The sequence below is a fragment of the Isoptericola halotolerans genome (assembly GCF_045689585.1).
GTDB lineage: Bacteria > Actinomycetota > Actinomycetes > Actinomycetales > Cellulomonadaceae > Isoptericola > Isoptericola halotolerans_B.
The window spans coordinates 57,672-168,285 of the sequence record NZ_CP140108.1 but is presented as its reverse complement, the minus strand read 5'-3'; the positions used below and the strand labels follow the sequence as shown (position 1 = coordinate 168,285).

118 protein-coding genes and 1 riboswitch (2 of these 119 only partly in view) are annotated in these 110,614 nt (G+C 73.5%); of the genes, 67 read left to right on the top strand and 51 right to left on the bottom strand.

Translation table 11 applies throughout. The features are described 5' to 3' along the window. From map to UQW22_RS00770, 8 genes are all read left to right on the top strand, one after another. On the top strand, positions 1–319 hold the 3' portion of the coding sequence (gene map / locus UQW22_RS00805; protein WP_407318961.1) for a type I methionyl aminopeptidase. Its footprint begins 551 nt before the window's first position; only the last 319 of its 870 coding nucleotides appear in the window; its start codon lies off the left edge, out of view; it ends in the stop codon at positions 317–319. Between the two features lie 257 nt (positions 320–576). Then, on the top strand, positions 577–798 hold the full coding sequence (infA, locus tag UQW22_RS00800) for a translation initiation factor IF-1 (RefSeq protein WP_012867920.1): 222 nt from the start codon (positions 577–579) through the stop codon (positions 796–798). An 82-nt stretch (positions 799–880) separates the two neighbouring features. Beyond that, positions 881–994 carry a 50S ribosomal protein L36 gene (rpmJ, locus tag UQW22_RS00795; protein WP_088289657.1) on the top strand — a complete coding sequence of 38 codons (114 nt, stop codon included), beginning with the start codon at positions 881–883 and terminating at the stop codon, positions 992–994. Positions 995–1,172: 178 nt separating this feature from the next. Beyond that, positions 1,173–1,547 (top strand): 30S ribosomal protein S13, encoded by a 375-nt coding sequence (gene rpsM / locus UQW22_RS00790; protein ID WP_407318960.1) that lies wholly within the window; start codon positions 1,173–1,175, stop codon positions 1,545–1,547. An 80-nt stretch (positions 1,548–1,627) separates the two neighbouring features. Then, positions 1,628–2,035, top strand: coding sequence for a 30S ribosomal protein S11 (gene rpsK, locus UQW22_RS00785; protein ID WP_407318959.1), 408 nt, complete (start codon positions 1,628–1,630; stop codon positions 2,033–2,035). Positions 2,036–2,218: 183 nt separating this feature from the next. Then, complete coding sequence (locus tag UQW22_RS00780) at positions 2,219–3,235, top strand: DNA-directed RNA polymerase subunit alpha (protein WP_407318958.1); 1,017 nt, start codon at positions 2,219–2,221, stop codon at positions 3,233–3,235. 76 nt (positions 3,236–3,311) lie between these two features. Next, entirely contained in the window at positions 3,312–3,821 is a 510-nt protein-coding gene (gene rplQ, locus UQW22_RS00775; protein ID WP_407318957.1) for a 50S ribosomal protein L17, read from the top strand. A gap of 79 nt (positions 3,822–3,900) precedes the next feature. Continuing rightward, positions 3,901–4,755, top strand: a complete 855-nt coding sequence (locus UQW22_RS00770) for an alpha/beta fold hydrolase (RefSeq protein WP_407318956.1) — start codon at positions 3,901–3,903, stop codon at positions 4,753–4,755. Here UQW22_RS00770 and UQW22_RS00765 read toward each other — a convergent pair. Beyond that, positions 4,652–5,410: an ROK family protein gene (locus UQW22_RS00765; RefSeq protein ID WP_407318955.1), complete on the bottom strand. Its 759-nt coding sequence runs from the start codon at positions 5,408–5,410 to the stop codon at positions 4,652–4,654. The two genes, UQW22_RS00770 and UQW22_RS00765, sit on opposite strands and share 104 nt — an antisense overlap. 28 nt (positions 5,411–5,438) lie before the next feature. On the opposite strand from UQW22_RS00765, the gene truA reads away from it, so the two are divergent. Then, positions 5,439–6,380, top strand: a complete 942-nt coding sequence (truA, locus tag UQW22_RS00760; protein WP_407318954.1) for a tRNA pseudouridine(38-40) synthase TruA — start codon at positions 5,439–5,441, stop codon at positions 6,378–6,380. A 110-nt stretch (positions 6,381–6,490) separates the two neighbouring features. Here truA and UQW22_RS00755 read toward each other — a convergent pair whose 3' ends face one another. Then, complete coding sequence (locus UQW22_RS00755) at positions 6,491–6,904, bottom strand: DUF5709 domain-containing protein (RefSeq protein ID WP_407318953.1); 414 nt, start codon at positions 6,902–6,904, stop codon at positions 6,491–6,493. A 240-nt stretch (positions 6,905–7,144) separates the two neighbouring features. Here UQW22_RS00755 and rplM point away from each other — a divergent pair, with 240 nt between their 5' ends. From rplM to UQW22_RS00730, 5 genes are all read left to right on the top strand, one after another. After that, positions 7,145–7,594, top strand: a complete 450-nt coding sequence (rplM, locus tag UQW22_RS00750; protein WP_407318952.1) for a 50S ribosomal protein L13 — start codon at positions 7,145–7,147, stop codon at positions 7,592–7,594. A gap of 32 nt (positions 7,595–7,626) precedes the next feature. Further along, positions 7,627–8,115 (top strand): 30S ribosomal protein S9, encoded by a 489-nt coding sequence (gene rpsI, locus UQW22_RS00745; protein ID WP_277208607.1) that lies wholly within the window; start codon positions 7,627–7,629, stop codon positions 8,113–8,115. 106 nt (positions 8,116–8,221) lie between these two features. Continuing rightward, positions 8,222–9,583, top strand: coding sequence for a phosphoglucosamine mutase (gene glmM, locus UQW22_RS00740; RefSeq protein WP_407318951.1), 1,362 nt, complete (start codon positions 8,222–8,224; stop codon positions 9,581–9,583). Further along, positions 9,580–10,281, top strand: a complete 702-nt coding sequence (locus tag UQW22_RS00735; RefSeq protein ID WP_407318950.1) for a peptide deformylase — start codon at positions 9,580–9,582, stop codon at positions 10,279–10,281. Before glmM ends, UQW22_RS00735 begins: the two co-directional genes overlap by 4 nt. 177 nt (positions 10,282–10,458) lie before the next feature. Then, positions 10,459–11,187 (top strand): DedA family protein, encoded by a 729-nt coding sequence (locus UQW22_RS00730; RefSeq protein ID WP_407318949.1) that lies wholly within the window; start codon positions 10,459–10,461, stop codon positions 11,185–11,187. On the opposite strand, the gene coaA is transcribed toward UQW22_RS00730, so the two are convergent. Further along, on the bottom strand, positions 11,173–12,132 hold the full coding sequence (gene coaA / locus UQW22_RS00725; RefSeq protein WP_407320686.1) for a type I pantothenate kinase: 960 nt from the start codon (positions 12,130–12,132) through the stop codon (positions 11,173–11,175). The genes UQW22_RS00730 and coaA overlap by 15 nt on opposite strands. 216 nt (positions 12,133–12,348) lie before the next feature. Here coaA and glmS point away from each other — a divergent pair, with 216 nt between their 5' ends. The 3 genes from glmS to UQW22_RS00710 are packed head-to-tail and all read left to right on the top strand — an operon-like array spanning position 12,349 to position 15,028. Next, the gene (gene glmS / locus UQW22_RS00720) at positions 12,349–14,295 is read left to right on the top strand and encodes a glutamine--fructose-6-phosphate transaminase (isomerizing) (RefSeq protein WP_407318948.1); all 1,947 of its coding nucleotides are present in this window, start codon (positions 12,349–12,351) and stop codon (positions 14,293–14,295) included. A gap of 23 nt (positions 14,296–14,318) precedes the next feature. Next, a complete protein-coding gene (locus UQW22_RS00715) occupies positions 14,319–14,681 on the top strand; it encodes a pyrophosphatase (RefSeq protein ID WP_407318947.1) in 363 nt (120 codons plus the stop codon). Continuing rightward, positions 14,678–15,028: a holo-ACP synthase gene (locus tag UQW22_RS00710; protein WP_407318946.1), complete on the top strand. Its 351-nt coding sequence runs from the start codon at positions 14,678–14,680 to the stop codon at positions 15,026–15,028. Before UQW22_RS00715 ends, UQW22_RS00710 begins: the two co-directional genes overlap by 4 nt. Before the next feature lie 67 nt (positions 15,029–15,095). On the opposite strand, the gene UQW22_RS00705 is transcribed toward UQW22_RS00710, so the two are convergent. Then, positions 15,096–16,151 carry a TIGR03560 family F420-dependent LLM class oxidoreductase gene (locus UQW22_RS00705; protein ID WP_407318945.1) on the bottom strand — a complete coding sequence of 352 codons (1,056 nt, stop codon included), beginning with the start codon at positions 16,149–16,151 and terminating at the stop codon, positions 15,096–15,098. A gap of 56 nt (positions 16,152–16,207) precedes the next feature. On the opposite strand from UQW22_RS00705, the gene UQW22_RS00700 reads away from it, so the two are divergent. Genes UQW22_RS00700 through UQW22_RS00690 form a run of 3 tightly spaced genes read left to right on the top strand, consistent with a single transcriptional unit; the run spans position 16,208 to position 19,073 of the window. Further along, the gene (locus UQW22_RS00700; RefSeq protein WP_407318944.1) at positions 16,208–17,848 is read left to right on the top strand and encodes a bifunctional ADP-dependent NAD(P)H-hydrate dehydratase/NAD(P)H-hydrate epimerase; all 1,641 of its coding nucleotides are present in this window, start codon (positions 16,208–16,210) and stop codon (positions 17,846–17,848) included. Next, positions 17,845–18,366, top strand: a complete 522-nt coding sequence (locus UQW22_RS00695) for a GNAT family N-acetyltransferase (RefSeq protein ID WP_407318943.1) — start codon at positions 17,845–17,847, stop codon at positions 18,364–18,366. Before UQW22_RS00700 ends, UQW22_RS00695 begins: the two co-directional genes overlap by 4 nt. Then, positions 18,363–19,073, top strand: coding sequence for a phosphatase PAP2 family protein (locus UQW22_RS00690; RefSeq protein ID WP_407318942.1), 711 nt, complete (start codon positions 18,363–18,365; stop codon positions 19,071–19,073). Before UQW22_RS00695 ends, UQW22_RS00690 begins: the two co-directional genes overlap by 4 nt. Here UQW22_RS00690 and UQW22_RS00685 read toward each other — a convergent pair. From UQW22_RS00685 to UQW22_RS00675, 3 genes are read right to left on the bottom strand one after another with little or no spacing between them, the layout of a single operon-like run. After that, the gene (locus UQW22_RS00685; protein ID WP_407318941.1) at positions 19,039–19,521 is read right to left on the bottom strand and encodes a glutathione peroxidase; all 483 of its coding nucleotides are present in this window, start codon (positions 19,519–19,521) and stop codon (positions 19,039–19,041) included. The two genes, UQW22_RS00690 and UQW22_RS00685, sit on opposite strands and share 35 nt — an antisense overlap. Continuing rightward, positions 19,518–20,369 (bottom strand): cytochrome c biogenesis CcdA family protein, encoded by an 852-nt coding sequence (locus tag UQW22_RS00680; RefSeq protein WP_407318940.1) that lies wholly within the window; start codon positions 20,367–20,369, stop codon positions 19,518–19,520. Before UQW22_RS00680 ends, UQW22_RS00685 begins: the two co-directional genes overlap by 4 nt. 4 nt (positions 20,370–20,373) lie before the next feature. Next, positions 20,374–21,021 carry a TlpA family protein disulfide reductase gene (locus UQW22_RS00675; protein ID WP_407318939.1) on the bottom strand — a complete coding sequence of 216 codons (648 nt, stop codon included), beginning with the start codon at positions 21,019–21,021 and terminating at the stop codon, positions 20,374–20,376. A 118-nt stretch (positions 21,022–21,139) separates the two neighbouring features. Between UQW22_RS00675 and UQW22_RS00670 the strand changes: the two genes are divergently transcribed. The 6 genes from UQW22_RS00670 (at position 21,140) to UQW22_RS00645 (ending at position 26,279) form a co-directional block, all read left to right on the top strand. Beyond that, entirely contained in the window at positions 21,140–22,240 is a 1,101-nt protein-coding gene (locus UQW22_RS00670) for a pseudouridine synthase (protein WP_407318938.1), read from the top strand. A 14-nt stretch (positions 22,241–22,254) separates the two neighbouring features. Beyond that, positions 22,255–23,469 (top strand): alanine racemase, encoded by a 1,215-nt coding sequence (gene alr / locus UQW22_RS00665; protein ID WP_407318937.1) that lies wholly within the window; start codon positions 22,255–22,257, stop codon positions 23,467–23,469. Further along, complete coding sequence (gene tsaE / locus UQW22_RS00660; protein ID WP_407318936.1) at positions 23,466–24,017, top strand: tRNA (adenosine(37)-N6)-threonylcarbamoyltransferase complex ATPase subunit type 1 TsaE; 552 nt, start codon at positions 23,466–23,468, stop codon at positions 24,015–24,017. Before alr ends, tsaE begins: the two co-directional genes overlap by 4 nt. Before the next feature lie 116 nt (positions 24,018–24,133). Continuing rightward, a complete protein-coding gene (tsaB, locus tag UQW22_RS00655; protein ID WP_407318935.1) occupies positions 24,134–24,865 on the top strand; it encodes a tRNA (adenosine(37)-N6)-threonylcarbamoyltransferase complex dimerization subunit type 1 TsaB in 732 nt (243 codons plus the stop codon). Beyond that, the gene (gene rimI, locus UQW22_RS00650) at positions 24,862–25,410 is read left to right on the top strand and encodes a ribosomal protein S18-alanine N-acetyltransferase (protein WP_407318934.1); all 549 of its coding nucleotides are present in this window, start codon (positions 24,862–24,864) and stop codon (positions 25,408–25,410) included. The genes tsaB and rimI overlap by 4 nt, the downstream gene beginning before the upstream one ends. Next, positions 25,407–26,279 (top strand): sulfurtransferase, encoded by an 873-nt coding sequence (locus UQW22_RS00645; RefSeq protein ID WP_407318933.1) that lies wholly within the window; start codon positions 25,407–25,409, stop codon positions 26,277–26,279. Before rimI ends, UQW22_RS00645 begins: the two co-directional genes overlap by 4 nt. A gap of 23 nt (positions 26,280–26,302) precedes the next feature. Here the strand turns inward: UQW22_RS00645 and UQW22_RS00640 are convergent, their stop codons facing one another. Together UQW22_RS00640 and UQW22_RS00635 are read right to left on the bottom strand one after the other, a co-directional pair. Continuing rightward, positions 26,303–26,923: a malonic semialdehyde reductase gene (locus UQW22_RS00640; protein ID WP_407318932.1), complete on the bottom strand. Its 621-nt coding sequence runs from the start codon at positions 26,921–26,923 to the stop codon at positions 26,303–26,305. A gap of 65 nt (positions 26,924–26,988) precedes the next feature. Next, positions 26,989–28,044 (bottom strand): substrate-binding domain-containing protein, encoded by a 1,056-nt coding sequence (locus UQW22_RS00635; RefSeq protein ID WP_407318931.1) that lies wholly within the window; start codon positions 28,042–28,044, stop codon positions 26,989–26,991. Between the two features lie 82 nt (positions 28,045–28,126). Between UQW22_RS00635 and UQW22_RS00630 the strand changes: the two genes are divergently transcribed. Next, a complete protein-coding gene (locus tag UQW22_RS00630; RefSeq protein WP_407318930.1) occupies positions 28,127–28,531 on the top strand; it encodes a MarR family transcriptional regulator in 405 nt (134 codons plus the stop codon). Positions 28,532–28,542: 11 nt separating this feature from the next. Here UQW22_RS00630 and UQW22_RS00625 read toward each other — a convergent pair whose 3' ends face one another. The 11 genes from UQW22_RS00625 to urtA are packed head-to-tail and all read right to left on the bottom strand — an operon-like array spanning position 28,543 to position 38,043. Beyond that, a complete protein-coding gene (locus UQW22_RS00625) occupies positions 28,543–29,298 on the bottom strand; it encodes an urease accessory protein UreD (RefSeq protein WP_407318929.1) in 756 nt (251 codons plus the stop codon). Continuing rightward, positions 29,273–30,058, bottom strand: coding sequence for an urease accessory protein UreG (gene ureG / locus UQW22_RS00620; protein WP_407318928.1), 786 nt, complete (start codon positions 30,056–30,058; stop codon positions 29,273–29,275). Before ureG ends, UQW22_RS00625 begins: the two co-directional genes overlap by 26 nt. Beyond that, positions 30,051–30,761 (bottom strand): urease accessory protein UreF, encoded by a 711-nt coding sequence (locus tag UQW22_RS00615; RefSeq protein WP_407318927.1) that lies wholly within the window; start codon positions 30,759–30,761, stop codon positions 30,051–30,053. Before UQW22_RS00615 ends, ureG begins: the two co-directional genes overlap by 8 nt. A 4-nt stretch (positions 30,762–30,765) precedes the next feature. Beyond that, positions 30,766–32,469, bottom strand: a complete 1,704-nt coding sequence (locus tag UQW22_RS00610) for an urease subunit alpha (RefSeq protein WP_407318926.1) — start codon at positions 32,467–32,469, stop codon at positions 30,766–30,768. After that, entirely contained in the window at positions 32,469–32,807 is a 339-nt protein-coding gene (ureB, locus tag UQW22_RS00605) for an urease subunit beta (RefSeq protein WP_407318925.1), read from the bottom strand. The genes UQW22_RS00610 and ureB overlap by 1 nt, the downstream gene beginning before the upstream one ends. Positions 32,808–32,815: 8 nt before the next feature. Then, on the bottom strand, positions 32,816–33,118 hold the full coding sequence (locus UQW22_RS00600; RefSeq protein ID WP_407318924.1) for an urease subunit gamma: 303 nt from the start codon (positions 33,116–33,118) through the stop codon (positions 32,816–32,818). Between the two features lie 43 nt (positions 33,119–33,161). Then, the gene (locus UQW22_RS00595) at positions 33,162–33,857 is read right to left on the bottom strand and encodes an ATP-binding cassette domain-containing protein (RefSeq protein ID WP_407318923.1); all 696 of its coding nucleotides are present in this window, start codon (positions 33,855–33,857) and stop codon (positions 33,162–33,164) included. Beyond that, the gene (gene urtD, locus UQW22_RS00590) at positions 33,857–34,750 is read right to left on the bottom strand and encodes an urea ABC transporter ATP-binding protein UrtD (RefSeq protein WP_407318922.1); all 894 of its coding nucleotides are present in this window, start codon (positions 34,748–34,750) and stop codon (positions 33,857–33,859) included. The genes UQW22_RS00595 and urtD overlap by 1 nt, the downstream gene beginning before the upstream one ends. Then, complete coding sequence (urtC, locus tag UQW22_RS00585) at positions 34,747–35,856, bottom strand: urea ABC transporter permease subunit UrtC (RefSeq protein WP_407318921.1); 1,110 nt, start codon at positions 35,854–35,856, stop codon at positions 34,747–34,749. Before urtC ends, urtD begins: the two co-directional genes overlap by 4 nt. Next, positions 35,853–36,737 carry an urea ABC transporter permease subunit UrtB gene (urtB, locus tag UQW22_RS00580; RefSeq protein WP_407318920.1) on the bottom strand — a complete coding sequence of 295 codons (885 nt, stop codon included), beginning with the start codon at positions 36,735–36,737 and terminating at the stop codon, positions 35,853–35,855. Before urtB ends, urtC begins: the two co-directional genes overlap by 4 nt. Before the next feature lie 37 nt (positions 36,738–36,774). Then, positions 36,775–38,043, bottom strand: a complete 1,269-nt coding sequence (gene urtA, locus UQW22_RS00575) for an urea ABC transporter substrate-binding protein (RefSeq protein ID WP_407318919.1) — start codon at positions 38,041–38,043, stop codon at positions 36,775–36,777. 135 nt (positions 38,044–38,178) lie between these two features. Between urtA and tsaD the strand changes: the two genes are divergently transcribed. Genes tsaD through UQW22_RS00560 form a run of 3 tightly spaced genes read left to right on the top strand, consistent with a single transcriptional unit; the run spans position 38,179 to position 40,566 of the window. Then, positions 38,179–39,237 (top strand): tRNA (adenosine(37)-N6)-threonylcarbamoyltransferase complex transferase subunit TsaD, encoded by a 1,059-nt coding sequence (gene tsaD, locus UQW22_RS00570; RefSeq protein ID WP_407318918.1) that lies wholly within the window; start codon positions 38,179–38,181, stop codon positions 39,235–39,237. 4 nt (positions 39,238–39,241) lie between these two features. Next, complete coding sequence (locus tag UQW22_RS00565) at positions 39,242–39,841, top strand: SRPBCC family protein (protein ID WP_407318917.1); 600 nt, start codon at positions 39,242–39,244, stop codon at positions 39,839–39,841. After that, positions 39,838–40,566 (top strand): DUF4166 domain-containing protein, encoded by a 729-nt coding sequence (locus tag UQW22_RS00560; RefSeq protein ID WP_407318916.1) that lies wholly within the window; start codon positions 39,838–39,840, stop codon positions 40,564–40,566. The genes UQW22_RS00565 and UQW22_RS00560 overlap by 4 nt, the downstream gene beginning before the upstream one ends. Before the next feature lie 4 nt (positions 40,567–40,570). On the opposite strand, the gene UQW22_RS00555 is transcribed toward UQW22_RS00560, so the two are convergent. Both UQW22_RS00555 and UQW22_RS00550 read right to left on the bottom strand, forming a co-directional pair. Further along, positions 40,571–41,719, bottom strand: a complete 1,149-nt coding sequence (locus tag UQW22_RS00555; RefSeq protein ID WP_407318915.1) for a glutamate--cysteine ligase — start codon at positions 41,717–41,719, stop codon at positions 40,571–40,573. Between the two features lie 34 nt (positions 41,720–41,753). After that, on the bottom strand, positions 41,754–43,007 hold the full coding sequence (locus UQW22_RS00550; protein WP_407318914.1) for a THUMP-like domain-containing protein: 1,254 nt from the start codon (positions 43,005–43,007) through the stop codon (positions 41,754–41,756). A 195-nt stretch (positions 43,008–43,202) separates the two neighbouring features. Here UQW22_RS00550 and groES point away from each other — a divergent pair, with 195 nt between their 5' ends. Then, complete coding sequence (gene groES, locus UQW22_RS00545) at positions 43,203–43,499, top strand: co-chaperone GroES (protein ID WP_171782504.1); 297 nt, start codon at positions 43,203–43,205, stop codon at positions 43,497–43,499. 233 nt (positions 43,500–43,732) lie between these two features. On the opposite strand, the gene UQW22_RS00540 is transcribed toward groES, so the two are convergent. Next, the gene (locus tag UQW22_RS00540; RefSeq protein ID WP_407318913.1) at positions 43,733–44,023 is read right to left on the bottom strand and encodes a WhiB family transcriptional regulator; all 291 of its coding nucleotides are present in this window, start codon (positions 44,021–44,023) and stop codon (positions 43,733–43,735) included. A gap of 200 nt (positions 44,024–44,223) precedes the next feature. Here UQW22_RS00540 and UQW22_RS00535 point away from each other — a divergent pair, with 200 nt between their 5' ends. Beyond that, positions 44,224–45,348, top strand: coding sequence for a MerR family transcriptional regulator (locus UQW22_RS00535; RefSeq protein WP_407318912.1), 1,125 nt, complete (start codon positions 44,224–44,226; stop codon positions 45,346–45,348). A gap of 117 nt (positions 45,349–45,465) precedes the next feature. Further along, positions 45,466–46,983, top strand: coding sequence for an IMP dehydrogenase (gene guaB / locus UQW22_RS00530; RefSeq protein ID WP_407318911.1), 1,518 nt, complete (start codon positions 45,466–45,468; stop codon positions 46,981–46,983). Between the two features lies 1 nt (position 46,984). Here the strand turns inward: guaB and UQW22_RS00525 are convergent, their stop codons facing one another. Continuing rightward, on the bottom strand, positions 46,985–47,719 hold the full coding sequence (locus UQW22_RS00525) for an exonuclease domain-containing protein (protein WP_407318910.1): 735 nt from the start codon (positions 47,717–47,719) through the stop codon (positions 46,985–46,987). A 141-nt stretch (positions 47,720–47,860) separates the two neighbouring features. Between UQW22_RS00525 and UQW22_RS00520 the strand changes: the two genes are divergently transcribed. From UQW22_RS00520 to UQW22_RS00510, 3 genes are all read left to right on the top strand, one after another. Then, entirely contained in the window at positions 47,861–48,985 is a 1,125-nt protein-coding gene (locus tag UQW22_RS00520) for a GuaB3 family IMP dehydrogenase-related protein (protein WP_407318909.1), read from the top strand. After that, on the top strand, positions 48,982–49,428 hold the full coding sequence (locus tag UQW22_RS00515; protein WP_407318908.1) for a GNAT family acetyltransferase: 447 nt from the start codon (positions 48,982–48,984) through the stop codon (positions 49,426–49,428). The genes UQW22_RS00520 and UQW22_RS00515 overlap by 4 nt, the downstream gene beginning before the upstream one ends. A gap of 69 nt (positions 49,429–49,497) precedes the next feature. After that, on the top strand, positions 49,498–51,120 hold the full coding sequence (locus tag UQW22_RS00510; protein ID WP_407318907.1) for a succinic semialdehyde dehydrogenase: 1,623 nt from the start codon (positions 49,498–49,500) through the stop codon (positions 51,118–51,120). A 7-nt stretch (positions 51,121–51,127) separates the two neighbouring features. On the opposite strand, the gene UQW22_RS00505 is transcribed toward UQW22_RS00510, so the two are convergent. Further along, positions 51,128–52,105 (bottom strand): DUF4031 domain-containing protein, encoded by a 978-nt coding sequence (locus tag UQW22_RS00505; RefSeq protein ID WP_407318906.1) that lies wholly within the window; start codon positions 52,103–52,105, stop codon positions 51,128–51,130. Continuing rightward, complete coding sequence (locus UQW22_RS00500) at positions 52,102–52,812, bottom strand: FadR/GntR family transcriptional regulator (protein WP_407318905.1); 711 nt, start codon at positions 52,810–52,812, stop codon at positions 52,102–52,104. Before UQW22_RS00500 ends, UQW22_RS00505 begins: the two co-directional genes overlap by 4 nt. Positions 52,813–52,928: 116 nt before the next feature. On the opposite strand from UQW22_RS00500, the gene UQW22_RS00495 reads away from it, so the two are divergent. Continuing rightward, on the top strand, positions 52,929–53,516 hold the full coding sequence (locus UQW22_RS00495) for a gluconokinase (RefSeq protein WP_407318904.1): 588 nt from the start codon (positions 52,929–52,931) through the stop codon (positions 53,514–53,516). After that, a complete protein-coding gene (locus UQW22_RS00490) occupies positions 53,513–54,895 on the top strand; it encodes a GntP family permease (protein WP_407318903.1) in 1,383 nt (460 codons plus the stop codon). The genes UQW22_RS00495 and UQW22_RS00490 overlap by 4 nt, the downstream gene beginning before the upstream one ends. Positions 54,896–54,967: 72 nt before the next feature. On the opposite strand, the gene UQW22_RS00485 is transcribed toward UQW22_RS00490, so the two are convergent. From UQW22_RS00485 to UQW22_RS00475, 3 genes are all read right to left on the bottom strand, one after another. After that, positions 54,968–56,245, bottom strand: a complete 1,278-nt coding sequence (locus UQW22_RS00485) for an acetate/propionate family kinase (protein WP_407318902.1) — start codon at positions 56,243–56,245, stop codon at positions 54,968–54,970. Further along, positions 56,242–58,365 (bottom strand): phosphate acetyltransferase, encoded by a 2,124-nt coding sequence (gene pta / locus UQW22_RS00480; RefSeq protein ID WP_407318901.1) that lies wholly within the window; start codon positions 58,363–58,365, stop codon positions 56,242–56,244. Before pta ends, UQW22_RS00485 begins: the two co-directional genes overlap by 4 nt. Before the next feature lie 100 nt (positions 58,366–58,465). Further along, complete coding sequence (locus UQW22_RS00475; RefSeq protein ID WP_407318900.1) at positions 58,466–60,952, bottom strand: phosphoketolase; 2,487 nt, start codon at positions 60,950–60,952, stop codon at positions 58,466–58,468. A 158-nt stretch (positions 60,953–61,110) separates the two neighbouring features. Here UQW22_RS00475 and UQW22_RS00470 point away from each other — a divergent pair, with 158 nt between their 5' ends. Beyond that, positions 61,111–62,037: an SURF1 family protein gene (locus tag UQW22_RS00470; protein WP_407318899.1), complete on the top strand. Its 927-nt coding sequence runs from the start codon at positions 61,111–61,113 to the stop codon at positions 62,035–62,037. A gap of 9 nt (positions 62,038–62,046) precedes the next feature. Here the strand turns inward: UQW22_RS00470 and UQW22_RS00465 are convergent, their stop codons facing one another. Next, complete coding sequence (locus UQW22_RS00465) at positions 62,047–62,622, bottom strand: TetR/AcrR family transcriptional regulator (protein ID WP_407318898.1); 576 nt, start codon at positions 62,620–62,622, stop codon at positions 62,047–62,049. A gap of 88 nt (positions 62,623–62,710) precedes the next feature. On the opposite strand from UQW22_RS00465, the gene UQW22_RS00460 reads away from it, so the two are divergent. Then, positions 62,711–64,675, top strand: a complete 1,965-nt coding sequence (locus tag UQW22_RS00460) for a glutaredoxin family protein (RefSeq protein ID WP_407318897.1) — start codon at positions 62,711–62,713, stop codon at positions 64,673–64,675. 88 nt (positions 64,676–64,763) lie between these two features. Here the strand turns inward: UQW22_RS00460 and UQW22_RS00455 are convergent, their stop codons facing one another. Continuing rightward, the gene (locus UQW22_RS00455; RefSeq protein ID WP_407318896.1) at positions 64,764–66,542 is read right to left on the bottom strand and encodes an ABC transporter ATP-binding protein; all 1,779 of its coding nucleotides are present in this window, start codon (positions 66,540–66,542) and stop codon (positions 64,764–64,766) included. Beyond that, positions 66,539–68,332, bottom strand: coding sequence for an ABC transporter transmembrane domain-containing protein (locus tag UQW22_RS00450; RefSeq protein ID WP_407318895.1), 1,794 nt, complete (start codon positions 68,330–68,332; stop codon positions 66,539–66,541). Before UQW22_RS00450 ends, UQW22_RS00455 begins: the two co-directional genes overlap by 4 nt. Positions 68,333–68,398: 66 nt before the next feature. Between UQW22_RS00450 and UQW22_RS00445 the strand changes: the two genes are divergently transcribed. Continuing rightward, positions 68,399–68,794, top strand: coding sequence for a DUF3817 domain-containing protein (locus tag UQW22_RS00445; RefSeq protein ID WP_407318894.1), 396 nt, complete (start codon positions 68,399–68,401; stop codon positions 68,792–68,794). Then, positions 68,791–69,999 carry a molybdopterin-synthase adenylyltransferase MoeB gene (moeB, locus tag UQW22_RS00440; protein ID WP_407318893.1) on the top strand — a complete coding sequence of 403 codons (1,209 nt, stop codon included), beginning with the start codon at positions 68,791–68,793 and terminating at the stop codon, positions 69,997–69,999. Before UQW22_RS00445 ends, moeB begins: the two co-directional genes overlap by 4 nt. Positions 70,000–70,020: 21 nt before the next feature. Here moeB and UQW22_RS00435 read toward each other — a convergent pair whose 3' ends face one another. From UQW22_RS00435 to UQW22_RS00420, 4 genes are all read right to left on the bottom strand, one after another. Then, entirely contained in the window at positions 70,021–70,830 is an 810-nt protein-coding gene (locus tag UQW22_RS00435) for a thiazole synthase (RefSeq protein ID WP_407318892.1), read from the bottom strand. An 8-nt stretch (positions 70,831–70,838) separates the two neighbouring features. Beyond that, on the bottom strand, positions 70,839–71,096 hold the full coding sequence (thiS, locus tag UQW22_RS00430; protein ID WP_407318891.1) for a sulfur carrier protein ThiS: 258 nt from the start codon (positions 71,094–71,096) through the stop codon (positions 70,839–70,841). Then, complete coding sequence (gene thiO / locus UQW22_RS00425; RefSeq protein WP_407318890.1) at positions 71,093–72,340, bottom strand: glycine oxidase ThiO; 1,248 nt, start codon at positions 72,338–72,340, stop codon at positions 71,093–71,095. Before thiO ends, thiS begins: the two co-directional genes overlap by 4 nt. Further along, positions 72,332–72,436, bottom strand: a riboswitch (TPP riboswitch). It overlaps the preceding gene by 9 nt. A 60-nt stretch (positions 72,437–72,496) precedes the next feature. Next, a complete protein-coding gene (locus UQW22_RS00420; RefSeq protein WP_407318889.1) occupies positions 72,497–73,513 on the bottom strand; it encodes a Fic family protein in 1,017 nt (338 codons plus the stop codon). Positions 73,514–73,761: 248 nt separating this feature from the next. Here UQW22_RS00420 and thiE point away from each other — a divergent pair, with 248 nt between their 5' ends. From thiE to UQW22_RS00390, 6 genes are all read left to right on the top strand, one after another. Then, positions 73,762–74,412 carry a thiamine phosphate synthase gene (gene thiE, locus UQW22_RS00415; protein WP_407318888.1) on the top strand — a complete coding sequence of 217 codons (651 nt, stop codon included), beginning with the start codon at positions 73,762–73,764 and terminating at the stop codon, positions 74,410–74,412. A 78-nt stretch (positions 74,413–74,490) separates the two neighbouring features. Continuing rightward, on the top strand, positions 74,491–74,676 hold the full coding sequence (locus UQW22_RS00410; protein ID WP_407318887.1) for a hypothetical protein: 186 nt from the start codon (positions 74,491–74,493) through the stop codon (positions 74,674–74,676). Further along, a complete protein-coding gene (locus UQW22_RS00405; RefSeq protein ID WP_407318886.1) occupies positions 74,676–75,128 on the top strand; it encodes a hypothetical protein in 453 nt (150 codons plus the stop codon). The genes UQW22_RS00410 and UQW22_RS00405 overlap by 1 nt, the downstream gene beginning before the upstream one ends. Further along, positions 75,125–75,676, top strand: coding sequence for an OmpA family protein (locus tag UQW22_RS00400; RefSeq protein ID WP_407318885.1), 552 nt, complete (start codon positions 75,125–75,127; stop codon positions 75,674–75,676). Before UQW22_RS00405 ends, UQW22_RS00400 begins: the two co-directional genes overlap by 4 nt. A gap of 49 nt (positions 75,677–75,725) precedes the next feature. Next, a complete protein-coding gene (gene guaA, locus UQW22_RS00395) occupies positions 75,726–77,315 on the top strand; it encodes a glutamine-hydrolyzing GMP synthase (RefSeq protein WP_407318884.1) in 1,590 nt (529 codons plus the stop codon). A gap of 110 nt (positions 77,316–77,425) precedes the next feature. Next, positions 77,426–78,022 (top strand): aromatic ring-opening dioxygenase LigA, encoded by a 597-nt coding sequence (locus tag UQW22_RS00390; protein WP_407318883.1) that lies wholly within the window; start codon positions 77,426–77,428, stop codon positions 78,020–78,022. 104 nt (positions 78,023–78,126) lie between these two features. Here the strand turns inward: UQW22_RS00390 and UQW22_RS00385 are convergent, their stop codons facing one another. Then, positions 78,127–78,621 carry a hypothetical protein gene (locus UQW22_RS00385; protein WP_407318882.1) on the bottom strand — a complete coding sequence of 165 codons (495 nt, stop codon included), beginning with the start codon at positions 78,619–78,621 and terminating at the stop codon, positions 78,127–78,129. Then, positions 78,618–80,189 carry a PspC domain-containing protein gene (locus tag UQW22_RS00380; protein WP_407318881.1) on the bottom strand — a complete coding sequence of 524 codons (1,572 nt, stop codon included), beginning with the start codon at positions 80,187–80,189 and terminating at the stop codon, positions 78,618–78,620. Before UQW22_RS00380 ends, UQW22_RS00385 begins: the two co-directional genes overlap by 4 nt. Before the next feature lie 124 nt (positions 80,190–80,313). Here UQW22_RS00380 and UQW22_RS00375 point away from each other — a divergent pair, with 124 nt between their 5' ends. The 3 genes from UQW22_RS00375 to UQW22_RS00365 all read left to right on the top strand — a co-directional run bounded on the left by UQW22_RS00375 (position 80,314) and on the right by UQW22_RS00365 (position 82,842). Next, complete coding sequence (locus UQW22_RS00375; RefSeq protein WP_407318879.1) at positions 80,314–81,723, top strand: PspC domain-containing protein; 1,410 nt, start codon at positions 80,314–80,316, stop codon at positions 81,721–81,723. After that, a complete protein-coding gene (locus UQW22_RS00370) occupies positions 81,720–82,379 on the top strand; it encodes a LuxR C-terminal-related transcriptional regulator (RefSeq protein WP_407318878.1) in 660 nt (219 codons plus the stop codon). Before UQW22_RS00375 ends, UQW22_RS00370 begins: the two co-directional genes overlap by 4 nt. A 229-nt stretch (positions 82,380–82,608) precedes the next feature. Continuing rightward, positions 82,609–82,842, top strand: a complete 234-nt coding sequence (locus UQW22_RS00365) for a hypothetical protein (RefSeq protein WP_407318876.1) — start codon at positions 82,609–82,611, stop codon at positions 82,840–82,842. Here the strand turns inward: UQW22_RS00365 and UQW22_RS00360 are convergent. From UQW22_RS00360 to UQW22_RS00345, 4 genes are read right to left on the bottom strand one after another with little or no spacing between them, the layout of a single operon-like run. Then, positions 82,817–83,545, bottom strand: a complete 729-nt coding sequence (locus tag UQW22_RS00360; RefSeq protein ID WP_407318874.1) for a sirohydrochlorin chelatase — start codon at positions 83,543–83,545, stop codon at positions 82,817–82,819. The two genes, UQW22_RS00365 and UQW22_RS00360, sit on opposite strands and share 26 nt — an antisense overlap. A 56-nt stretch (positions 83,546–83,601) precedes the next feature. Beyond that, positions 83,602–84,843: a uroporphyrinogen-III C-methyltransferase gene (gene cobA, locus UQW22_RS00355; RefSeq protein ID WP_407320863.1), complete on the bottom strand. Its 1,242-nt coding sequence runs from the start codon at positions 84,841–84,843 to the stop codon at positions 83,602–83,604. A 16-nt stretch (positions 84,844–84,859) separates the two neighbouring features. Further along, on the bottom strand, positions 84,860–85,735 hold the full coding sequence (locus UQW22_RS00350; RefSeq protein WP_407318872.1) for a phosphoadenylyl-sulfate reductase: 876 nt from the start codon (positions 85,733–85,735) through the stop codon (positions 84,860–84,862). After that, on the bottom strand, positions 85,732–87,456 hold the full coding sequence (locus UQW22_RS00345) for a nitrite/sulfite reductase (protein ID WP_407318870.1): 1,725 nt from the start codon (positions 87,454–87,456) through the stop codon (positions 85,732–85,734). The genes UQW22_RS00350 and UQW22_RS00345 overlap by 4 nt, the downstream gene beginning before the upstream one ends. A gap of 352 nt (positions 87,457–87,808) precedes the next feature. Here UQW22_RS00345 and UQW22_RS00340 point away from each other — a divergent pair, with 352 nt between their 5' ends. After that, positions 87,809–88,180, top strand: a complete 372-nt coding sequence (locus tag UQW22_RS00340) for a hypothetical protein (protein ID WP_407318868.1) — start codon at positions 87,809–87,811, stop codon at positions 88,178–88,180. Between the two features lie 43 nt (positions 88,181–88,223). Further along, positions 88,224–88,706: a DUF456 domain-containing protein gene (locus UQW22_RS00335; RefSeq protein ID WP_407318866.1), complete on the top strand. Its 483-nt coding sequence runs from the start codon at positions 88,224–88,226 to the stop codon at positions 88,704–88,706. Here the strand turns inward: UQW22_RS00335 and UQW22_RS00330 are convergent. Next, positions 88,675–89,265, bottom strand: coding sequence for a TetR/AcrR family transcriptional regulator (locus UQW22_RS00330; RefSeq protein ID WP_407318864.1), 591 nt, complete (start codon positions 89,263–89,265; stop codon positions 88,675–88,677). The genes UQW22_RS00335 and UQW22_RS00330 overlap by 32 nt on opposite strands. A gap of 90 nt (positions 89,266–89,355) precedes the next feature. Between UQW22_RS00330 and UQW22_RS00325 the strand changes: the two genes are divergently transcribed. Together UQW22_RS00325 and UQW22_RS00320 are read left to right on the top strand one after the other, a co-directional pair. Then, positions 89,356–89,982 carry an NAD(P)-dependent oxidoreductase gene (locus UQW22_RS00325; RefSeq protein ID WP_407318862.1) on the top strand — a complete coding sequence of 209 codons (627 nt, stop codon included), beginning with the start codon at positions 89,356–89,358 and terminating at the stop codon, positions 89,980–89,982. Between the two features lie 22 nt (positions 89,983–90,004). Next, entirely contained in the window at positions 90,005–90,445 is a 441-nt protein-coding gene (locus UQW22_RS00320) for a GNAT family N-acetyltransferase (protein WP_407318860.1), read from the top strand. A gap of 9 nt (positions 90,446–90,454) precedes the next feature. Here the strand turns inward: UQW22_RS00320 and UQW22_RS00315 are convergent, their stop codons facing one another. Continuing rightward, entirely contained in the window at positions 90,455–92,062 is a 1,608-nt protein-coding gene (locus UQW22_RS00315) for a DUF389 domain-containing protein (protein ID WP_407318858.1), read from the bottom strand. Positions 92,063–92,156: 94 nt separating this feature from the next. On the opposite strand from UQW22_RS00315, the gene UQW22_RS00310 reads away from it, so the two are divergent. The 3 genes from UQW22_RS00310 (at position 92,157) to UQW22_RS00300 (ending at position 95,464) form a co-directional block, all read left to right on the top strand. Then, on the top strand, positions 92,157–94,874 hold the full coding sequence (locus tag UQW22_RS00310; protein WP_407318856.1) for a UvrD-helicase domain-containing protein: 2,718 nt from the start codon (positions 92,157–92,159) through the stop codon (positions 94,872–94,874). 78 nt (positions 94,875–94,952) lie between these two features. Then, positions 94,953–95,282: a type II toxin-antitoxin system Phd/YefM family antitoxin gene (locus UQW22_RS00305; RefSeq protein ID WP_407318854.1), complete on the top strand. Its 330-nt coding sequence runs from the start codon at positions 94,953–94,955 to the stop codon at positions 95,280–95,282. Continuing rightward, a complete protein-coding gene (locus UQW22_RS00300) occupies positions 95,210–95,464 on the top strand; it encodes a Txe/YoeB family addiction module toxin (RefSeq protein WP_407318852.1) in 255 nt (84 codons plus the stop codon). Before UQW22_RS00305 ends, UQW22_RS00300 begins: the two co-directional genes overlap by 73 nt. 10 nt (positions 95,465–95,474) lie before the next feature. Here the strand turns inward: UQW22_RS00300 and UQW22_RS00295 are convergent, their stop codons facing one another. After that, positions 95,475–96,017, bottom strand: a complete 543-nt coding sequence (locus UQW22_RS00295) for a Clp protease N-terminal domain-containing protein (RefSeq protein ID WP_407318850.1) — start codon at positions 96,015–96,017, stop codon at positions 95,475–95,477. Positions 96,018–96,019: 2 nt separating this feature from the next. Further along, entirely contained in the window at positions 96,020–96,223 is a 204-nt protein-coding gene (locus tag UQW22_RS00290; protein ID WP_407318848.1) for a helix-turn-helix domain-containing protein, read from the bottom strand. Positions 96,224–96,446: 223 nt separating this feature from the next. Between UQW22_RS00290 and sucC the strand changes: the two genes are divergently transcribed. From sucC to purN, 4 genes are all read left to right on the top strand, one after another. Beyond that, a complete protein-coding gene (gene sucC, locus UQW22_RS00285; protein ID WP_407318847.1) occupies positions 96,447–97,616 on the top strand; it encodes an ADP-forming succinate--CoA ligase subunit beta in 1,170 nt (389 codons plus the stop codon). Between the two features lie 37 nt (positions 97,617–97,653). Further along, positions 97,654–98,550, top strand: a complete 897-nt coding sequence (gene sucD, locus UQW22_RS00280) for a succinate--CoA ligase subunit alpha (protein WP_407318845.1) — start codon at positions 97,654–97,656, stop codon at positions 98,548–98,550. 120 nt (positions 98,551–98,670) lie between these two features. Further along, positions 98,671–99,936 (top strand): DUF6350 family protein, encoded by a 1,266-nt coding sequence (locus tag UQW22_RS00275; RefSeq protein ID WP_407318843.1) that lies wholly within the window; start codon positions 98,671–98,673, stop codon positions 99,934–99,936. Between the two features lie 9 nt (positions 99,937–99,945). Then, a complete protein-coding gene (purN, locus tag UQW22_RS00270; protein WP_407318841.1) occupies positions 99,946–100,590 on the top strand; it encodes a phosphoribosylglycinamide formyltransferase in 645 nt (214 codons plus the stop codon). Between the two features lie 12 nt (positions 100,591–100,602). Here purN and UQW22_RS00265 read toward each other — a convergent pair whose 3' ends face one another. Both UQW22_RS00265 and UQW22_RS00260 read right to left on the bottom strand, forming a co-directional pair. Next, on the bottom strand, positions 100,603–101,268 hold the full coding sequence (locus tag UQW22_RS00265) for a hypothetical protein (RefSeq protein ID WP_407318839.1): 666 nt from the start codon (positions 101,266–101,268) through the stop codon (positions 100,603–100,605). A gap of 11 nt (positions 101,269–101,279) precedes the next feature. Further along, the gene (locus UQW22_RS00260; RefSeq protein ID WP_407318837.1) at positions 101,280–101,864 is read right to left on the bottom strand and encodes an ArsR/SmtB family transcription factor; all 585 of its coding nucleotides are present in this window, start codon (positions 101,862–101,864) and stop codon (positions 101,280–101,282) included. A gap of 74 nt (positions 101,865–101,938) precedes the next feature. On the opposite strand from UQW22_RS00260, the gene UQW22_RS00255 reads away from it, so the two are divergent. Further along, entirely contained in the window at positions 101,939–103,207 is a 1,269-nt protein-coding gene (locus UQW22_RS00255) for an MFS transporter (RefSeq protein WP_407318836.1), read from the top strand. Positions 103,208–103,314: 107 nt separating this feature from the next. Here the strand turns inward: UQW22_RS00255 and UQW22_RS00250 are convergent, their stop codons facing one another. Next, entirely contained in the window at positions 103,315–104,382 is a 1,068-nt protein-coding gene (locus tag UQW22_RS00250) for an SDR family NAD(P)-dependent oxidoreductase (RefSeq protein WP_407318834.1), read from the bottom strand. A 65-nt stretch (positions 104,383–104,447) separates the two neighbouring features. Here UQW22_RS00250 and UQW22_RS00245 point away from each other — a divergent pair, with 65 nt between their 5' ends. Both UQW22_RS00245 and purH read left to right on the top strand, forming a co-directional pair. After that, positions 104,448–105,035, top strand: coding sequence for a TetR family transcriptional regulator (locus UQW22_RS00245; protein ID WP_407318832.1), 588 nt, complete (start codon positions 104,448–104,450; stop codon positions 105,033–105,035). 159 nt (positions 105,036–105,194) lie between these two features. After that, entirely contained in the window at positions 105,195–106,838 is a 1,644-nt protein-coding gene (gene purH / locus UQW22_RS00240) for a bifunctional phosphoribosylaminoimidazolecarboxamide formyltransferase/IMP cyclohydrolase (RefSeq protein ID WP_407318830.1), read from the top strand. Positions 106,839–106,856: 18 nt separating this feature from the next. On the opposite strand, the gene UQW22_RS00235 is transcribed toward purH, so the two are convergent. Then, positions 106,857–108,149: an NAD(P)/FAD-dependent oxidoreductase gene (locus UQW22_RS00235; RefSeq protein ID WP_407318829.1), complete on the bottom strand. Its 1,293-nt coding sequence runs from the start codon at positions 108,147–108,149 to the stop codon at positions 106,857–106,859. Between the two features lie 64 nt (positions 108,150–108,213). Here UQW22_RS00235 and UQW22_RS00230 point away from each other — a divergent pair, with 64 nt between their 5' ends. Further along, positions 108,214–108,546 carry a DUF3017 domain-containing protein gene (locus tag UQW22_RS00230; protein ID WP_407318828.1) on the top strand — a complete coding sequence of 111 codons (333 nt, stop codon included), beginning with the start codon at positions 108,214–108,216 and terminating at the stop codon, positions 108,544–108,546. Between the two features lie 102 nt (positions 108,547–108,648). Here UQW22_RS00230 and UQW22_RS00225 read toward each other — a convergent pair whose 3' ends face one another. Then, positions 108,649–109,767: an aquaporin gene (locus UQW22_RS00225; protein ID WP_407318827.1), complete on the bottom strand. Its 1,119-nt coding sequence runs from the start codon at positions 109,765–109,767 to the stop codon at positions 108,649–108,651. A 238-nt stretch (positions 109,768–110,005) separates the two neighbouring features. On the opposite strand from UQW22_RS00225, the gene UQW22_RS00220 reads away from it, so the two are divergent. Beyond that, on the top strand, positions 110,006–110,614 hold the 5' portion of the coding sequence (locus UQW22_RS00220; protein ID WP_407318825.1) for a malate dehydrogenase. 378 nt of this gene lie beyond the right edge of the window; only the first 609 of its 987 coding nucleotides appear in the window; its start codon is at positions 110,006–110,008; its stop codon lies beyond the right edge, outside the window.

Here is a 110,614-nt window from a genome sequence, read left to right as displayed (position 1 = left end):
CCTCGTCGAGGAGTACACGGGCCACGGCATCGGCACGGAGATGCACCAGCCGCCCGACGTGCTGAACTTCGCCGCCACCGACCGGGGGGCGCGGTTGCGTCCGGGCATGTGCCTGGCCGTGGAGCCGATGGTCACGCTCGGCGGTGCGAGGACCGACGTGCTGCAGGACGGCTGGACCGTGGTCACCGCCGACGGTTCGCGGGCCGCGCACTGGGAGCACACGGTGGCGATCCTCGACGGGGGAGTGGCGGTGCTGACGGCCCCGGACCTCGGTGCGGAAGGGCTGGAGCCCTTCGGCGTCCGGCCCGTCTCCTTGTGACGGACGTCAACCGATCTCACGGTTGCTCTCAGCGAGGGATGGAGTAGGATGGCCTGTCGGGTGTAGTCCGTTCGATCGTGCCCGTCCTGAGCCCGAGGTGCCCGGTGCAGACCTGGTCCTCGCGGTGACGGGCGCCGGCCTGGCCAGCGGAAGCACGCGATCCACGTTCCCGACGTCCTGTCGTGGTGCCGCCACGGCTGGTCGACGGTGCGCGGCAGCAGTCCGTCGAGAGACACAGACGAGAGTTAGCGGAGGACATGGCAAAGAAGGACGGTGTCATCGAGATCGAGGGCAGCGTGGTCGAGGCCCTGCCGAACGCGATGTTCCGCGTGGAGCTGGCCAACGGGCACAAGGTTCTCGCGCACATCTCGGGCAAGATGCGGCAGCACTACATCCGGATCCTCCCCGAGGACCGGGTCGTGGTGGAGCTCAGCCCGTACGACCTGTCCCGTGGCCGGATCGTCTACCGCTACAAGTAGTCGTCATCCCCCCACCCGATCTACATCGCCGCCTGTGCGGCCGGCCTCGCGGCTCGGCCAGGGAGGCGGCGGAGGAACACTGATGAAGGTCAAGCCGAGCGTCAAGAAGATCTGCGACAAGTGCAAGGTGATTCGCCGGCACGGTCGCGTCATGGTGATCTGCGAGAACCAGCGCCACAAGCAGCGCCAGGGCTGATCGCCGCAGCATGACTCCGTGGCCGTCCTGAGGACGCGCCGCGCACAGCGCACCAGCACGAACCCGACCGTCTCACGAGGCGGCGGGGGAACCTCCGGTCCAGGGGCCGGGGCCCGCGGTCATCGCGGGAGGCGGGTGCGGGAGACCTCTGGAGAGCAGTACAGGAGCCGAGAGGCACATGGCACGTCTTGTCGGCGTCGACCTCCCCCGCGAGAAGCGGATCGTGGTCGCGCTCACCTACATCTACGGCGTCGGTCGTACCCGCGCCGAGCAGACCGTCGCAGCGACGGGGATCTCCCCGGACGCTCGCGTGAAGGAGCTCGCTGACACCGAGCTCGTCGCGCTGCGCGACTACCTCGAGGGGAACTACCAGATCGAGGGTGACCTCCGTCGCGAGGTCGCTGCCGACATCCGCCGCAAGGTGGAGATCGGTACCTACCAGGGTCTGCGCCACCGTCGCGGACTGCCGGTGCGCGGTCAGCGCACCAAGACCAACGCGCGCACCCGCAAGGGCAAGAAGCGCACCGTCGCGGGCAAGAAGAAGGCCCGCTGACGTCAGCAGTCCGTGGAGCGGGTCAGCACCGCTGACCTCCGCCCCGGTCCGACGACCTCGTACCAGGAGAACTTTCACCTATGCCTCCCAAGACCCGCGCCGGCTCCGGTCCGCGCAAGCCCCGCCGCAAGGACAAGAAGAACGTCCCGCTCGGCCAGGCGCACATCAAGAGCACCTTCAACAACACGATCGTGTCGATCACCGACCCGTCGGGTGCCGTCATCTCGTGGGCGTCCGCCGGCCACGTCGGCTTCAAGGGCTCCCGCAAGTCCACACCGTACGCCGCGCAGCTCGCTGCGGAGTCGGCGGCCCGTCGTGCCCAGGAGCACGGCGTCAAGAAGGTCGACGTCTTCGTCAAGGGCCCGGGCTCCGGTCGTGAGACCGCGATCCGCTCCCTCCAGGCGACCGGCCTCGAGGTCGGCTCGATCCAGGACGTGACGCCGCAGGCGCACAACGGCTGCCGCCCCCCGAAGCGTCGCCGCGTCTGACCGTCTGATGCCGTCCGGACCGCCGGTTCCGGCGGGGCGAGGACCGAGAGGTGCTCGCCCCGCCCGGACCGGGTTCGGACGGCAACCTGCCCGAGCGGGTGGACCGAGTCCCGCCCGGGACCGCGCCAGAGCGCGGATGCGTGATGCGTCATATAGCGGACGCACACTGAAAGGACCAACACAGTGCTCATCGCACAGCGCCCCACACTGACCGAAGAGGTCATCTCGGAGTACCGCTCGCGCTTCTCCGTCGAGCCGCTCGAGCCTGGCTTCGGCTACACGCTCGGCAACTCGCTGCGTCGCACGCTGCTGTCGTCCATCCCGGGCGCGGCGGTCACCTCCATCCGCATCGACGGTGTGCTCCACGAGTTCACCACCGTGCCGGGTGCGAAGGAGGACGTCACCGAGATCATCCTCAACATCAAGAACCTCGTCGTCTCCTCGGAGAACGACGAGCCGGTCGTGATGTACCTGCGCAAGCAGGGCGCCGGTGCGGCGACCGCGGCGGACATCGTGCCGCCCGCGGGTGTCGAGGTGCACAACCCCGACCTGCACATCGCCACGCTCAACGACGAGGGCAAGCTCGAGATCGAGCTCACCGTCGAGCGTGGACGTGGCTATGTGTCCGCCGCGCAGAACAAGGCGCTGGACGCCGAGATCGGTCGGATCCCCGTGGACTCGATCTACTCGCCCGTCCTGAAGGTCACCTACAAGGTCGAGGCGACCCGTGTCGAGCAGCGCACGGACTTCGACAAGCTGATCGTCGACGTCGAGACCAAGCAGGCCATCGCGCCGCGTGACGCGCTCGCGTCGGCCGGCAAGACTCTCGTCGAGCTGTTCGGTCTCGCCCGGGAGCTCAACGTCGAGGCCGAGGGCATCGAGATCGGCCCGTCGCCCACGGACACCGCGCTGGCCGCGGACCTGGCACTGCCGATCGAAGAGCTCAACCTCACCATCCGGTCGTACAACTGCCTCAAGCGCGAGGGCATCCACCAGGTCGGTGAGCTGGTCGCGCGCAGCGAGGCGGACCTGCTCGACATCCGCAACTTCGGTGCGAAGTCGATCAACGAGGTCAAGGAGAAGCTGGCCGAGCTCGGTCTCGCGCTCAAGGACTCGCCGCTCGACTTCGACCCCTCCGGCGCGCAGTACTTCGGCGGCGGGGACGACGAGACCTCGTACAGCGACGAGCAGTCGTACTGACGCACCGCGCCCGCAGCGGCCCCGCTCGACATGACGGGGCCGCGCGGCGCGGTACCACCCTCAAGGAGAACCAGAAATGCCTACCCCCACCAAGGGTCCGCGGCTCGGTGGCAGCCCGGCTCACGAGCGCCTGATCCTCGCGAACCTGGCGACGGCGCTCTTCGAGCACGGTCGCATCACCACGACCGAGACGAAGGCCAAGCGTCTGCGTCCGACCGCCGAGCGTCTCATCACGCTCGCCAAGCGGGGAGACCTGCACGCCCGCCGTCGGGTCCTGACCGTCGTGCGCGACAAGTCTGTCGTGCACACGCTGTTCACCGAGATCGCCCCGGCCATGGCCGAGCGCAACGGTGGCTACACGCGCATCACGAAGGTCGGTAACCGCAAGGGCGACAACGCCCCGATGGCGGTCATCGAGCTCGTGACCGAGCCGGTCAGCCCGAAGCAGGCAGTCGTCGCCGAGGCCACGAAGGCCGCCGAGAAGTCGGCGAAGGACGAGAAGCCGGCCAAGGACGAGAAGCCTGCCGAGGCTCCGGTCGAGTCGACCGAGACCGAGGCCCCGGCCGAGGAGAAGAAGGAGGACTGAGTCCTCTCTCCGCCTGATCCGCGAGGGCCCCGCACCACCTGAGGTGGTGCGGGGCCCTCGTCGTCCCTACCGTGGTGACATGCTCCCCGTGGTGCTGCTGCACGGCTCCCGGACCTCGTGCACCATGTGGCGGCGCCAGGCCCGGGCGCTGTGGGCGGCCGGCGTCCCGACGAGCGCTCCGGACCTGCCGGGCCACGGTGCCCGGCGCGGCGAGCGGTTCACCCTCGACGAGGCGGTGGAGACGGTGCGGGCCGCGGTGGCGGACGCCGGCGGCCGCGCCATGGTGGTGGGCCTGTCGCTCGGTGGCTACATCGCGATCGAGCACCGCGCCCGCTTCCCCGAGCAGTCCGCGGGACTCGTGGCAGCGTCCTGCAGCACCAGCACGGACGTGTCCCTGCGGGGCGGCTGGTTGCGGATCGCCCGCTGCATCGAGCGCTGGCCCGACTCCGGGGCGCGGCTCAACGAGGCCTTCGTCCGCGGTCTGCTCGACACCGAGTCCGGCCAGGACCTCGCGGCGGGAGGTTTCGCTCTCGAGGTCATGGCGGACGTGCTCAGCGAGGTGGGACGGATCGACACGCGGGCGGCCCTGCGGGCCACGGACAGCCCGGTGCGGCTCGTGAACGGGCAGTGGGACCACTTCCGGGGTCAGGAGCGCTCGATGCTCGCCGCGGCTCGCGCCGGGGGAGCCGAGGCGCGTCTCGTCGTGGTGCCGCACGCGCGCCACCTCGTGAGCCTCGACCAGCCGGTGGCCTTCAGCCGGTCCGTCCTGGAGGCGCACGCCGGGATGGACGCCCACGAACGCGCGCGCGACGCCGTCGGGCGGCAGGACCTCAGTCCACCAGCAGATCCCACGCCCGCGCCCCGCCCACCAGCGCCGCCGAGTTCGGCACCACCACCACGTCGTCCCCGAGCCGCTCGAGGGCCGACGGCGTGATCCGGCGAGCGTTTCCGCCCCCCAGGTAGAGCCGGTCCCACCAGAACACCGGCCGAAGCCCCTCGACGACGGCGACCACGCGGCGCGACCACAGGCCGTCGCCCAGGCGGCGTCGCTCGGGTTCGCCGACGTAGGCGTCGTACGTGGTGCCGCGGCGCACCGGTGCCCGCGACCACTCGAGGTGCGGGGCGAGCCGGCCGCCGTCGAACAGCGCCGAGCCCAGACCGGTCCCGAGCGTGAGGACGAGCTCGACCCCGGACGACGCGATCACCCCGGCGCCGTGCACCTCGGCGTCGTTGAGGACCAGGGTGGGCATCGCGAGCCGGTCGCCCAGCGCAGCCCGGACGTCGAAGCTGCGCCAGGCCGTCACGAGCTCGGGGACGACCCGGGAACGGGGCCCGGAGCGCGTGACGTAGTGCGGGGTGTGCACGACGACGCCGTGCCGCACCATGCCGGGCATGCCGAGCGTCAGCCGGTCGGCGGGCGGGAGGTCGGCGGCGACCCCGGCCACGGTGTCGACGAGCAGCGCGGGCGGGAGCGGGTACGGCGTCGGGACGCGGACGGGCGCGGCGTGGGCGGTGCCGGCGGAGTCGAGGACGTTCGCCTTGATGCCGCCGCCGCCGCAGTCCACCGCGAGGGTCAGGAGATCGGCCACCGGCCCATCATCCGGTCAGAATGGTCCGGTGAGCACCTCGACGCCCCCCGACGCCGCCGGCCCCCCGACCTCCTCGCCGGGGACGGCGCCCGACGGCGGCACCGTCCGGGTGCGGCTCGACCTCGCCTACGCGGGGACGCACTTCGCCGGTTGGGCGGCCCAGCCAGGGCTGCGCACCGTGCAGGGTGTCCTCGAGGACGCCCTGGCGACGATCCTCCGGGTCGAGCCGCTCGGCCTGCCGCGCCCTCGCCTGACGGTCGCCGGCCGGACCGACGCGGGCGTGCACGCACGTGGCCAGGTGGCGCACGTCGACCTCCCCGTCGCGCGGTGGGAGACGATGCCCGGTCGGTCCGACCGAGCACCAGGGCGGGCCCTGGTCGACCGGCTGGCGGGCGTGCTGCCGCCCGACGTCGTCGTGCACGGAGCGTCTCCCGCGCCCGCCGGGTTCGACGCGCGCTTCTCCGCGGCCGGGCGGACCTACCGCTACCGCATCGCCGACGACCACGCCCTGCGCGACCCGCTGGCGCGCGAGTGGGTGCTGTGGCACCGTCGCGGGCTCGACGTCGCGGCCATGCACGCCGCCGTGCAGCCGCTCGTCGGCCTGCACGACTTCGCGGCCTACTGCAAGCCGCGGGAGGGTGCGACGACGATCCGTGAGCTGACCCGCTTCGTCTGGTCGCGTCCCACGACCGGGGCGGACGCCGGACTCGTCGTCGCCCTGGTCGAGGCGGACGCCTTCTGCCACTCGATGGTCCGCGCGCTCGTGGGGATGTCCATGGCGGTCGGGGAGCGTCGCCGGCCCCCGGGCGACCCGGAGCAGGTGCTGGCCGGGGGGAGCCGTTCGGCGGCCGCGGCGGTCGCGCCAGCGCGCGGGCTCACACTTGAGCGCGTGGACTACCCGCCCGAGGAGGAGCTCGCAGGCCGCGCCGCGCGCATCCGGGCGCGGCGCTCGCCCGACGACCTGAGGTAGCGCCGGGGTCGGCGAGGTAGCGCTCCGCCTGCCGCGCGAGACCTCGCACCAGGCCGTCCCTCCTGCGCTACCTCGGGCCTGGTTGCGCTACCTCGCCGGATTGCTGCGGCTCACGGCTCCTCGACCCAGTGGACGGCGGCCTCCTCGGCGGTGGCCCCCGCGCCGTCGATCCCGGCGTCCGTCCCGTACACGTCGTTGTCGCGCGTGCCGTCGGCGTTGGGGTCGGCGTGGTCGTCCTCGACGAGGCGGCCCGCGCGGGAGGTGTCCGGCCGGTCCAGGGGGTCTTCCTGCCAGGTCTCGGGTTCCTCCTCGGCAAGGCGCCGGTCGAGCGGTTCGCCGTGGGTCTCCTCCCAGGACGTCTCGCCCCAGTGGTTGCGCCGCGGGCGTTCCGGCGGGGAGTAGCCCTCGTCGAGCGCGTCCTGGGTGCCCCGGTCGAAGAGGGTGTCCTCGGTGGGCAGCTGGTTGCCGTCGCCCTCGGTGACGAGCTCGGGGTCCGCACGGGTTCCTGGAGTGTCTTCCGTCATGCCTCCACGGTGCACCGGCTGCGCCGGGCCCGCGAGGTGACCGAGGTCGCTTTGACCGCTGCGAGAGCGTGCCGCTAGACTGAACAGTCGTTGTGCTATGCCCCGTCGTCCCGCGTCGTCTGCGTTCCCACCGTCAGACCTCGCAAGGCCAGGACGCCACCAGGGCCCCGCGCACGACATCTGACTCATCGGGCGCCGCTTCTCGCCCGACGACACCGACCACGAAAAAGGTTACGAACCGTGCGTACGTACACCCCGAAGCCCGGCGACATCCAGCGCGACTGGCACGTCGTCGACGCGACCGACGTCGTCCTGGGCCGCCTGGCCAGCCAGGTCGCCACGCTCCTGCGCGGGAAGCACAAGCCGACCTTCGCGCCGCACGTCGACGGCGGTGACTTCGTCATCGTCATCAACGCGGACAAGGTCGCCCTCTCCGGCAACAAGCGCGAGGACAAGCTCGCCTACCGCCACTCCGGCTACCCGGGCGGCCTCCGTTCCGTCAAGTACGGCGACCTCCTCGAGAACAACCCCGAGGAAGCCGTGGAGAAGGCCGTGCGCGGCATGCTCCCCAAGAACACGCTCGGGCGCGAGCAGATCAAGAAGCTCAAGGTCTACCGCGGTGCGGAGCACCCGCACGCGGCCCAGACGCCCCAGCCTTTCGAGATCACCCAGCTTTCGCAGCAGGCCTGAGCCGCTGCCCGATGCCGAGCGAAGGAAACACCGTGGCTGACACCACCGTCGACACCGAGCTGGACGAGAACACGCCCAGCAACTACACCACCGAGACCGCGGCCCCCGTGGCCAACGGCGGTCAGTCCATCACTGCCCCGGGCCAGGCCCTGGGTCGCCGCAAGGAGGCCGTGGCGCGCGTGCGCCTCGTCCCCGGCACCGGTCAGTGGAAGATCAACGGTCGCACCCTCGAGGACTACTTCCCGAACAAGGTGCACCAGCAGCTGGTCAACGACCCGCTGAAGCTCGTCGAGGTCGAGGGACGTTTCGACGTCATCGCCCGCATCACCGGTGGCGGCCCCTCGGGCCAGGCCGGTGCCCTGCGTCTGGGCATCTCCCGCGCCCTCAACGAGATCGACCGGGACGCGAACCGTGCGGCCCTGAAGAAGGCCGGCTTCCTCACGCGTGACCCCCGCGCCGTGGAGAGCAAGAAGGCCGGTCTCAAGAAGGCCCGCAAGGCTCCGCAGTACTCGAAGCGCTGATCCGTCGCTTCCGCGCACGGCCCCGTCGGTCCTCCGGCGGGGCCGTCCGCATGTCCGGACGCACTACGATCGTCCGAGCGCCCCACCCCCGAGAGGACAAGAACCGATGGCACGACTCTTCGGCACGGACGGCGTCCGTGGCCTGGCCAACCGCGACGTGACGGTCGAGCTCGCGCTCGACCTCGGCAGCGCCGCCGCCCACGTGCTGGGTTCGCGCACGGTGCCGGGGCACCGCCCGAAGGCGGTCGTCGGGCGGGACCCGCGCGCCTCGGGCGAGTTCCTCTCCGCCGCGGTCTCCGCAGGGCTGGCGGCCTCCGGCGTCGACGTCGTGGACCTCGGCGTGGTGCCGACCCCGGCGCTCGCCTACCTCGTGAGCGCGATGCACGCCGACCTCGGCGTCATGGTGTCCGCCTCGCACAACGCCATGCCCGACAACGGGATCAAGTTCTTCGCCCGCGGCGGCCTGAAGCTCGACGACAGCGTCGAGGACGAGATCGAGGCGGCGCTCGGCAACGGCTGGGAGCGACCGACCGGTGCCGACGTCGGGCGCATGCGAACCGACACGGGCATCGCGGCCGAGCAGTACGTCGAGCACCTGACCGCCAGCATCGGCACGACGCCGGATTTCCGCCCGCTCGACGGCCTGCGGATCGCGGTGGACGCGGCCAACGGCGCGGCGAGCCACGTCGGGCCGGACGCGCTGCGCGCGGCGGGTGCCGACGTCGTCGTCATCAACGCCAGCCCCGACGGGCGCAACATCAACGAGAAGGCCGGCTCGACCCACCCCGAGCAGCTGCAGGCCGTCGTGGTGGCCGCCGAGGCCGACTTCGGGGTGGCGTTCGACGGCGACGCCGACCGGTGCCTCGCCGTCGACCACGGGGGTGTCCTGGTGGACGGCGACCAGATCCTCGGCATCCTCGCCAAGTCGTTGAAGGACGAGGGGCGGCTCGTGGGCGAGACGCTCGTCGTCACCGTCATGAGCAACCTGGGGCTGCTGCTGGCCATGAAGGACGCCGGCATCACGACCGTCCAGACGGGCGTCGGCGACCGGTACGTGCTCGAGGAGATGCGGGCGCACGGCTACGGGCTGGGCGGTGAGCAGTCCGGCCACATCATCCTCGCCGAGCACGCCACGACGGGGGACGGCGTGCTCACCGCCCTGCACCTCGCCGCACGGGTCAAGGCCACCGGCAAGCGGCTCGCCGACCTCGCCACGGAGATCCCCCGGCTGCCGCAGACCCTGGTCAATGTCAAGGGCGTCGACAAGGCGCGCACGGACACGGACGAGGACCTGCGCGCCGCGGTCGAGAGCGCCGAGTCCTTGCTGGGCGAGACCGGGCGCGTGCTGCTGCGCCCCTCCGGCACGGAGCCCGTCGTGCGGGTCATGGTCGAGGCAGCGACCCAGACGCAGGCCGACGGCGTCGCAGAGTCGCTCGCCGGTGTCGTGCGGGAGCGGCTCGGCCTGTGAGCACCTGGCCCGGCGGGCCCGTGCGGGCCCTGGCGGACGCCGTGCGCGAGCTCCTCGACGTGGCGTTCGACCGCCCGGAGGCCCCCGGCGTGCTCCCGATCGTGCAGGCCGGCGACCCCGTGCTGCGCACCCCCGCCGCGCCGTACGGCGGGCAGCTCGGCGACGAGCTCCCGCGGCTGCTGGAGGCGATGCGCCGGACCATGCGGGCAGCGCCCGGTGTGGGCCTCGCTGCCCCGCAGATCGGCATCGGGCTCGCCCTCGCCGTCTGCGAGGACGCCGGTCTGCCCGGTGACGAGCGAGAGCGCCTGCCGATGCCGTACCGCGTGCTGGTGAACCCCCGCTACGTCGCGGTGGAGGACGACGGCGGGGTCGGGGACGACAGCGCCTCCGCGTCGGCGCCCTCGCGGGTCGCGTTCTTCGAGGGATGCCTGTCCGTGGCCGGCTGGCAGGCCGTCGTCGCGCGCCCCCGTCGCATCCGGCTCACCGGCCAGGACGAGACCGGCGCGCCGTTGGACGAGGTGCTGACAGGGTGGCCGGCGCGGATCGCGCAGCACGAGACGGACCACCTGCGCGGGGAGCTCTACCTCGACCGTGCCGAGACCCGTTCGCTGACCTCGAACGAGAACCTCGCCCGGTTCTGGGGACGGTCGCCCGACCCGGCGCCGGCCGCGGAGCTGCTCGGCTTCCCGCTGCCCTGACCGCTCCGGGGCGTGCTGAACAGATGCTGTGAAGCGGGTGTGAACGTTCGTCGCTCAGGGGCGGCCGGGGGATCTCCCTGATGTCCCGGGCTCCCACGCAGCCCTACCCTAGTACCCGTGGCACCGGACGGTGCGACGCCGCCGCTGGCTCGTGCCGGCCGACGAACGAAGGACCGCGTGCCGGGAATCACCGCGATGCTGGACCAGGTGGAGGCCTGGATCCTCGAGATCGCCGCGTCGTTGTGGATCTACCCCGCGATGTTCGCCTCGGCGTTCATCGACGGGTTCTTCCCCCCGGTCCCCAGCGAGTCGGTGCTCGTGACGCTCGTCATCTCCGCCCAGGCGACCGGGGTGCCCTGGCTGTGGCTCATCATCCCCATCGCAGCGGTGGGTGCGTGGCTCGGCGACCAGACGGCCTACCTCCTGGGGCGCCGGTTCGGCACCGAGCGGCTGCTGTCGATGCGGAGCGCACGAGGCCGCAAGACGGTGTCCTGGGCGCGCCGGGCGCTGGCCCGTCGCGGCGCCGTGTTCATCATCGCGGCGCGGTACATCCCCGTCGGCCGCGTGGCCGTGAACATGACCGCCGGGGCGCTCGGCTACCCGCAGCGGCGGTTCATGGCGTTCTCCGGCGTCGCCGCGGTGCTGTGGGCCGGCTACTCGACGCTCATCGGGATCGCTGCCGCCGAGGTGCTGGGGCACGACCCCCTGCTCGCGATGGTCGTGGGCGTCGTGGGCGGTGGCCTGCTCGGGCTCGTGGTCGACCGTGTCGTCCAGGCGTTCACCCCGCGCGAGGAGGTCCTGGAGGAGATGCGTCACCAGGTACCGGTGGGTGCCCCGGCACCCGACGACGGGTCTGCCGACGGACCTGCCGACCAGGCCGACCACCGGCCGTCAGAGCTTGCGTAGCCGCACGCGCTGGACCGAGTGGTCCGATCCCTTCGTCAGCACGAGCGTGGCGCGCCCGCGCGTGGGCAGGACGTTCTGCTCGAGGTTGGGCGCGTTGATCGTCTCCCAGATGCTCAGCGCCCGCTGCGTGGCCTCGGCGTCGGACAGCTCGGCGTAGCGGCGGAAGTAGGACTCCGGCCGGTTGAACGCCGTCCGTCGCAGCTTGAGGAACCGGTCCACGTACCACTGGCGGATGTTGCGAGTCCGGGCGTCCACGTAGATCGAGAAGTCGAAGAAGTCGCTCACCGCCACGGTCGGGTCGGTGGCCGAGGTGGGACGTGCGGGCTGGAGCACGTTGAGGCCCTCGACGATGAGGACGTCCGGACGGTGCACCACCGCCTCCTGGTCGGGCACGATGTCGTAGGACACGTGCGAGTACACGGGGGCGTAGACCTCGGGGTGGCCGGCCTTCACGCGAGACAGGAAGCGGACGAGCGCCCGGCGGTCGTACGACTCGGGGAACCCCTTGCGCTCGAGCAGGCCCCGGCGCTCCAGCTCGGCGTTGGGGTACAGGAACCCGTCGGTGGTGATGAGCTCGACGTGCGGTGTCTCCGGCCAGCGCGCCATCATCTCGCGCAGCACGCGCGCCGTCGTCGACTTGCCGACCGCGACCGACCCGGCGACGCCGATGACGTAGGGGGTGCGCGGCGGCTCCTCGCCCAGGAACGTCGACGTCGCCTGGTGCAGCCCGGCCGTGGCCGTGACGTAGAGGTTGAGCAGCCGGGACAGCGGCCGGTAGACGGCGTCGACCTCCGCCAGGTCGATCGGGTCGCCGAGGCCGCGCAGCCGCGTGACGTCGTCGTCGGTGAGCGGCAAGGGGGTCTGCTCGGACAGCGCGCTCCAGGCGCTCCGGTCGAAGTCGACGTAGGGGGAGGCCGGCGCGAGCCGCGGCAGGTGCTCCGACAGCGGAGGGAGCGACGTCGGTCCACCGTTGCCGGCGGAGGGCGTCGCGGACGAGGAGGTCACTGGTCGATTCTGCCCGAGGTCCCCACCGGCGACGCAAACCCGCGGCCCGGGGAGGCCGGCGGATCGGCGCGGGGCGCTCCGGCGCCGGGCGGCACGGGCGGCACCGGGCGGAACCGGGCGCCGCGGCGGCCGGACGGCGTGGGTAGACTCCCGCGCATGTGCGGCATCGTCGGTTACACCGGTTCAGGCTCCCGCTCGGCCAGCGCCTCGGGCAGCGGTGGGGGCAGCGCCGCGGTGCGGGAGGCGCAGGACGGCGACGCGGCCGGGCTCGCCGTGTCGACGCGACCGCTGGAGATGGTGCTCGAGGGGCTGAAGCGGCTCGAGTACCGCGGCTACGACTCCGCGGGCGTAGCCCTCGTCGGACCGGGCAGCGAGCACGTCGCCGCGGCGAAGAAGGCGGGCAAGCTGGTCAACCTGCAGACGGAGCTCTCCGAACACCCCCTCCCGGAGGCGACCGCCGCCGTCGGGCACACCCGGTGGGCGACCCACGGCGGTCCCACCGACGGGAACGCCCACCCGCACCTCGCCGACGACGACCGCCTCGCCGTGATCCACAACGGCATCATCGAAAATTTTGGCGAACTTCGCCAACTCCTCGCCGCCGAGGGCGCCACCTTCCGTTCCGAGACGGACACCGAGGTCGCCGCGCAGCTCCTGGCCCGCGAGTACCGGGCCGCCGGTGACCTGACGGCCGCGATGGCCGCCACCGCCCGTCGTCTGCGCGGGACGTTCACGCTCCTGGCGGTGCACGCGGACGCGCCCGGGACGGTGGTCGGGGCGCGGCACGACTCCCCGCTGGTCGTCGGGCTCGGCGAGGGCGAGAACTTCCTGGGGTCCGACGTCGCGGCGTTCGTCGCGCAGACCAAGGAGGCGATGGAGCTCGGGCAGGACCAGGTCGTCACGATCACGCCGACGTCCGTGACGGTGGTCGACTTCGACGGCCGGCCCGCCGAGGGCAAGCGGTTCACGGTCGACTGGGACGCCGCCGCCGCGGAGAAGGGTGGCTTCGACTCCTTCATGGACAAGGAGATCCACGACCAGCCGCACGCGGTGGCCGACACGCTGCTGGGGCGCACGGACTCCTCGGGGCGCATCGTCCTGGACGACCTGCGCATCGACGAGTCGGTGCTGCGTGCCGTCGACAAGATCATCGTCGTCGCCTGCGGCACGGCCGCGTACGCCGGGCACGTCGCGAAGTACGCCATCGAGCACTGGTGCCGCATCCCGGTGGAGGTCGAGCTCGCGCACGAGTTCCGCTACCGTGACCCGATCGTGGACGCCCAGACCCTGGTCGTGGCCATCTCGCAGTCCGGCGAGACCATGGACACGCTGATGGCGGTGCGGCACGCCCGCGAGCAGGGGGCCAAGGTGGTCGCCGTGGTGAACACCAACGGGTCCACGATCCCGCGCGAGTCGGACGCCGTGCTCTACACGCACGCCGGACCCGAGATCGCCGTCGCCTCGACCAAGGCCTTCCTGGCGCAGATCACCGCCGCCTACGTCCTCGGGCTCTACCTCGCCCAGCTGCGCGGCAACAAGTTCCCCGACGAGATCGCGGCCACGTTCGACGAGCTGCGCGACATGTCCCGCAAGGTGCGGACCGTCATCGAGCGCGGCGAGTACGTCCGGGCGACGGCACGGTCGATGGCGGGCGCCGACAAGGTCCTGTTCCTCGGCCGGCACGTCGGCTACCCCGTGGCGATGGAGGGCGCGCTCAAGCTCAAGGAGCTCGCGTACATCCATGCCGAGGGTTTCGCGGCCGGTGAGCTCAAGCACGGACCCATCGCGCTGATCGACGAGGGGCAGCCCGTGTTCGTCGTCGTGCCCTCGCCGCACGGGCGCGACCAGCTGCACTCGAAGGTGGTCTCCAACATCCAGGAGATCCGGGCCCGCGGGGCGCGTCCGCTCGTCATCGCGGAGGACGGCGACGACGACGTGCGCCCCTTCGCCGACGAGATCTTCTGGATCCCGAAGGCCCCGACCCTGCTCCAGCCGCTGCTCGCGGTGGTCCCGCTGCAGATCTTCGCGATGGCGCTCGCCACGGCGAAGGGCCTCGACGTCGACCAGCCGCGCAACCTCGCCAAGTCCGTCACCGTCGAGTGAACGGGTCGACGGAGGAGCCGGCGATGAGCGGTCCGCGCAGCGGCGCCACCCTGGCCGCGCTCGCCGACGAGGTGGAGATCATCTCGCGCGTCTACGAACGCCGGTTCGGGGTGCCACGGTCGGACGACTGGCTGGTGCTCAAGCTCCACGAGGAGGTCGGCGAGCTGACCCAGGCATACCTGGCGCGGTCGGGGCGCTCGCGGGACCGTGGCGAGGGCGCCGGGGCGGTGGACGCGGCGTTCCGGGCCGAGCTCGCGGACGTCCTGGCCCAGCTGCTCCTGGTCGCCCGGCGGTTCGACGTCGACCTGGAGGCTGAGCTCGAGAGCAAGTGGTTCCGGTTCCGCGACCTCGTGGAGCCGCAGGACGAGGCAGGGGTGCGCCGGTGATCATCGGGGTGGGCATCGACGTCGTCGACGTCGCGCGGTTCATGGCCACGCTGGAGCGGACCCCGCGACTGCGGGAGAAGCTCTTCACCGAGGCGGAGTGTGACCTGCCCGCCTCGTCGCTCGCCGCGCGGTTCGCCGCGAAGGAGGCGATCGCCAAGGCGCTAGGCGCTCCGGGGACCATGCACTGGCACGACGCCACCGTCCACCGGGTGGTCGGCGGGCCGCCCGAGGTAGAGCTGCGGGGGACCGTGCAGGCCCGCGCCGACGAGCTCGGGGTGCGCCACTGGCACCTGTCGATCTCGCACGACGCCGGGATCTCCTCGGCGATGGTCGTCGCCGAGGGATAGCCCCGCGGACCCTGCCGTGACGCCCGTCCGCGGAGACGGGCGTCACGGCAGGGCCGGTACCCGAGGGTCAGTCCTGGAGCTCCGGGATGACCTGCCGCTGGAAGAGCTCGATCTGGTCCCGGTCCCCGGCCGCGTTCGCGAAGTACGTGATCGCGTAGGTCATGCCCAAAGACCGCATCTCCGTGAGCTTCTCGACGATCTGCTCCGGCGTGCCGACCATGAGTCCGTGGCGCCACAGCGAGCTCTCACGGTGACCCTGGTCGCCTGGCGCATAGCGAGCGAAGTGGTCGTCGATCCAGGCGAGCTTGTCGTCGATGGCGGCCTGGTTCTCGCCGATCACCACGTTGTAGTTGGCCGAGCGCGTGATCTCGCCGACGTCGCGGCCCACGTCGGCGCAGTGCTGCTCGAGGATGCTCGACTTGTGCGCGAACTCCTCCGGGGTGCCGGAGAAGTTCGTGTACTGGGCGTGCTGCGCGGCGATGCGCAGCGTCTTCTTCTCGCCGCCGCCGGCGATCCACAGCGGGATGCTCGGGACCTCCGAGCCCCCGTCGCCCACCGGCAGCTGCTGCAACGGCTGCGGGTAGCACAGCGCCCCGTCGACCTGGTAGCGCCGGCCGTCGAACCGGCCGGACGAGCCGGTGCGCCACATCCGCTCCATGATCTGCACGCCCTCGTCCAGCGCACGCAGCCGCTCACCGGCGGTGGGGAAGCCGTAGCCGTACGCCTGCCACTCGTGCTCGTACCAGCCGGCGCCGATGCCCATCTCGACGCGCCCGCCGGAGATCGCGTCCACCGTGGAGGCGACCTTCGCCAGGTACGTGGGCTCGCGGTAGGCCATGCAGGTGCACATCTGACCCAGGCGCACCCGCTGCGAGGAGGCGGCGAAGGCGGCCATGAGCGACCACGCCTCGTGCGTCGCCTCGGTGCTGGGGGTCGGGACCGTGTGGAAGTGGTCGTAGACCCACACGCTCTCCCACGCCCACGGACCGCCGGGGACGGCCTCGCCGGCCGCGGCGTTATCGGCGTAGTGGAGGAGAGACAGCATCGTCTCCCAGTGCTGCTCCGGGGGGATGCCGGTGAGGGACATCCGCCAGCCCTGCGGGATGAAGAGTCCGAATCGCATGGTCCTGAGCCTATTCCCCTGCTGCACCCGTGCGCGCGTCGCGGGAGGATGCGGGCATGATCGCCGCCTGGAACGCCGCCGACGTCCGTGCCGCCGAGGCCCCCTTGCTGGAGGCCGGCGCCCCGCTGATGGAACGCGCGTCCTTCGCGCTCGCGCTGCACGTGCTCGAGGACGTCCGGGCCCGACAGCGGCACGTGCGCGGCACCCGTGTCGTGCTGCTGGTGGGCGCGGGGAACAACGGCGGGGACGCGCTGCACGCCGGGGCGGCGTTGGCCCGTCGGGGGCTGCGGGTCGACGCGGTCCTCACCTCGGACCGGGCGCACCCCGCCGGCCTGGCGGCCCTGCGTGCCGCGGGCGGCGTCGTCGTGGACCTGGCGCGAGCTCCCGAACGGCTGCGGGCCGTCGCGGCCGACGTCGCCCGGGCGGACGTCGTCGTGGACGGGCTCGTGGGCATCGGTGCCCGCGGGCCGCTCCGCGGGCTGCCCGCCGACCTCGTCACCGCCCTCGCCGGCGCTGCGGCCCCCACCGACACTGTGGGTATGGAATCTCCCGGTCTGCGTGGTGGTGATGCGGGATATTCCATACCCACAACAGGTGGCGGGCGGCCGTGGGTCGTCGCGGTCGACCTGCCCTCCGGGATCGGGGCCGACGACGGCACCCTCCCGGGTCCGGTGCTGCCCGCCGACCGCACGGTCACCTTCGGGGCGGCCAAGCCGGGGCTCGTGCTGCCGCCGGCCGCGCGGGTGGTGGGGGATCTGACCGTGGTGGACATCGGCCTCGACCTGACCGGACCGCCGGCGGTCCACCGGCTGGTTCCGGACGACGTCGCGTCCGCATGGCCTGTCCCCGGTCCGGCCGACCACAAGTACACGCGCGGCGTCGTCGGCCTGGTCGCCGGCACCGCGGCCTACCCGGGTGCCGCCGTGCTCGCCGCCTCCGCGGCGGTCCGCACGGGCGCCGGGATGGTCCGTTACCGCGGGCCGGACGCCGTGGGACGGTCAGTGGTAGCGGTCCGGCCCGAGGTGGTCGTGGGTCCGGGCCGGGTGCAGTCGTGGGTCGTGGGACCCGGTGTCCCCAGCGGCCCCGACCAGCCGGCCGGCGCCGACGACGGGCAGCACGAGCGAGGTGGCGCGGGCCTGGCCGCCGCCCGCGGCGACCTGGCCGGGATGGGCGACCCGGCACCCGCCGTCGTCGACGCCGGTGGCCTGGCCCTGCTCGGGGACCGGTGCCCCCCGTGGTTCGTCCTGACCCCGCACGCCGGCGAGCTGACCACGCTCCTGCGGTCGCACGGCGAGGACGTCCGGCGCCGCGACGTCGAGGCCGCCCCGCTGCGCTGGGCGCGCCGGGCGCACGAGCTGACCGGCGCGACCGTGCTGCTCAAGGGCGGCGTGACCGTCGTCGTCGGGCCGTCGGTGGCCTACGCCCAGGCCGACGCGCCGGGCTGGCTCGCGACCGCGGGCGCCGGTGACGTGCTGGCCGGCCTGCTGGGTGCGATGCTCGCGGCACGCTCCACGGAGGTGGTGGAGCGGCCGGCGCTCGCGGCGGAGGTCGCCGCCGCCGCCGCACTCGTGCACGGCCATGCCGCCCACCGCGCGAACCCCGGAGGTCCGGTCTCGGCGCTCGACGTGGCCGAGGCCGTCCCCGCCGCGGTCGCCGGGCTGCTCGCGTCGCCTGCGACGACCGTGCCCACCCGATGACGGCGGACGGCGACCTGGACGGCCGGCCCCTGCCCGCAGGAGTCCGCCGCGCGACGGTCTCGGACCTCCCGGCGATCGGGGCGGTCCAGGACGTCGCCGGCCAGTCGCTGCTGCTCGACGGTATCCGCGCAGCGATCCTCGACAGCGGCCGGCTCGTCGTCGTGGCCGAGGCGGGTGGCGCCGTCGTCGGCTGGGCCAAGACGCACCACCATCCCGGCGCCGACGGGATCGCCCCGGCCGGTCAGTATCTCGGCGGGGTGATCGTGCACCCGGCCTGGCGACGGCGCGGGCTCGCCGTGGCGCTCACCACGGCGCGCATGGTGTGGATCGGTGGACGGTCCGACCGGGCGCACCTCGTCGTCAACGCCCGCAACCGCGCGTCGATCGCCCTGCACGACCGGTGGGGCTTCCGCGACGTGGGGCGCGCCGCGTCGTTCCACGGCGTCACCTTCACCGGAGGTGTCGGCCTGCTGATGACGGCGCCGGTCCCGGGACAGCCACGGGAGGGACGGCGATGAGCGCGGTGGTCGGGACACGGAGGCCGCGCGGCCTCCTCGTCGCCGCGCTCGCGCTGCTGGCTCTCGTGGTCGCACTGGGTCTGGTGATCGTCCTGGACCCGGCCAGCCCGCTGGTGCAGCCGCTCGACGACGTCTGGCGCTCCCGTCTCGGCAGCGCCGGGCCGGAGGACGGGCCGGTGGTGGTGGCGCTGCACCTGGTCGGCGAGCCGGTCGGCTGGCTGGCTCTCGGCGTCGTCGTCCCGGGGCTGCTGCTGTGGGCGCGACGTCCTTGGCCGGCGCTGACGTGGGAGCTCGCGCTCCTCGCCGGGGTGGTGGCGTCCCAGGTGGGCAAGTACCTGGTCGGTCGACCGCGTCCGGCGGCCGACCCGACCGCCGACCTCTACGGCCCGCTCTTCAGCGCCACGCAGGCGGCCTTCCCCTCGGGCCACGCGACCGCCGCCGCCGTCGTGGGGGTCGCGGGGGCCGCCGTCGCCCCGGTCGCGTGGCGCCGCTGGTGGTGGGTGGCCGGGACGGTGCTCTGCGCGGCGATGGTCTGGCAGCGCACCCTCGTCAACGCCCACTGGTTGACCGACACCCTGGGCGGGCTCGCGCTCGGCGCGGCGTGCGGCCTGCTGGTCTGGTGGGCGATGTGGCCGTGGCTGGCCCGTGACGGCCACGAGGCCCGGACGACCGTCAGCGAGGCAGGTGGGTCTCGATCGCCTCGATGATCTCCGGGTCGTCCGGCACCGTCTTCGGGGAGTAGCGGCGCACCTCGCCGCCGGGCAGCACGAGGAACTTCTCGAAGTTCCAGCGGATGCGGCCGTCGTGCCCGCCGGCGTCGGGGAACCTGGTCAGCTCCTGGTAGAGCGGGTGGGCGTTCTTGCCGTTGACCTTGACCTTCGACACCACCGGGAACGTCACCCCGTACGTGGTGGAGCAGAACTCCGCGATCTTCTCGTCGCTCGACAGCTCCTGGAGGAACTGGTTGCTGGGGAAGCCGACCACCGTGAACCCCCGGTCGGCGTACTTGCGCTGCAGGGCCTCCAACGTGTCGTACTGCGGCGTCAGTCCGCAGCGCGAGGCGACGTTGACGATCAGCACCACGTCGTCGCGGTGCTCGGCGAGGGTCGCGGACGTGCCGTCCATGCGGTCGAAGGGGATGTCGTAGAGGCTCATACGTCCATCTTCGCCCGCCGGCGGCGGTGCCACCAGGTTCCGAGCCCCGCGACGACGACCAGCGTGACCAGCAGCCCGACCCATCCGAAGCCCTGCGCGGCCTCGGCGAGCCACCGCTGGACGGACGCCGCGGCGCCGACCACCGGGTCCGCCGTGACCTCGCCGGACAGCACCCGCAGCTCCCAGAACCCGTACCAGGCGACGTAGGCGCCGGCGAGCAGCAGGATGGCCCCGCCGACGCGGGCGAGGACCGGCCCGGCGCTCCGCGCCCGGCCCACGACGCCGGCCCCCGCGGTCGCCACGACGACGGCGGCCGTCCCGACGAGCAGCGCCATCCCGGCCGCGTAGGTGGCGAACAGGGCCACACCCTGCCCGACCGACCCGGCACGGAACGCCGTCACCACGACGGCGAGGAACGGGGCGATCGTGCACGTCAGCGACGCCAGGGCGTACGAGGCGCCGAACCCGACCACCGACCACCAGCGGTCCGTCAGCGGCTTGCCGCTGCCCGTGCGCACCAGCCGCAGCCCGGGCAGCTCTCGGCCGGCCAGCACCCAGACGCCGGCCGCCGCGAGGACCACTCCCAGGACGAGCGTGAATGCGGGCAACCAGCGTTGGACGGAGCTCGCCACGGGTGCGACGACCAGGCCGAACACCCCGAAGACCGCGACGAACCCGAGCGTGAGGGCCGCCGTGGAGCGCAGCGCCCGCGCGACGGCGGAGGCACGACCGTCCTCGGGGCGGACCAGGGTGGCCAGGTAGGCGGGCAGCAGCGCGAAGCCGCAGGGGTTGACGGCTGCCACGAGGCCCGCCCCCAGGGCCAGCGCGAAGGCGCCGTCGTCGAGCACCGGATCAGCCCGCGAGGTCGGCGACGGCGGCCTCGAGCTCGGACTCGGGGACGGAGCCCTCGAGCACGACCTCGCCGGCGGCGTCCAGCACCACGAACGTGGACTGCTGCGTGATGCCGAAGTGCTGCCACACCTCGCCGGCCTCGTCGACGACGTGCGTGATCCCGGAGATGTTCTGCTCGGCCATGTCACTGATGGCGGCGGCGTCGTCGAGCCCGCCGACCCCGACGACGGCGACGTCGTCGCCGTAGGTCTCGGCCAGGTCGGTGACGGCCGGGATCTGCATGATGCAGGTGGGGCACCACGGCGCCCAGAACCACAGGACGGCCGGGCCGCCCTCCAGCGACGCGCCGTCGAACGGCTCGCCGTCCAGCGTCGTGCCGGAGAAGTCGTAGACGGCGGGGGTGGCCTCGGCCGACATTTCCTCACCCGCCTCGTCGTCGTCCATGGCCTCGTCGTCCATGGGTTCAGAGGTCATGCCCTCCTCGCTCATGGCGGTCTCGGGCGCCTCGTCGGCCGGCATCTCGGAGGCCATGTCCCCGCTCGCGTCGGAGGCGGGCTCGGCGGCCTCCGGATCGGCGGCACAGCCCGCGACGGTGAGGGTGGCGGTCGTGGCCAGGGCCACGGCGGTGCGGTGCAGTCGGCGGTTCATGACCCCAGTCTTGCCCGCGGGTCGTGGCAGGCCCACCCCTGGGTGCCTTACGAGGTCATGACACCGCACCGGTGACATGGCGCCCGGCCAGGCCCGGTCGGCGCGTGACAATGGGCCCATGACGTCCCCGCGCCCGCACGTCCCGCCGCTGCCCGTGCGCGACGGCCTCAACCCGACGCGCCTGGTGCTCCCGCACGACGACGTCAGCCGGGCCCGGTTCGCCACCGCCGTCGCCTACCTGCTGGACCGCTTCCCCGACGACGGCGCCCGCCTGCGCGAGAAGGTCGCCGCGGGGGAGGTGGTCACCGGCTCGGGCGTCGTCGTCACCGAGGACACGCCGTACGAGCCGCGCGGCTTCCTCTACCTGTACCGCGACCTGCCCGACGACGAACCCGTCGTCCCGGCGCTGACGGACGTCGAGGTGCTGCACCGCGACGAGAACCTGCTCGTGGTGGACAAGCCGCACCTGGTCGCGACGATGCCGCGCGGGCGCTGGGTGACCCAGACCGTGCTGACCCACCTGCGGGTGATTCTCGGGCTGCCCGACCTGGTGCCCGCCCACCGTCTCGACCGGCCCACGGCGGGGGTGCTCGTGCTGACCGTGCGACCCGAGGTGCGGGGCGCCTACCAGCTCGTGTTCCAGGAGCGCAGGGCCCGGAAGGTCTACGAGGCCGTCGCGCCCCTGCCGGCGGACGGCGGCACGGTCCGCGCCGGGGTCGCGAGCACCGAGCCCGCGAGCACCGCCGGCTTCCCGCGGACCGTGCGTTCACGCATCGTCAAGCGTCGCGGCGTCGTGCGCGCCGAGGAGGTCCCCGGCGAGCCGAACGCGGAGTCGCGCATCGACCTGGTCGAGCGTGACCCAGCCCGCGGGCTGGGCCTGTACCGGCTCGAGCCGCGCACCGGCAAGACGCACCAGCTCCGGCTGCACATGGCCTCGCTCGGCCTGCCGATCCTGCACGACCCCTTCTGGCCGGAGCTGCGCGCGGACGCGCCCGACGACCCGGCGCGGCCGCTGCAGCTGCTGGCCAGGTCGCTGGTGTTCGACGACCCGCTGACCGGCGAGCGCCGCGAGCTCGTCTCCCGGCGCTCGTTGTCGGCCTGGCCGCTCCCCGCCCGTTGCGGGTATGAGATCGACGGGTCTTGCGCAGGAAGCTCTGGAGATTCCCTAACCACCCCGTGCGGGACCAGCGCGCCCGCCCGGTCAGGGCGCGGGCAGTGAGAGAATCGCTGACCGTGAGCCTCCCTGCCCTCGGCGACGGCACCCCGGCCCAGGCCGTCGTCGACCTCGACGCGATCAGCGACAACGTGCGCGCCCTGCGTGGCCACGCGCCGTCGTCGGACCTCATGGCCGTGGTCAAGGCGGACGGCTACGGGCACGGGATGCTGCCCGTCGCCCGGGCGGCGCTCGCCGGCGGCGCCCGCTGGCTCGGTGTCGCGACCGCCTCCGAGGCCCTGGCGCTGCGGGCCGGGCTCGGCCCGACCGACGTGCGCGTGCTCGTGTGGCTGCTCACGCCGGGCGCGCCGTTCGCGGACCTGGTCCGTGCCGACGTCGACGTGACCGCCGGTGCCCCGTGGGCGATCGACGAGATCGCGGCCGGGGCGCGCGCGGCGGGCCGCGTGGCGCGCGTGCACCTCAAGGTCGACACCGGGCTCTCCCGCGGCGGTGTCGCGATGCGCGACCTGCCCGACGTCGTCCGCCGGGCGGCGGCTCTGGAAGCCTCGGGCGAGCTGCGGGTCGTCGGTGTGTTCTCGCACCTGGCGTGCGCCGACGAGCCCGGTCACTCCTCGATCGCCCGCCAGGCGGCGGCGTTCGCCGACGCGCTCGACACCGTGCGTTCCGGCGGCCTGCGCCCCGAGGTGCGCCACCTCGCGAACTCCGCCGCGACCCTGACCCTGCCGGAGCTGCACCACGACCTCGTGCGCACGGGGATCTCCGTCTACGGGTTCTCGCCGGGCCCCCTCCTGGGTGCGCCGAGCGAGCACGGTCTGCGCCCCGCCATGACGTTCCGTTCCCGGCTCGCAGGCGTCAAGCAGGTCGCGGCCGGGGAGGGCGTGTCCTACGGGCACCTCTACACCACGCCGCAGGACACCACCGTCGGCCTCGTACCCGTCGGGTACGGCGACGGGGTGCCCCGGCAGGCCTCCGGCGGGTCGGCGGGACCGGGCGGTCCGGTCGCCGTCGGGTCCGGCGTCGACCACCGGGTGCTGCGTGTGGCGGGGCGGGTCTGCATGGACCAGCTCGTGCTCGACCTCGGCCCGGGCGCCCGGGAGCGTGCCGGGGACGTCGTGACCCTGTTCGGCTCCTCCGACGGCGTGGCGCACGGCGCGGACGTGCCCAACGCCCAGGACTGGGCCGACGCCGCGGGCACCATCAGCTACGAGATCGTCACCCGCCTCGGCGCACGCGTGCCGAGGCTCTACACGTCCGAAGGAGAAGTGCTGCCGTGAGCGACGCCGTCGTGCAGACCGAGACCGACCTGCCGGACGCCGGGTCCACGCGGGCGTTGGGGGCGGCCGTGGCCGGGGTGCTGCGGGCCGGCGACCTCGTGATCCTCACCGGTGACCTGGGTGCAGGCAAGACGACCCTGACCCAGGGGCTGGGCGCCGCGCTCGGCGTGCGCGGGCAGGTCGCCTCGCCGACGTTCATCGTGGCGCGCGAGCACCCGCCGCTGCCGGCCTCCGTCGCGGCCGACGGGTCGCCGGGCCCGGCCCTCGTGCACGTCGACGCGTACCGGCTCGGCGACCTGTCCGAGCTCGATGCGCTCGACCTGGACTCCTCCCTCGACGAGTCCGTCACCGTGGTCGAGTGGGGCCGGGGACTGGCCGAGGCGCTCACCGACGAGCGGCTCGAGATCGACCTGGTCCGGCCGCGCGGGGGTCTCGACGGGCTGGACGGCGATGCGGAGGCCGATGCGGAGGCCGGCACCCGGCATGCGGTGCTGCGCGGCATCGGTCCCCGGTGGGCCGGCGTCGACCTGGGGTCCTTGCTGCCCTGAGCCGTGATGCGATTCTGCCGATGTCGGTAGTTCGTGTCGAGATCGGCAGTGCGCACTGCCGATCTCGACGCGAACTACCGACATCGGCAGAACGTTTCGCGCCGTAGGCTGGGATCGTGGCAGTTCTCGCACTCGACACCTCAGCGGCCGTGTCCGTGGCGCTCGTGGACGACGACGGTGGTCGTCTCGCCGCCCGGACGTCCACCGAACGCCGGCGGCACGCCGAGTCCCTCGCCCCGCTCCTCGCGGAGGTCCTGACCGAGGCAGGCCTCGACCGCACGGACCTCTCGGCCGTCGTGGCCGGCACCGGGCCGGCGCCCTTCACCGGCCTGCGCGTCGGGCTCGTCACGGCGCGCACGCTCGGCCTGAGCCTCGGCATCGACGTCCTCGGCGTGCCCAGCATCGACGCGGTGGCCGTCCAGGCGGTCGCCGACCTCGGCCTCCGGCCGGGTGACGAGGTGCTGGCCGCGACCGACGCCCGTCGCCAGGAGGTCTACTGGGCGCGCTACCGCGTCGTCGCGCACGAGGGACCGCACGGCGTGCCCGTGCTCGAGACGACCGACGGCCCGGCGGTCGCGCGCGCGGCGGACGTCCCGACCCCGGACGCGGCCGAGGCCGGCGGGCGGCTCGTCGTCGTGGGCGAGGGGGCGGCGCTCTACCCGGACCACCTGGACCTCGCCGAGGATGCCCCGCTGGTCCCGGACGCGACCGTCCTGGCGCGGGTGGCCCTGGCCCGTCGCGCCGCGGAGCTCCCGCTGCCCACGGAACCGCTCTACCTGCGCCGCCCCGACGTGCAGGAGCCCGGCGGGGCGAAGCGGGTGCTGCACGCCGCCGGGGGTGCGGCATGACCGACGACCCGATCGAGGTGCGGCTGCGTCCCCTGGCCAGCGCCGACTTCGACCGGGTGCTGGGCCTCGAGCACGAGCTCTTCGGGGCGGGGGCGTGGACGTACGGGATGCTCGCCGACGAGCTGGCCGGGCTCGGCCGCTGGTACGTGGTCGCCGAGCCCGCCGACGCGGCCGAGCGCTACGGCGTCGGGAACCGTCCGGTGATCGGGTACGCGGGCCTGTGGTTCGACGGCGAGGTCGCCCAGGTCATGACGATCGGCACCGCGCGCGTCTACCAGGGCCGCGGTGTCGGCAGGCGCCTGCTGCAGGCGCTCGTCGACCGGTCCCGTGCGCTGCGGGCGCACGCGCTGTTCCTCGAGGTCGCCGTCGACAACGCGCACGCCATCGCGTTGTACGAGCAGTTCGGTTTCGAGCGCCTGGCCGTGCGCAAGCGGTACTACCAGCCGGAGGACAAGGACGCGTACACGATGCGGATGGACCTCGAGCTGCCGCAGGCCGGGGCACCGGCCGGGACGACGGCCACGGACCGCGACGACGCGGCATGAGCGCGCCGGTAGGGGGCCCCCGGGACGAGGTGCTGGTCGACGTCGCGACGCTGGCGGCGGACCTGCAGCTCGGAGGCGTGGAGGACCCGCTCGGCGGCGCCCCGGTGCTGCTCGACGTGCGCTGGGAGCTGGGCCGCAGCGACGGCCGCGAGCAGTACGAGGCGGGACACCTGCCGGGCGCGGCGTTCGTGGACCTGGAGACGGAGCTCGCGGCGCCGCCGTCGGCGGCCGAGGGGCGGCATCCGCTGCCGTCGGCGACGGCCTTCCAGGAGGCGGCGCGGAGCTGGGGTGTGCACGCGCACTCCCGGGTGGTCGTCTACGACGCCGTGGGCGGGACGTCCGCGGCACGCGCCTGGTGGCTGCTGCGCTGGTTCGGTCACGAGCGTGTGCGGCTGCTCGACGGCGGCCTGACGGCGTGGCTGGACGCCGGGCTCCCGCTCGAGGCGGGACCCGTGGAACGCGAGCCCGGCGACGTCGTCGTGCACCCGGGCGGGATGCCGGTGCTGGACGCGGACGGGGCCGCCGACGCCGCCGCCCACGGTGTGCTCCTCGACGCCCGGGCGGCGGAGCGGTACCGGGGAGAGGTCGAACCCGTCGACCCGCGCGCCGGCCACGTCCCGGGAGCGATCTCGGCACCGACCGTCGAGAACCTCTCCGGCGCCGGGACGTTCCGGCCGGCCGCGGAGCTGGTGGAACGCTTCACGGGCCTGGGTGCGACGAGGGAGCGACCCGTGGGCGTCTACTGCGGTTCGGGGGTCACGGCGTCGCACGAGGTGGCCGCGCTGGCGTCCGTCGGGGTGGCGGCGGCGCTCTACCCGGGGTCCTGGTCCCAGTGGTCGAACGACCCGGCCCGCTCCGCCGCCACCTGATCGACGGTGGGCGGTGGGTCGGGTCAGACGGAGCGGGCGACCTGCTCGAACGACAGCCGCGGGTTGCGCGGGTAGGGCGAGCCCTCGCCCTCGGCGACGCCGACGTTGACGACCATGAAGGACTTCCATCCTGACTCGGCGAAGAACTCGCCGTCGACCCCGTCGAAGTCCATCCCGTCCATGGGGCCGGCGGCCAGCCCGACCGAGCGCAGCGCGACGACGAGGTAGCCCGCCTGCAGCAGGGCGTTCTTGCGCGCCATCGCCTCGCGGGCCTCGGTGGCCGGCGCCAGCTGCTCCCGGATGCCGGGGTAGACCGGGAAGAGCTCGTCGAGGTGCTCGTGGAAGGCGGGGTCGGCGGCCAGCACCAGGGAGACCGGCGCGGCCTCGACCTTCGGCCTGTTTCCTTCCGCCATGTGCGGCACCAGGCGCTGCTTGGCCTCGCCGGACCGGACCACCAGCAAGCGCAGCGGCAGGGTGTTCATCGCGGTGGGGCCGAGCTTGGCCAGGTCCCAGGCCGTCTCCAGCAGGGTGTCGGTGACCCCCGCGTCGGACCACTGCGAGGTGGTGCGGGCGTGACGGAAGATGCGGTCGGCCGCTGCCTCGTCGATGGCGAGAGGAGCGGTCTCGAGAACGGTGTCGGCCATGCCCCGGCCAACATGTCCATGCGTCCGGATGATTCCTGGTACGGCGGTGACGTGCGGCACACGTCTCACAGTGCCGTGAGCAGCTCGAAGTCGACGCCGTCGGCGCGCGCCAGGTACAGCCGCTGGTCGGCATGGTTGCCGTTGAACGTCACGGTGCCGCGCGGACCCTCGTAGACGAGTCCGTCCACCGCCCGGTCGGTGGCGTCGACGGCGGAGCTCCCGGCGCGCTGAACGATCGAGCGCAGGGCGAAGATCCCCTCGTAGCAGGCCTCCGCCGCCGCACCGACCGCCGGTGCGCGCCGCCCGTGGTGGGCCGTGTACCGGCCGATGAGGTCGAGCGCCTGCCCGGTGGCCAGGCTGCGGAACCAGCCGCCCGCGGAGAACAGGTCCCCGGTCGCGCCGACCCCGCTGCCCAGCAGCATGTTCTCCTCCATCAGGGTGCTCAGGCGCACCATCCGCTCGTGCAGGCCGCGGCGGGCGAACCCGCGGTTGAACCGGACGCCGTTCTGCCCGACCATCAGCAGCAGCACCCCGTCCGCGCCGGTCGCCTCCACCGAGTCCAGCGTTGCGGCGAGCTCGGCCGCGCTCGCCCCTGCGGCGGGGAGGAACCGGGCCCCGGCGAACTGGGCGTCCAGCCCGGCGATCTGCCCGGCCAGGACGTGGAAGGTACCCCGGGGCCAGGCGTAGTCGTCGCCCACCACGAACCAGCGCCGCACGCCTCGCGTCGTGCGCAGCCGACGGATCGCGGGGAAGAGCTGGGCGGACGGGACCTCACCGGTCACGTAGAGGCCGGAACGGCTCTCCGCGCCCTCGTAGGCGGCGGGGTAGACGTACGGCACCCGTTGCTGGACGAGCGGCACGACGGCGTTGCGCACCGCCGAGGTGTGCCAGCCGGTCAGCGCGTGCAGCCGGTGGGCGTCCAGGGCGGCACCGAGCTGGCGCCGCAGCTCCGCCGGGGGCTGCCCGGCGTCGAGCAGCTCGGCACGCAGCGGCCGGCCGAGGACACCACCGGTGGCGTTGATCTCCGCGACGGCGAGCTCGGTGACGGCCTGGCACGACGGGCCGTAGATCCCGCCGGGACCCTGGAAGTGCAGCAGGACGCCGACGACGAAGTCAGACATGACGCCCCGTCCCCGCGGGGGACCCGCGGGCCCCAACCTGTGTTGGCGGGTATTCTACGAGCACCGAGAGGGAGAGATCAGCATGCGGACACCACCTGACACGGTCGGCGGGCCCGGCACCGACGTCGAGTCGGCCATGGCCGCCGCCGTCCTGCGCGAGTCCGTGCTGGGGGCCCGCCGTGCGGCGCGCCGGGCGGCCGAGGTGCTGCGTGCCGAGGGGTTCACCCTCGACGAGTGGCTCGTGCTCGACACCCTCGAGGACGGCGACGGGCTGACGATGTCGGAGCTGCGCGAGGCCACCGTCACGGACAAGGCCACGCTCGGGCGCCGGGTCGACTCCCTGGCCACGCGCGCCCTGGTCTACCGCGAGGTCGACGGCCTGGACCGGCGGGTCGTCCGGGTGTTCCTCTCCACGCGTGGCCGCGACGTCCTGTCGCACCTCACGACGCTGCTGGCGCAGCACCGGCGCCCCGGCGAGGGCGGCTAGCAGGGTCGCGGTCAGCGTCTGGCGAGGCTGCGCTCGACGGGACTGAGGTGGGTGGACGCTCCCAGCCAGCGGGTGACGCTCCCGCCGCGGTCGAGCCGCAGGGTGGACGCGCCGGAGATCGCCCCCGTCGTGCCCGGCTCCTCCGGGGGTTCGAGCACGTCGGTCGCGTGCACCTCGGTGAGGGTGTCGAGCACCCGGTGCGGGCCCAGGACGCCGGGGACCGGGCGGGTCCCGTCGGCGACCACCTCCTCGACCAGCACGGGACCGTCGTCGTCCGCCACGTCGGTGCGCAGCACCACGCGACCACCGCGCTCGCCGTCGCGGCCCAGGACGACCGTCTCGCGCAGGACCAGGCTCGCGCCGGCCCGGATCCGGACCGTGGTCGTGCGCTCGACGTCGGCGCCGCCCGCCACCACGAAGGGCATCCCGAACCACTCCAGACGGGCGCCGCGACCGAGGCCGATCTCGACGTCCCAGCGGCAGGCGACGCCCTCGCCGTCGTAGGCGACGGTGCCGCCCACGTCCGTGACCCGCAGCGCGCAGTCGTCGGCGACGTCCACCCGCACGACGACGTGGTCGCCGCCGAGCAGCACCGCCCCCGTGGCGACCAGGGCCACCTCGGCCCGGTCCGCACCCCGCGAGATCGTGCGCGCCGCGAGCAGCCCGTCGCGGACGACGACGCGCGCCGGGGCACCCGGGGTGCTGGCCCGCGCGAGCCCGACGGCGGTGGTCGCCCGGGTGTCAGCGGGCGACGACGTCGTGGTCATCGGCGTGCGAGTGCGCGTGGTCGCCGTCGGCGTGGCTGTGCAGGACGCCGCCGTCCTCGTCGGCGTGGACGTGCGGTGCCATGGGGCCCGGGTCCTGTGCCACGTGCGCTCCGCTGCGGTAGGAGGCCAGCACGTCCAGCAGCCAGGAGCGCAGGGCCGCCACGGAGTCCTCGTCGGTGCGCGACAGGGCGATGACCGCCCGGCCGTCGCGCGCCGCGGAGGCGTCGGCCACCATCCGCTCGACGTCCACGCCCACGTGCGGGGCCAGGTCGGTCTTGTTGACGACGAGCAGGTCGGCCCGGCCGATGCCGGGGCCGCCCTTGCGCGCGACGTCCCCGCCGCCGGCGACGTCGAGCACGAAGATCTGTGCGTCCACCAGGGCGGGCGAGAACGTCGCGGTGAGGTTGTCACCGCCCGACTCGATGACGACGACGTCCAGCGGAGCGAAGTCCGCCGCCAGGTCCTCGGCGGCCAGCAGGTTCGCCGTGACGTCGTCGCGGATCGCCGTGTGCGGGCAGGCGCCCGTCTCGACGGCGCGGATCCGCTCGGGCTGGAGGACGCCGGCGGACCGCAGGAACCGGGCGTCCTCGTCGGTGTAGATGTCGTTGGTGATGACGCCGATCTCGAGCTCGGCGGACAGGGCGCGGCACACGGTCGCGATGAGCGACGACTTGCCGACGCCCACGGGGCCCGCGACGCCGAGCCGCAGGGGCCTGGTCGCGGGGGAGTGTGCGGTCGGACTGGTCGGGTTATCAGGCACGGAACAACCTCTGGTTCGTCAGGGCGTGGGTCTCGGCCCAGCCTTCGGTCAGGGGGGCGCCCGACGACGGGATGTCGTCCGGGGTGGTGCACGCGGCCACCCGGGCCACGTGGGCCTCGGCGGCGGCGCAGGCGTCGAGGACCCAGCGTGCAGGGACGAGCGGGTCCAGCGGTTCGAGCTTGAGCAGCGCCGACGCTGCCGTCTGGGCATCGTCGTACACGGTCAGGCGCACGACGTCGGCCGGCGGGAGACCGGCCGCGGCGGCCACGGCTCCGAGGACGACGGCGCGCGGGACGCTGCCGTGGCGGGAGGCCTGCTCGACGGCGGCCACGACGGCGGGGTGGTCCGCCCACAGGGTCCGGGCGACGCGCAGGTAGCCGCGCCCGAGCAGCCGGGAGGCCTCCCGCAGCGCGGCCGAGGGCGTGCGCGCGGCCCACGCCCGCTCGACGTCGGCGAGCGGGGCGGCGCCGTGGCCGCTCAGCAGGTGCGCGGCCACGACGGCGGTGCCCGCCTCGACGAGGCTGACGGTCGTCGCGCGGCCCGCCATCCAGGCGGGCACGTCGGCGGCGGGCAGCCCGCCGAGCAGCGCGGGTTCGAGGCTCGCCGAGTGGGCGTGCCCGCCGCCCGGGAGCCGGGCGTCGGCGAGCAGCAGCGCGACCGTGCTCGGGTCCGCTCGGGCGGTGGCGGGCAGAGGTGTCGTCACGGGGCTAGAACATCGAGTAGAGCTGCGCCAGGGGCAGCCGGACGGCGGGGGCGGGTTCGACGAGGTCGCCGTCGATGCGGATCTCGAAGGTGTCGGGGCGGATGTCGATCCGGGGCAGGGCGTCGTTGTTGCGCATGGCGGACTTGCCCACGCCCCGGGTCGACATGGTCGGCGCGAGGCGGCGGCGCAGGCCGAGCCGGTCGCCGAGCCCGTCCTCGATCGCGGCGGGCGCCACGAAGGCGAGCGACAGGTCCGCCGCGATCACGTCGCCGAACGCGGGCCGCTGGAGGACGGGCTGCGGCGTCGGGATGGAGGCGTTCGGGTCGCCGAGCGCCGCCCAGGCGATCACCCCGCCCTTGACGACGAGCTCGGGCCGGACACCGAAGAACCGTGGGTCCCACAGCACGAGGTCGGCGAGCTTGCCGGGTTCGACCGACCCGATCTCGTCGTCGACGCCGTGGGCGACCGCCGGGTTGATCGTGTACTTGGCGACGTACCGCCGGGCGCGCTCGTTGTCCGCCGGTTCGCTGCTGCCGAGCGACCCGCGACGGTGCTTCATGACGTGCGCCACCTGCCACGTCCGGGTGATCACCTCTCCGATCCGGCCCATCGCCTGCGCGTCCGAGGACGTGATGGAGATGGCGCCCATGTCGTGCAGGACGTCCTCGGCGGCGATGGTGCTCGCACGGATCCGCGACTCGGCGAACGCGAGGTCCTCGGGCACCGCCGGGTTGAGGTGGTGGCAGACCATGAGCATGTCGAGGTGCTCGGCCACCGTGTTCACGGTGTGCGGCAGCGTCGGGTTGGTCGAGCCGGGGATCACGTGCTCCAGCGAGGCGATCGTCAGGATGTCGGGGGCGTGCCCGCCGCCGGCACCCTCGACGTGGTAGGCGTGGATGCCGCGGCCGTCGATCGCGTCGATCGTGGACTGCACGAACCCGGCCTCGTTGAGGGAGTCCGAGTGCAGGGCGACCTGCAGGCCCCACTCGTCGGCCGCCGTGAGGGCCGCGTCGATCGCGGCGGGGGTCGAGCCCCAGTCCTCGTGTACCTTGTAGCTCCCGGCACCGGCGAGCGCCTGCTCGGCGAGCGCCTCGGCGCTGACGGTGTTGCCCTTGCCCAGCAGCAGCACGTTGAGAGGGACCGGGTCGAGCGCCCGCAGCACCTGGCGCAGGTGCCAGGCCCCCGGGGTGACGGTGGTGGCCTTGGAACCCTCCGACGGTCCGGTGCCGCCACCGGCGACGGTCGTGATGCCGGTGGCGAGCGCCTCGTGCAGGGCCGAGGGGGACAGCAGGTGGACGTGCGGGTCGAAGCCGCCCGCCGTGAGGATGCGCCCCTCGCCCGAGATGACGTCGGTGGACGGCCCGATCACGAGCTCCGGGTGCACGCCGTCCGCGACGTCAGGGTTGCCGGAGCGGCCGAGCGCCACGACGCGACCGTCGCGCAGACCGACGTCCGCGCGCACGACGCCCCACCAGTCGAGCACGACGGCGTTGGTGATGACCGTGTCCAGCGCACCCTGGGCCCGGGTGCGGGTGGACTGCGCCATCGACTCGCGGATGGTCTTGCCGCCGCCGAACACGGCCTCCTCGCCGCCGACGGTGCGGTCCTCGGTCACCTCGATCCACAGGTCGGTGTCCCCGAGGCGGACCTGGTCGCCCACGGTGGGGCCGTAGAGGGCGGCGTAGCGCTCGCGGTCGATCCAGACCATCAGCGCACCTGCCCGTCGCTCTTGCCCTGCTGGAGGCCGGGGACGCGTCGAGCACCCCGCAGGGCGACGGCGTCGACCTCGCGGCTCACCCCGGGCTCGAACCGCTGCGAGGTGCCGGCGGGCACGTCCAGCCGGAAGCCGTGCGCCGCGGTCCGGTCCAGGCGCAGCGCCGCGTTCGCGTCGGGCAGGTGGACGTGGGACCCGACCTGCACGGGACGGTCCCCGGTGTTGGTGACCACGAGACGCAGGCGCTCGGCGGGGGTTCGGTCGGCGTTGAGCTCGAGGCGGCCCGGGGCGACCCGGACCGCGCCGGGACCGGTGGGGCTGGCAGCGGACACGGGCGCTCCTAGGGGATGGGGTGGTGGAGGGTGACGAGCTTGCGCCCGTCGGAGAACGTGGCCTCGACCTGGACGTCGGTGAGCATGTCGGGCACGCCGTCCATGACCTGGTCACGGGTGAGCACGGTGGTTCCCTCGCGCATGAGCGTGGCGACGTCGGAGCCCTCGCGGGCCCGCTCGATCACCCAGCACGACAGCAGGGCGACCGTCTCGGGATGGTTGAGGCGCACCCCGCGGCCGAGCCGGTCGCGCGCGACCATGCCGGCGACGGCGAGGAGCAGCTTCTCGGTGTCGGCCGGTGTCAGGTGCACGGGGTCTCCTGCCGCTCGGGTGCGCGGCGGTGGCTCGCGCGGTTCACAGGGCCATCGCCTCGCGGGCGTCGTGGACGGCGGCGGAGCCGCCCGGCGCGCGGTGCGTGATCCGGCCGGACGTCATGACGAGATACTCCGCCGCGTGCTCGACGGCGTACCCGATGTGCTGCTCGACGAGCAGGACGGACAGGTCGCCGGAGGCCTTCAGCGTGGTGATCGCGTCGTAGATCTCCCGGACGACGTTCGGCTGGATGCCCTCGGTCGGCTCGTCGAGGACGAGGAGCCGGGGGCCGGTCACGAGGGCCCGGGCGATCGCGAGCTGTTGGCGCTGCCCGCCGGACAGGAGCCCGGCGGGGCGTGCCAGCAGCGGGCCGAGCGCGGGGAACAGCTCGAGGGCCTCGGTGGTGCGCCGGCGGCCGGCCGCGCCGTGCGCGTCGGCCACCACCTGGAGGTTCTCCCGGGCGGTGAGCTGACCGAAGGACTGCTGGCCCTGGGGGACGTAGGCGATGCCGCGCCGCACCCGACGGTGCGGCGGCCACCTCGTGACGTCCTCGCCGGCGAGCCGGACGGTGCCGGCCCGCACGGGCAGCAGACCCAGCACGGCGCGCAGCAGGGTCGTCTTGCCGGCCCCGTTGTGGCCGAGCACCGCCGTGAGGCCCCCCTCGGGGACGGTGGCGTCGACGTCGTGCACCACGGCCGTGCGGCCGTAGCCGGTGCTGATGCCGATGAGCTCGAGCATCACGCCTCCTCGGGTGTCGCGGAATCGGTGGGCGACGGCTCGGCGGGTGTGGGGGCGCCGAGGTAGACCTCGACGACGGCCGGGTCGTCCTGCACCTCGGCGACCGTCCCCTCGGCCAGCACCCGGCCCTGGTGCATGACCGTCACGGAGTCCGCGTACGACCGCAGGAACTCCATGTCGTGCTCCACCACCACGACGGCCCGTTGGGAGCCGATGCGTCGCAGCAGCTCGCCCGTGGCCTCCCGCTCACCCTGGGTCATGCCGGCGACGGGCTCGTCGAGCAGCATGAGGTGAGCGTCCTGGACGAGCAGCATGCCGATCTCGAGCCACTGCTTCTGCCCGTGGGCGAGCACCCCTGCCGTCGTGTCGCGCAGGGCGGCGAGACCGATGAGCTCCAGCGCCTGCTCGACGGCCTCGGGCGTGCCCCGGCGTCGTCGGAGCAGTGCGGCGGGGCCGCGCCGGGCACCGGCGGCGATGTCGAGGTTCTGCAGGACGGTCAGCTCCTCGAACACGCTGGCAGTCTGGAACGTCCGGCCGACGCCGTCGCGGGCGATCCGGTGCGTGCCGCGGCCGAGCAGCTCGGTGCCGCCGAACCGCGCCGAGCCGGTGGCGCCCACGAGGCCCGTGATGGCGTCGATCAGCGTGGTCTTGCCGGCGCCGTTGGGGCCGATGAGGAACCGCAGGTCGCCCTGCGTCACCGTGAGGTCGACGTCGCGCACGGCGACGAACCCGCCGAACGCGACGCGCAGCCCGCGCACCTCGAGGTAGTCGTGGCGGAACCGGACGTCGTCGCTGCCGAGGAGGGCGTCCGCGAGAGCCTCGGTGGGCGGCTCGGCGGGTGGTTCGGCGGCCGGCTCGCTGGTCGGGACGGTGGTGGCCGGGACGTCGGTCATGCCGGTCTCCCCTCGGTCTGCGGGACGGGTGGTTCGGCGGGGCTCCGCCGTCGTCGGCGCACGAGCGAGGCGAGCCCGCCGGGCAGGAACGCGATGACGAGGATGAACAGCGCGCCCTGGAAATAGATCCAGCCGGAGGGGAACTGCTCGGAGATGGAGGTCTGCGCCCAGCTCACGGCCACCGAGCCGAGGACGGGACCCAGCAGGGTCGCCCGTCCGCCGATCGCCACCCCGACGAGGAACCCGATGGAGGGGACGACACCGACGTCGGCGGGCGAGATGATCCCGACGATCGGGACGAACAGGGCCCCGCCCACGGCCGCCATCACCGCGGCGACGACGTAGGCGACGGTCTTGACCGCCGCGGGGTTGTAGCCGAGGAACCGCACGCGGTCCTCGGCGTCGCGCACCGCCACGAGCAGCTCGCCGAACCGCGAGACCATGAGCTGACGGGCGACGAGCACCATGACCAGCAGCACCCCGGCGGCGATCAGGTAGAGCATGCGCTGGTTCACCGGGTCGGTGAGGTCGTAGCCGAAGAAGGCCCGGAACCCGTTGAGCCCGTTGGTGCCGCCGGTGGTCTGCTGCTGACCGATCAGCAGGATGGCGAACGCGGCCGCCAGGGCCTGGGAGAGGATCGCGAAGTACGCGCCGCGCACCCGCCGGGTGAACACCGCCCAGCCGAGGACGAACGCGAGCGCGGCCGGGACGAGCACGATGAGCACCACCGTGGCGACGGGGGAGCGCATCGGCTCCCACCACCACGGGACCTCGCCGGTGCCGTACAGGCTCATGAAGTCGGGCACGCCGCCGGGTCCGGCGTCGGCCAGCTTGAGGTGCATGGCCATGAGGTAGGCGCCGAGCCCGAAGTAGACGCCCTGGCCGAGGGTCAGGAGCCCGCCGCGGCCCCAGGCGAGCCCGATGCCCACCGCGACCATGGCCAGGCACAGGAACTTGGCGAGCAGGCTGAGCCGGAACGGGCTGAGCAGCACGGGGGCGACGGCGAACAGCACGACGGCGGCGAGGGCGAAGCCGGCCAGGGCCCGGGAGCGTCCGGGCCGCAGCAGCGCGTGCAGCCGTCCGGTGGAGGGATGGGTGGTGGTCATGCCAGGCTCCTCGTCCGCACGGTGACCAGCCCTTGGGGCCGCACCTGCAGGAAGGCGACGATCACGACGAAGACCAGCACCTTGGCGACCGACGCCGTCGTGGAGTACTCGAAGAAGGCTTGCATCAGCCCGAGGGCGGTCGCCGCGATCACCGTGCCCTTGATCTGACCGATGCCTCCCGCCACGACCACGAGGAAGGCGTCGACGATGTAGCTCGTCCCGAGCGTCGGCCCGATCGACCCGAGCAGGGTGAGGGCGACACCGGCGATTCCGGCGAGACCGGAGCCGATGAAGAACGTCAGCCGGTCGGTGGCGCGCGACGAGATCCCCGACGCCTCCGCCAGGTCGCGGTTCTGGACGACGGCGCGGATCCGCCGCCCCAGCGGCGTCGCCTTCAGCGCGACCGACAGGGCGGCGACGCAGGCGATCGCGACGGTCAGGATGAACAGTCGTGTCTTGGGCAGCGCCACGTCCCCGATCGTGACCGCGCCGGAGAGCCACTCCGGCGCGGTCACGTCCACGTTCGGGGCGCCGAACACGTCGCGGGCCACCTGCTGGAGCACCAGGGCGACGCCCCACGTGACGAGCAAGGTGTCCAGCGGGCGGTGGTACATGCGATGGATGAGCGTCGCCTCGAGCACGAGCCCGAGGACCCCGCCGACCGCGAACCCGAGCGGCAGCGCGACCAGCAGGCTCACCCCCGCGCTGCCGACGACGCCCTGCACCACGAACGCGGTGTAGGCGCCGGCCATCATGAACTCCCCGTGGGCCATGTTGATCACGCCCATCTGCCCGAACGTCAGCGCGAGGCCGAGGGCGGCGAGCAGGAGCACGGAGCCGAGGCTCAGACCCGCGAAGAGCTGGGAGAGGAGGATGTCCATCGTCGGTGTCCGATCGTCGGCGGCGTCGGGTCGGTGGTCAGGACAGGCCGTCGGCCCAGTCGTAGCCCTCGAGGAACGGGTCGGGCTCGATGGGGCCGTCGGAGCTCCACTCGGTGTGGATGAGCCCGTCGGCGCCGATGCGGCCGACGAGCGCGGTCTTGGCGATGTGGTGGTTGTCGCCGTTCACCGTGACGGTGCCCTCGGGCGCGTCGAACGAGACGCCGTCGGCGGCCTCCTGGACGTCGGCGACGTCGAAGGACTCGGCCTTCTCGACCATGCCCCGCCACAGGTGGAGCGAGTCGTAGGCGGCCTCCATCGGGTCCGAGGTCACGCGGTCGGCGCCGTACTCGGCCTGGAAGGCCTCGACGAAGGCCGCGTTCTCCGGGGTGTCGACGGTCTGGTAGTAGTTCCAGGCGGTGAGCTGACCCTCGACGTTCTCGACGCCGATGCCGCCGATCTCCTCCTCGGCGATGGACACCGACATCACGGGCATGTCGGCCGGGACCAGGCCGGCGTTGGAGTACTCCTTGAAGAACGCGACGTTCGAGTCGCCGTTGAGGGTGTTGAACACGGCGTCGGCGTCGGCCGACTTCACCTTGTTGACGATCGTGGAGAAGTCGGTGTGGCCCAGCGGTGCGTACTCCTCGCCCACGACCTCGATGCCGTGCGCCTCGGCGTAGGCGTCGATGATCTTGTTCGCGGTCCGCGGGAACACGTAGTCCGACCCGACCAGGTACAGGGACTCGACGTCCTGCTCCGCGAGGTAGTCGAGCGCGGGGACGATCTGCTGGTTGGTGGTGGCACCCGTGTAGAAGATGTTGGGCGAGGACTCCAGGCCCTCGTACTGCACCGGGTAGAACAGCAGGGAGTCGTCCGACTCGAAGACCGGCAGCATCGCCTTGCGCGAGGCGGAGGTCCAGCCGCCGAAGACCGCGGCGACGCAGTCGCTGGTGATGAGCTTCGTGGCCTTCTCCGCGAACACGGTGGGCTCGGACTGGCCGTCCTCGGTGACGATCTCGAGCTCCTTGCCGAGGACCCCGCCGTCGGCGTTGATCTCGGCGGCAGCGAGCTGCAGGGAGTCGTGGACGGTCTGCTCGGAGATCGCCATCGTGCCCGACAGCGAGTTGAGGAAGCCGATCTTGACCGTGTCGCCCGAGGTGTCGACACAGCTCGTGGCGGTGGAGCCGGACGGCTCGCCGCCCGCCGTGTCGACCTGGGCCCCGCAGGCGGTGAGAGCGCTGACGGTCAGTGCTGCGATCGAGAGGACGCCGAGACTTCTCGTGCCGGCGTGTGTCCGTGGACGCATGACGTGCTCCGTTCGTGGCGGGCCCCTCGGGGCCGGTTAGGTTCAGATGAACCTAAGTACGCCGAGGTGTCCGATCTGTCAGGTCCACGTAACTTTCGTGTTTCCGTCGCCGCCGGCGGTGCCATCATGGGGGCCATGACTGACCAGACCGGTGGTGAGCCCCTGGTGCTCGGGATCGAGACCTCCTGCGACGAGACCGGCGTCGCGCTGGTGCGTGGTGACACGCTGCTGTTCGACGCCGTCGCGAGCTCCATGGACGAGCACGCCCGGTACGGCGGGATCATCCCGGAGGTCGCCAGCCGAGCCCATCTCGAGGCGATGGTCCCCACCATCCGCCGCGCCCTCGGGGAGGCCGACGTCGACCTGTCCGAGGTCGACGCGATCGCCGTCACCGCCGGACCGGGTCTCGTCGGTCCGCTGACCATCGGGGCGAGCGCGGCCAAGGCGCTCGCGATCGGGCTCGACAAGCCGCTGTACGGCGTCAACCACGTCATCGGCCACGCCGCCGTCAACCAGCTCGTCGACGGCCCCTTCACCGGACGCGCGATGGCGCTGGTCGTCTCCGGCGGCCACAGCTCGCTGCTGCTCGTCGACGACATCGCCACCGGTGTCACCGAGCTCGGCTCCACCCTCGACGACGCGGCGGGGGAGGCCTTCGACAAGGTCGGCCGGCTGCTCGGCCTGCCCTACCCCGGCGGCCCGCACATCGACCGGCTCGCCCGCGAGGGCGACCCCGAGGCCATCCGGTTCCCGCGCGGGCTGACGGCCCGCAAGGACCAGGCCAAGCACGCCTACGACTTCAGCTTCTCCGGCCTCAAGACGGCGGTGGCCCGGTGGGTGGAGACCTGCCAGGACGCCGGGCGCGAGGTACCGGTCGCCGACGTCGCCGCCTCCTTCGCGGCCGCCGTCGTCGACGTGCTCACCGCCAAGACGATCGCCGCCTGCCGGGCGCACGACGTCGACACGCTCGTCATCGGCGGCGGGTTCTCCGCCAACAGCCAGCTGCGCGAGCTGGCCGCCGCACGCTGCGCCGAGGCGGGCATCGACCTGCGCATCCCGCCGATCCGCTACTGCACCGACAACGGGGCGATGATCGCCGCGCTGGGGTCCGCCGTCGTGCGGGCCGGGGTGGCGCCGTCGGACCTGGACATCGGCGTCGACTCCTCGATGCCGCTGACCGCCATCACGGTCTGACCGCGTGCGGGCGCTGTACGTCGAGGTGGTCGTGCGCACGACGCTCGACCGGCTGTGGGAGCTGACTCAGGACCCCGAGCAGCACGTGCGCTGGGACCTGCGGTTCAGCCGGATCGCGCCCACCGGCACCACGGCCACGGGCGCCACCCGGTTCCGGTACGAGCGGGCGCTGGGACCGCACACGATCCGCGGCACCGGCACCTCCCTGGGTGAGCGCCACGGCCCCGGCGGCACGTGCACGTCCGCGCTGCGCTTCGACACCGACGACCGCACCTCGCCGTTGCGGGACGGGCGCGGGTACTGGCGGTACACCCCGGTCGAGGGCGGGGTCCGCTTCGTCACCGGGTACGACTACACCCCGGGGTTCGGCCGCGTGGCCGACCGGCTGCTGCGCCCGGTGGTGCTGTGGATGACGGCGTGGAGCTTCGACCGGCTGCGGATCTGGGCCGAGACCGGCGTCCCGCCCGAGCGGTGGCCCCTGCGCTCCGTCCTGGCCCTCTGGGGCCGGGACCGGCCCCGGGCTTCTCGCTGCGTGACCCGGCGTCCGGGCCGCGACCCGATGCGCGACGCCCCGCGCTCCCTCGACACCCTGGAGGCACCGTGACCGAGACGCCGGACGGGACGCTCGACGGGACGCCGGGCCGGGCCGGTGCGAGCATCTTCCGCCAGGCGTTGGGTGCGGACTTCGACCGGCTGCACCCGCAGCTCCGGCGACGCTTCGGGGTGTCGACCGACGGTGGGTACGCCTGCGTGGGCCGCGGCACCATGCGGCGCATCCGCCGCGGCCCGTGGTGGACGGTGCCGTTCCTGCAGATCGGTCGCCTGCGCAACATCCTCGTCGCGGACGTCGGTGAGGACGTGCCCTTCGTCGTGGAGAACTACCCCTACCGGGACCCCCACGGGCGCGAGACGGTGACGTTCGTGCGCGAGTACAGCGTCCCGGGACGTCCGCGTCCGAGCCGCTTCGACGCGACGATGGTCCTGGACGCCACCCGCGGCACGATCGTCGACTACCTCGGTACGCACCAGCACCTCGCCGTGGACCTCGACCTGCGGGTCGAGCCCGACGGCTCGTTGCTCCTGCGCTCGGGCGCCCAGCGCTTCTACGAGGGACTGCTCGGCTTCCGCTTCCCGATGCTGTTCTCGGGCCGGGCGACGCTGCGCGAGGCCTACGACGACGAGGCCGGCGTCTTCCGCCTCGACCTCGAGGTCCGCAACGGCGTTTTCGGCTTCCTCTTCGGCTACGACGGCACCTTCACCTGCGAGTACCCCGAGGCGACGACGGCGCCCGAGCGGCTCCGGCCCGTCCGGCACGAGCGCCGGCTCTGACCGGTCAGCCGACCGGCAGCGGCCGCCCCGCCCGCAGCTCCGCGACCAGGGAGCGCACCACGGCCTCGAGGCCTGGCTGCCCGCCGCCGTGCGCCGCGGCCACCGCTCGCTGGCGCTGGTAGGAGGCCCCGGCGCGCACGATCTCGCGGACGCCGTCGAGCTCGGCGGCGCAGCCCAGGCGGTCGGCCACGGGGGCGAGCTCGTCGAGCAGGCGCGGCAGGGCGTCCGTGACGAGCTCCTCGTTGCCCTCGGCGTCGAGGATGATGATCGCCTCCATGCCGTACCGGGCCGCGCGCCACTTGTTCTCGTGCACGAACCAGCGGGGCATCGTGGGTAGCGGCCGGCCCTCGTCGAGCAGGGTGGAGAAGTGCTCCACCAGGCAGTGCACGAGCGCCCCGAGCGCGGCCAGCTCCAGCACGTTCGACGTGCCGTCGCAGACCCGGACCTCCACCGTGCCGAAGTGCGGGGCGGGGCGGATGTCCCAGCGCACCTCGGTGAAGTCGTCGATGACGCCCGTCCTGAGCATGTCGTCGACGTACTGCTCGAGCTGGTCCCACTCGGCGAACTGGTACGGCAGACCCGCGGTGGGCAGCTGCTGGAAGATCAAGGCTCGCATCGAGGCGTAGCCCGTGTCGTCCGCTCCCCAGAACGGCGACGACGCCGACAGCGCCTGCAGGTGGGCGACGTACACGAGCAGGGACCGCACGATCGGGAGCACCTTGGCGCGGTCCTCGATGCCGACGTGCACGTGCACGCCGTAGACGACCTGCTGGCGGCCCCACACCTGGGTGCGGTCGACCACGGTGGCGTACCGCTGCTTGTCCGTCACCTGCTGCTGGGACCAGTGCGCGAACGGGTGGGTGCCCGCACCCATCATCTCGGCACGCATCGGGCCGATGACGTCGTGGACGGCGGCCACCCCCGCCTCCAGGTCCGAGATCGCCGCACCCACGGTGTCGCAGACGCCGGAGACGACCTCGAGGGTGTTGCGCAGGAACTCCGGCTTGACGTGCCGGGACCGGGGGTCGGGGCCGAGCGCCTCCATCACCGCGGGCGCGACCTGGCGCAGGTTGCCCGAGTCGGCGTCCACCAGCGCGAGCTCCCACTCGAGCCCGACGCTCGAGCGCCGGGACGGCGCGAAGTCCAGCGACATGGCCCCATGCTTCCACGCCGTGGGCCGGAGTGTCCTATGCGCGGCCGGCGTGCGGTTCCACGACGAGCACGTGCTGGCGGCCCGCCACCCGGGTGAGGACGAGCGTGGCCGAGGCGTCGCCCTTGAGCGAGAGCTGCGCACGGAGCTGTTCCGGCGTGACGGCCGTGCCGCGCTTCTTCACGGTGAGCCGCCCGACGCCCCGCTCGCGCAGGTACGCCTTCAGCTTCTTGAGGTTGAAGGGCATCACGTCCAGCACCCGGTAGCCGGTGGCGAGGGGTGCGGTGCCCGACGGCGGGGCCGGGGCCGGGGCGTCCGCCGTCACGTAGGCGATGGTGCGGTCCACGAGACGTCCGCCCAGCTCGGCGGCGGCGTGCGCCACCAGCCCGGCGCGCACGACGGCGCCGTCCGGCTCGTACAGGTAGGCGCCGACAGGACCGACCTCGGGGACGAGCTCGCCGTCGGCCTCCTCGCCGGTGCCGTCCGTGCGCCCGGTCCGCAGGGTGCGCGACGCGGTGCCCTCCGCCGTCGTGCGCAGGACGTGCGCGGACCGCCCCGGTCCGTCGGGGGCGAGCGGACCGAACCAGAGCCCGGCCTCGACGACGTCGCCGTCGACCGAGACCCACTGCGTCTCGGCATCGGCCGGCAACCCGTGGTGGGGGATGCCGGGACCGACCTTGATGCCGAGCGCGGGCACCTGGTCCCGCAGCGCCCACACCGCGTCGAGCGGGGGCGCGTAGGCGGACGGGTCGAAGATCCGCCGCCCGCCGCGGGTGCGTCGTGCGGGGTCGGCGTAGACGCCGTCCACGCCCTCGGCGGCCAGGTCGAGCGTGAGCCCGTCGGCGTGCCGGACCTCGGCCTCGGGGAAGGCGCGGAGGTTGACCGTCGCCATGGCGGCGGTCATCTCGTCCACGTCCGTGGCCAGCACGTCGAGGCCCACGCCCGCGAAGGCGAGCGCGTCTGCGCCGACGCCGCTGGTGAGGTCGGCGACCTTGGTGACGCCCGCCGCGAGGTAGCGACGGGCGTGCAGCCCGGCGACGACCAGCCGGGTGGCCTGCTCGACGCCGTCGGGGGTGAACAGCATGCCGTCGGCGAAGGAGCCGAGCTTGGTCCGGGCCTTCGCCCGCAGCCGGGACTGGGTGAGGACGGCGGCGGCGAGATCGGGATCGACCCCCTCGGCACGGAGCCGCGTGGCCAGCACCATCGCCTGTCCCTCGTCGTAGGGCGGGAGGGCGTTGAGCAGCGCCCAGCCCTCGGGGCTGAGCAGCTTGGTCAGGGAGGCCGCGTCCATGGGGTCATCGTCTCAGGCGGCGTGCGGGACGTGCGCCGATGACGCTCGCAGAGGAATCCTGGCACTCGACTTGTCAGAGTGCTAACGGCTGCCTAGATTTGGTCCCAGCGCTCACGCTGTGCCGGCACCCGCGACGACGGCCAGCGACAGGGTGCGTCCCAGTCCAGCTAGTCATCGCGAACAAGGAGGTCCGACGTGTCGGTCCCCATCAAGCCGCTCGAGGACCGGATCGTCGTCAAGGCCGTCGAGGCCGAGACCACGACCGCTTCCGGCCTGGTCATCCCGGACACCGCCAAGGAGAAGCCCCAGGAGGGTGAGGTCCTGGCGGTCGGCGACGGCCGTTTCGACGACCAGGGCAACCGTGTCCCGGTCGACGTCAAGGTCGGCGACAAGGTCATCTACAGCAAGTACGGCGGCACCGAGGTCAAGTACGCGGGCGAGGAGTACCTGGTGCTCTCCGCGCGCGACATCCTCGCCGTCGTCGTGGGTTGATCCGCAGCCCTCGACGCTGACGCACGAAGCCCCGCATCATCCGTGGTGCGGGGCTTCGTCGTGTGCGGGGGGCGTCAGCCGAGCCTGCGGTTCGCGTCGTGCGGGTGCCTCGTCCCTCGGCCCCCACCCGTCGCTGCACCTCCGGCTCAGCCGTGTCGTTGTCGGCGGAGCCTGCGGTTCGCGTCGTGCGGGTGCCTCGTCCCTCGGCCCCCACCCGTCGCTGCACCTCCGGCTCAGCCGACCTTGCGCTCGCGGCCGGCGAGCGCGGCGCTGCGCTCGTCCTCGCTGAGCCCGCCCCAGACGCCGTACGGCTCACGGACCCGCAGCGACTGCTCGCGGCACTGCATCATCACCGGGCACGAGTGGCAGATCGCCTTCGCGGCCTCGGCCCGCCGTCGGCGGGTCGAACCGCGTTCGCCCTCGGGGTGGAAGAACAGGGTGTCGTCCGCGTCGCGGCACGCTCCCTGGTACTGCCACTCCCACAGCTCCATCACCGGCCCTGGCAGTCTCGAGATCTCCGTCATGGCGAACAACCTACAAGTTGTGCAGAGGTTGTTCAAGGGGTCGACGCAAGTTGGGCGTACCTGTCGCACGCGGATCGTCTGACCAGGCCATGAACCGATTCCCCGGAGCGATGACTTGCTTGACGGCAAGAACCTGGCTCGGATCGTGACGCGCCGGGAGGTGCAGTGGCGGTCGCGCGAACCCCTGGCAGAATCGAGGCATGACCTCCTCGCGACCGGCCCAGGACTCGGGCGGGTCACGCCCGTCCGGACCCGGACTCGCCGTCGCGGCCGTGGCGCGGCGTCTCGGGGTGGCCCCGGCGACGCTGCGGACCTGGGACCGACGCTACGGCCTGGGCCCGTCCGACCGGACGGCCGGCTCGCACCGGCGCTACACCCCCGACGACGTCGCTCGGCTGCTCGTCATGCGACGGCTCACCCTCGAGGGCGTGGCACCGGTGGACGCCGCCGAGGCAGCCCTGGAGGCCGACGTCGAGGAGCTCGACAGGGCGCAGAAGGCCGCGCCGCCCGTGCCGCCCGTGCCGCCCGAGTCGTCGGAGGCCGACGGCGGTCGCTCCGGCGCCACCGACGACGCCACCGCCCGGCCAGGCCGGGCCCACCTGCGCGCCCTCCCTGGCGGCGGGCAGGGGGGCGCCGGCGCCTCGACCGGGTACGGGGCCGCCGGCCAGAACGCCTCCGGCAAGGTCTCCGCCGTCGTCGACGCGGCTCTCGCCTACGACCAGGGCCGCTGCGACGACCTGCTCCGGATCCCCGCGCACGGCGACCCCGCGATGTGGTGGGCCCACCTCCTGGAGCCGGCCTGGAACCGTGTCGCCGAGCGCACCGTGCTTGCCGGGCCCGGCGCCGTCCCCGAGGTGGTGCTGGCCACCGCGGCCCTGCACGCGCTGCGCTCCTTCACCGAGGCGTTCGAGCAGGCCGTCGTCCAGAACGGTGGCCCGCCCGCCAACCACCCGAGCCGCATGCGCAACATCGTGCTGATCTTCGCCGCGCCGGACGAGGTCGTCCCGCTGTCCGCGCACGCGCTGGCGGCCGCCCTGACAGCCAAGGGGAAGACCGCGCGGATCGTCACCGGCCCCGCCAGCACCCGGCGCTCGCTCGAGCTCGTCACCATGGTCCGGCCCGCCGCCCTCGTGCTGGCGACGACGCAGCGGCGGCCGGACCTCGACGTCGTGCACGCGGTGCACGAGGGGTTCCCCGACCTGCCGATCTTCGTCGGTCTGCGCCGCGACGACGCCGCGACCGAGATCCCGCTCGCGCCCCAGGTGCAGCGCGTGCGGTCCTTCACCGGGCTGCTCCACGAGGTCCTCGCCGTCGTCTCCTCGTGAACCGGTCCGCCCGCCCGGCCGCCGGGCCGGAGCGGCGACCGGCTGTCAGGCGACAGGCCGTCACCAGGTGACGGACGGCACCACCGGAGCCCGCTCGTCCCGCCGTAGACTCGGGACATGACGGAGACGACCTCGCCAGCGCACGACCCGTTCGGATTCCTCGGCCTCACCTACGACGACGTCCTGCTGCTGCCGGGGTACTCGGACCTGGCGCCCACGGACATCGACACGACGTCGCGGCTGACCCGCGAGATCTCGCTGAGGGTGCCGCTGGTGTCCGCGGCGATGGACACCGTCACCGAGTCGCGGATGGCGATCGCCATGGCGCGACAGGGCGGGCTCGGTGTCCTGCACCGCAACCTCTCTATCCAGGACCAGGCCTACCAGGTCGACCTGGTCAAGCGGACCCAGACCGGCATCATCTCGAACCCGGTCACCATCGGACCCGACGCGACGCTCGAGCAGCTCGACCAGCGCGCTGGGCAGTACCGGGTCTCCGGTTTCCCCGTGCTGGACGAGGGCGGGAAGCTCGTCGGCATCGTCACCAACCGCGACCTGCGCTTCACCCCCGTCGCCGAGTGGGCCACCACGACGGTCTCCGACGTCATGACGCCGCAGCCGCTCATCACGGGGCGTGCCGGGATCTCCCGCGAGGACGCGACGGCGCTGCTGCGCAAGCACAAGCTCGAGCGTCTGCCGCTCGTGGACGACGAGGGCCGCCTGGCCGGGCTGATCACGGTCAAGGACTTCGTGAAGTCCGAGCAGTTCCCCGACGCGTCAAAGGACGGGCAGGGGCGGCTCATGGTCGGCGCGGCCATCGGGTACTTCGGGGACGCCTGGGAGCGGGCGACCACCCTCATCGACGCGGGCGTGGACGTGCTGGTCGCGGACACCGCGCACGGCAACGTCCGGATGCTCATCGACATGGTCCGCCGGCTCAAGTCGGACCCGGCCACGCGCGACGTCCAGGTGATCGGTGGCAACGTCGCCACCAAGGAGGGCGCCCGGTCGTTCGTCGAGGCGGGTGCGGACGCGATCAAGGTCGGTGTCGGGCCCGGCTCGATCTGCACCACGCGCGTCGTGACCGGCGTCGGCGTTCCGCAGATCACCGCCGTGTACGAGGCCTCGCTGGCGGCGCGGGAGGCCGGCGTGCCGGTCATCGCCGACGGTGGGATGCGGCACTCCGGCGAGATCGGCAAGGCCGTCGTCGCTGGTGCGGAGGCGGTGATGCTCGGCTCGATGCTGGCCGGCACCGAGGAGGCCCCCGGCGACCAGATCCTCGTCAACGGCAAGCAGTTCAAGGCCTACCGCGGGATGGGCTCGATGGGCGCCATGTCCTCGCGCGGCAAGAAGTCCTACTCGAAGGACCGCTACTTCCAGGCCGAGGTCACCAGCGACGACATGATCGTGCCCGAGGGCGTCGAGGGCCAGGTGCCGTACAAGGGGACGTTGGCCACCGTGGTGCACCAGCTCGTGGGCGGCCTGCACCAGACGATGTTCTACGTCGGTGCGCGCACCGTGCCGGAGCTGCAGGCCAACGGCCGGTTCGTGCGGATCACGTCGGCCTCCCTCAAGGAGTCCCACCCGCACGACATCATGATGACCGTCGAGGCACCCAACTACAAGGTGTCCTGAGTCAGCCCGCTGCGGGCGGCTCGACCGGCCAGGCCGGGGACGCTCCCGGGCCTGGCAGGCCCTGCGTGCGGCGCCACGCGTTGAAGTTGTCGGCCCAGCGGCGGTGCGCGTCCTGCTGGGCGGAGTGCAGGGCGTCGAGGGCCACGGCCCGCAGGTCGGGGTACTGCAGGAGCTGGGCGTCGAGCACGTCGAGGGTCGCCAGGACGTCGACGTCGGCGCTGTGCAGCTCGCCCTCGCCGGCGATGCCGTAGAGGTCCACCAGGTCGCCGAGGCGTCGCTTGCCCTGGCGGTAGCGGTCCCGCCACCGGTCGATGACCAGCGGGTCCAGCACTGGCGCCACCGGACGGCCGAGCCGCTCGGGCAGCGTGGGGAGCCCGTGCCGGGCCAGCTCCGCGTCGAGCAGCGTCAGGTCGAACGCCGCGTTGTACGCCACGACCGGTACCCCGGCGCGCGTGTGCTCGGCGAGGACCGCCGCGATCTCGGCCAGTGCCTGCCGCGGCGGCGCCCCGTGGGCGCGGGCGTGCTCCGTCGTGACCCCGTGGATGGCCGCGGCCTCGGCCGGGATCGCCATCCCGGGATCGATCAGCCAGGTGCGCACGTCCGTCGTCGTGGCCGTGCGCAGCACGACGGCGGCGGTGACGATGCGGTCGGAGTGCACGTCCACGCCGGTCGTCTCGGTGTCGAAGCCCAGCAGCGGGCCGCCGACCCATGTGGTGTGGACAGCGGTGTCGTCCATCGCGCGTTCCTTCCTCACGTCCTGGGCCCGGACGATGCCACCCGCCACCGACACCCGTGACCAGGAGCTCCGGAGGCTCCGGTCGGGTGCGAGCCGCGTGCGGGGCCCGGGGGCCCGGGCCGCGGCCGGTACGCTTGCGGGGTGAGCAACGAGATCGAGATCGGACGTGGCAAGCGCGGTCGCCGCGCGTACTCCTTCGACGACGTCGCGGTGGTGCCCTCGCGCCGCACCCGTGACCCGAAGGACGTGTCCACGGAGTGGCAGATCGACGCCTACCACTTCGACCTGCCGATCATGGCCGCGCCGATGGACTCGGTGATGAGCCCGGACACCGCGGTCGCGCTGGGCAACCACGGCGGTCTCGGCGTGCTGGACCTCGAGGGGCTGTGGACCCGGTACGAGTCCCCGGAGCCGCTGCTCGCGGAGATCTGCGAGCTGCCCGCCGACCAGGCGACGCGCCGCATGCAGGAGATCTACGCCGAGCCGATCAAGCCGGAGCTCATCACCCAGCGCCTCAAGGAGGTCCGCGCGGCCGGCGTCACCGTCGCCGGGGCGCTGTCCCCGCAGCGCACCCAGGAGCACTACCAGACGGTCGTCGACGCCGGGGTGGACCTGTTCGTCATCCGGGGCACCACCGTCTCCGCCGAGCACGTCTCGGGCAACGCCGAGCCGCTGAACCTCAAGCGGTTCATCTACGAGCTCGACGTCCCCGTGGTGGTCGGCGGGGCCTCGACCTACACCGCGGCCCTGCACCTCATGCGCACGGGTGCCGCGGGCGTGCTCGTCGGCTTCGGCGGGGGAGCGGCCCACACCACCCGCGTCAGCCTGGGCATCCACGCACCGATGGCGACCGCGGTGTCCGACGTCGCGGCCGCACGCCGCGACTACCTCGACGAGTCCGGGGGCCGGTACGTGCACGTCATCGCGGACGGCGGGGTGGGCCACTCGGGCGACATCGTCAAGGCCGTGGCCTGCGGGGCCGACGCGGTCATGCTCGGCGCCGCCCTGGCCCGGGCCTCCGAGGCGCCCGGAAAGGGCTGGCACTGGGGCCCGGAGGCGCACCACTCGCAGCTCCCGCGCGGTGAGCGGGTCGCGGTGGGCACCGGTGGCACCCTGGAGGAGATCCTCTTCGGGCCCGGGCGCCAGGCGGACGGCACCACGAACCTGGTCGGTGCCCTGCGGCGGGCGATGGCCACGACCGGCTACTCCGACCTCAAGGAGTTCCAGCGGGTCGAGGTCGTCATGTCGCCCTACCAGCCGCGGTGACCGCGCCTGGCCCGCAGCAGACGGTCCTGCGGGAGATCACGGACGACGACGTCGAGCAGGTCGTCGCGCTGTGGCGCGAGTGCGACCTGACCCGGCCGTGGAACGACCCGCACCGGGATATCGCCGACGCGCGGCGCAACCCCACGTCCACGGTGCTGGTCGCGCTCGACGCGACCTCCGCCGTCGTCGGGTCGGTGCTGGCCGGGTACGAGGGACACCGGGGATGGCTCTACTACGTGGCCGTGGCGCCCGGGCTCCAGGGGACCGGGCTCGGCCGCCGGCTCGTCGGGTCCGCGGAGGAGTGGCTGCGGGCGGCCGGTGCGAGCAGGGTGCGCCTGATGGTCCGCACCACGAACACCACGGTCCGGGGGTTCTACGCGACCCTCGGCTACGACGACGTGGAGTGCACGGTGCTGGGCCGCACGCTCGACCCCTCGCGCTGAGAGCGAACGACACGGACATCTGACGCATCGTTCACCGAGCCGTCACCGGCGCCGCATAGAGTGTCGCCCATGGCAACTGCGCACGAGAGCGACGGTGCTCTGGACGACGTGATCGACCCCGAGCTGCCGGCATCCACGTACGTCCTCGAACCGGACGTCGTCGAACCACTGGTCCGCCGGGTCGTCACGTCGCACGACGCCGGCACCCACCGCAGCACGTCGCCGTTCACGGGCGCTCCGCTCGCCGCGGTCCCGCTCTCCGGGACCGACGACGTCGCCCGTGCCGTCGACGCCGCCCGGGCGGCCCAGCACGACTGGGCCGCGGCGCCGCTCGCCGCGCGCACCCGGGTGCTCGACCGGCTCGGCTCGCTGGTCCTGGAACGTCAGTCCGAGATCCTCGACCTGATCCAGATGGAGTCCGGCAAGTCCCGGCGCAGCGCCTTCGAGGAGGTCGCCGACATCGCGCAGACGTGCCGTCACTACGTGGTGCGCGGGCCGCGCTACCTCGCCGACCGGCGCGTCCCCGGTGCTCTGTCGGTGCTCACCGGGGCCCGGGTGCACCGCCGGCCGGTCGGCGTCGTGGGCGTCATCGCGCCGTGGAACTACCCCCTGACGCTCGCCCTGTCGGAGGCGATCCCCGCGCTGCTGGCGGGCAACGCCGTCGTGCTCAAGCCCGACCCGCAGACCACGCTGTCCGCGCTGTGGGCCGCCGAGCTCCTGGCCGAGGCCGGCCTGCCCGACGACCTGCTGGCGGTCGTGGCGGGCGGTGGCGAGGTCGGGGCCGATCTCGTGGACCGCGTCGACCACGTCGCCTTCACCGGTTCGACGGCGGTGGGCCGGAAGATCGCCGCACGGGCGGGGGGACGGCTCATCGGCGCGACGCTGGAGCTGGGTGGCAAGAACCCGCTGTACGTCGCGGCCGACGCCGATCTCGACGCGGCCGTGCCGGGCGTGGTGCGGGCCTGCTTCTCCAACGCCGGCCAGCTCTGCATGTCGATCGAGCGCCTGGTGCTGCACGAGCGCGTCGCCGACGAGTTCCTGGAGCGGTTCGTCCCGGCGGTGCGCGCGCTGGCGCTCGGCGCGGGCCTCGACTACACGGCCGACGTCGGTTCGCTGGTGTCGGCCGACCAGCTCGAGAAGGTCGCGGCGCACGTCGACGACGCCCTGGCCAAGGGAGCGCGGGCGCTGGCCGGTGGGGTGCACCGTTCCGACGTCGGACCCTACTTCTACGCCCCGACGGTGCTGGACGACGTCCCGGAGGACGCCGTCTGCCTGCGCGAGGAGACGTTCGGACCCGTCGTGGCGGTGACGCGGGTCGCCAGCGACGACGAAGCCGTGCACGTCATGAACGACACGGAGTTCGGCCTCAACGCCTCGATCTGGTCCCGCGACGTCGCGCGGGCGCGGGAGGTCGCCGCCCGGGTCCAGGCGGGCACGGTGGTCATCAACGACGGCTACCTGCAGGCCTGGGGCTCCGCGGGCGCGCCCATGGGCGGCATGAAGGCCTCCGGCCTCGGACGACGGCACGGCCGCGAGGCCGTCGAGGCGGTCACCGAGGTCCAGAGCGTGGTGGCGCAGCGTGGTCTGAGCGCCGGCCTGTCCCTGGACACCCTCTACGCCCTCGGCGGGGACGTGCCCAGCAAGGTGCTCACCGAGGCGATGCGGGCGATGCGCAGGCTCCGCCTGCCCTGAGGGGAGCTCAGAGGCCGTCGAGCTCGGCGCGCAGGTTCCGCTCGGCCGGCGCGTCCCAGCGGCCGCGGGCGGCGGGCGTGCGGAACAGGCCCGGCCCGGTGTGCAGCGTGAGCAGCTGCTCGAGCACGGCGCCGCGTCCGGCCCGGAAGTCCGCGTCACCGACGTGCCCGTACTCGGCGCGCACCTGCGCCACGTAGCGGGAGTAGCGCCCCGGGTCGGCACCGAGGATCGCCAGGTCGGCGTCGCTCACCAGGCAGCCGGCGAGGTCGCCCGGGTCGGGGTCGTGGGTCACCGTGACCAGCACGAGGCGCTCGACCTCCGCCACCTCACGAGCTGTCAGACTCTCGTGCGGGTATACCCCCACGGGAGTCTGACAGCTCGTGAGAGGAGTGAGGAGCTCGACCGCCAGGGCGGCGGAGCGCTCCTCGTCGCCCGGGGTGGCGCCGTCGTGCACCGCGTCGTGGAACCACAGCGCGACCGACGCGAGCCACCCCGCCCGCGAGCTGTCAGAACCACGACCCGGCATGCCCCGACGATCTTCTGACAGTTCGGGGAGCACGAGGGTCAGGGCGTCGAGGACGTCGGCCAGGTGCAGGCGACCGTGGTAGTCGCGGTGCGGCTCGCGCCAGCGGTCGACGACGTCCTCGCCGACGGCGGTGGAGAGCGCGGCGTCCGGCCAGAGCGAGGTCCAGCGCGACAGGAGCACCGTGCGCCGGGCGCGCCGTCGCTCGTGGCCAGGAACCCGCAGGACGGAGCCGGCGAGCCGACGCGCGAGCTCACGGCCGTCCACCGGGGTCGCCCCGGCGGCCACGAGGTCGTCGTAGCGCTCGTCCGGGACGTCGTAGTGGTCGAGGTCGAAGGCGCGGTCGGGGATGCCGGCCGTGCGCGCGAACGTCCGCAGCTCGTGCAGCGACGAGTCCGAGACGAGGTGCGACCAGAGGCGGTCGTGCGCGGGCCAGGCCGGCGGGTCGAGGAGCACGGTCATGGTGTCCCCGCGTCCGCCGTCGTCGCGTCGAGGGCGCGCCGGACCTCCCCCACGAGCGCGGCCATCGCGGCCTCGGCGGCCGGGGCGTCGCCGTGGGCCACGGCGTGCGCGACGGCCTCGTGCTGTTCGAGCGCCTCGGGCACGGGGGAGGCGGGCATGAGGCCCAGGTGGGTGCGGCCGGTGAGCACCTCGGCGATGACGGCGGCCAGCGCGCCGAACATCTCGTTGCCGCTGGCCCTGAGCAGGAGCTCGTGCAGCCGGATGTCCAGGTCGAGGAACTCGGCGAGGTCGCCGCGGTCGCCGAGCACCCGCATGCGGGCGGCGAGGTCGAGGAGCTCGGCGCGCTCGTCGTCGCTCGCGTGGCGTGCGGCCCCGGCGGCGGCCAGGGGCTCGACGGCGTGGCGGAGCTCGGTGAGGGTGCGGAGCTGGTCGTCGCGTCCCGGGCCGGCGAGGCGCCAGCGGATCACGCGGGGGTCGAGGACGTTCCACTCGGTCATGGGCAGCACGACCAGGCCGACCCGGCGGCGGGAGCGGACGAGGCCGAGTCCCTCGAGCATCCGCATGACCTCCCGGGCCACGGTGCGGGACACGCCGTGCTGTGTTCCGATCGCCTCGAGGGTGAGGGGAGTGCCCGGTGCGACGTCGCCGCTGGTGACGGCCCGCCCGACGGCGTCGAGGACGGCGCTGTGCAGGGCTGGGGTCGGCATGGGGCGAGCCTACCGAGGCACGTACCTCCCGCAATTGGTGACACCAATCGCTTGCCAAAGGTGCTACCAATCATGCATCCTCGTGGAACTGACCCGCCGACACGGAAGTCGAACCGATGGACACCGACGTCACACCTGCTGAACACGGTCCCGAGCAGGACCCCCGCGACGAGGCGGCCGACGCCGTCGTGCACATCGTCGTCATGGGGGTCGCCGGTTCGGGCAAGACCACCGTCGCCCGCCTGCTCGCCGAACGGATCGGCGTCGAGTACGCCGAGGCCGACCAGTTCCACTCCGAGGCGAACATCGCCAAGATGGGCGCGGGCACCCCGCTCACGGACGAGGACAGGGCGCCGTGGCTGGCCGCGATCCGCGACTGGCTCAGTGCCGAGGCCGACGCCGGGCGCCCCGCCGTCGTCACCTGCTCCGCGCTCAAGCGGACCTACCGCGACGTGCTGCGCGCCGCCCGCGGCCAGGTCTGGTTCCTCCACCTGGACGGGGCGCCCGAGCTGCTCGCCGAGCGCATGACCGGGCGGTCGGGCCACTTCATGCCCACCTCGCTGCTGCCCTCGCAGCTCGCCACCCTCGAACCCCTGGCCGACGACGAGGACGGGCTCACCGTCGACGTCGCCGCCCCGCCCGAGCAGATCGTCGACGACGTCGTCGCGCGCTGCTCCACCACCACGACGAGGAGCGAGCCATGACGCCTGACGACTGGACCCAGACCCTCACCGCCGGCCCGCTGCTCGTCATCGCGGCAGCGGCCGTCGCGCTGCTGCTCTTCCTCATCATCAAGGTCCACCTGCACGCGTTCGTCGCCCTCATCCTGGTGAGTCTCCTGACCGCCGTCGCCGCCGGGCTGCCTGCGGGCGGCATCGTCGACGTCCTGCTCGACGGGTTCGGCTCCACGCTCGCCGCCGTCGCGCTGCTCGTGGGGTTGGGCGCGATGCTCGGCCGGCTCGTCGAGACCAGCGGCGGCGCGCAAGCCCTGACCGACGTGCTCATCCGACGGTTCGGCGAGCGCCGGGCACCGCTCGCGCTGGGCATCGCCTCGCTGCTGTTCGGCTTCCCGATCTTCTTCGACGCCGGCCTCGTGGTGATGCTGCCCATCGTGTTCGCCGTCGCGCGGCGGCTGGGCGGCTCCGTGCTGCTCTACGGGCTGCCGGTCGCCGGTGCGTTCTCCGTGATGCACATCTACGTGCCCCCGCACCCCGGCCCCGTCGCGGCGTCGGAGTTCCTCGGCGCGGACGTCGCCATGGTGCTCCTCGTCGGTCTCGTGGCCGCGCTGCCCACCTGGTACGTCACCGCCTACCTCTTCGGCCGGTGGGCCGGCCGCAGGTTCCAGCTCCCCGTGCCGGAGATCCTCGGCCGGGCCGACGACGCGCAGATCGCGAACCCGCCCCGCTTCGGCATCGTCGTCGCCATCCTGCTGCTGCCCCTGATCCTCATCTTCGCCAACACCGGGCTGGAGACCGCGGCGTCAGCGGGATGGGTCGACGGCGACTCGGCGGCCGTGGCCGTCGCCGGGCTGGTCGGCGCGACCCCGGTGGCCCTGCTCATCACGGTGCTCGTGGCCGCGTGGGTGCTGGGCCGCCGGCGCGGGGTCGAGGGCACCGCCCTGGAGAAGACGCTGGACTCCGCCCTCGGGCCTGTCGCCTCGGTCATCCTCATCACCGGCGCCGGCGGCATGTTCGGTGGGGTGCTGCGGGCCACCGGCATCGGCGACGCCCTGGCGGAGGTCCTCGGCGACGTCGGGCTGCCGGTCATCGTGGCCGGATTCCTCGTCGCCGCGGTGCTGCGCGTCGCCCAGGGCTCCGCGACGGTCGCGCTGACCACCGCGGCAGGGCTCATCGCCCCGGCCGTGGCCGCCGGAGGCTATGGAGCGGTGGAGCTCGCGGCGATCGTCGTCGCCGTCGCGGCCGGGTCCGTCGTGCTCAGCCACGTCAACGACTCCGGCTTCTGGCTGGTCGGCCGGTTCTTCGACATGGACGTGCGCACGACCCTGCGCACCTGGACCGTCATGGAGACCGGGATCGGTGTGATGGGCTTCGCGATCGCGGGCCTGGTCTTCGCCGTCGCCTGAGGGACGAGGAACGCACCTGGAGCGGAGCCGCGGGCTGGGGCGACAAGAGGATCCGCCGGAGCCTGAGGGGGCTCAGCCGGTGGTGACCGCCGCCGTCGGTTCCCGGCCGTCCACGGCCTCCACGCACTGCCGGGCGATGGCGAGCTCCTCCATGGTGGGGACGACCATGACGAGGGTCTTCGCCCAGTCGGGGGAGATGATGCGCTCACCGCCCCTGGCCGCGTTGCGGTCCTCGTCGACGGCGATCCCGAAGTTCTCCAGGCCCGCGCAGACGGCGGCGCGCACCACGGCGTCGTTCTCGCCGACGCCGGCGGTGAAGGCGATGACGTCCACCCGCCCCAGCAGTGCGGCGTAGGCGCCCACGTACTTGCGCAGCCGGTGGACGTAGACGTCGAACGCCAGGGCCGCGTCCTCGTCGCCGTCGTCGATGAGTCGCCGCAGCTCGCGGAAGTCGTTGACGCCCGACAGCCCCAGCATGCCCGAGCGCTTGTTGAGCAACGTGTCCAGCTCGTCGATGTCCATGCCGGCGTTGCGGGCGAGGTGGAAGACCACGGCCGGGTCGATGTCGCCGGAGCGGGTGCCCATGACCAGGCCCTCGAGCGGCGTCAGACCCATGGACGTGTCGATCGGCACGCCCCCGCGCACCGCCGACGCGGAGGCCCCGTTGCCCAGGTGCAGCACGATCGTGTTGAGGTCCTGCACCCGCCGGCCCAGCACGCGGGCCACCTTGCCGGCCACGTACTGGTGGCTGGTGCCGTGGAACCCGTAGCGGCGCACGTCATGGGCCGCGGCCACCTCCCGGTCGATGGCGTACGTGTAGGCCTCCGCGGGAAGGGCCTGGAAGAACGCCGTGTCGAAGACGGCGACGTGCGGCACGTCGTGGAGCAGCTCACGGGCCACGCGGATGCCCTGCACGTTGGCGGGGTTGTGGAGGGGAGCGAGCGGGACCAGCGCCTCGATGCGGTCCACGACGCCGTCGTCCACGACCACCGGACCGGAGAACTCGGCCCCGCCGTGCACCACGCGGTGCCCGACGGCGTAGATCCCGGCGTCGGCGAGGCGTGGGCCGATCTCGTCGAACATCCCCAGCGCCAGCCGCAACGCCTCGCCGTGGTCCGGGACGTCGGGCTCACGGCGGGTGCGGTTGCCGGCGAAGGTGTGCGTCACGATGCCCGACCCGCCGGACTCCCCGATGCGCTCGACCGTGCCGGCGGCGATCGCCTCGCCGCCGACCGGGTTGACGAGCTGGTACTTCAGCGACGACGAGCCCGAGTTGAGCACCAGCACCGAGCCGTGCGCCCCGTAGGCGCTGTACGGGTTGGGCCGTTCGGCCTCCGGGAGGATGCTCATGCGGGCGCTCCGTTCGTGGTGGTGGCGGACTGCGCCTGGATCGCCGTGATCGCCACCGTGTTGACGATGTCCGGCACCAGCGCGCCGCGGGAGAGGTCGTTCACGGGCTTGTTCAGGCCCTGCAGCACCGGCCCGATCGCCACGGCGCCGGCCGAGCGCTGCACCGCCTTGTAGGTGTTGTTGCCCGTGTTGAGGTCCGGGAAGATGAACACGCTCGCCCGCCCGGCCACGGACGACTCGGGCAGCTTGGACGCCGCGACGGACACGTCGACCGCGGCGTCGTACTGGATGGGGCCCTCGACGCTCAGCTCCGGGTGGCGCTCGCGCACGAGGTCGGTGGCCGCGCGCACCTTGTCGACGTCGGCCCCCGTGCCGGAGGTGCCGGTCGAGTAGGACAGCATCGCGATCTGCGGGCCGACGCCGAACTGCGCGGCGGTGGCCGCGGACGACGCGGCGATGTCGGCGAGCTGCTCCGCCGTCGGGTCCGGGTTGACCGCGCAGTCGCCGTACACGAGCACCCGGTCCGGCAGGCACATGAGGAACACCGAGGACACCACGGACACGCCCGGTCGGGTCTGGATGATCTCGAAGGAGGGCCGGATCGTGTGGGCGGTGGTGTGCGCCGCGCCGGAGACCATGCCGTCGGCCAGTCCGAGGTGGACCATCATCGTGCCGAAGTAGGACACGTCCGTGACGATCTCGCGCGCCCGTTCGACGGTCATGCCCTTGTGCGCCCGCAGCCGGGTGTACTCGGCGGCGAACCGTTCGACGTGCTCGGGGTCGGTCGGGGAGAGCACCAACGCGGCGTCGATGTCGAGGCCGAGCTCGGTGGCCCGGGCCCGGATCGCCGTCTCGTCGCCCAGGATCACGAGATCCGCGATGCCGCGCGCGAGCACCGTCGAGGCGGCGCGCAGGATGCGGTCGTCGTCGCCCTCGGGCAGCACCACGCGCCGCCGGTCGCCGCGGGCGCGTTCGACGAGCTCGTGCTCGAACATCAGCGGGGTCACCACGGGGGTGCGCTCGAGGGCGAGCCGGGCCAGCAGCTCCGCGCCGTCGACCCGCTGCTCGAACATGGCCCGGGCGACGTCGTGCTTGCGCTGCGCCGTCGCCGTCATGGCGCCCCGCGTCCGCGCCGCGACGCCGGCCACCTCGTAGGTGTCCATCGTGGTGGCGATGATGGGCACGTGCGGCTCCAGGGCCGCCGCGAGCTGCCCGGACCGGCCCGACGGCCGGTAGCCGCCGGTGAGGATCAGCCCGGCGAGCGACGGGAAGCGCTGCGCGGCCTGCACCGACAGCAGCCCGAGCAGGACGTCCGTGCGGTCGCCCGGGGTGATGACGACGGTGCCGTCCGCGAGATGTCCGAGCATGTGCTCGAACGTCATGGCACCGACGATGACGTCGAGCGCCTCGCGCGCGAGGAGGTCCCGGTCACCGAGCAGCAGTGTGCCGTCGACCGCGTCGGCGAGCTGGGCCACGGTGGGCGCCCCGAGGAACGGCTCCTCCGGGATGACCCAGGTCGGCAGGTCCTCGCCCGAGATGCCGGCCCGCACCGCCGCGGGCGCGTCCGTCACGGCGTCCTCGGCCCGGTTCACCACCACGGCGATCGGCTGCGCGTGGCTCGCCCGCAGCTCCGCCACGCTGAGCCGGGTCAGGGTGGCGACGTCGTCGATCCCGCGCCCGCGCCCCGAGACGACGAGCAGCACGGGTGCGTCGAGGTTGGCGGCCACCCGGGCGTTGAACGCCAGCTCGGTCGCGCCCGACACGTCCGTGTAGTCGGTGCCGAGCACGACGACGGCGTCGCACCGGGCGGCGACGTCGTGGTAGCGCGCCACGATCCTCGCCAGCGCGCCCTCCGGGTCGGCGTGGACGTCGTCGTAGGTGACCCCGACCGCGTCGGCGTACTCCAGGTCCACGCCGTCGTGGGCGAGCAGCATCTCCAGGACGTGGTCCCGGACGCCCGTGCCGCCGTCGGCCGCGGGGCGCTCCGGGACCCGGGAGACTGCTCGGAAGACCCCGACCCGCTGGACCTGGCGGACCAGCAGGTCGAGGACCCCGAGCGCGACCGTGGACTTGCCGGTGTCCCCCTCGGGGGACGCGATGTAGATGCTGCGTGTGCTCACTGGCCGCCTGTTCGCTCGCGTCGGACGTCACGCCCATTCCATCGCATCGCGGCGAGCGACGCACCGCCCCGACGGCGTCGGGTTGGTCACTCCCGGCGGCTCACTCGTTGTCACCGCCCGTGGCGGTCGCGGCGTCGTACATCGGGCCGGCCGCGTCGGTGGCCGTCTGGCCGGCGTCCGGCCACACCCAGTCCCGCACCTCGGGGATGTCCTCGCCGTGCTCGCGCGTGTACTGGCGGGCCGCGAGGCGCGCGTCGACCATCCGCTGACGCAGGCCCGCCACCTTCGAACCGAGGCCCGGCACCCGGTCGATGACGTCGAGCACCAGGTGGTACCGGTCGATGTCGTTGAGCATCGCCATGTCGAAGGGCGTGGTGGTGGTGCCCTCCTCCTTGTAGCCCCGCACGTGGATGTTGGGGTGGTTGCGCCGGCGGTAGGTGAGCCGGTGGATCAGCCACGGGTAACCGTGGTAGTTGAAGATCACCGGCCGGTCGGGGGTGAACAGCCCGTCGAAGTCCTTGTCCGACAACCCGTGCGGGTGCTCCCGTTCGTCCTGCAGCCGCATGAGGTCCACGACGTTGATGACGCGGACCTTGAGGTCCGGCAGCTCCTCGCGCAGCATGTGCGCGGCCGCCAGGGTCTCGAGCGTGGGGACGTCGCCCGCGCAGCCGAGCACGACGTCGGGGTCCTCCCCGGGCACCTCCGTGCCGGCCCACTCCCAGATGCCCAGGCCGCGCGTGCAGTGCGCGATGGCGTCGTCCATCGACAGGAACTGCGGCCCGGGCTGCTTGCCGGCCACCACCACGTTGACGTACTGGCGGCTGCGCAGGCAGTGGTCGTACGTGCTGAGCAGGGTGTTCGCGTCCGGCGGGAGATAGACGCGCACGATCTCGGCCTTCTTGTTGACCACGTGGTCGATGAACCCGGGGTCCTGGTGGGAGAACCCGTTGTGGTCCTGCCGCCACGTGTGGCTGGACAGCAGGTAGTTGAGGGACGCGATCGGCCGGCGCCAGGGGATGTGGTTGGTGACCTTGAGCCACTTGGCGTGCTGGTTGAACATCGAGTCGACGATGTGGACGAACGCCTCGTAGCTGGTGAACAGGCCGTGCCGACCCGTCAGGAGGTAGCCCTCCAGCCACCCCTGGCACTGGTGCTCGCTGAGCATCTCCATGACACGGCCCGCACGCGCGAGGTGCTCGTCCACCTCGGGCCCGACGTACTCGGCGTTCCACTGCTTGTCGGTGGCGTCGTAGACCGCCTGCAGCCGGTTCGAGGCGACCTCGTCCGGCCCGAAGATCCGGAAGCTGTCCGGGTTGCGGCGGATGACTTCGGTGAGCCAGCTGCCCAGCACCCGGGTGGACTCGGTCATCGCTCCGCCGGGCCGCGGGACGTCGACGGCGAAGTCGCGGAAGTCCGGCAGCCGCAGGTCCTTGAGCAGCAGGCCGCCGTTGGCGTGCGGGTTGGCGCCCATGCGCAGCTCGCCCTCCGGCGCCTGCGCGGCGATCTCGGCGTGCAACCGGCCGTCCTCGTCGAACAGCTCGTGCGGCCGGTACGACTGCATCCAGTCGCGCAGCACGTCCAGGTGCTCGGGGGTGTCACGCGCGCTGGGGAGCGGTACCTGGTGGGCACGCCAGGAGCCCTCCGTCTTGTTCCCGTCGATCTCGGGCGGGCAGGTCCAGCCCTTGGGCGTGCGGAAGACGATCATGGGCCACGCGGGCCGTTCGTCGTCGCCGGCTGCTGCATCCGCCTTGATCTGTGCGATGTGGTCCAGCACCTCGTCCAGCAGCTTGGCGAACCGGCGGTGCACGGCGGCGTGGTCCTCGCCGTCGAACCCGCCGGTGAAGAAGTACGGGGTGTGCCCGTAGCCGACCATGAGGTCGCGGAGCTCGTCGTCGCTGACGCGCGCGAGCACGGTCGGGTTCGCGATCTTGTAGCCGTTCAGGTGCAGGATCGGCAGCACGACGCCGTCGGTGCGGGGGTTGACGAACTTGTTCGAGTGCCAGCTCGTGGCCAGCGGGCCGGTCTCGGCCTCGCCGTCGCCGACGACGGCGGCCACCAGCAGGTCCGGGTTGTCGAACGCGGCCCCGTAGGCGTGCGAGAGGGCGTAGCCGAGCTCGCCGCCCTCGTGGATCGACCCGGGTGTCTCCGGGGCCACGTGCGACGGGATGCCGCCCGGGAACGAGAACTGCTTGAACAGCCGCCGCATCCCCTCGTCGTCCTGGGTCACGTCCGTGTAGATCTCGGAGTAGGTGCCCTCGAGGTAGGTGCTCGCCACGAGTCCGGGCCCCCCGTGCCCGGGGCCCGCGACATACACCGTCGACTGCTGGCGCTCGCGGATCACCCGGTTCAGGTGGGCGTAGAGGAAGTTCAGCCCCGGCGTCGTGCCCCAGTGACCGAGCAGCCGGGGCTTGACGTCATCGCGCTCCAGCGTCCGGCGCAGCATCGGGTTGTCGAGCAGGTAGATCTGGCCGATCGAGAGGTAGTTGGCGGCACGCCACCACTGGTCGAGGCGGTCGACGTCGGTGTCGCTCAGGTCCGTGACGCCGGTGGCCGGCCAGGTGGTGGAGTCGGGGGCCGAGTTGCTCATCTGACGCTCCTGCAGGAGAGGGGACGATGGTGCTCGTTGTTCATTCCACCCCACCGGCCGTCTCGGCGCAGCGTGGGAGCCGGAGGCGGGTCGTGGTCGTCGAGTGAGGTTGCCCACCGGATTCCTGGTGGCGCGCGGCGCGCGGCTACCGTGGTCCCGTGCCCGACGCCCCGCCTGTCCGCCGCTCGTTCTGGGCGGTCGCCCGCCAGCCCCGCATGATCGCGATCCTGCTGGTCTTCCTCGCCATGGCGGCGGTGTGCGGACGGCTCGGGGTGTGGCAGATCGACCGGGCCTACGAGCGCGCCAACCTCGCGGCCGAGCAGGCGGCGGCCGAGGCCGCGGCCGCCGCCCCCGTGGCGATCGGCGAGGTGCTGGCGCCCCAGTCCTCGTTCCCCGGCGAGCTCGTGGGGCGCGAGGTCGCCGTCACCGGGACCTACGAGCCCGACGGGCAGCTGCTCGTGGCCGGACGCTCCCTCGACGGCGTCGACGGCTACCTGGTGCTCACCCCCCTGCGGGTGTCCGACGACGGCACGGGCGGGGAGAGCTGGGTGTCGCTCTCCGGCGCGCCCGTGCTCCCGGTGGTGCGCGGGTGGGTCGGCTCGTCGACGCCGGACGCCGCCGCGCTGGAGGTGCCCACGGGGGAGGTGTCGCTGCACGGCTGGCTGCAGGCCTCGGAGTCCACGGCGCGCACCGGTACCGTCCCGGACAACCCGGGCGGACCTCCGCTGACCCGCGACATCGCGTCCAGCGCGCTGGCCAACACGTGGCCGGGGCCGATCTACACGGCCTACGTGGTCCTCACCGACTCGACGCCGCCGCAGGCCTCCGCCGCCGAGGGCGGCCCTGCGCTCCTGCCGCGGCCGGAGCTGGAGGGTGGCTCCGACGTCGACCTGCAGAACTTCTTCTACGCCCTGCAGTGGTGGGTGTTCGGGCTGTTCGCGGTGGCGCTGTGGGTCCGTCTGGTGCGTGACGAGATGGCCGGTGGCGTGCGGGAGCGGCGGACCCGCCGCGGTCGCGGGGACCGCGACGGCCGCGACGGCCGCGACGACCCGGTCGGCCGGGGCATCGCCGGGCTGCCCTCCTGACCAGCCCCGTCAGGCGTGCCGGGCGAGGAAGGCGTCGATCGTGCGCTCGGCGAACTCCGGGTCGATCTCCCGTCCGAGGATCACGCGCTCGAACAGCAGCGGGCCGAGCAAGGTGGAGGTCGCCTCGTCGACGTCGAGCGGTGGGAGCTCGCCGGCGGTGACGGCGTCGGTCAGCACCGCGACCAGCGGCGCCTGCTGCGTGCGCACGAACTGCTCGCGCAGGCCGGCCAGCTCGGGGTCGCGGGCCGCCTCGCCGAGCAGGCTCGAGACGAGCGGGACGTAGCGGGCACCGTTCATCTCCGTCACGCGGGGTGACATGACGGCGCGCAGGCGCGCGGCGAGCGACCCCTTCGCGGGCGGAGGGGTCGCCGGGGGCAGCAGGTGGGCGAACGCCGCCTCGACGACGTCGGAGCGGGTCGGCCAGTGCCGGTAGATGGTCGAGCGGGCGACGCCGGAGCGCGCCACCACCGCCTCGATGGTCACGGCCCGCACGCCGCCCGCCAGCAGCAGCTCGGCGGCGGTGGTGGTCACCGCCGTCCTGGTGCGTTCGATGCGAGGGTCCGGTCGCCGTCCGTCGTGTGCCACGTGCTCATTGTCCTCTCTTGACCATGAAACAGAACAGTACTGTACTGAAGATGCGGTGCTCGCTGCACCACCGACGTCAGGAGAGACCATGACCGACCCGACCGTGCACTTCTTCAGCAAGCCCGACTGCGTCTACTGCCGCACGACCAAGCGCGCCCTCGACCAGGCCGGGATCCCCTACGACCAGCACGACGTCACCGCGGACGCACGCACCGCCGACACCGCCGCCTACCACTCCGGGCAGCACACCGTGCCGCAGGTGTTCGTCGGCAGCACCTGGATCGACGCCCCCGGCGACGTCACGGCGCTCGCCGACGCCGGACGCCTCACCGCGCTGGTCGACGCCGTGACCACCCCCGTCCCGTGGGACGGGTTGCCGCACGACGACGACGCCACCGCCGACCGGCTCGCCCGGGGAGCCGAGGACGTCCCGCTGCACGCGAGCATCGAGCCCAGTGACGGCACCCACGACGAGGACCCGGAGTCGTGGCCGATCCTGCGCTTCTACCGCGAGTTCTTCGGGTTCTGGCCGAACACGTTCGCCTACCTGCACCGCTGGCCCACCGCCTACAAGCTGTTCGTCTACTGCCAGAACCTCGCCTCCGTCCGCGGTGCCGTCGACGTCGTCGGCCACGGCGGCATGGCCGCCATCGGCTACGCCACCTCGGCCGCCCAGGGCTGCACCTACTGCATGACCCACGCCGTCGCCGACGCCGGGACCGATCTGGACGTCCCGGCCGCGCTGTCCGACGCGCGCCGCCACGGCGGCGCCGACGGAGCGCCCATCGGACCGTTCGAGGCGGCGCTCGCGGACCTCGCTGCCCGCGCCACCCGCCACGCGGTCACGACCTCGAGCCTCGACGCCGCGCGGAGGACGGCACCGGAAGCGCGTGCCGGTGCCGTCGACCCCGACGCCGCGATCGAGGCCGCCACGCAGGTCGCCGCCTCGTTCGGGTTCCTCAACGTCTTCAACGACCTCGGCGGGCTGGAGATCGAGGGTGACTGGGCAGCGACCGCCGCCGCCCGCGGCGTGGACGCCGGCCGGCACGGCGTCGGGGCCGCCAACGCGGACAACCTGTCGCACGACCTGCCGGAGGGTGGGCCAGGGCTGGAGGACATGCTCGCCGGATACGCAGCTCAAGCACCTCATGGCTCGGGTCTCGGCGGTCACCCGCGACCACGCGTACCTCGCGGCCGTCGAGGGCTACCTCGCCACCCGCGCGCCCGGTGCGACGGACAGCTCGGTCGAGCGGGTCCGGCGGGCCTACGACGCGGCTCTCGGCCGGGACGACGGCGGGACGTTCGACGACGCCGAGCGAGCGGCGCTGCGCCTCGCCTGGCTGTCGGCCCGGACGCCGCTGACGATGCCGCGCCGGTTCGTCGAGGCGGTGACCGAGCGCTTCGACCAGGACCAGGTGGTCGAGCTCATGGTCGCCTGTGCGGTCGCTTCCCTGGTGCAGCGGTTCGTCGCCGTCGTGGGGCCGACCACGGAACCCGAGGTGGCGACGTTCCTCGGCGAGCACGCCCTGGCGGCGGAACCGCTCGACGTCCGCCATCCCGTGGCCGGCGAGTGAGCACCGTGGAACCTCTCGTCACCGCCGCCGCCACGGCGTGCTTCGCGCTGGCGACAGGCCTCTTCATGGTCCTGGCGTTCCTGGAGCGACCGGTGCGGGCCACGATGCGCCGCGCGACCCGGGCCTCGGTGCCCGACGCCGACGTCCGGGAGGTGCACGCCGTCCTGCGTCGCCTCCTACATCAGCTGCCGCCGACCATGATGTCGGTCATGGGCGGCGGCACCCTCCTCGTCGTCGCCCAGGCGTGGCAGCGCGGGTTCGACGCCACGTCGACGGCAGTGCTCGTCGGCCTGGTGGTCGGGCTGGGCTATCTGCTCTCGCAGCTGCGGGAGCGGGTGGCCGCGGTCGCGCTGACCCCGTCCGACGGCCTGCTCGACGACGTGCGTACCGGCCTGGGACGGCTGGTGGCTCTGCACCACGTCGGGCTCGCGACGGCCGTGGTGCTCACGGCCCTCCAGCTCGTGGTCGCGGCGCGGTAGGGCGCCGCCCGCCCTCGCTGCGGGTGCACGACACGCCGCTAGGCCGAGGGGATCAACGGCGTGTCGTGCACCCACAGCGCGGGGGTGGCTACTCGTGCTGCCAGGACCGCCACAGGCGCGCGTACTCGCCGTCGGCCGCGACGAGGTCGGCGTGCGGGCCGATCTCGGTGATCCGCCCGCCGTCCACGACGGCCACGCGGTCGGCGTCGTGGGCGGTGTGCAGCCGGTGCGCGATCGCCACGACCGTGCGACCGGTGAGCACCGCGTTGAGGGACTGCTCCAGGTGCCGGGCCGCCCGCGGGTCGAGCAAGGAGGTCGCCTCGTCCAGCACCAGGGTGTGCGGGTCGAGCAGCACCAGCCGGGCGAGCGCCACCTGCTGGGCCTGCGCGGGGGTCAGCGGGTGGCCGCCCGAACCCACCTCGGTGGCCAGGCCGGACGGCAGCGACGTCGCCCACGCGCGGGCGTCCACGGCCTCCAGCGCCTGCCACAGGTCCTCGTCGGTGGCCGAGGTGTCCGCCAGCATCAGGTTCTCCGCCAGCGACCCGACGAACACGTGGTGCTCCTGGGTCACCAGCGCCACCTGCCCGCGCAGGTCCTCCAGGGGCAGGTCCACCAGCGGGACCCCGCCCACGGTCACCGAGCCGCCCGTGGGCGGGTGGATCCCGGCCAGCATCCGGCCGAGCGTCGACTTGCCCGCTCCGGACGGCCCGACGACGGCGAGCCGCTCACCGGCCCGCAGGTCCACCGACACGCCGTGCAGCACGTCGTGACCCTCGCGGTAGGCGTACCGGACCTCGTGGGCACGGACGTCGTCCGACGCCGGTACCTCGCCAGAGACCGTCCGGTCCGGCCCGACGAGGCCCACGCCGACCACACGTGCGAGGGCGACCGCGGCGACCTGCAGCTCGTCGAGCCAGAACACCAGGTCGAACACCGGTCCGCCCGTCTGGTAGGCGTAGAGCGCGATCGTCGCGACGGCGCCCACGGTCGTGAGGTCCTGCGAGACCAGCCACGCACCCCAGGCGATCACCGCGACCGGGGCGATCGCCACGGCGGTGTCGAGCGCCGGGATGAGCCGCAGCCGCAGCCCGAGGGTGTACCTCTCGGCGGCGAACGCCTCGGCCAGGTCGCCGCGCAGGCGGCGTCGCAGCCGCGGCCCGAGCCACAGCGCGTCGGTGGTGCGCGCACCCTCGACGGACTCCGTGATCGTGCCGTTGATCCTCGCGTACGCCGCCGACTCGCGCAGATACCCGGGCGTGGCCCGCCGCAGGTACCAGCGGGTGGCGACGACGATGATCGGCACGCCGACGAGCAGGCCCACCGCGACCAGCGGGTCGGCGAGGAACGAGGCGACCAACGTCAGGCCGATCGTGACGACGCACACCAGCACCCGGGGCACGCCGAACCGCACGGCGTGCTGCAGCTTGTTGACGTCGTTGGTGGTCCGGGCGACCAGGTCGCCGGTGCCGGCCTTCTCGACCGTGGACAGCGGGAGCCGGGTGGCGGTGCCCATGAACTCCTCGCGCAGCTCGGCGAAGACCTGCTCGCCGAACACCATGGACAGCCGCTGGGCGTACCGCGTCACCACGGCCTGCACGACGACGGCGGCCACCAGCACCAGCGCGAGCTGGTTCACCCGGGTCACCGTGGTCCCGGCCGACACCTCGTCGATGAACCGGCCCAGCAGGAACGGCCCGGCCAGCCCGGCGACCGCCGCGAGCGCGTGCAGCACCGCGACACCACCGAGGCGGGTCCGGTGGCGGCGGAACAGGCGGCCGACGGTGCGCCGGACCTCGTGCCGGTCGGCGATCGGCAGCTGGTTCGGCTGCGCCGCCGCCGGTGACGGCGGGGCGGTGGTGGCGCTCATCGGACGGATCCTTCCAGGGAGAGGTCGCCCGACGTCGCCGCGCCCGGCGCGGCCATGCTGCGGCCCACGACCGCGCGGTAGCGGGCGCCGTCGTCGTCGCTGCGCGCCAGCAGCCCGGCGTGCGTGCCGCGGGCCCCCACCCGGCCGTCGGCGTCCAGCAGCTGCACCTCGTCGACGTGGTCGAGCACCAGCGGGCTGGCGGTGACGACCAGAGTGGTCCGGCCGGCGCGGACCTCGGCCACCCGTTCGGCGATGCGCGCCTCGGTGTGGGCGTCCACGGCGCTGGTCGGTTCGACCAGCACGAGGATCTCGGGGTCGGTCAGCAGCGCCCGCGCCAGGGCGACACGCTGGCGCTGCCCGCCGGACAACGACCTGCCCTTCTCGGGCAGCTCGCCGGTCAGGCCGCCGGGCAGGGAGTCGAGCACGTCCCGCGCGTCGGCGGCGAGGATCGCTGCCGTCAGGTCGGCCTCGGTGGCCCGCCCCCGGGCGTCCAGCTCCTCGCCCAGAACACCGGAGAACAGGTGCGGTGTCGCCTCGGAGACCACGACGCGGTGCCGCAGCGCCTCCTTGTCGAGGTCGGCGAGCCGCACCCCGCCGAGCGTCACGGGTGCGGCGGCCTCGGCGTCGTCGTCGAAGCGACCGAGCCGGGTCGCCACGGCGGCCGAGACGTCCGGGTCGGCGCACACGAGGGCCACGACGCGTCCAGGGTGCAGCACCAGCCCGGAGGCGTGGTCGACGAGGTCGCTGCCGGCCGGTGGGGCGGCGGCGGGCGCGGCGGCCTGGGGCGTCGCCTCGTCCACCCGCAGCACCCCGAGGATCTTGCGTGCCGACACGTGGGCGTTGGTGGTCATCTGCAGCATCTGGGTGGCCATCTGCACCGGCCACGACAGGAACGCGGCGTAGCCGTAGAACGTCACGAGCTCGCCAGGGGTCAGGTCACCGCGCACGACGGCCCGCGCCCCCAGCCAGAGCACGAGGGCCACGAGGAGCCCGGGCAGCAGCACCTGCAAACCGTCGAGCACGGACTGCACGCCGGCCACCCGCACACCGCGCCGGCGCACCTCCTGCGACTGGCGGGCGTAGCGGGCGGCGAACACGTCCTCGCCGCCGATGCCGCGCAGGATCCGCAGCCCGGCGACCGTGTCGGAGCCCAGCGCCGTCAGCCGCCCGACCGACTCGCGGTGCGTCCGCTGGCGGCGCTGCAACGGTCGGACGAGCAGGGCCAGCACGGCCGCCACCACGGGCACGCCGAGCGCGACGACCAGACCCAGCACCAGGTCCTGGGACAGCAGGTAGCCGGCGGCGACGACGTAGGCGAGCACGCCACCGATGAACCGCCCGGACATGGCGAACATGTCCCCGGCGCGCAGGGCGTCGTTGGCCACCGCGGCGACGACCTCGCCCGTGGGCAGCTTCTTCGTCACGGCGTGACCGGCCCGGGTGGCCTTGTCCCCGACGAGCTCCGTGAACGAGAACGAGGCCCGCAGCCAGTTCTCGACGTCGTAGGTGTGGCTGAGCACTCCCGAGACGACGATCGCCGCCGCGGCGACCAGCATCGCGGCGCACCACCGCAGCAGCTCGCCGCCCGGGCCCGACCCGGCCGTGTCGAGGCCGGAGTCGACCGCGCCGCCGAGCAGCAGGGGAGCGGCCGAGGCGGCCAGCAGGGACACGCTGCCCGCGACGGCTGCCTTGAGCATCACGTCGCGCTGGCGCCACGCCTGCCAGGTGAGCAGGCGGGTCGCGGAGGTCAGCGGAGGGCTGCCCGGGTCGGGCAGCGGGAGGGGGCGCACGGTCGTCCAGCGTAGGCGCCGTCACCCACGCCGGTCACCGGAATTTCGCGGCCTATCCTGGGTGGCGTGAGCACCGAGCAGAACACCTCCGCCGTCACCACCGAACAGGCCACGACCGCCATCCGCAAGGCCCGCGCGGCCCTGACCCGCTACCGGGTGATGGCGCTGATCACCGGCGTGATGCTGCTCGTGCTGTGCGTCGAGATGTTCTTCAAGTACGTCGTGCCCGTCGACGCCGTCATCGACTACATGGGCTGGGTGCCGTTCGCCCACGGGTGGATCTACGTGGTCTACCTCGTCACCGTGCTGGACCTGTGGGCCAAGATGCGCTGGGGCTACGGACGCCTCGCCACGATGGTGTTCGCCGGCGTCGTCCCGGTGATGTCGTTCATCCTCGAGAAGCGGGTGCACGCCGACGCCGACGCCAAGCTCGGGGCGCTCGCGGAACGGTACGGAGCATGACGCTGCGCGACGGCGTCGCGGACGGCGGGCGCTACCGGCTCGCGCCGCTGGTCGCCCCCGCCCCCGCTCTCACCGACGCCGAGCTCGACCGCTACGCGCGGCACCTGGCGCTGCCCGGCCTCGGGCTCGAGGGCCAGCGCCGCCTGGCCGCGGCGCGCGTGCTGGTCGTCGGGGCCGGTGGCCTCGGCAGCCCCGTGCTGCTCTATCTCGCCGCGGCCGGCGTCGGGACGTTGGGCGTCGTGGACGACGACGCCGTGGACGTCACCAACCTGCAGCGCCAGGTGCTGCACGGGCAGTCGGACCTCGGCCGGGCGAAGGTCGCCTCGGCGCGGGACGCGGTGGCGGAGGTGAACCCGCACGTCGAGGTGGTGGAGCACCGTGTGCGGCTCGACCCCGACAACGTCCTGGAGGTGCTGGACGGCTACGACCTGGTGGTCGACGGGGCCGACAACTTCCCGACCCGCTACCTGGTCTCCGACGCCGCCGAGATCCTCGGGCTCCCCGTCGTGTGGGGCTCGATCGACCGGTTCGACGGACAGGTCAGCCTCTTCTGGGGCGCCCCGGCGGGCGAGGAGCGCGGCCCGACCTACCGCGACGTCTTCCCCGTCCCGCCCCCACCGGGCACCGTGCCGGACTGCGCCACCGGTGGTGTGCTCGGCGTGCTGTGCGGCGCGGTCGGCTCGGCGATGGCCACCGAGGCGGTCAAGCTGGTCGCCGGGCTCGGCACCTCGCTGCTGGGCCGGCTCGCGGTGTACGACGCCCTCGCGCTCGACTGGCGTGAGCTCACGGTGCGCCCCGACCCGACCCGTGAACCGGTGACGGCACTGCTGGCCGGCGACGACGCCTACGCCGCGTTCTGCGGGCTCGCGCCGCTGCCCGGCGGGCCGCAGATCTCCGCGGCCGACGCCCGCGAGCTGCTCACGGCCGACCCGCCCGCGGTGCTCGTCGACGTGCGCGAGGAGTGGGAGGCGTCGGTGCGGCCGGTCGATGGCGCCCGGCTGGTGCCGAGCGGCCGGTTCCTCGGCGGTGCCGGTGCCGGACCGGACGACACGGCCCGGGAGGCGCTCGGCGCTCTGCCCACCGACCGGCCGGTGCTGCTCGTGTGCGCGGCCGGTCCCCGGTCGACCGCCGTGGCACAGGTCGCGCGGGCCGAGGGTGTCGACGCGCGCTCCGTCGTCGGCGGCGTGCCCGCCCTGCTCGGCTGACGCTGCGCCGAGCGGGGACGGTCAGAGGGAGAGGTCGAGCCGCCCCTCCGGGGTCGAGCTCGCCAGCGCCCGCTCGCGGCGAGGGATGCGCCCGGCCCCCGCGGCCAGCCGGCCCGACTCGACGGCGAGCCGCATCGCGTGGGCCATCCGTACGGGGTCCTCGGCACGGGTGACGGCCGAGGCGAGGAGCACGCCGTCGCAGCCGAGCTCCATCGCCAGCGCGGCGTCGGAGGCCGTGCCGATGCCCGCGTCCAGGATCACCGGGACCCGGGCGGCGTCGGCGATCGCCTCGATGTTGCGGGGGTTGAGGATGCCCAGCCCGGAACCGATCGGTGCGCCCAGCGGCATCACCGCCACGCAGCCGACGTCCTCGAGACGCCGCGCCAGGATCGGGTCGTCGTTGGTGTAGGGCAGCACGACGAACCCGTCGCGCACCAGCTCCTCGGCCGCCTCGACCAGGCCCACCGGGTCCGGGAGCAGGGTGACGTCGTCGGCGATCACCTCGAGCTTGACCCAGCTCGTGCCGCAGGCCTCGCGGGCGAGCCGGGCGGTCAGCAGCGCCTCGCGCACGGAGAAGCACCCCGCGGTGTTGGGCAGCGCGCGGATCCCGAGCCGCTCCAGCAGCCCCCAGATCCCCGCGTCCCGGGACGCCTCGCCGCCGGCGCGCGGGGCGACGCGGCGCATCGCGACGGTGGTCAGCCCCGTCCCCGAGGCCACCAGGGCCCCCTCGAGGGTGAGCAGGTTGGCCGCGCCACCCGTGCCCATCACCAGGGGCGAACCCACGGCCGTGCCGGCGATCACCAGCGGGTGCTGCACGTCGGTGCGTGTCATGTTCCTCCTCAGCCGCCCTGGACGGCGGTGACGATCTCGACGCGGTCCCCGGCCCGGACCACGGTGGACTCCCAGGTGCCGCGGGGGACGACGACGTCGTCGATCGCGACGGCGAGGCCGCGGGGAGCGCCGTCGGCGACGTGGCCGGGCATGAGCTCCGCCACCAGCTCGGTGACGGGGACGGCGCCGGTCGGGCCGAGGTCGTGGTCCGCGCCGTTGACCCGGGCGGTCGCCGGGTTGCCGGTGCGCTGGTCGTGGCTCGTCACGGTGCTCCTTCGGTCGTGGGGTCGGTGGGGGAGAAGCGGCGCGGGTCGGTCGCGCGCAGGGCCGCGAGCATGGCCGCCGGGTCGGCGCTCGGGACGTCGACGTCGAACCACGAGCCCGTCAGCCCCGCGACGACGACGTCGGCGGTCAGGGGTGCCAGCAGGATGCCGTTGCGGTGGTGCCCGGTGGCGAGGTGGAGCCCGGGCACGTGCGTCGGGCCGAGGAGCGGCACGTTGTCGGGGGTGGACGGCCGGGCGCGGGGTGTCGCCTCGACGAGCGTCGCCTCGTCGATCGCGGGCAGCAGCACCCGGGCGTCGCGCAGCAGGGCGAACACGCCGCCCGCCGTGGCACGGCGGTCGTCCGGGTTCTCCTCCGTGGTCGCCCCGATGACGAGCTCGCAGTGCCCCTTCCAGGGGCCCTCGGTGGCCGGGGCGCGGGAGACCACGTAGACGGGCCGGCCCTGGACGAGGCCGCGGACCACGTGCCGGGGCGCGAGCTCCGGGTCGGCCTGCAGCCGCAGGGTCTGCCCCTTGACCGGGCGGACCGGGACCGCGACACCGGGAAGGTCGGCGAGCAGCGACGCGGACGCCCATCCCGCCGCGACGACGGTCGCGCCGGCGCGGTGCAGGTGCCGGGTCTCGTCCACCGCGCCGACGACCCGGCCGGCGTCCACGTCGAGCCGGACGACGGCCCGGGGGACGACGGCGCCGTGCGGATGGGCGTCGACCGCCCGCCACAGCGCGGTGTGGGTGGCCCGCGGGTCGACGGCGTGGTCGCCGGGAACCCAGGCGGCCTCGGTGAGGCGCTGGCCCAGCAAGGGCTCGCGCCGGCGGGCCTCGGAGATCGCCAGCCGCTCCGAGGTGACGGCGTGGCGGGTGTGCAGCGCCAGGATCCGGCGCAGCAGCGCGGCGTCGGTGCCGTCGTAGGCGAGGGTCAGCGTGCCGGACTCCCGCAACCCCACCCCGAGGCCGGACGCGGCTTCCAGGTCGGCGGCGAACGACAGCCAGCGGGAGGCGCCGGTCAGGTGCAGGTGCAGCGCCGTGTCCTCGGTGAACTCGGCCTCGGTGGCGGGCGCGATCATCCCGGCGGCGGCGCGGGTGGAGCCGTCGCCGGGATCGGGGTCCAGGACGGTCACGCTGAGGCCCGCCTCGAGCGCGCGCCACGCCACGGCGAGGCCGATGATGCCGGCGCCGACCACGACGAGGTCGCGCGTGCCGGCGGGCGTTGCGGGCAGACGTCGGTCCAACGCGGTGCTCCCTTCGCTGGCATGATCCAGATCAGGTGGGACGGTCGGCGCCGCTGCGCCCTCTCAGCCCCGACCGGGGCTCCCGTGCTGCGTCCACCCTACGGGAACGGCAACGGGCTCATGACGCGACGTCGTCCGGTACGGCGGTCTGCTTGCTCACGCGCCCTCCTTGCGGCGCCGTCCCTTGGTGCGTGCATACTCGTCGACCGCCTTGCGCGTGCTGCGCCACGTGCCGTCGGGCGCTTGGAACGCCTCCAGCCGCCCGCGCTGCGCTGCCTGCCGAAGGGCCGTGATCGAGAAGCGGTCGTCGACCAGCGCGGCCAGCGGTACCAGCTTGGCCGGCCCAGCGACGTTGGGCAGGATGAAGCGGTTGAGGTTGTCGAGCATGGCTCGCGCCAGGAGCTCACCCAGCGACCCGTAGTCGCCCTCGTCAGCTCGCTGCATCGCTGCCAGGTATGCCGGTCGCTGCTGTTTCAGAACCACCACCGGTGGGTATCCGAGGCGGACGAGGATCAGATTGAGTACGAGGCGGCCGGCGCGTCCGTTCCCATCGATGAAGGGATGTACCCGCTCGAACTCGTTGTGCAGCCGCGCTAGCGTCTCGGGGATCGGTGCATCGGAGCTGCCGAGCGTTCGCCCCGCCCCGTGGGCGGCATCGAGCCAGTCCTGCATCCTCGGCGGTACCAGGGGCCAGCTCGGGGGTGTCATGCCGCCGCCGAACGGACGGATGTCGTGTTCGCGAAAGCTGCCGGGCGTCTCCCGATCGCTGGCGTCGGGGTGCGGGGCGACGTTCCACACGGGGGTCATCAGCGTGGTGTGGATCTGCCGGACCTCCGCCAGTGTGACGAGCGTGTCGGTCTGCCAGTCACCGTCGTGATGCGCCTGCGCGTAGACCCAGCTGGCGGCATCGCCGTAGCCCTTGACCTCCATGTACTCCTTGAGGGGCTTCGCCCCGACGGCGCGTCCCTGATCGAGGAGCATCTCGACCTCCCTGATCACCAGGGTGTTGCCTTCCAACGCGGTCGAGTGGTGCGCTTCGAGGTGCCAGATGTCGCGCCACACGAACTCGGCCTCTTCGGGGGTGGGTAGACCCCCGAGCCGAGTGCGCAGCTCGTCCAGCGAGGATTCGAGGCGCGCGTACACGCTGGCGCGGGTCGGTCGTCCACGGGGCACCGGCGACCTCCTTGTTGATATACCTAGTGAGGACCTAAATGATCGAATCAAACGGTAGCCGTTGATGCGCTTCGCGGAAACCTTATCGATCGAATCAACGGTGGTCCGATGGTGTCGCCGGTGGGACGGTTGCGGGTTCACCGCTCGAACGAGTTGGGCAAGCTGACGCGGATGTCGACAGCACGACGGGAAGCTCGGCACACGCTCTTCGCTCTGAAGTCCCCGTGTTGCGTCGATAGCCTCGGCCCGTGACTCCTGCTGACACCGTCCGTGGCCGGCTCGCCGACGCCCGCCTGTACCTGTGCACCGACGCCCGCGAGGACCGCGGCGACCTGGAACGGTTCCTGCACGCGGCGCTCGCCGGCGGCGTCGACGTCGTCCAGCTCCGGGACAAGACGATCGACGTGGCGCGGGAGCTGGACCTGCAGTCGCTCGTCGCCCGCGTCGCGGCCGAGCACGGAGCCCTGTGGGCGGTGAACGACCGGGCGGACGTCGCGTCGCTCACCGGGGCGCCGGTGGTGCACATGGGGCAGGGTGACCTGCCGGTGCCCGCGGTCCGCTCGTTGCTCGGCCCGGGACCCGTGCTGGGCCGGTCCACGCACTCGGCCGCGCAGGCGGCCGCGGCGGAGGCCGACGAGGACGTCGACTACTTCTGCGTCGGGCCGCTGTGGGCGACCCCCACCAAGCCGGGCCGCTCCGCCGTCGGGCTGGACCTGCTGCACGAGGTCGCCGCCACGATCCCGACGACGCCGTGGTTCGCCATCGGGGGGATCGACGCCGAGCGGTTGGACGAGGTGCTCGACGCCGGCGCCCGGCGCATCGTCGTCGTCCGCGCGATCACCGAGGCGCCAGACCCGGAGCGGGCGGCGCGCGAGCTGCGCGAGCGGCTCGCCGGATAGCCCCCGAGACCTGCCTCCCGGTCAGGAGACGTGGCACCATCACACCGTTTGCACCCGCCGACGCTGCTGGAGTCACCGATGAACGTCCGTCCTCGCCTCGTGGCCACGCTGGCCGCGGCCCTCCTGCTGACCGGATGTACCGGGAGCAGCGACGAGGATCCCTCGGCCGACGCCACCTCGACCGCGGACGAACCGGCGCCGGCCGCTTCCGGGAGCGCGGACGCGGCCGCCGGCACCGCCGAGGCGCCGGGCCCGACGTGGTGATGGCCGAGCAGACGATCGACACCCCGGGAGAAGCAGGCGGCACGATCACCGTCACGCTGCGGACGCTCGAGGTACGGGACGACGTCACGACCGTGCGGTACACGCTCCGCTGGGACGACGACGGCGCGGCCGACGACGAGACGGCCGGCCACAGCGACCTCGGTGTCGACTGGATCCCCACCGTCACGGACACCGCCGCGCTGGTCCAGTACCGGCCCTTCTGCACGAAGGGTTCGTGGCAGGAGGGCGCCATCTCTCAGCAGCAGTGCGGGTACAGCGCCACCGCCTCGCCCAAGTACCCGTTCGACGGGTTCGTCAACCACGCCACGATCGAGGGCTGGGCCATGCTGCCGGCGCCGGACGGCGAGCCCGGGACGCTCGACGTCACGCTCGGCCAGGGGCTGCCCGTGTTCACCGGTGCCACCGTGACCTCCGCGGGCGATCCGGCATGAGGCCCTGGTCGGCCGTCGCGCGAGTGGGAGGCGTCGTGGTGCTGTCCGCGACGACGCTCGCCGGGCCGGCGCACGCGACGTTCGCCCTCGATCCCGCCGACCCGACGTTCGCCCTCGATCCCGCCGACCCGACGTTCGCCCTCGACCCGGCGGACGCCACCACGACCCTCGAGCGCACCGTCGAGGAGGCGGACGACACCGTCGTGACGTTGACCTCGGACCTCCTGTTCGACTTCGGGTCGGCCGACCTCACCGACCGGGCTGCCGAAGCGGTCGCGGAGCTGGCCGAGCGGATCCCGCAGGACGCCGCCGTGCGGGTGGACGGGCACACGGACGCGGTGGGTTCCGCGGCCGACAACCAGGCCCTGTCCGAGGAGCGTGCCCGGGCGGTCGGCGACGTGCTCCGGGACGCACGCCACGACCTGGACCTGGAGGTCAGCGGGCACGGTGAGACCGCCCCCGTGGCGGACAACACGACGGGTGGGGAGGACAACCCGGCCGGCCGGGCGCTGAACCGCCGGGTCGAGGTGACCTACCCGACGTCCTGAGTGCTGGTCCGGCGCCCGCCGGCCTCCACCGGACCTCTATCCTGGTCCCGTGACGTCTCCCGCCACCGCCCCTGCCCCCACCCCGCGCCCCGTCCTCGTGGTCGACTTCGGCGCCCAGTACGCCCAGCTCATCGCGCGACGCGTGCGCGAGGCCAGGGTCTACTCCGAGATCGTGCCCCACACGTGGACACCGGAGCAGATGCTCGCCAAGAACCCGGCGGCGATCATCCTCTCGGGCGGCCCGTCGTCGGTGTACGCCACCGGTGCGCCGTTCGTCGACGCCGCGCTGTTCGAGGCGGGCGTGCCCGTCCTCGGCATCTGCTACGGCTTCCAGGCGATGGCGCAGGCGCTCGGCGGGAAGGTCGCCCAGACGGGCACCCGCGAGTACGGCGGCACGGAGGTCGAGGTCTGCTCCGCCGGCGTGCTCCTCGCGGACACCCCGCCGACGCAGACCACCTGGATGAGCCACGGCGACTCGGTGCACGCCGCCCCCGAGGGCTTCGACGTCCTGGCGACGTCGTCCGGCTCGCCGGTCGCCGCGTTCGAGGACCCCGCACGCCGCCTCTACGGCGTGCAGTGGCACCCGGAGGTCAAGCACTCCGCGCACGGGCAGGAGGTCCTGGAGCACTTCCTGTACTCCGGTGCCGGGCTGCGGCCCGACTGGACGCCGGACAACGTCATCGCCGACCAGGTCGCGGCCATCCGCGCCCAGGTGGGCGACGCCCGGGTGATCTGCGGGCTGTCCGGCGGCGTGGACTCCTCCGTCGCCGCGGCGCTCGTGCAGCGCGCCGTGGGGGACCAGCTCACGTGCGTGTTCGTCGACCACGGGCTCCTGCGCGAGGGAGAGGTCGAGCAGGTCGAGCGCGACTTCGTCGCCGCCACCGGCGTCAACCTCGTGGTGCGCGACGAGCGCAAGCGGTTCCTCGACGCCCTCGAGGGGCACAGCGACCCGGAGACCAAGCGCAAGATCATCGGCCGCGAGTTCATCCGCGTCTTCGAGGACGCGGCGCGCGACATCGTCGCCGACGCCGGTGAGCACGGGGAGCAGGTCGAGTACCTGGTGCAGGGCACCCTGTACCCCGATGTCGTGGAGTCCGGCGGCGGCGAGGGCGCGGCCAACATCAAGAGCCACCACAACGTGGGCGGGCTCCCCGACGACCTGCAGTTCGACCTCGTCGAACCGTTGCGGACGCTGTTCAAGGACGAGGTGCGCGCGGTGGGTCGCGAGCTCGGCGTCCCGGAGCCCATCGTCGCCCGCCAGCCCTTCCCGGGACCCGGCCTGGGCATCCGCATCATCGGTGAGGTCACCGCGGAGCGCCTCGAGATCCTGCGCCGGGCGGACGCGATCGCCCGCGAGGAGCTGACCCGCGCCGGCCTCGACGGCGAGATCTGGCAGTGCCCGGTCGTGCTCCTCGCCGACGTGCGGTCGGTGGGCGTGCAGGGCGACGGGCGCACCTACGGTCACCCGATCGTTCTTCGCCCCGTCTCCAGCGAGGACGCCATGACGGCGGACTGGACCCGGATGCCGTACGACGTGCTGTCGGTGATCTCGACCCGCATCACCAACGAGGTGCCCGAGGTCAACCGGGTGGTCCTCGACGTGACGAGCAAGCCGCCGGGGACCATCGAGTGGGAGTGACCCGGGGCCGACGGCGGCGGTGACCTGAGCCTTCGCCGTGCTGTCCGGTGCCGACGGCGCTACGTTGGCGGTGTCCTCACAGCCGAGCGTCACCGTCGGAAGGCACCGCCATGTCGAGCACCGTCACCGTCCGGCCCGCCAGGGGAGTTCGCGGGATCGGGATGCTGTCCATCATCGCCGGCGTCATCCTCGTCCTGGCCGGCGTCGCCGTCTGGATCGTGGTCTCGATGACCCTCTCCGACGAGAAGATCATCGTCTCGGACGACGCGAACGAGATGTTCGCCGGGCAGCAGGTCGCCGGACCGTTCACCGCGTACGCGCAGGCCGAGGTGATCGACAAGCACGCGCTCGAGGCGTCCGGCGGCGCGACCTACGCCGAGCTCGACCAGGACGACCCGACCCGGGACACCGTCATGAACGCCTCGTTCCTGCGGGCGTCGCTGTTCACCTCGGTCGTGGCGTTCGGCGTGTGCGCCCTCGTCATCGGGCTCGGGCTGATGTTCATCCTGATCGGTGCCGCGCTGCGGCGCCTCGCCGGGGGACCGGCGGTCGCCGTGGAGACGCCGGGGACCACGTCGCAGGGCGACCTGTCCGCGGCGCCCCGGCACAGCGCGTCGCCCCCGCCCGACGCCGCCACCCCGCCGGCGCGTCCGTCGACCCGGCCGGCCGACCCGCCGCCTGGACGGTCCGACACGCCACCGGCCTGACGGGCCGGGCTGCCCCGCGGGCCGAACGGCCCCGAGCGCGACCGTGGCCCCCACCGGCAGGGTGGGGGCCACGGTCGTCCCGGGCGCAGCGTGTGCAGCGCTGGTCAGCCGGCGGAGGCCCGCCGACGACGGCGCATCGAGCCCGCCACGGAGCCGACGACCAGCAGGAGCCCGGCGACACCGAGCAGCAGGATCGCGGCGAGCTCGAGGTCGATCGTCGCGCCCGCGGTGGTCGCCAGCAGGCCGATCCCGATCGCGACGACGATCAGGCCCCAGACGATCGTCGTGGTGCGGGGGCCCGACCGGACCAACGGTGCGGCCGGTGCGGCGGTGCCGGAGGCAGACGGCTCGGGCCGGGACGCGGTGGTCGGCTCGGGTGCGGAACCGGCGGACCGGACGGGCTCGTCGAAGACGGCGAGCGGATCTGTGGACCGGCCCGTGGACCCCGCGGCCTGCGGGCCCGGTGAGGTCGGCAGGGCGGCCGTGGTGGGGACCTCGCCCGAGGGGAGCTGCTGGGTGGGCGGCACGGCGGGGCTGTCCGCCGTGGTCTGCCCGGCGGTCTCCGGCGCGTCAGGGCGCTCCGAGTGGTCGTTGTTCATCGTTCCTCCTGGATGACGATCTCGCCGGCACGGGCGTCGATGTCGAGCTCGAGCACGGCGCCGCCGAGCTCGGCGACCTCGTCGGTCTGATACATGGACGGGCCGCCGGTGAAGCCGGACGCGACCGACCGCTCGTCGTCGATGTCGACGACGAGGTTGCCTGCGTTGACGTCCGCGGAGATCTCCACGGCGGTGTCCTCCGGGATCTCCACGACCGTGCGCCCCGCGGTCATCTCGACGGGCACCCGGACCGGTTCGCCGGGAGTCACGTCGGACAGGTCGAGCTCGGTGAGGTCCACCGTGGCGTCGCCGAACTGGACACGGATCCCGTCCTCGGCCGCCTCGATCGACCGCGGCGTGACGGTGCCCTCGCTGATGACGGTCCCGGACATCGTGGTGACCTGCGGCTCGTCCCAGGGCCACCGGCTGTCGGCCGGTGCGAACGGCCAGACCGCCGCTGCCGTGAGGATACCGCCCCAGGCGAACGCGGTGAGCCAGCCGCCGCGCAGGCCGCGCAGGCCGCCGACGACGATGCCGACGCCGATCACGACGACGGCGGTACCTACCCACGCGGGCCAGACCGGCACGCTGGTGCCCAGGACGATGTCCGCGGCGAGCAGGGCGGCGCCGGCGAGCAGCGCGAGCCCGACGACGATGCCGACGGTGCTTCCTCCGACCCTGCGGCGAGGTGCCGGCGTCGGCGGGACGGGCGGTCCCGGCGGAGGGCCGTACCCGCCGCCGGCCGGGGGCGCGGGCGGTGCAGGTACGGCACCGGCAGGCGCCGGGCCGACGGGCGCCGTGCTGGTGGTGGCGTAGTCCGTGGGTCCGGAACCGGCGGGGGCCGCCGAGGCCACGTACGGGGCGGGCGGCGCCGGGGTGAACGACGAGTCGGGTCGCGGCTCGGACGGGTGCACGGGGGCCTCGCTGCGGTAGGGGGTCGGGTACGTCGGGTCGGACGCGGTGTGCTGCGGGTACGTCCCGGGCGTCGGGCCCCCTCCCGGGGCGTACGGCGTGCCGTACGGCGGTGCCGCCGTCGTGCCCTCGGGGTGCCGGCGGGAACGGACGAGCTTGACGATCAGCCACACGACGGCGACCCAGAACGCGACCCACAGCAGGGCGGCGACCCACTCGGCCGGCCCGATCCACCACGGCCAGAACCCGCCGCCCCAGATCAGGCCCAGCAGCACGGCGAGGCCGGCACCGAGCATGGCGACGTCGAAGGTGCCCCGGATCGCCTCCTGCAGGTGGATCCGACCGTCGGACCGCTCGGGCAGGAGCGCCCAGGCGATGCCGTACAGCACGAGACCTGCACCGGCGACGAAGAAGCTGAGGATCAGCAGCCCGCGCACGAGGAGCGGGTCGACGCGGAACCGGTCGGCGAGCCCGGCGGCGACGCCACCGACCCACCGGTCGTCGGACCGGGTGATGCCGATGCGGCGCACCGAGTCGAAGAAGCCCTCGCCGGCCGGGCGACGAGGAGGGGGAGGCGGCGCGGAGCCACCGTCGGTGCCACCGGCTCCGGCGGCACCACCGGGGGTGTCCGGCGCAGGGGTGTCGTTCGTGGTCATGACTCCATGCTGATCCCTGCCGGGTCGACGAACCATCGGTTGATCCCCTGAACCGACCCTGATCCCCGCACCAGGAACCCCGGGTTCCGCGCCGGCGGGCCCCCTGACGTGCCACGATCAGGGGGTGACGACGATCGAGGCCCCCGCGCGCCTGCCGCTGCGCCGCCCCCGGCAGGGGCGGTGGCTCGGCGGCGTGTGCGCGGGCGTCGCGGTGCACCTCGGTGCGTCGGTGCGGCTCGTCCGCCTGGTGATGGTCGTGCTCGCCCTGATCGGTGGCATCGGCCTGGCGCTCTACGTCTTCTGGTGGCTCACCGTGCCCGCGGGGGATCCGCACGATGCCGCGCAGGAGACCCGCCCCGCGACGCTGGCCCGCCTCGCCCCGAGGCTCCGTCGCAGCGGACCGGTCGCCGGGCTGTCGCGGCGCGACGTCGGGATCGGCGTCACGCTGCTGGTGGTCGCCGCGCTCCTGGTCGCGCTGCGCTCCGGGTGGGACCTGCCCACCATGTGGCTGCCGCTGCTCGTCGTCGCGGGCGGCGCCGGCCTGGCCTGGAGCCAGCTCGACGCGGTGCAGCGGTCCCGGGAGACCGGTGCGGCGCCGTCGCGCTCCAGCACCCTGCTGCGGCTGACCGGCGGGCTGGTGCTCGTCACGGCGGGCGTGCTGCTGCTGTTCGTGCGGGGCACGCCGGCCACCGAGCTGTTGACCGTCACGCTGGCGTCGCTCGCCGTGCTGGTGGGTGTCGCGCTGGTGCTGGCACCCTGGTGGTTGCGGCTCGTGCGTGAGCTGGGCGACGAGCGTGCGGCCCGCGAGCGCGAGGCCGAGCGGGCGGACATCGCCGCCCACCTGCACGACTCGGTGCTGCAGACGCTGGCACTGATCCGGGCTCGAGCCGACGACGCCGACGAGGTCGCCCGCATGGCTCGCGCCCAGGAGCGTGAGCTGCGGGAGTGGCTCTACGACGACCGGCAGGAGCCCGGGACGTCGTTGTCCACCGAGCTGCGCGACCTGGTCGGCGAGGTGGAGGACGGCCGGTCGGCCGAGATCGAGCTCGTCGCCGTCGGGGACTGCCCGCCCACGTCGACGACCACCGCCCTGCTGCAGGCCACCCGCGAGGCGCTGGTCAACGCCGTCGTGCACGGTGCGCCGCCCGTGACCGTCTACCTGGAGGTCAGGGACGGCGCCGCCGAGGTCTTCGTCCGTGACCGGGGCGACGGCTTCGACCTGGACGACATCGCCTCGGACCGGTTCGGGGTGCGCGAGTCCATCCTCGGCCGGGTCCGACGGCGTGGCGGTACCGCCGAGGTGGTCAGCCGGCCCGGCTGGGGGACCGAGGTGCGGCTCTCCGTGCCACGCGACGCCGGCCAGGAGAACGGCGCTGCCTCGCCGTCGAGCCCGCCCGAGCCGGGCGAGCCTGCCGAGCCGCCGGAGCAGCCGGAGCCGGCCGAGCGACCTGAGCCACCGGAGCCGGCCGGGCCGTCTGGGCCGGCCGCTCTCGCCGACCCGCCGCCCACCCGCGACGAAGGAGCCCATCCGTGAGCGAGTCACCCGTCCCCGTCGTCCTCGTGGACGACCACCACATGTTCCGCACCGGCGTGCGGGCGAGCCTCGACGGGCGGGTCCGCGTCGTCGGGGAGGCGGCCGACGTCGACGAGGCGGTCGCCATCGTCCACGCCGAGAAGCCGCCCGTCGTCCTGCTCGACGTCCACCTGCCCGGCGGCAACGGCGGGGGAGGTGCCGAGGTGGTGCGCCGGTGCGCCGACCTGCTGGGCGGGACGCGGTTCCTCGCGCTGTCGGTCTCCGACGCCGCCGAGGACGTCGTCTCGGTCATCCGCGCGGGGGCGCGGGGCTACGTCACGAAGAACATCTCGGCCGCGGACCTCTCGGGCGCCGTGGTCCGGGTGGCGGGCGGCGACGCGGTCTTCTCGCCCCGGCTGGCGGGCTTCGTGCTGGACGCGTTCGGCACGGCCGCCGGCGACGTCGCGGTCGCCGACGACGAGCTCGACCGGCTCTCCAAGCGGGAGCAGGAGGTCATGCGGCTCATCGCCCGCGGGTACACCTACCGGGAGGTCGCGGGCGACCTGTTCATCTCGGTCAAGACCGTCGAGACCCACGTGTCCGCGGTGCTGCGCAAGCTGCAGCTGTCCAACCGTAACGAGCTCACGCGCTGGGCGGCGGCACGCCGGCTGCTCTGAGCGCGGGCCGGGTGGGCGCTCGTGTAGCATGTCTGGCTGCGACGACGCGAGGACCTGCCGTGACCCGCGATCAGCTGCCCGCGGACGCCCTCGCCCTGGTGGACCGGAACGTCGGGACCGGTGTCGAGGAGGTCGACCGACCTCCGACGGGTGATCGGGTCGCCGGGTGGATGCTGTTGGTCGGGCAGGTCGCTCTCGCCGTGATGCTCACGGTGGTGGGGTACATGTGGTGGGCGCTCGTCGGCCTCGGCTGCTCGACACCCCGAGCGAGGCGTGCGAGGCGACGGAGATCGAGGCGCTCATGGGGCTCTTCGCGATCCTGCCCTGGGTCGTGCTGCTCGCCACGCTGGCCTGGATGATCGTCCGGATCCGACGCCGGCTGCGCATCTGGTGGGTACCGCTGGTCACGGGGGCGCTGCCCCCGGCGTCGTTGTTCCTCAGTATGCTGCTGACCCCGCCATGACCCCTGCGCGATAGCGCTCGATCACCACGTCGACCAGCTCGTCCGGGGCGTCGGCGTCCGGCAGCAGCAGGGGACCGGCGGTCACGTCGCCGCCGGCCTTCTCGGCCAGCGTCTGGAAGTAGCCGGGGGCGATGAGGTAGCTCGCGGTCACGACTCGGGCGCCGGGGTGCTCCGCCCGCACCGAGGTGACCACGTCGGGCACCCGTGGGGTGGCGTTGGCGATGTAGCCGACGCGCACCGGGTGCCCGGTGCGCTCGGCGAGCAGCGTGCCGGTGCGTTCGCAGTCGGCCACGGCGCGGGGGTCGGACGACCCGGCCGCGGCGAGCACGACGACGTCACCGGCGGCCAGTCCGGCCTCGGTCAGGCGACGTCCCAGCAGGTCGACGAGGCGCGTGTCCGGGCCGAGGGCACCGGCGAGCCGCACGTCGATGCCCGCGGCGACGGCGCCGTCGATCTCGTCGCGCAGGTCGACGTGCACGTGGAAGCCTGCCGAGAGCAGCAGCGGCACGATCACCGAGCGGGTCTCGCGGAGCCCGTCCAGGCACGTCGCCACGTCGGGCTGCTGCACGTCGACGAACCCGGCGTGCACGGGCACCTCGTCCGCGAGCCGGGCCGCGACGGCGTCGACGAGCGTGGCGACAGCCCCGGCCCCGACGGGTGACGAGGTGCCGTGCGAGATCGCGAGGAGGGTCGGTGCGGTCATGCCCGCCACGCTACGTGCCGGATCGAACGCCGGGGTGACGACCGCGTGACCGGGTGTCACGGCGCGCTCACAACCCGGTCCGGGGCGACGTGAGGTCTCCAGTCGGGCGCGAGCCGCACGACGTCTCCCACGACGGTCACGGCCGGTGGGCGCACACCGGCGGCCGCGGCACGCTCGGCGATGTCCGCGAGCGTGCCGAGGGTCGCGCGCTGGCGCGGACCGTACCCGTCCTCCACCACGGCCACCGGGGTGTCGGCCGGACGCCCGGCCGCGACGAGGGCCTCGGCCGTGCGCGCGAGCCGCGTGACACCCATGAGCAGCACGAGCGTGTGATCGGTGCCGCCCGGGACGTCGCCGACCGCCTCGTGGGCGGTCAGCACGCTGAACCCGCCGGCGACGCCGCGGTGCGTCACGGGGATGCCGACGGCGGCGGGCACCGAGACGGCCGACGTCACGCCCGGGACCACCTCCACGTCGATCCCGGCGGCCCGGCAGGCCGCCATCTCCTCACCGCCGCGACCGAACACGTACGGGTCGCCGCCCTTGAGCCGCACGACGTCGCGTCCGGCCCGCGCGTGCTCCACGAGCAGCTCGTTGATGCGCTCCTGCGGGACAGGGTGGTTGCCGGCGGTCTTGCCGACGTCGATCACCTCGACGTCGTCGGCGAGGGTGTCGAGCAACGATCGGGGCCCGAGGCGGTCCACGACGACGACGTCGGCGCTCGCCAGGAGCCGCCGACCGCGGCCGGTGACCAGGCCCGGTGCGCCGGGCCCCCCGCCCACCAGGGCGACGCGACCCGCCCCGTCGGCCTCGGCCGGCGGGCGCACCCGGCGCAGCGGCAGCTCGCCGGCCTCCAGGGCCGCGGCGACGCCGTCGCGGAGCCGTACGGCGCGACGCGGGTCGCGGCCCGCGTGGACCGCGACGGTGACGTCGTCCGACCGGGTGACGGCGGGGACCCAGGCCGAGGCCCGGTCGGCGTCCGAGGCCACGACGCAGAAGGTGCGGGAGACCTCCGCGTCGTCGGCCACGGCGGAGTCCACGGCCGGGTCGCCGGTCGCCGTGTGCACGAGCCAGGCGCCGTCGAGGTCGCCGGGCTTGTACCGACGCGCACGGTGCTCGACGACGCCGGCCGCCACCAGCGCGGCGAGGTCGTCGCTCAGCGCCGGAGCCACGGCGCGGAGCGTCGCCCCGGCGGCGAGCAGGCCACGCACCCGACGCGCGGCGACCGGCCCGCCGCCGACGACGACGACGAGCCGGCCGCGCACGCGCAGGCCCAGGGGGTAGAGATCGTCCACGATGCTGATCCTCGCAGGCTCAGATGTGCAGGCCGCACTCGGACTTGTCGACGCCGGACCACCGTCCGGCGCGCGCGTCCTCGCCCGGCGCGACGCGGCGGGTGCAGGGCTCGCACCCGATCGACGGGTAGCCGTCGTTGAGCAACGGGTTGACGGTCAGCCCGTGGGCGAGCGCGTAGCCGACGAGCTCGTCGTCGGACCAGGCGGCGACGGGGTTGATCTTCACCAGGTTGTTCGACGCGTCCCAGGAGACGAGCTCGGCGGAGGCGCGGGAGCCGGAGTCCGCCCGGCGGACGCCGGTGGCCCAGGCCTCGTAGCCGGCGAGCAGGTCTCGCATGGGCTCGACCTTGCGCATGCGGCAGCAGGCCTCGGGGTCCCGGGCGAACAGGTCCGGCCCGTATGCCTCGTCCTGCTGCGCGACGCTCAGCCGGGGCCGCACGTCGACGACGGTGACGTCGAGCGAGTGCGCGACGGCGTCCCGGGTGCCCAGCGTCTCGGCGAAGTGGTAGCCGGTCTCGCCGAACAGCACGTCGACCCACGGGAGCTGCTCGCTGACCAGGGCGGCCAGCACCGAGTCCGTCATCGAGGACGCGACCGCGAGGGAGTCGCCGAACTGCTCCACCGCCCACGCGATGACCTCGTGCGCCGAGGCCTCGTCCGCCGAGCCGATCCCGGACCCGCCCAGCTCGCGCCGCCCGCGAGCGGCGATCTGCGACAGCTCGGCGTCCGAGCGTCGCCGCCGTTCGCGTCCGTCGACGCGTGCCCGGTGCCGGGCACGCGACTGCTCCCGCTCGGCGGCGCGGCGCCTGGCCGCCGCCGCGGCACCGGCCAGGGAGGAGGCGGGAGCACTCGACGCGTTGGGGCCCACGCCGAGGCTGACGGAGACGGCCGTCACCGGAGGGCCTCCTCGTCGGCTCGGTGCGCCCACTGGGCGAACGTCTCCGTGCCGTCCCGGTCGGACTCGTAGCGGCGCACGACGCGCTCCACGTAGTCGGCCACGTCGGTCGCCGGCACCTTCAGCCCGCGCACCGTGCGGCCGAGCTCACCGGCCTCGCGGCCCTGGTCGACGAGCCCGCCGCCCAGGTGGACCTGGAAACCGGGCACCTGCTCGCCGTCGACGGTGATGATCTGGCCCTTGAGCCCGACGTCGGCGGTCTGGATGCGGGCGCAGGAGTTGGGGCAGCCGTTGACGTTGAGCTCGATGGGCTTGCCGAGGCGGCCCTCGATGTCGCCGAGGCGCTCCTCCAGCTCGCCGATCACGCGCGCCGCGGTGTCCTTGGTGTCGACGATCGCCAGCTTGCAGTACTCGATGCCGGTGCAGGCGATGGTGGAGCGGCGGAACAGGCTGGGCCGGGCGGTGAGACCGAGCGGCTCCAGGCCGGCGACCAGGTCGTCCACGCGGTCTGCGGGGACGCCGAGGATCACGACCTTCTGGTGCGCGGTGAGCCGCGCGGACTCGGCGCCCACCGACTCGATGAGGTCCGCGAGCCCGGTGAGGGTCCCGCCGCCCACGCGCCCGACGACCGGGGCCGCGCCGACGTAGAACCGGCCGTCCTTCTGCTCGTGGACACCCACGTGGTCGCCGGGCCGCGTCGCCGGGGCGGGCGGCGGGCCGTCGGGCAGCGCGTGGCCGAGGTACTCGTCCTCGAGGACCTGACGGAACTTCTGGGGGCCCCAGTCCTTGAGCAGGAACTTCAGGCGCGCCTTGTTCCGCAGCCGGCGGTAGCCGTAGTCCCGGAAGATGCGGATGACGCCGTGCCAGACGTCGGGCGCCTGCTCGGCGGTGACGAACACCCCGAGGCGCTCGCCGAGGCGCGGGTTGGTGGACAGCCCGCCGCCGACCCACAGGTCGTAGCCCGCGCCGAGCTCGGGGTGCCGGACGCCGACGAGGGAGATGTCGTTGATCTCGTGGACGACGTCCAGGCTGGGGTGCCCGGTGATCGCGGTCTTGAACTTGCGCGGCAGGTTCGCCAGCTCCGGGTCGCCGATGTAGCGCTTCTTGATCTCCAGGATCACCGGGGTCGGGTCGATGATCTCGTCCGCGGCGACCCCGGCGACCGGGCTGCCCAGGAACGCGCGCGGCGAGTCGCCGCACGCCGTCGTGGTCTCCAGGCCGACCGTCTCGAGGCGGCGCCAGATGTCTGGCATGCTCTCGATCTCGATCCAGTGGTACTGGATGTTCTGCCGGTCGGTGATGTCGGCGCTGCCGCGGCCGTAGTCGGCCGAGATGCCGCCGAGCACGCGCAGCGCAGCCGGGTCGAGGGCCTGGCCGTCCGTGCGTACCCGGAGCATGAAGTAGCGGTCCTCGAGCTCGTGCGGCTCGAGCGTGGCGGTCCGCCCGCCGTCGATGCCGGGTTTGCGCTGGGTGTACAGGCCCCACCAGCGGAAACGGCCGTGCAGGTCGTCGTCGGCGATGGAGTCGAAGCCCTCGCGCGAGTAGATCGTCTCGATCCGCTCGCGCACGCCGAGGGGCGCGGCCTCCTGCTTGAACTCCTCGTTGTGGTTAAGCGGGGTGGTGCCGTCGATCTTCCACTGGCCGTTCGGGCGCGGGGCCCGGGCGGGGGGTGCCGGGGCGTCGGCGGGGTTCTGCGGGGCGGGGGTGGTCTGCGTCGTCATCCTGGGGGGGGGTCCTCGGGTCCTCGGGGGCGGGACGCGCGACGACGGAGGCTCAGCGGAGGTGGGCCGAGACCGACGGCACGCGCCGATGCTCAGGTCCGCGGGTGCGGTGGGGGCTGAGGTGGGGCGCGATCAGCGACAGCAGCACTGACAGCTGCACATGCGCGTACGCAGGCAGGGGCGCGCCGGCATCTCACGACGGGTGGTCGTGAGGAGGCGGGGCGCGGCCGTGGTCATGCCGAGGAATCTAACCCGGGATGCCCACCTCGCGAAACCCCAGGTCCGTATGATGGGACGACGGCCATCAGGTGAGACGGTGCCGGGGCACTCCGCCCGCCGATAGGCTGTCGCCATGGATTTCCTCTACAACGTCTTCACCGTGCTGCACTTCGTCGGCTGGGCCATCGTGCTGGGTGGTTACCTCGCCTCGCTGCGCAGCCCGGGCCTGTACCGCGGGGTGTTCCACGGCGCGGCGACGGCGCTGGTGGCGGGCGTCCTCATGGTCGGGGTCGCGGAGATGGGCGACCTGTGGGCGAGTGGCGGGCCGTCCATGGCGAAGATCGGCGTCAAGCTCACCGTCGCCCTCGTCATCGCGGTCCTGGCCTTCGTGGCCAAGCGCCAGGGCAGCAAGGCGGACAACGGCACGGGCGCCGTCGCCCCGGCCCTCAAGCACTCGATCGGCGCGCTCGTCCTGGTCAACATCGTCGTCGCCGTCTTCTGGTGACGACCCGCGCGGCGACGGCGACCCCCGAGAGCGAGCGCCGCCGATGAGCGTCGTCGGCGAGGTGCTCGTCGGTCTGGCGATCGCCGTCGGGCTGGTCGGCATCATCGTCCAGGTGCTGCCCGGCAACGTCCTCGTGCTGGGTTCCGTGCTCGTGTGGGCCTGGTCGACCGGCGGGACGACGGCGTGGGTCTGCTTCGCCGTCGCCGCGCTGCTGATCGTGGCCGCCGAGACGGGCAACTGGTTGCTCGCCGGCCGGCACATGCGCCGCGCCGAGGTGCCCTGGTCCACGCTCGCCGTGGGCGGTGTCGCCGCGGTGGTGGGGTTCTTCGTGGTTCCCGTGGTCGGGCTGTTCCTGTTCTTCACGCTCGCGGTGCTGGTGATGGAGTACCTGCGGCGCCGTGACCGGCGGGCCGCGTGGCGTGCCACCGTCGCCGCGCTGCAGGCCACCGCGATCACCATCGGCATCCAGCTCCTGGGCGGTCTGGCGGCGACCATCATCTGGGTGGTCGGGCTGTTCCTGACGTGATCGGGACGGTCGCGACGATGCGAGCCGCCACCTCGTCGGCGTCCGGCACGCCGTCATCGCCCTCGTAGACCGCCAGGAAGGCCTCGAGGAGCGCCGCGCCCGTCAGGGTGCGTGCGACCGCCTCGGTGTCGACCCCGCTGTCGACGCGACGTCGGGCGACCTCGGCGTCCAGGTAGGCCTGGACCCGGTGTGCGGGGGTCGCGGGCCCCGCGCCGAGGCGGCGCATCCCGGCCCGGTGGGCGGCAAGCAGCTCGGGCGCGCCGAAGATGGACGCGGCCATCGGGAACGAGCGGACGTAGAAGGCCAGCAGCCCGCGGACGAGCTCCGTCAGGTTCGCGGCCACCGTACGGGTTCCCACGAGGGCATCGGGAGGCGGCAGGTGCGGCGCCCGCTCGGCGAGGACGCCGAGGAAGAGCTCCTGCTTGTCCGTGAAGTACTTGTACAGCAGGGCCTCGGAGCAGCCCGCCGTCCGTGCGATCTCCTTGGTCGTGGCGCGGGCGACCCCGCGCTCGTGGAGCACCGACGCAGCGGCGTCGAGGATGCGGTCCCGCGTGCTCATCGAAGATCCTCCGTGCTCTTGACGTGGTGGCGCGAGTCATCTAATCATAGGGTGAGTAAGCGTTCACTCACCCTTGATGAAGGAGAACCCATGAAGATCGCCGTCGTCGGCTCCACCGGGCGTACCGGACGTCAGGTCGTCCGCGCCCTGCAGGAGAACGGGCACCACGTCGTCGCGGTCGTCCGTGACCCGGGCCGGGCCGGAGACCTGGGGGCCGACGCGCTCGCCGTGGCCGACGCGCTCGACCAGGAGGCGCTCACCGCTGCGATGGCCGGTCTGGGCGCGGTGGTCTCGTGCGTCGGACCCGTTCCCGGCGAGGACAAGGGGGTGCAGGCCGCCGCGTCGGAGGTGCTGGTGCGGGCGGCGGCCGCCGCCGGGATCCGCCGCTGCCTGGTCGTCTCGGCGAGCGGGTGGCTCGTGGACGGCGACGACCCGATGAGCCGCTACCTCGCCAAGCCGATCCTCGCCCGCGTCCTGCGCGAGGAGAACGCGGCCTTCGCGAGGACCGAAGAGGTGGTCCGCGGCTCCCGGCTCGACTGGACGATCGTGCGGCCACCGATGCTGCGCGACGGCAGGGCGCGCGGCTCGTACCACCAGCGTCGCGACGGCAACGTCCGCTGGCGGTACTCGATCCGTCGCGCCGACCTCGCCCGCGCCGTGCGCGACCTGCTGGGCGACCCGACGGCGGTGCGCGCCGTCGTGTCCGTCGCCGGCTGAGCGCGGGTGCGACCATGGGGCCGTGCAGATCCTCACCCGGCCCGTCGAGGCGCTCGACCCCCGCACCGCGTTCGGCATCTGGCGACTGCGCCAGGACGTGTTCGTCGTGGAGCAGGAGTGCGCCTACCCGGACCTCGACGACCGTGACCTCGAGCCCGGCACCCGGCACGTGGTCCTGCTGGACGACGACCGTGTGGTCGGCACCGCCCGGGTCCTCGACGACGGCGACGTCCAGCGCATCGGTCGCGTCGTGTGCCACCCGGACGTGCGGGGGACCGGCGCGTCCGGCGAGCTGATGCGCGCGGCGCTCGCCGCGGCGTCGGCGGCGGCGCCGGAGGCCGACGTGGTGCTCGGGGCGCAGGCCCCGCTGGCGGGGTGGTACGGCACGTTCGGGTTCGCGGTCGACGGCCCGGAGTACCTCGAGGACGACATCCCGCACGTGCCGATGCGGATGCGTCGCTGACCGGAACGCTCAGTCGGACGCCGGCAGGCGCTGCGTCACCACCGGTGTCACGGCCACCTCGAGCGCGTAGGACCCGTCGAGGGCGTCGTCGAGCGCGGACTGCAGGACGTCCAGCGGAGGCAGCTCCTCCGAAGGGCCGACGAGCTCGACCGTCACCGTGGTGTCGCCGACGCTGACGTCCGTGAGGCCGAGAGGCGGGTCGTGGTCGTCGATCCAGTCGTTCACCGCGGCCTGGGCCGCGCGATCGTCCGCGGACGAGGTGAGCAGACCGTCCGTGGTCAGCAGCAGCGGGACGAGGATCACCAGCGCCGCGGCGACGAACGGGGTGAGGGTGAGCAGCACCCGTCGTCCGCGCCGACGCAGTCCCTCCGGGTTCGCGAGCCCGGCCAGGACGAAGACCACCGACGCCGACAGCACGATCGAGACGAAGTTCGTCGAGAACAGCAGCATCGCACCGGCGGCGTCCCCCGGCCGTGACGCGGCGAGCGTCACCCCGACCACGGACAGCGGTGGCACCAGCGCGACGGCGATCGCCACCCCTGCGATCGACGGCGCCACCCGGCGGTCGACCGTGGCGAACGCCCCGGCGGCGCCGGCCGCCATCGCCACGAGCATGTCGAGGAGCGTGGGGTCCACACGGGAGCTGATCTGGCTGTTGGTGTCGAACGGGACCACGGCGGGCACCCACGAGGCGATCGCGATCGCGATGACGACGGCGACGGCGGCTCCTGCGACGATGAGCGCCAGCGACCCGAGCGCGCGGCGGGCCCAGCCGCTCACCACCGCGGCCGACAGGCCGAGGATCGGCGTCATGAGCGGGGCGACGAGCATCGCCCCGATCACCACGGCGGTCGAGTCCTGCAGCACCGCGAGGGTGGAGATGCAGACGCTGAGGACGAGCATGGTCCACCAGGCCACCTGCTTCGCCGCCCGCTCGGGACGCTCGAGGTAGAGCTGCTCGGCCAGGAGGGTGCGACGGCGGGTGCCCACGTCGACGTGCTCGACCCACCACCACAGGATCTCGGTGAGCGACGGGTAGGCGCCCTCGGGGGGCGCGATGATGCCCGTCGCCACCCGGTACCCGTAGGTGAGGGTGACGGCCCCGCCGCAGAGGGCGGCCAGGCCGAGGGTGACGGTGAACCAGTCGACCACGATCTCCGGTGCGGCGATCACCAGCAGCCCGAGGACGAGCCCGACCGCGCCGCTCGCGGCGCGCGGGGTGCGTCGGTCGCGGTCGCGGCTGAGGGCGGCGAGCACGAGGTTCACCGCGCTGCGGAACAACAGGTACGCGCCGCCCAGCAGGAGCGTGGCGTCCAGCGCGTCCCGGAACGACAGCAGGAACACCCCGGCCAGGACGACGGAGGCCAGGCCGCGCAGGAGCGCGGCGGCGCGGGCCGTCGCGCGGGCGTCGTGCCGCCGGACGGCGGTCCACAGGTCGTTGCCCCCGGAGAAGAGCAGCCCGAGGCCGACGACGGTCTCGGCCAGGTCGACGGAGATGGCCGGGACGAGGACGAGCACCAGTCCCATGGCGACGGCGACCACGCCACCGACCGTGGACGGGTTGACGAACCGTCCGGGGCTCCGCAGCAGGTCGGGACCTCGGACCTCAGGATCCATGGCGCGACCGTAGCGGAGCACCGGCGGGACGGCACGCCGGGCACGGCACGCGAGGTCCGGTGGTGTCGGCGCCGGCGCCTAGGCTTGGTCCACGATGACCTCCCTCTTCGACAGCCTCTCGCTGCCCGGCCTCGACGCACCGCCGTCCGGCGACACCGCCCGCCTGCCCCGGACCGCACCGCGGTGGGACGACGACGCTGCCCCGGACTGGGCGCGGCCTGTCGCGGGGGAGCGGCGCGAGCCCGAGGCGGACGAGGCGGCCGAGGCGCTGCTGGACGGCCTCAACCCGAACCAGCGGGCCGCCGTCGTGCACGCCGGGTCACCGTTGCTGATCGTCGCGGGCGCCGGCTCCGGCAAGACCCGCGTGCTCACGCACCGCATCGCGCACCTGCTGGCCACCCGTCGCGCGCACCCGGGCCAGATCCTGGCGATCACCTTCACCAACAAGGCCGCCGCGGAGATGCGCGAGCGCGTCGCCCAGCTGGTCGGCCCGGCGGCGAGCCGGATGTGGGTCTCCACCTTCCACTCGGCGTGCGTGCGGATCCTGCGCCGGGAGGCGAAGACCCTCGGCCTGCGGTCCAGCTTCTCGATCTACGACGCCGCGGACTCCCAGCGGCTGATCACGCTGGTGTGCCGCGAGCTCGACCTGGACACCAAGAAGTACCCGGCGCGCTCGCTCGCGCACAAGATCAGCGACCTCAAGAACGAGCTGATCGATCCCGAGACCTACGCCGAGCAGTCGGGCGGTGACGCGACGCCGGACGGCTGGCGCGAGCGTGCGCTGGCCGGCGGCGGGCTCGCCGACGCGGGTGCCGCGCAGTTCGACGCGGTGCTCGCCGACGTCTACCGCCGCTACCAGGCGCGCCTGGCCCAGGCCAACGCCCTGGACTTCGACGACATCATCATGACCACCGTCAACCTGCTGCAGGCGTTCCCCGCCGTGGCCGAGCACTACCGCCGACGCTTCCGGCACATCATGGTCGACGAGTACCAGGACACGAACCACGCGCAGTACGTCCTGGTCCGCGAGCTGACCGGCGTCCCCGCGAGGAGTGAGCTGGCGAGCCCCGCAGGCGGGGCGCCCGACGGGCCCGGCGTCCCCGCGAGGAGTGAGCTGGCGAGCCCCGCAGGCGGGGCGCCCGACGAGCCCGGCGTCCCCGCGAGCCCCGACGCCACCGGGCTGGACCCTGCCGAGCTCACCGTGGTCGGCGACGCGGACCAGTCCATCTACGCGTTCCGGGGTGCCACGATCCGCAACATCGTGGAGTTCGAGCAGGACTATCCCGACGCCACGACGATCCTGCTGGAGCAGAACTACCGCTCGACGCAGAACATCCTGTCGGCGGCGAACGAGGTGATCGCGCGCAACCCGGGCCGCAAGCCGAAGCGGCTGTGGACGGACGCCGGGTCGGGGGCGAAGATCGTCGGCTACGTCGCCGACGACGAGCACCACGAGGCGCGGTTCGTCGCGCAGGAGATCGACCGGCTCGGCGACGACGAGGGCGTCAGGCCCGGCGACGTCGCGATCTTCTACCGGACCAACGCACAGTCACGCGCGCTCGAGGAGGTGCTGATCCGGGTCGGGCTGCCCTACAAGGTGGTCGGTGGCACCCGCTTCTACGAGCGCAAGGAGATCAAGGACGCCGTCGCCTACCTGCGTGCGCTGGCGAACCCGGACGACGACGTGAGTCTGCGCCGGGTGCTCAACGTGCCCAAGCGCGGGCTGGGGGACCGGGCCGAGTCGCTCGTCGCGGGGTTCGCGGCCGCCGAGCGCATCCCGTTCGGCGCGGCCCTGGATCGTGTCGACGAGATCCCCGGCATGACGACGAGGTCGCTCAAGCCGCTGCGCGTGTTCGCCGCGATGATGGGCGAGCTGCGCGCCCTGGTGGACGACGGCGCCGCCCCGGCCGAGGTGCTCGGTGCGGTGCTGGACCGCACCGGCTACCTCGCCGAGCTGCGCGCGAGCGACGACCCGCAGGACGCCACGCGGGTGGAGAACCTGGCCGAGCTGCACGCCGTGGCCGCGGAGTTCACCGAGATGGACCCGGAGGGTGACCTGGCGGACTTCCTGGAGCGGGTGTCGCTGGTGGCCGACGCCGACCAGATCCCCGACGAGGACGTCGCCGACGGTGCCGCGGAGCACGAGCACGACGAGGAGCCGCAGGAGGACCCGGGCGTCATCACGCTGATGACGTTGCACACCGCCAAGGGCCTGGAGTTCCCGGTGGTCTTCCTCACCGGCCTGGAGGACGGCACGTTCCCGCACATGCGCTCCCTGCACGACGACGCCGAGCTCGCCGAGGAGCGGCGTCTCGCCTACGTGGGGATCACCCGCGCGCGGGAGCGGCTCTACATCTCGCGTGCGGGCAGCCGTTCCGCCTGGGGGATGGCGAACGAGTTCCCGCCCAGCAGGTTCCTCGACGAGATCCCGGACGAGCTCTGGGACTGGCGGCGTGCGGAGTCCGCCACCCAGACGCTGCGCCGCGGCGTGTCCGCGTGGGGCGGTGGCTACGGCGGACCGCGGGCCGGTCGCGTGACCACCTCGTCGGGCGAGCGGCGGGCGTCCGCGACGCGGACCGCCCGGGCGGCTGCGCCGTCGTCGGGCGGGGCGACCTTCGGGTCGGCGACACCGCGCCAGGACACCGACATCCCGTCCCTCGCCCTGGGGGACAGGGTGACCCACGACGCCTACGGCGTCGGGACCGTCGTGTCCCTGGAGGGTGCCGGGCACAACGCGGTGGCGAAGATCGACTTCGGCGCGGACGGCACCAAGCGGCTGCTGCTGCGCTTCTCGCCGGTGACCAAGCTCTGATCGTCCGGCCGAGCGGCCAGGCAGGTACCGGAAGACGTACAGGTCGGGTACAGCGAGAGGTGCCTGAGGGAGGGTTGCATGTCGGAGACCATCAGCGCCGCGGAAGCGCGCCGAACCTTGTATCCGTTGATCGCACAGGTGAACGCGGCCCACGCGCCGGTACGCGTCCACCACAAGGACGGGAACGCCGTGATGATGGCAGTGAGCGACTACGAGGCGTTGCAGACCAGCCTGTACCTGCGGTCGACGGCGGCCAACTCCCGGCGCCTGGACGAGTCGCTGGCTCAGTTGCGTGTCGGTGAGGTGTCCCAGCACGACCTGCTCGACACCGAGTGGTGCGGCTGGCATTCACTCCTCACGGCTGGGAGGACTACGTCTCCTGGCAGACGACCGACCGCAAGGTGCTGAAGCGGCTGAACGCTCTGATCGCCGAGTGCCTGCGCACCCCGACCGGGGGGACGGGCAAGCCGGAGCCGTCGAGGCACGAGGGCGCGGGGGTGTGTTCCCGCCGGATCACCCAGGAGCACCGGCTGGTCTACCACGTGGGTGACGGCACGATCACGGTGGTGCAGGGGCGGTTCCACTACTGACCGACAAGCCTCAGGCGGCCCGTCGGTGCTCGACGGCGGACCGCAGCGTGGCCGTGTCGGTGCCCGCACCGTGCAGCGCGCGCTCGAGCAACCGGCCCGCGGGGCAGTCGGCGCGCAGGATCCCCAGCAGCAGGTGGCCGCCGCCGATGGTCCGGTCGCCGAGCCGGACCGCTTCGCGCAGCGCCAGCTCGAGAGCGGTCTTCGCGTCGGGGGCGAACGGGACGTGCCCCCTGCGGGTGCGATCGCCGGCGCGGTCGAGCGCACCGCGGCCGAACGTCGCGTCCGTCTGCTCCCGGACCGCCGTGAGGTCGATGCCCACGGCGGCGAGCGCTGCGGGATCGAGGTCCCCGGTGGTGAGCTCGCGCCGGGCCGCGGCGGCGACGGCGTCCGGGTCGAGCCCGACGTCCGCCAGCGCGGACGACGCCGGACCGGTGGCCTCGGCGAGCGCCACGAGCAGGTGCCGCGTGTCGATCGCGGTGGTGCGGGTCTGGCGCGCGACGAGCTGGGCCGCGACCACGGCGGACCGCGCCTCCTTGCTGAACCTCTCGAACATCGCTACCTCCGGTGCTTCTTGTTGACCGCCTGCTTGCTGACGCCGAGCTGGTCGGCGATCTCCTGCCACGACCACCCGAGCTCGCGGGCGCGCTGGACCTGCAGCGTCTCGAGCCGCTCGGCGAGCTCCCGGAGCGACCGGACGGCCCGGAGGCCCTGGGCGGGGTCGTCGCCGGACGCCGAGGCGAGGAGCGTCTGATCCGTCATGTGTCAACCCTGATTGACAACACGCCATCTGTCAACCTTGGTTGACGATCGGTCGGCGACCCGGGCCCTGTGGAATGGGTCACGGTCCGTGCGCGAATCCCCGACGGGCGTACCGTCGACGAGGTCCGGCGGGCTACTCTGGACAGGATGTCTTGACGTCGAGACATCGCTCAGGCCGGCCTCTGCCGACCCAGGGGCTCAACCGATGGAAGGACGCAGCAGGGTGGACCTGTTCGAATACCAGGCGCGCGACATCTTCGAGAAGCACGGCGTCCCCGTGCTGGGCGGCGTCGTCGCGACGACGCCCGACGAGGCCCGCGAGGGCGCAGAGAAGCTCGGCGGCGGGACCGTGGTCGTCAAGGCCCAGGTCAAGACCGGCGGTCGGGGCAAGGCGGGCGGCGTGAAGCTGGCGCACTCGCCCGACGAGGCCGCGCAGAAGGCCGAGGAGATCCTCGGCATGGACATCAAGGGCCACACCGTGCACCGCGTCATGGTGGCGGCCGGCGCGAAGATCGCCGAGGAGTTCTACTTCTCGGTGCTCCTGGACCGCTCGAACCGTAACTACCTGGCGATGTGCTCCGTCGAGGGCGGCGTCGAGATCGAGCAGCTCGCGGTCGAGCGCCCCGAGGCGCTCGCCAAGGTGGCCGTCGACCCGATCGTGGGCATCGACGAGGCCAAGGCCGCCGAGATCGTGGACGCGGCCGGCTTCGCCGAGGACCTCAAGGCCCCTGTCGCCGACGTCGTCCGCAAGCTCTGGACGGTCTTCACGGCCGAGGACGCCACCCTGGTCGAGGTGAACCCGCTCGTCCGCACCGAGGACGGCGCGATCATCGCCCTCGACGGCAAGGTCACCCTCGACGAGAACGCCTCCGAGGTGCGCCATCCGGACCACGAGGCGCTCGAGGACAAGGACGCGACCGACCCGCTCGAGGCCAAGGCCAAGGCGAACGGTCTCAACTACGTCAAGCTCGACGGCGAGGTCGGCATCATCGGCAACGGCGCGGGCCTGGTCATGAGCACGCTCGACGTGGTCGCCTACGCCGGCGAGGCGCACGGTGGCGTCAAGCCCGCGAACTTCCTCGACATCGGCGGCGGTGCGAACTCCCAGGTGATGGCCAACGGCCTGGACGTCATCCTCCACGACCCGCAGGTCAAGTCCGTGTTCGTCAACGTCTTCGGCGGCATCACCGCCTGCGACGAGGTCGCCAAGGGCATCGTCGGCGCGCTCGAGATCCTCGGCGACGAGGCCACCAAGCCGCTCGTCGTCCGCCTCGACGGCAACAACGTCGCCCTCGGACGCCAGATCCTGGCCGACGCGAACCACCCGCTCGTCACCCTCGCCGAGACCATGGACGGCGGCGCCGAGAAGGCCGCCGAGCTGGCCAACGCCTGACCGCCGCCGGACCTGAGAGAGCAGAGACAAGAACACCATGTCGATCTACCTGAACTCCGACTCCAAGATCATCGTCCAGGGCATCACCGGCGGGATGGGTGCCAAGCACACCGCCCTGATGCTCGACTCGGGCGCGCAGATCGTGGGCGGCGTCAACGCCCGCAAGGCCGGGACCACCGTCGAGCACAAGGACCGCGACGGCAACGACGTCACCCTGCCCGTGTTCGGCACCGTCAAGGAGGCCATGGCCGAGACCGGGGCCAACGTCTCCGTGCTGTTCGTGCCGCCGGCCTTCACCAAGGACGCGGCGATCGAGGCCGTCGACGCCGAGATGCCGCTCATCGTGGTCATCACGGAGGGCGTGCCGGTCCAGGACACCGCCGAGGTGTGGGCCTACCTGCAGGGCAAGAAGACCCGCATGATCGGGCCGAACTGCCCAGGCATCATCACCCCGGGCGAGTCGCTCGCGGGCATCACCCCGCACACCATCACGGGCAAGGGCCCGGTCGGCCTGGTCTCGAAGTCGGGCACGCTGACCTACCAGATGATGTACGAGCTCAAGGACTTCGGCTTCTCCACCGCCATCGGCATCGGCGGCGACCCGATCGTCGGCACCACCCACATCGACGCGCTCGAGGCCTTCGAGAACGACCCGGAGACCCAGGCGATCGTCATGATCGGCGAGATCGGCGGCGACGCGGAGGAGCGCGCGGCGGCGTACATCAAGGAGCACGTCACCAAGCCGGTCGTCGGCTACGTCGCGGGCTTCACCGCCCCGGAGGGCAAGACGATGGGTCACGCCGGTGCGATCGTGTCCGGCTCGGCCGGCACCGCGCAGGCCAAGAAGGAGGCCCTCGAGGCCGTCGGCGTCAAGGTCGGCAAGACGCCGTCCGAGACGGCCGAGCTCATGCGGGAGATCCTGCAGAACGCCTGAGCCCGCACCGCACGACCACGCCCGCCCGTCCGGACCTCCGGACCGGCGGGCGTCGTCGTCCCCGGCGGTTCCACGGCGTGGGACGACGGCGAGGCATCCCTCCCGGGGGACCATGGGGCCGTGAACGCAGCACCCCGGACAGGTACCGCCCGTGTCGTCGAGCCGCGGACGTCCGGGCACGGGCGACTGCGGGAGCGTCTCGCCCTCGGTTCCAGCGGGGTGTGGGCCGCGGTGCAGTCGGTCGGCCTGTCGTACACGGTGGTCGCCCTGCTCGCGGTGGTCGCCGTCCTGGACGCCCCCTCGGCCTCGGGGGCCGACGGCGGGCTCGGCGCGGGGGTCGCCGTCGCCACGGGGATGTGGTTGCTCGGGCACGGGGTGCCCCTGTCAGCCGCCGGGACGACCGTGACGGTCGTGCCGCTCGGCATCACCGCGCTGGTGCTCTTCACCCTGCACGTGGCGGCCAAGCGGTCCGCCGTGCCGACCCTCGCGGCGTGGGTCGCGGGAACGCTCACCTACGCCACGGTCACCACGGCCCTGGCCCTCGCCCTCGACGTCGTCGGGGGCGCGGCGGCCGCCCGCGGTGCCGGGGAGGTGCTGGTCCAGGTGGGTGCCGCCGTCGTCGGGGGAGCGGTCGTCGGTGGCGGAGGGCTCGCGCTCGGCATGTTCTCCGCGCCGGACGGTCCCCTCCTGGCCGGCCTGGCCCCGCGGATGAACCCCTACCTGCCCGACACGCTGCGTCTGGGGATGCGGGGCGCCGTCGTGGGCGTGAGCGTCCTGCTCGGGCTGGGGGCCCTGCTCGCCGGGACGTGGGCGGTGCTCGGGCGGGAGACCGCTGCGGCTCTGGCGGCCGGTCTCGGTCCGAGCTGGCTCGGGTCGGTCCTGCTCGGCCTGGCGCAGGCTGCCCTCGCGCCCAACCTCGTGGTGTGGGCGACGGCGTGGCTCGCCGGCCCCGGCTTCGCCGTGGGGCACGGGAGCACGTTCTCCCCGGTGCTGACCGAGTCGGGGCCGCTGCCGGCCGTGCCGCTCCTGGGGCTGCTGCCGGGCGAGTCGTGGTCGATGCCAGTCGCCGCATGGGCGCCGGTGCTCGTCGTGGCGTGCGGCGCCGTCGGCGGCTGGTTCGCCTGGGGCCGGCTGGAACCGAGCCTGGTGCGCGTCCGCGACGTGGCCTGGGTCCTGGGGGGCGTGGTGCTCGCGGCCGGTGCGATCACGGCGGGCCTGCAGTGGGCCGCCGGCGGGAGCGCGGGCGCCGGGGTGCTCGCGCTCGTGGGTGCCGACGTGTGGGTGACCGCCGGCCTGGTCGCGGCGGAGATCGGCGCTGGTGCCGCCGTCGTGCTGGCCTGCTGCCTGCTGGTGGCACGTCGTCGCACCGGTGCACCCGCGACGTAGGGTGGGGCCGTGCAGACCCCTTCCGGACATCTCGTGGAACCGGCGCTCGGTGCGCGTCTCGTCGTCCTCGCCTCCGGCGGCGGGTCCAACCTGGCCGCGCTGCTCGCGGCCCACGAGGACCCGGCCTACGGCGCCCGCGTCGTCGGCGTCGTCTCGGACAAGCCGGGTGCCGGCGCCCTCGACCTGGCGCGCCAGGCGGGGATCCCCTCCGTCGTGGTCGCCCCGTCCGACTTCGCCGACCGGGACGCGTGGAACGACGGGGTGCGGGAGGCCGTCGAGGTCTTCCGGCCCGACTGGGTGGTGCTCGCCGGGTTCATGCGCATCCTCGCGCCGTCGTTCCTCGACCGGTTCAGGGGGCGGGTGGTCAACACCCATCCCGCCCTGCTCCCCTCGTTCCCGGGGGCGCACGGGGTGCGCGACGCCCTGGCCTACGGGGTCCGGGTGACCGGCTGCACCGTGCACGTCGTGGACGACGGTGTCGACACCGGCCCGATCATCGCCCAGACCGCGGTGCCCGTGCTGGACGACGACGACGAGGGGACGCTGCACGAGCGGATCAAGGTCGCCGAGCGGGCGCTGCTCGTCGAGACCGTCGGGCGCGCCGCGCGCGAGGGGCTGCGTGTCGAGGGGCGCCAGGCCGTCGTCGGCGCCTGACTCCGTGAGCCGTCAGGGCTGCGTCGGGTCCGGGTAGGCCTGGAAGCGGTCGCTCCCCGTGCCGACGTCGACGCTGACCCAGACCTCGTGGCCGGCGGGAAGCGCGGCACGGTCGGGCAGCGCCGACACCGCCGACCGCACCTCGTCGCGGAGGGCGAGCTCGTCGTCGGGCCCGTCGCTCAGGAACGCCGTGGCCTCGCGGGCGGCCTCGACCGGGTCGTCCCCCTCCGGGTGGAGGAGCTCGAAGCTGCGCCCGCTGACGACGCGCGTCGCAGGTGTGGCCGCTGGGAGGTCGAGTGCCGCGGCGTGCAGGAAGACGGCGACGGTCTCGTCGTCCGGCCACCCGGACAGCGGGTCCAGGATGGTGGTGCCGAGCGTGGCGGACATCGAGACGTAGCGGGTGTCCGCGGCGAACCGGCTGAGGGCCGTGAGCTGCTCGGCGGTGACGTCGTCACTCAGCGTGGCGTGCAGCTGTGGGCGCAGCGGACTGTCGCCGTGGGCCGCTGCCCGGTCGACGCCGGGCAGGGCCTCGACCTCGGCCAGGTGCCTGTCGAGATCCTGCTCGGGTGAGGAGTACCAGCGGTACCCGAGCGCGGCGGCCAGGGCGCAGAGCGCCAGGAGGCCGACGGTGAGCAGGACGACGTGGCGAGGCCGCAGGCGGCTCCGGGAGGGTGGCATCGCAGGTCAACCTACCGGTCGGTGTCCTCGGTCTCCCCGGTCTCCTCATGGCGCGGCCCCAGAGCCATCAACAGCTGGTAGACCTCGCGCGGCTCGGCAGGGTGGGCGCGCGCGGTCTCGAACGCCTGGTCGGTCCATCGCTCCTGGAAGGCCACCAGCTCCTCGGCGAACTGCTCGGCCTGCGTCGCCGTGAGCGGAAGGTTGTTGACCAGCAGGAGACGGTGGTGCCCGTCGTCGTCGGGCCGCCGTCCTGCCGAGGCCCGGGCGACGAGGTGCTGCAGCCATGCGGTCGCGGGCCGCATCGCCTCGTCGGCCGCGCCGGGAGTCTCCGGGTCGACCTGGTAGGACCTGGCCACGTTGCGCCACACGCGGTCGCGCTTGTCCCGCGCGTGCTCAGGCGCCTCGACGACCATCCCCGCCTTCGCCAGCGTGCGCAGGTGGAAGCTGACGGAGTTGGCGGGCTCGCCGATGGCGCGGGCGAGGTCGGCGGCACGAGCGTGCTCCATCACCATGAGCTGCAGCAGGATGCGCTGCCGCACGGGGTGCGCGACCGCCTTCAGGGCCTCCGGGCTCTGCACCAGGAACATCTCGTCCATGGCGGACCATGCTAGCAACGACACTTGCGCAAGAGAGATTGCGCAATTAGCAGTGCGCAACTACTGTTGCGGGTATGGCGACACGAACGGACCAGGCCTCGGTGGTCCAGCCCCCGAGCCTCCTGCGCAACCGCTCCTACCTGCTGGTCATGACGGGGCTCACCACGGAGGCGCTCGGCGCAGGGATCGCCGCGTTCGCGGTCCCGCTGCTCGCCCTCGCCCTGACGGGATCGGTCTGGCAGGCCGGGGTGATCACCGCCGTCGGGCACGCGGGCGGGCTGCTCGCCGCCCTGCCGGCCGGCGTCGTGGCGGACCGCGCGGACCGTCGTCGGCTCATCGTGGTCACCGCCGGGTTCGCCGCCGTGGCCTGGGCGAGCGCCGCCGCCGCCGGGTTGTCCGGCGCGCTGACCGCCGTGCACCTCACCGCCGTGCTGCTCGTGTCGTCCGTCGCGGGAGCGTTCGTCGAACCGTCGGTCGCCGGTGCCTTCCGCTCGGTGGTGCCTCCTCAGCAGCTCCCGACGGTGTACGCGGCCTCCCAGGGTCGCGACGCGGCGGCCGGCCTCGTCGCCGGGCCGGTGGGCGGCGTGCTGTACGGCATCGCGCACGCCGCGCCGCTCGTCGCCGGTGCCGTGGGGCACCTGGCCACCGCGGTGTGCACCTGGCTCGTCCGCGAGCCGCTCCACGCCGACACCGCCGAGGCGCGCCGGACCCACCCGGTCGCCGCGCTGCGCGAAGGGCTGAGGTACGTCTGGTCGGTGCCGCTCTTCCGGGTGTGCCTCGGCCTTTTCGTCGTCGTCAACATCACGCTGACCGGGATGCTGCTGGCCATCACGCTGTCGCTCGCCGCCGGCGGCACCTCGGCGGCCGGGATCGGGGTGCTGTCCGGCGTCATCGGGGTGTCGATGGTGCTCGGCGCGGTGCTCGCCCCGTCGCTGGTCGCGCGGGTGCGCGTCGGGCTGCTGGTGCCGGTCGCGCTCGCCCTCGTGGCGTCCGCGGCGGTAGTGATGGCCGTGGGGCAGACGTACGTCGTCTACCTCGTCGCCCTGGGGCTCGGCACCGTGCTCGTGCCCGCGGCCAACTCCGGACTCGCCGGCTACGCGGCGGCGATCACCCCGCCGCAGCTGCAGGGTCGGTTCGCCTCGGTGATGGACCTGACCGTGGTGATCGCCCTGCCGGTCGCGCCGCTGGTGGGCAGCGGCCTCCTCGCCGGGTGGGGGATCGGGCCGGCGCTCGTCGTGCTCGCGTCGCTCCTGGGCGCGACCGTCGTCGCGGTCTGGTGCGCCCGGCCGGTACGGCGCATCGGACTGCCGCCCACCTGGGCCGACGACGTGATCACCACCTGACCCCACCCGACCCCGCGCTGTGGGTATGAAATCTCCAGTTCTGAGTGACCCAGAACTGGAGATTTCATACCCACAGCGCGGGGTCAGGGGGGCGTGGGGGCGCGGCGTCAGGCCGCGGACCAGCCGCCGTCCGAGGTGACGACCTGGCCGTTGGCGTTGGTCGAGTCGGTCGAGAGCAGGAACGTGATCGACGCCGAGAGCTGCTCCGGCATCGCGATGTCCGCCATGATGCCCATCGCCGACTGCACCCGGCCCATGCCGAACTCGTCGACGTCGCGCGGCTGCATGCCCGTGGCGACGCCGCCCGGGGCGACGGCGTTCACCCGGACGCCGGTGCCGGTGTACATGAAGGCGGCGTTCTTCGTCGGGCCGACCACGGCGTGCTTGGAAGTCGTGTAGGCGGCACCCGACGCGGAGCCGCGCAGGCCTGCCTCGGAGGCGACGTTGACGATCCGGCCCTCGGCCGCCTCGAGCATCCCGGGGACGACGGCGCGCATCAGCTTCATCGTGCCGGTGACGTTGACGGCGAAGACCTTCTCCCACGTGGTGTCGTCCACGGTGTGCACGGCGGCGAAGCGGTCCATGACCCCCGCGACGTTCGCCAGGGCGTGGACCCGGTCGCCAGCCGCCGCCAGGATCTCGGCGACGGCGGTGTCGTCGGTGATGTCCGCGACGACGGGAACGACGGGGGTGGGCGCCCCGGCGTCGTGGAGCTCCGTGGCCAGCTCCTCCAGGCCGGCGCGGGTCATGTCGACCGCGACGACCTGGCCGCCCTCGCGCGCGACGCGTGACGCCGTTGCGCGACCGATGCCGGAGGCGGCCCCGGTGACGATCACCGTCTGTCCGGCGAACCTGCCGGGCGAGACGGACTCGACCCATTCGGCGGGCTCCGCGGCCGCGTGCTCGGAGGTGCTCGCGGCGGCGGTACCGGTGGATGCCGCGGTGGAACCGCCGCCGGCCCGGAGCTCGGCCGCGCGGGCGACGAGGGCCTCGGCGTCCTCGGCGGAGAACTTGCCCCGCGAGAGCTTGACCAGCTTGGCGAGGCTGAGCCGGCGGGCCGGCGCCAGCGAGCCGACGCTCGCGTCGGCCTCCGTCAGCATCTCGGTCAGCGCCTGCTCCCCGACGGGGTCGGCGAGCCACTGCGCGACGGTGTTCTTCAGGGTCAGGTCGGACATGGTGACGCACTTCCTCCGGTCGAACCGGACATGCCTGTCCGGTTCTCTCCGCCTAAGGTAGCACCGTGAGCACCTCCGCAGGCGGGACGTCGCGCCGCGCGAACCCCGGGCCGCAGGCGGCCGCCCGGAACCGCGCGGCACTGCTCGCCGCCGCCCGCGAGATCTTCGCCGAGCACGGGTCCCACGCGCCGCTCAACGCCGTCGCCCGCCGGGCAGGGGTCGGGCAGGGCAGCCTCTACCGGCACTTCCCGGACCGCATCGCACTCGTGCTCACACTCTTCGAGGAACAGGTCAGCACGGTCGAGGAGATCGCCCGCGACCCCGGCGTCACGCTCGCCGACCTGCTCGGCCTGGTCACGCGCCACGCCATCGAGTCCGTGGTGAGCATCGACGTCGCCTCGGCGGCACCCGAGAGGCGCCCCGACCCGCGACTCATGGACCTGCGCGAGCGGACCGCCGTCGTCCTCGGCTCCCGCCTCGAGCGTGCCCTCGCGGACGGTGAGGTGCGGCCCGGCACCACCGTCGACGACGTGCTGCTCGCCGTCGAGATGGTCGCCGCCGCCCTCACCCGGCGCCCGGCGGCCGACCGCGAGGCCTATGCCGCGCGAGCCTGGCAGCTCCTCGGGATGAAGGTGAACGTCCCCGGCCGGTAGGATCGGGCCCGGTCGTGACTGGCGAGGGTGGACAACCACCGGGGAGCGACCGATCCGGTCACGGCCCGCGCCGCGGCTCCGCCCGACCGGACCACCGTGCGCACCGCCCGCCTGGGTGCCAGGGTTTCCACGAGAGCCACCACCCGAGGAGACCACACGATGTCCGGCGCCCCCGCAGTCCCCACGTCACCCGACGTCCAGCTCGCCGACGACGCGCGCCGCCCGGTGCGGCGCGCCCTGCTGAGCGTCTACGACAAGACGGGCCTGGTCGAGCTCGCCACCGCCCTGCACGCCGCGGGCGTCGAGCTGGTCTCCACCGGCTCCACCGCGACCCGGATCGCCGAGGCCGGGGTGCCCGTCACCCGCGTCGAGGACCTCACCGGGTTCCCCGAGTGCCTCGAGGGGCGCGTCAAGACGCTGCACCCCCGGGTGCACGCCGGCATCCTGGCGGACACCCGCAAGGAGGACCACCTGCGTCAGCTCGCGGACCTCAAGATCGACGCCTTCGAGCTCGTCGTGGTCAACCTCTACCCGTTCGCGGAGACGGTCGCGTCCGGCGCCGCACCGGACGCCGTGGTCGAGCAGATCGACATCGGCGGGCCGTCCATGGTCCGGGCCGCCGCGAAGAACCACCCGAGCGTCGCCGTCGTCGTCGACCCCGCGCGGTACGACGACGTCGCCGCGGCCGTCCGGGACGGCGGCTTCACCTTCGCCCAGCGCAAGCGCCTCGCCGCCGCGGCGTTCGCGCACACCGCCACCTACGACGTCGCCGTTTCCGCCTGGTTCGCCGCGGCGTACGCACCGGACGAGACCGCGACCGAGTCCGGGATGCCCGACGTCACCGGTGCCACCTGGGAGCGCAGCGACGTGCTGCGCTACGGCGAGAACCCGCACCAGCATGCGGCGCTGTACGCCCGCACGGACGGCGCGACCGGGCTGGCCCAGGCCACCCAGCTGCACGGCAAGGCGATGAGCTACAACAACTACGTGGACGCCGACGCCGCCTGGCGGGCCGCGCACGACCACCCCGAGCCGGCGGTGGCGATCATCAAGCACGCCAACCCGTGCGGTATCGCCGTCGGCGACGACGTCGCCCAGGCGCACGCCCGCGCGCACGAGACCGACCCCGTCTCGGCCTACGGCGGCGTCATCGCCGCGAACCGGGTGGTCACCCGCGCCGCGGCCGAACAGATCTCCCCGGTCTTCACGGAGGTCGTCGTCGCCCCGGGCTTCGAGCCCGAGGCGCTCGAGGTGCTGCAGGCCAAGAAGAACATCCGCCTGCTCACCGTGGCGGAACCGCCGTCGGCGCCGGTCGAGACGCGCCCGATCTCCGGCGGCCTGCTCGTGCAGTCGGTCGACCGCCTAAAGGCCGACGGCGACGACCCGGCGTCCTGGACCCTCGCCGCCGGCGCCCCGGCCGACGAAGCCACGCTCGCGGACCTCGCCTTCGCCTGGCGCGCGGTGCGGGCGGCCAAGTCGAACGCCATCCTGCTCGCCGACGGCGGCGCCGCCGTCGGCATCGGCATGGGACAGGTCAACCGGGTGGACTCCTGCCGGCTGTCGGTCGAGCGGGCGAACACGCTGGCCGACGGCGAGTCGGGTCCGGTCGAGCGGGCCCGCGGCGCGGTCGCCGCGTCCGACGCCTTCTTCCCGTTCGCCGACGGCCTGCAGGTGCTGCTCGACGCCGGGATCCGCGCCGTCGTCCAGCCCGGCGGGTCCATCCGCGACGAGGAGGTCGTCGCCGCGGCCGAGGCGGCCGGCGTGACGATGTACCTCACCGGGACCCGCCACTTCGCCCACTGAGGCGTCCCGCGCCGGGGATCAGGCGCGCAGGGCGTCGCGCAGCCTGATCGTGGCGTCGGCGGCCGCCGTCAGGTCGAGGTGCGCCGGGCCGGGACCGTTGAAGGCCCGGCGCACCGCACCGACGTCGCGGGGGGAGTCGACCAGCAGCACGGCCCGGACGACGGCGGAGCCTGCCGTCCCGCCGCCTGCTGCCGGCCCTGTCCAGAACGCCGCCCACGGGCCGTCACCGGGGGTCCCGCGCCACACCGACGGCGCTCCGGTCGGCAGGCCGAACAGGGCCAGGTCGTGGTCGAGCTGACGGGAGAACACGTACGGGGCGTGCGCCGGCGCCGGCTCGACGCCCAGCGCGGCCCGGGCCACGAGGTCCGGGTCGTGCAGCGCGGCCGACCAGTGGCCCCCCGGGACCCGGCCGAGGACCGGGTGCGGCCGCGAGGCGACGTCCCCGACGGCCCGCACCCCGGGCACCCCGGGCACGGCGCCACCCGCGTCGACCAGCAGCGCACCCACCGGGTCGAACACCTCCGGCGGCAGGCTCTCGCGCAACCACCCCGTGGCCGGACGGGCGCCGACCGCCGCCAGCACGACGTCGGCCGGCACGTGCTCGCCCGAGGCGAGCGTGACACCGTCCCGTCGCACCGCTGCCGCGGCGGACCCCAGCCGCAGCCGGGCACCGGCCGCCGCGTACCAGGGGACGAGGTGCGCGCCGACCTCGACGCCGAGCTGACGGGCCAGGGGCGCGGCGTCGGCCTCCAGCACGGTGACGTCCGCACCGGCCCCCGCGGCCACGCCGGCGATCTCCGCGCCGATCCACCCGGCGCCGACCACCACGCACCGGCCACCGGGGCGCAGGCCGGTGCGCAGCCGCTCGGCGTCGGCGGCCGTGTGCAGCACCTCCGCCTCCCAGCCGACCGGCAGGACCGGCCGCGACCCGCAGGCCAGCACGACCAGGTCGGCGCTGATCGAGCGTCCGGAGCGGGTGGCCACCACCGGTCCGGGGTGCAGCGCGGTGGCCGGGTCGGCGAGGTGGACCTCGTCGGCGAGGGAGTCCAGGTCGATGCCGAGGTCGTCGCGCAACCACAGCGGCTCCCGGCGCGTCAGGAGCTCCTTGGACAGCGGGGGCCGGTCGTAGGGCGGCAGACCCTCCTCGCCGAGCACCGTCAGGTGGCCGGCGAACCCGTGGGCGCGGAGTGCGGTGGCCGTCTGCGCACCGGCCAGACCCGCCCCCACCACGACGACGGAGCGCGGCACGCCCTCAGGAGCGTCGGGGAGGTCGGTGGGTGGTGTCGGGCGGGAGTCGTTCGTGGCGGGCACGTGCCCAACCTACGACGTGTCCGACCGACGACGAGCGCGGCACCGGCCGGGTAGGCTCGTCGACGTGGTTCCTGAAGCCGACGCGCACGCGCAGCCGCACTGGCACGCCGTCGACGCCGTCACGCCCGACCGGGTGCGCACGCCGCGCAGCCCCGTGCCGGCGATCCTCGTGGTCCTGTCCGGCATCCTGCTCGCCGTGCTGGTGGCCCTCGTGGTCGGCGCGCGGCTCGGTTCCCTGACGATCGCCGCGACGCTCGCGGTCGCCGGCGCCTGGCGTGCGACGTCGTCGTCGGGACCCGTCGGCCTGGCCATCCGCAGCCGGGGGTTCGACGTGTTCCTGTGCTGGTCGGTGGCGAGCGTGATCGGGGTGCTGGCGCTCACGGCGCCTGGGGTGTGATCTTCTTCGGACGTCGGCCGAAGGGCAGGGGTCGTCCCCGGCTTCTCGTGCGGTCCCTCCCGCGAACGGCCCGGCGGGGTCCGCCGCGGGAGGGGCGGGCGGTCAGGGGCGGGCTGGGGGAGTCGGCTCGTCCGTGTCCGTGTCCGTGTCCGTGTCCGTGTCCGTGGCGTCGGACTCGGTCTTCTCGGTGACCTCGGCGGCCTCCACGACCTCGGGTTCGGAGGCCGTGGGCTCCGCGGCGGGCTCGGTGGCGGTGTCCGCCACGACCGTGGTCTCCTCGACGACCTCGGTCTCCTCGACCTCCGTCGGGGCGACGGCCTCGTCGGCGACCGCCTTGGCAGCCGCCGTCTCCGCCACCTCCTCCAGCGTGCCCTCGGTCGGGTAGGTGGCCGTGCCCGGCTGCTCCTCCCAGCCCTCGTCCAGCGTGACCTGCGGCACCGGGGCGAACGCGCGCGCGAAGAGCGCGGCCAGTGCCGCACCGGCGAGCGGGGCGACGAAGAACAGCCAGAGCTGGCGGCCGGCGCCGCCCTCGGCCCAGGCGTCGGGGGAGATCACCGAGGCGAGCGAGCGGGCCGGGTTGAACGACGTGTTCGTGACGGGCCACGAGATGATGTGCAGCGCCGCGAGCGTCAGGCCGATGACGACCGGTGCATAGGCGACCTTGGCGCGCTTGTTCGTCACGGCGAGGATGACGCCGACGAACACCGCGGCGATGAGCACCTCGACGATCGCGGCGGTCGCGAGGTCGAACGTGGCCTGGCCCTGCGTGAGGGTGTTCAGCGGCGAGTGGTCGCCGTAGCCGTTGGCCGTGGCGGCGAGCACCTCGCCGGCGGAGGCGGAACCGACCAGCGGCGGGAACGAGTCCGGGATGATGAGCAGCAGGAGCGCGCCGCAGGCCGCGGCCCCCACGAGCTGGGCGACCCAGTAGGGCACGAGGTCGACCCAGCTGGACCGGCCGGCGAGCGTGAGCCCGAAGGTCACCGCCGGGTTGAAGTGGCCGCCCGAGAGGTGGCCGAGGCCGGCGATCACGGCGATGAGCGCGATGCCCCCGGCCAGCGCCACCGTGATGATCTGCCCGCCGTTGAGCGCGTTGAACGTCGCCGTGCCGACGATGCCGAGCACCAGCACGAAGGTGCCGAACGCCTCCACGCACATGCGCGTGAAGAGCCGTGGCACCGGCGCGGCCTCGAGGTCGGTCTGTGTCGCGGTTGCCTGGGACATGGAGGTCCTTTGCTGGTCGTCGGGTGAAGGTCTCGTCGCGCCCTGTGGGCGCGGCGGCGATGCTGGCACCGGTTCCTGTGAGTCCCCTGAGCCTTCCGACTCCCCGAGTCCCAGGTCACAGCGCGGCCCCTCGGGGCACGCTACCGGCTCGCGCCCGCTGCGGCAGCCCACCGCGCCGCACGATGACGACGCAGGCCCAGGGGGTGACGGCTCGGGCCGGGTGCGCGAGAGTAGGGCCATGACGACACCTGTGAACGTGACCGTGACCGGGGCCGCCGGTCAGATCGGCTACGCGCTGCTGTTCCGGATCGCTTCCGGCGCGATGCTCGGCCCGCACACCCCCGTGCGCCTGCGTCTGCTCGAGATCCCGCAGGCCGTGCGGGCCGCCGAGGGCACGGCGATGGAGCTCGACGACTGCGCGTTCCCGCTGCTGGACGGCATCGATATCCACGACGACCCGGCCGCGGGCTTCGCCGGCACCAACCTCGCCCTGCTGGTCGGCGCTCGCCCCCGGGGCCCCGGGATGGAGCGTGCGGACCTGCTGGAGGCCAACGGCGGCATCTTCGGCCCGCAGGGCAAGGCGATCAACGACGGCGCCGCCGAGGACGTCCGCGTGCTGGTGGTCGGCAACCCCGCGAACACCAACGCGCTCATCGCCGCCGCGCACGCCCCAGACGTCCCGGCGGCGAGGTTCACCGCGATGACCCGGCTCGACCACAACCGCGCCCTGTCGCAGGTGGCGCACAAGGCCGGGGTGCCGGTGGCGGACGTCCGGCGCCTGGCGATCTGGGGCAACCACTCCGCCACGCAGTACCCCGACCTGTTCCACGCGGACGTCGCGGGCACC

Coding starts and splice junctions, on each gene's coding strand:
- UQW22_RS00770 (WP_407318956.1), top strand. CDS start 3,901: ATGCTCCCCGTGGTGCTGCTGCACGGCTCCCGGACCTCGTGCACCATG.
- UQW22_RS00360 (WP_407318874.1), bottom strand. CDS start 83,545: ATGACCGCACCGACCCTCCTCGCGATCTCGCACGGCACCTCGTCACCC.
- UQW22_RS00315 (WP_407318858.1), bottom strand. CDS start 92,062: ATGGATCCTGAGGTCCGAGGTCCCGACCTGCTGCGGAGCCCCGGACGG.
- rplQ (WP_407318957.1), top strand. CDS start 3,312: ATGCCTACCCCCACCAAGGGTCCGCGGCTCGGTGGCAGCCCGGCTCAC.
- glmS (WP_407318948.1), top strand. CDS start 12,349: ATGTGCGGCATCGTCGGTTACACCGGTTCAGGCTCCCGCTCGGCCAGC.
- UQW22_RS00490 (WP_407318903.1), top strand. CDS start 53,513: ATGACGCCTGACGACTGGACCCAGACCCTCACCGCCGGCCCGCTGCTC.
- UQW22_RS00345 (WP_407318870.1), bottom strand. CDS start 87,456: ATGACGACGCAGACCACCCCCGCCCCGCAGAACCCCGCCGACGCCCCG.
- UQW22_RS00265 (WP_407318839.1), bottom strand. CDS start 101,268: ATGCCACCCTCCCGGAGCCGCCTGCGGCCTCGCCACGTCGTCCTGCTC.
- UQW22_RS00225 (WP_407318827.1), bottom strand. CDS start 109,767: ATGTCCCAGGCAACCGCGACACAGACCGACCTCGAGGCCGCGCCGGTG.
- urtA (WP_407318919.1), bottom strand. CDS start 38,043: ATGCGTCCACGGACACACGCCGGCACGAGAAGTCTCGGCGTCCTCTCG.
- UQW22_RS00330 (WP_407318864.1), bottom strand. CDS start 89,265: ATGAGCACGCGGGACCGCATCCTCGACGCCGCTGCGTCGGTGCTCCAC.
- UQW22_RS00610 (WP_407318926.1), bottom strand. CDS start 32,469: ATGGTCTGGATCGACCGCGAGCGCTACGCCGCCCTCTACGGCCCCACC.
- UQW22_RS00510 (WP_407318907.1), top strand. CDS start 49,498: ATGGCAACTGCGCACGAGAGCGACGGTGCTCTGGACGACGTGATCGAC.
- urtB (WP_407318920.1), bottom strand. CDS start 36,737: ATGGACATCCTCCTCTCCCAGCTCTTCGCGGGTCTGAGCCTCGGCTCC.
- UQW22_RS00475 (WP_407318900.1), bottom strand. CDS start 60,952: ATGAGCAACTCGGCCCCCGACTCCACCACCTGGCCGGCCACCGGCGTC.
- UQW22_RS00715 (WP_407318947.1), top strand. CDS start 14,319: ATGAGCGGTCCGCGCAGCGGCGCCACCCTGGCCGCGCTCGCCGACGAG.
- UQW22_RS00400 (WP_407318885.1), top strand. CDS start 75,125: ATGAGGCCCTGGTCGGCCGTCGCGCGAGTGGGAGGCGTCGTGGTGCTG.
- UQW22_RS00325 (WP_407318862.1), top strand. CDS start 89,356: ATGAAGATCGCCGTCGTCGGCTCCACCGGGCGTACCGGACGTCAGGTC.
- UQW22_RS00485 (WP_407318902.1), bottom strand. CDS start 56,245: ATGAGCATCCTCCCGGAGGCCGAACGGCCCAACCCGTACAGCGCCTAC.
- UQW22_RS00495 (WP_407318904.1), top strand. CDS start 52,929: ATGGACACCGACGTCACACCTGCTGAACACGGTCCCGAGCAGGACCCC.
- UQW22_RS00675 (WP_407318939.1), bottom strand. CDS start 21,021: ATGAACCGCCGACTGCACCGCACCGCCGTGGCCCTGGCCACGACCGCC.
- urtD (WP_407318922.1), bottom strand. CDS start 34,750: ATGACCGACGTCCCGGCCACCACCGTCCCGACCAGCGAGCCGGCCGCC.
- UQW22_RS00705 (WP_407318945.1), bottom strand. CDS start 16,151: ATGCGATTCGGACTCTTCATCCCGCAGGGCTGGCGGATGTCCCTCACC.
- UQW22_RS00630 (WP_407318930.1), top strand. CDS start 28,127: ATGCGGACACCACCTGACACGGTCGGCGGGCCCGGCACCGACGTCGAG.
- UQW22_RS00260 (WP_407318837.1), bottom strand. CDS start 101,864: ATGGACGAGATGTTCCTGGTGCAGAGCCCGGAGGCCCTGAAGGCGGTC.
- rpmJ (WP_088289657.1), top strand. CDS start 881: ATGAAGGTCAAGCCGAGCGTCAAGAAGATCTGCGACAAGTGCAAGGTG.
- UQW22_RS00540 (WP_407318913.1), bottom strand. CDS start 44,023: ATGACGGAGATCTCGAGACTGCCAGGGCCGGTGATGGAGCTGTGGGAG.
- UQW22_RS00250 (WP_407318834.1), bottom strand. CDS start 104,382: ATGTCCGACCTGACCCTGAAGAACACCGTCGCGCAGTGGCTCGCCGAC.
- guaB (WP_407318911.1), top strand. CDS start 45,466: ATGACGGAGACGACCTCGCCAGCGCACGACCCGTTCGGATTCCTCGGC.
- UQW22_RS00645 (WP_407318933.1), top strand. CDS start 25,407: ATGAGCGCGCCGGTAGGGGGCCCCCGGGACGAGGTGCTGGTCGACGTC.
- UQW22_RS00690 (WP_407318942.1), top strand. CDS start 18,363: ATGAGCGCGGTGGTCGGGACACGGAGGCCGCGCGGCCTCCTCGTCGCC.
- UQW22_RS00505 (WP_407318906.1), bottom strand. CDS start 52,105: ATGACCGTGCTCCTCGACCCGCCGGCCTGGCCCGCGCACGACCGCCTC.
- rpsM (WP_407318960.1), top strand. CDS start 1,173: ATGGCACGTCTTGTCGGCGTCGACCTCCCCCGCGAGAAGCGGATCGTG.
- UQW22_RS00755 (WP_407318953.1), bottom strand. CDS start 6,904: ATGACGGAAGACACTCCAGGAACCCGTGCGGACCCCGAGCTCGTCACC.
- UQW22_RS00525 (WP_407318910.1), bottom strand. CDS start 47,719: ATGGACGACACCGCTGTCCACACCACATGGGTCGGCGGCCCGCTGCTG.
- UQW22_RS00555 (WP_407318915.1), bottom strand. CDS start 41,719: ATGTCGCTGGACTTCGCGCCGTCCCGGCGCTCGAGCGTCGGGCTCGAG.
- UQW22_RS00695 (WP_407318943.1), top strand. CDS start 17,845: ATGACGGCGGACGGCGACCTGGACGGCCGGCCCCTGCCCGCAGGAGTC.
- UQW22_RS00635 (WP_407318931.1), bottom strand. CDS start 28,044: ATGTCTGACTTCGTCGTCGGCGTCCTGCTGCACTTCCAGGGTCCCGGC.
- UQW22_RS00305 (WP_407318854.1), top strand. CDS start 94,953: ATGTCGGAGACCATCAGCGCCGCGGAAGCGCGCCGAACCTTGTATCCG.
- UQW22_RS00460 (WP_407318897.1), top strand. CDS start 62,711: ATGACCGACCCGACCGTGCACTTCTTCAGCAAGCCCGACTGCGTCTAC.
- UQW22_RS00700 (WP_407318944.1), top strand. CDS start 16,208: ATGATCGCCGCCTGGAACGCCGCCGACGTCCGTGCCGCCGAGGCCCCC.
- UQW22_RS00455 (WP_407318896.1), bottom strand. CDS start 66,542: ATGAGCGCCACCACCGCCCCGCCGTCACCGGCGGCGGCGCAGCCGAAC.
- UQW22_RS00625 (WP_407318929.1), bottom strand. CDS start 29,298: ATGACCACGACGTCGTCGCCCGCTGACACCCGGGCGACCACCGCCGTC.
- UQW22_RS00405 (WP_407318886.1), top strand. CDS start 74,676: ATGGCCGAGCAGACGATCGACACCCCGGGAGAAGCAGGCGGCACGATC.
- UQW22_RS00670 (WP_407318938.1), top strand. CDS start 21,140: ATGACGTCCCCGCGCCCGCACGTCCCGCCGCTGCCCGTGCGCGACGGC.
- UQW22_RS00435 (WP_407318892.1), bottom strand. CDS start 70,830: ATGACACGCACCGACGTGCAGCACCCGCTGGTGATCGCCGGCACGGCC.
- UQW22_RS00535 (WP_407318912.1), top strand. CDS start 44,224: ATGACCTCCTCGCGACCGGCCCAGGACTCGGGCGGGTCACGCCCGTCC.
- UQW22_RS00310 (WP_407318856.1), top strand. CDS start 92,157: ATGACCTCCCTCTTCGACAGCCTCTCGCTGCCCGGCCTCGACGCACCG.
- UQW22_RS00685 (WP_407318941.1), bottom strand. CDS start 19,521: ATGAGCCTCTACGACATCCCCTTCGACCGCATGGACGGCACGTCCGCG.
- UQW22_RS00380 (WP_407318881.1), bottom strand. CDS start 80,189: ATGACCACGAACGACACCCCTGCGCCGGACACCCCCGGTGGTGCCGCC.
- infA (WP_012867920.1), top strand. CDS start 577: ATGGCAAAGAAGGACGGTGTCATCGAGATCGAGGGCAGCGTGGTCGAG.
- moeB (WP_407318893.1), top strand. CDS start 68,791: ATGACGCTGCGCGACGGCGTCGCGGACGGCGGGCGCTACCGGCTCGCG.
- purH (WP_407318830.1), top strand. CDS start 105,195: ATGTCCGGCGCCCCCGCAGTCCCCACGTCACCCGACGTCCAGCTCGCC.
- sucD (WP_407318845.1), top strand. CDS start 97,654: ATGTCGATCTACCTGAACTCCGACTCCAAGATCATCGTCCAGGGCATC.
- UQW22_RS00550 (WP_407318914.1), bottom strand. CDS start 43,007: ATGGACGCGGCCTCCCTGACCAAGCTGCTCAGCCCCGAGGGCTGGGCG.
- UQW22_RS00410 (WP_407318887.1), top strand. CDS start 74,491: ATGAACGTCCGTCCTCGCCTCGTGGCCACGCTGGCCGCGGCCCTCCTG.
- rpsK (WP_407318959.1), top strand. CDS start 1,628: ATGCCTCCCAAGACCCGCGCCGGCTCCGGTCCGCGCAAGCCCCGCCGC.
- UQW22_RS00595 (WP_407318923.1), bottom strand. CDS start 33,857: ATGCTCGAGCTCATCGGCATCAGCACCGGCTACGGCCGCACGGCCGTG.
- UQW22_RS00500 (WP_407318905.1), bottom strand. CDS start 52,812: ATGCCGACCCCAGCCCTGCACAGCGCCGTCCTCGACGCCGTCGGGCGG.
- UQW22_RS00290 (WP_407318848.1), bottom strand. CDS start 96,223: ATGACGGATCAGACGCTCCTCGCCTCGGCGTCCGGCGACGACCCCGCC.
- UQW22_RS00640 (WP_407318932.1), bottom strand. CDS start 26,923: ATGGCCGACACCGTTCTCGAGACCGCTCCTCTCGCCATCGACGAGGCA.
- UQW22_RS00385 (WP_407318882.1), bottom strand. CDS start 78,621: ATGAACAACGACCACTCGGAGCGCCCTGACGCGCCGGAGACCGCCGGG.
- UQW22_RS00295 (WP_407318850.1), bottom strand. CDS start 96,017: ATGTTCGAGAGGTTCAGCAAGGAGGCGCGGTCCGCCGTGGTCGCGGCC.
- rimI (WP_407318934.1), top strand. CDS start 24,862: ATGACCGACGACCCGATCGAGGTGCGGCTGCGTCCCCTGGCCAGCGCC.
- UQW22_RS00255 (WP_407318836.1), top strand. CDS start 101,939: ATGGCGACACGAACGGACCAGGCCTCGGTGGTCCAGCCCCCGAGCCTC.
- UQW22_RS00335 (WP_407318866.1), top strand. CDS start 88,224: ATGAGCGTCGTCGGCGAGGTGCTCGTCGGTCTGGCGATCGCCGTCGGG.
- tsaD (WP_407318918.1), top strand. CDS start 38,179: ATGACTGACCAGACCGGTGGTGAGCCCCTGGTGCTCGGGATCGAGACC.
- glmM (WP_407318951.1), top strand. CDS start 8,222: ATGGCACGACTCTTCGGCACGGACGGCGTCCGTGGCCTGGCCAACCGC.
- urtC (WP_407318921.1), bottom strand. CDS start 35,856: ATGACCACCACCCATCCCTCCACCGGACGGCTGCACGCGCTGCTGCGG.
- UQW22_RS00340 (WP_407318868.1), top strand. CDS start 87,809: ATGGATTTCCTCTACAACGTCTTCACCGTGCTGCACTTCGTCGGCTGG.
- UQW22_RS00390 (WP_407318883.1), top strand. CDS start 77,426: ATGTCGAGCACCGTCACCGTCCGGCCCGCCAGGGGAGTTCGCGGGATC.